The following is a 109,875-nucleotide window of genomic DNA, read 5'->3' on the forward strand; positions in this document are numbered from 1 at the left end:
TGGGCGCCGACGTTGACGGGCGCGGTGGGGGCGGCGAACTCGTCGAGTCGGTAGCCGGTGACGGTCGCGCGCAGGTCGGACACGGTCGAGGCCGGCTGGTTGCCGGTGTGGTTGGCGCGGGCGGTCGGGTCGATCCAGTTGCCGCCGGCGTCGCGGATCTTCAACCGGCCGTTGTGGTAGATGACCTGCGCCTCGGCGCCGGCGGGCAGGCTGGCGACCTTGTGCGCGACCAGGTTGCGGGCTTCGTTGAGCCCGTGGTCGGTGTGTGTGCCGAACTTCAAGTCGGCCATGTTCGGGACGCTCCTAGCTCAGGTACGCCACGCCGGAGCACGGCGCGGAAAACTCGATACGGACGTGTCCGGCGGCCGGGTAGGTGACCACGCCGAGAAGCGGCTCGCCGGTGGACTCGATGACGTGCACGCCGGCGGGGGTGAACGAGAGCGGATGGAAGATGTTCCAGACCGCGGCCGCGATGGTCTGCTCGTGGCGGTGGCCGAACTCGAAGACGTCGCCCGGCTCACCGGGCGGGGCGGTGTCGACGGGCGCACCGACGGCGAGCCAGTCGAGCGCGACCGGCGGGCCGGCTTCGGGCTCAAGGGCTGTCACGGGTCACCCCCCGAGACACGCGCACCGTGCCCTCGACGATCCGGGCGACGCGGCCGGCGGGGTCGATGAGCAGCACGTCGAAGACGCCGGCGAGCCACAGCCAGGCGCGCGAGGTCGCCGCGGTCACGGTGAGCGTGACCCGCGAGTCCGCGGTGCTGGCGTTGCCGGCCGCGGTCGACCACTCGTGCAGCACACCGCCGGCGTCGATGCGTTCGCGGACCTGCGCGCGCACTGTCCACCCGGAAAGGTCGAGTGGCCGGCCACCAGAGGTGACCGGCCACGCTCGACCCCACTCGGCGCCCTTCTCGATCACGACGTCGTCGTGCAGGGCGGGCACGGGCTACTCCCGGTCGTAGGTGGGTGGGCGGGTCGAGCCGAGCAGGACCCGCGCGAGCCAGCTCGGCACCCGCGGCTCGAGCCAGCGCAAACCGGCGTAGACGGCGCCGAGCACGATCGGCACGGCGGCCGTCTGGCCGAGCCCGTTCGCCGGCACGACGAGCCACGCAGGCAGGCCGAGCGCGACCAGGTACGCGACGCCGGCGGACCAGAGCCCGGGAACGACGGTGCGTACCCACGACGTGACGCGGTCCGAGCGCAGCCACGCGGCGAGCCGCTCGCCGAGCTGGCGCTGCGGGGTGGGTTCGGTCATGCTCACTTGCCCTTCTGCGGGAACGAGTAGCCAAGGCGGCCGTTCGTGGCGTCGCCCTTGGCATTGCGGGCTCGGTAGCGCAGACCGATCCCGTTGATTCCGTCCGGTACCTGCCATGCGACGCGCTGCCGGTCTGCGAGCCGTCCGGCGGTCGGTGTCCCGCCGATCAGCCCGACCAGGTTCAGGCCGCCGCCGACTGTGGCGATCTCGTACTCGACTTCGCCCCATGCGGCGAAGATCGTGAACCAGCCGTCGGCGACGACGGCCGAATTCGACTTACTCTCGAACGGCAACGCAACGTAATTCCAGTCGGCCGAGTGAGGCAGGGACACGGGAATAACGGGCATGTCGATCTCTTTCTCTGAGTGGGACGGGGAACCGAGCAAGGCGGCGAACTGCTCGCGGGTGCCGTCGAAGGCGTTCGCGTCGACCGGTGCGTGCCCGGCGACGGTGGCCGAGCTGGTGAACTGGAGCAGCGGCGCGGACAATCCGCCGTAGCCGAGCCAGAAACGGCCCGGGATGCGCTGGTAGATCTGGCCCGGGGTGCCGCCGTTGTAGTCCAGGTAACGGGAACTCCACAGCGGAGGCAGTCCGTCGAGCGCGGGAGCGCCCCAGGTCTGCCAGTACCAGCGGGGAAGGTAGATCAGGGGCGAGCGGTAGCCGGCGGTGCGTACCTTGCCGTACAGCTCACGCACCAGCGCCAGGGATGGCGCGCTGACTACCTTGCCGTTCTGCTTGATGGATTCGACGTCGAGAATCAGCGGGACGTCTTTCGGGACTACGCGGGCGATATTCGCGAGCTGTGCGGCGGCCGAGGAATCGCTACGTACGAAGTGGTAGGCGGCCACGATCAGGCCGGCGTCACGGCCGGCGGCGAGGTTGCGCTCGAACTGCGGGTCGCGCCATGCGTTGCCCTCGGTGGCCTTGAAAATCGCGTAGGCGATGCCCTCGCGGGCGGCGCGCGCGAGGTCGAACGAGCCGCCCTGGTGGCGGCTGATGTCGATGCCCCAGAGCATCGGATCACCTCTTTTCCTTTGCTGGCTTGGTGTTCGGGGTGTCGGCGACGGCGTTCTCGACGCGGTCGATTGCGTCGCGCAGGCTCGCGCCGGAGTTGGGGCGTAGTTCGTGCTCGACGCGGTCGACGCGCTCGACCAGGCCGCGGACGTCGTCGCGGGTGGCGGCGCCGTCGGTTTCGATGGCGGATATGCGTTCCATGACGCCGGGGCGTGCGGGGACGCCGTCGCGTTCGGGCTCGCCGAACCAGTCGTCGGCGAAGTGCACGAGCTTGCGCAGGCCGCGGCCGGCGTTGCGGGCGGCGGTCCAAATGCGGCGAATGATCAGATAGGCGGCCACGGCGACACCCGCCGTCCCGGCGATGTCGAGCGCCGTTAGGTCGGCGAGGTTCACAGGGGCGGTTTCCTTGCTGTGTCAGGGCATGACGAGGTGGCCGCCTGTCGCGGCTAATGGGATGTGGTGGCTACAGGAGGTAGCAGCCGAGGACCTGGCAGGCGATCACACCGGAACCGGATGCCGACGCGGTCACCTGAACACCTACCCAGTCTTGGCCGGTGAACGCCGAGACGCTGAACCTGCCCTTTCGGGCGGTAACGGCGCCAGCGTTGACGGTCCACGAGCCGACTTCGGTGCCGTTGAATTTGAGTCGGTACGTGACGCTTGGTTGGTCCACGGCCCAACCCCAGACGCCATCGATGGCGACCCAGGCGTGCGAGACCGACGCGCGGCCTTCCCACAGCACCGTTTCACCGGCGAGCTTGCTCACGTTAATGCTCATATAGCCGGAGGCTTCGCCGATGTCGGGATTGTCGGTGTAGGTGTGCGGGATGAACTGTGCGTAGAGCGGGATGGGAAGAAACGGGCGCGCGAGTCCGACCCCAGTTTCGGCGCTGTCGGAGACGATGATGCGGCCCGATGAGTCGGTCATCGCCCAGTAGTCGCGGCCGTACTGCGACGAACCGGCGGTGTACATGAGGGTTGCGCCACCTTCACGGCGGAGCACAAACCGTTGCTTGCCCTCGGCATCCGGGCCGATGTAGAGGATTTCGACCCCATCGGAGTCGGTCACCTTGATGTAGCTGTCGTCGACGAGCGTCAAGCCGCCGCGGGCGATCACGGCCGAGGACAAGCCGACTTTTTTACGGACGGCGGCTAGTTCGCGTTCCAGGGCGATGACGCGGTCGATGATGTTGGAAGGCTGGTTGACCTGCATTAGGCGGCGTCCTCAATGAGCGGGCTCATGGTGATGGCGACGGTTTCGGCGGCTTCGCTCGGCGCGTACTGCGCGTCGACAATCCGCATGGCGGTATCCAGGCCGCGGCGGATGAACTCGTCGCGGATGACGACACGGACGTCGTCGCCGGTGTCCCACTCCCCGACATAGGGTGCGGTGTTCCCGCGGACGGTGAGCGTGGGCAGCGCGACGGGGAGCCGGGCGACGAGTTGGTCGGCGTCGGCGTGGCCTTGCAGCGTGTCGGCGTCGGAAACGCTGGTGTAGCCCTGTTCCGACTCGAGCAGCGGCCAGTGCTGCGCGTACTTGTCGACGTCCTCGGCGACGGCGATCGGGGTTCCCTCGGCCATGCCATCGCCGCTGGCGAACGTGCGGGTTGCCATGCGGGTTGCGTCCGAGGGCCATGTGTAGTTGACGATGTTGCCGCCGGTCTCCCACACGTGCACGGTCCCGGTCTGGCCGAGCCGTGGCGTGCCCACGCGCATGACGCGGCGGACGCGGCCGCCGGTGCCGGGTGCGACGCCGAACATGATGTCGGGGCCGTTGATCACTCCGGCGAGCTGTCGCAGAGCCTCACCGACCGAGGTCAACTCGTGTCCGGTGTAGTTGCGGTCGCGGTAGATGAACGAGCGCGAGCCGTCGAACTCGATGCCGATATCGCCGCCGGCGTGCGTCTGCGCGAGCTGCACCAGAGTGCGGGCGAGGTCGTTTTGCTCGACGTCGTTCGCTTCCACCTTCAAGCCGGCGACGTGGTCTAGCGGGAGCGGCGCGGCTGGCAGGACCGGGAGGACCTTGCGGTGATCGAAGTAGCTCCACCAGTCCGCGCCGGCCACCTCCACCTTGTGCGAGCTGCTGTCGTACTTGCGGGTCCAGATGATTCCGCCCCACATCGGCCGGTCGTCGCGCATCACGTAGAGCGCCCGACGGGCCGGCATGGTCAGCTCGTACGGGTCGCGTCGCGTGCTTGACGGATGTCGGGTCAGATCCCAGGTGCCGGAGAACTTCCCGGAGTCGTTCAAGGGCTTGTTGTACTTGACGCCGGTGAGCGGCAGCTCGTCGAGCACGCGGCCGCTACGCAGGTCGGCGACCAAGTAGGCGTAGGTGGGCAGCCGCATCACGGACCCCGCCACACTGCGGTAAAGCCGCTGATCAGGTCGCCGGCTGCTTCCTTGGTGACCGCGCTCGGCGCGCCCGAGTAGCCGTAGCACCGGATTTGCGCGCCCTTGTCGAGCCACCTCGACGTGTTGGCCGAGATGTTGTTGCCGCCGCCGGCAACACTGTCCTTGGCGAACAGGTTGGCCGGGGACGAGCCGCCGATCATGGCGTATTTGTCGGTGTTCACGATGGTGTACCGCAGGTTCAGCGACAGATCCCACCACCCGGGTTCGCCGATGGTGAACACTCCGCCGGCGAGTGTGATGCCGACGGGCGGACGGTTGACCTGCGGGAAGGTAAGCAGGGCCGGAGCGTTCGAGGTCGGCTGGTCGGTGGTGATGGTCCAGTCGCCGCCTGGTGTCGCGCCGCTCATGAGCGCGGCGTACAGCCACTTCTCACCGTTCCACCGGTAGAGCTTGCCTGTGCTGGCGAGCACGACGAGTTGCCCCGGGTACGGGTCGGCGATGTCGGCGAGCGCGGCCGCGGTCACCTGCCCGCGCACCCGCCACGCCGCACCGTCGTAAACCTCGGTCCATCCTTTGTCGAGCCTGTAGACCTCCTGCCCGGCGTAAGCGGCGACCGAGTTGCGTTCGGTGGCGCTGCCCACGGGCAGCAAGCCGCCGAGGGCGACCGTCCACCCGGGCGGTAGCGGGTCGATCATGGCGTCAGTGATCTTGTCTGCGCCGGCGGTCACCCGGACGCGGCCAAGGGCGAACCAGTCGCGCGAGCCGCCGACAACGGGGTCGCTCGGCGTCGCCGAGGCTGTCCCACGCACGAGCCGAACCTCGAACTTCGTCGCGGTGTCGAGGTAGAACTCGTCGGACTGCTGCGCGATCACTAGGTCGTGACGGTCGTTCGCCGGGTCGGCTGGCACGGCGAGCACGTCGAGCGTCTTCGGACTGTCCAGCGACACCAGGTACGAACCGATACCGCGCGAGGCGCGGATGCTGCCTTGGAACGGCTCGACCACGATCGAACCGCTTGCCGTGCCGGCCGCGTGCACACGGCCCGGGGTCGCCGGTCCGGGCCGGAGGCCGTCGCGCGCGGTGACCCCGTTCGGCCCGGGGATGAGCAGCGCGGACACTGCGAGCCGCGCATCTTCGGTGGTGATTAGCGGTGCGGTGTCGGAACCGACGGCCCACGAATTCCGCTCAGGCATGGGGAAACCTCCGTCTCACATCGCGGTGTTATGCACGGTCACCGACAAGCGCGAGTCGGAACTCGTTGCGGCAGAAGCAAAAACGGCCTGTACTTCACGGCCGGGCGGGAAGCTGAACCAACCACGGGTGAACAGTCGGTCGGACGCCGAAACATTGCTGCCGACGAACAACACGGTTCGGGCGAGCGTGTCGACCTCGACGACTTGGCCGGCCGGAATGATCCAGTCGGGATCGAACTCGAGGGCCTGCCCGGTGTCGCGGCGGGTGATCGAGGGACCGCGGACGGGGCCGGCGATGCGCCAGACCGGCCACGCCTCGGCCGTGCCGGTGTTAGTCCAGGTGATGACTCCGCCGCGGGCCGACGCGCCGAACGGCATCGGGAACCGCACCGGGAAGGCGAGCCCGCCGGAGCCGACCGCGCCGAGCGTGGTCGAAGCGGCGTAGCCGGGTAGCTCGAGCAACCGCGGATCGGTGGCGACCCACTGCACCGCGCCGGCGACGTAGCCGGTGTCGTAGGCGAGCCCGGTCGGCACCGACCGGCGCGTGCACCGGGCGAGCGCCTGCCAGGTCCGGCCGGCGAGCCGGATCACGAGCGGTTCCTCGTCGGGGTTCTCCGTCGGCGTGGTGGCCGCGCGCAGCAGGTCAACCGCGGCGGTGAACTGCTCGCGCGTGGCGCGCCGCGCCGAGATCACGAACGAGTAGGAGATCGTGCGCGATTGCGCGAGCAACTGCCCCGGGAACGTGCCGTGTTGTCCGGGCCGGTCGACGTCGCCGCCGCGCATCTGCGGCAGGTCGAGCCAGCCCTCGAGGGCGCGCCACCCGTACGCCGTGCCGGCGCCGAGCAGGATGCCGCGCCACTCGAGTTGTCCATCGCGGGTGATCAGGTCCCCAGTGGCCATTACCCACCCCCGCGGCTCAACCAGTCCAGCTCGCCGGCGATGTCGGCCGGCGACTGTGCCGGTGTCGCGTGGAACTGGTCAATGTGGACGGTCGCCCGGGTCCCGGTAGTTGCGTAGGCGCCGGCCGCGCCACCGGTGCCGGTGCCGGGCGCGCCGGAGAACGCGAGCGCGGGCGTGGTCAGGCCGGCCGCCATCGTGTCCGACACGCGTGTCGCGAGATCGGACGCCGAGCGCAGCGCGACGCCGGCCGCCTCGTCGATGCCGCCGGCTAGGCCGGGCGGAATCCACCGGCCGATGCCGGCGAACACGGTCGACGGCGAGTTGATCCCGAGAATGTCTTTAGCCCACCCGGGGAGCAAGTCGCCGAAAAATCCGAGCACCTTGTTTTTGAGCCAACTTGCCGCATTCTGAATCCCGTTCCACAAGCCGGTGAGCAAATCGCGTCCGGCGTTCAGGAGAAGCGATCCGAAATTGCCGAGCCCGTCGAGCACGCGCCCCGGCAAGCCGCGTAGCCAGTTGACCAGCTCGGCCGCCTTGCCTATCGCGGCCCTCGTCAGATCTCCGAACCAGGCGGCCACCTTGCCCGGCAGGGAGCCGAGCCACGCGACCGCGTCAAGGACCCAGTTCACTGCGGTACGGACGCCGGCCACGATGGTGTCCCAATGCTTGATGATCAGCCCGGGAAGCGACCAGTTCAAAAACAGATCGACGATGAAGTCAACCGCCCCGGAAATGAAATTTCCGATCCAATCGAGCGCGGCGCCAATCGCGGACTTGATCGTGTCCCAATTTGAGATGATCAACACTGCGAGAAGCGCGACGGCCGTCGCTATCAAAATAAACGGGTTGGTCATCATTGCGACCCGCAAGGCGTTGAAAATCGTTGTCGCCGTGCGGAAGGCGGTCGAGAGGCCACCGACTAGCGTCGTAAGCGGACCGGCGGCCGCAGCGACGGTGGCAAACCCGATCGCCAGGGGACCGAGCCACGTCATGTTGTCGGACAGAAATCCAGCCAGCATCGCCAGAAGCGGACCGGCGACCTGGAGCGCCACGGCGAGAACGCTGCCGATCTGGCTCGCCAGCGTGGCCAAACCAGGAGCCAGAGCGACAACGGCAGGTTGAAGCGCGACGACGGCCGCGGTCAAACCGCCAGCCAAGCTCTGCGCGACGGCGGCGGCCACAGGTGCCAGGGCGGAAAGAACGCTACCTAGCGGAGCGACGGCGGGTGCCAGCGAGGCGAGCGCGGCGCCGACCTGAGGGCCGAGCGTGGCTATGGCCGGGCCGACATCAGACACCAGAACGCGCCCGATCTCGGCGAAAATCGGGGCCAGGCCGCGGGCGGCTGCGGCGATGCCGCCGAAAACCTGCTGTAGGAGAGTGGCGCCCTGCGCGGAGTTCAGGAAGTCCCGCACGGCACCGGTTGCCTGCACGAGCACGTCGAGCGTCGACACGCCGTTCGTCGACATCGCCGAGAAGACGGCCGAGATGATGCCGCCGACGTTGCCGGCGAGCTGGCCGAGCTGCTGTAGCGCGTTGAGCCCGTTGCGCATCCATGCCTCGAGCTGCCCGGACTCCCGGGCCGCGGAGATGAACGCGGCGAACCGCTCGGCGGCTGAGCCGGCGCCGGTGGTGAGGTCGGCGAACACGGTCGAGCCGACGGTCGCCACGTCGCGGAAAACTTGCGCGAGTGGCTGCGTGACCTCGGCCAGGTTCGACACCGCGGTCGAGCTGTTATCGAAGATCGTCGCGACGTCGCGCCCGGTCTGCGCTTCGCGCAGGAACGCGGCCAGGCCGGCGGCGCCGACGCCGAAACTCGAGGCAACGTCGGTCATGCCGCGCTTGAGAATCGGGAGGTACTGCGCGCCGAGCTGGCGCACCACGTCGCCCATCTCGGAGAAAAGCTCTTGCTGTACCGAGCGCTTGACCGCGTCCCACGCCGGCGCCAAGTCGCGCACGGCGTTCGCCGTGTTGCGCGCGGCGGGGGCGAGTTTCGCGGTGGCCTCGGCGAACTTCGCCGGGTCGTCGATGGCCTTTAAGGCGTCTCCGAACCCGGACAACCCGACCTTGAGCGAGGCCAGTGCGGCACCGCCGGCGACCGCGGCACCGGGCAGGATCAGCAGCGCGCCCGACGCGGTGACGATGCCGCCGCCGAGTGCGCCGAGCGCGCCGCCGGCAAGGTTGGCCGCGCCGGCGAGCGCACCGACCTTGAGCGCGCTCGCGCCCGCAGAGAGCGCCATGTCGCGCGCGGACTTGCCCGCGCGCATGAGCGCGTTGTCGTAGACGTCGGTGTCGCGTGCTGCGGCTGCGAACCGGGCGCGGGCCTGCGCGAGCTTGCCGGCGACGCCCTTGTCGTCGATGCGCAGATACCCGACAAGCTCGCCGATGGTGAGCGCCACGCGACCACCCCCGCCCGCTGCTCGTCAGGGGCGGGGTGGCTCTGGTGCTCAGGGCGCGTTAACGCCTTAACGTGTTAAGGCGTTAACGCGTTAACAGGCTCTGGGTAGAGGGCACGGCGTAGCCGACTGGCGTCGGTGGAGAACAGACCGGCGATGCGGATGCGCAGCCAGCGCCACGAGCGGGCGCGCAGCAAGCCAGGCACCTCAAGGTCGAGCCCGTAGACCTCGTGCAGGTCTAGCTCGACGAGCGACCAGCGCGCGAAGATGTCCGACCAGCGCGGGCCGTCGCCGGCACCGCCTTCCGTGTCCGGGTCGTACCACTCCCGGATGCCCGTTGCGGGGTCGATCGGGCCGCCGCGCGACGGCTCGCCCGATTCCCCGCCGAGGCTTCCGGGCGGCCGCCGGCGTTCCAGTACGTCTCGGCGGCCTCCGGGCTCTGCGTGTGGTGCAGAAACGCGGTCATGCCGGCGACCTTGAACCGCGGCCACGCGACCCCGTCGGCGACCATCTCGTCGTAGGCCGTGCCGAGCGACTTGCGGTACATGTCGATTTCCTGCGCGTCCGACAGCAGCTCGCCGCCCGGCTCCGGCACCGACAGCTCGCCGGCGTCAGGGGTGTCCTCGTGTGCCTTGACCGCGGCTGCCACGCCGAACATCCAGTCGTGAAGCCGCTGCAACCGCAGACCGGTCTCGGCGTCGACCGGCGGAACGGCGTAGACCTTGCCGCCGATGGGTAGCTCGAGCCCGCCGTCGAGCAGCTCGTCGAGATCCCGATACGCCATCACTTACCCCCGCTCATCGATGCGACCGAGGCACCGCCGGCCGGTGGAGTGGTCACGGGATTGGCGATCTCGCGCGGCTCGCCCTGGCCCAGCAACGTGAAGTTGAACGGCTCGAGGTCGGTCGTCTCGCCGCCCTTGGTGAACTCGGACACCTGCGCGTAACCCTCGGACGCGTCCGGCGAGCCGTCTCGGCGGTACCACCGCACATGCACGTCGGCCGAGAAACCGACCTTGCGCGCGGCCTTGCGGATGAACTCCTGTCCGGGGTCGGGGGTGTAGACGGTCGCCGCGGTGTCGCGCTTGCGCTTGCCCTCGGCCTCGACCTTCCATTTCCGCTGAGTGATCACGTCGGCGCCCCAACCGGGCGCGTCGTTGGTCGAGTCGTCCTCGGTGTTGTCGTCTGTGCTCTCCGAGAAGTTCGACAGGCCGCGAACCGGCGTCCATTGTGGAGCAGTGGCGCCGCTCGCGGCCGTGTCGACCTCGAGCGCCCAATCGCTGGCGAGCATGGAACGCAGAGCCATTTACTTTACTCCTTTTGCATGGGTGTGATTCCTAGATCTGCTCTTACGAGGTTCGTCAAGTCGTGGTAGTAGCTCCATATCCGGGTACTGCGTTCGCGTTGTGAATCCTTGTAGTCCTTTAATGCCTTTTCCTGGTTGGCCTTTGTCTCTTCTTCGGTTGCTCCGAGTGGTGGCACCAGGTACCTGTGAATAAATCCGTGGAAAAGTACCAGTGCGTTGGACTTGAATAAGGCCAATATCTGGTCCGAGGCGATAATTCGGACGGCCTGCCCCGCTGCTTCGCTCGCGGCTTGGAGTTGCTGGTACTCGACTTGCATTTCCTTGACGGACTCGATGCTTGGAGCGCTCTCAAGCTTATTTGCCAGCATTGCCGCGGCGTAAACTGATTGAATGTAGGCTGCAAACAGCTCGATCCGTTTATCTCGGAGGTTTATCACGCTGTCGTGCGCCAGCTTCATCTCTTCTTTTTCTCGCTCGCGTTTCCATCGAACTTCTTCACGTTCTTGATCGCGTCGCCACCGTCGATCTTCTCGCCATGCGTTCACCAATTGACCGCTTATTACGCCAATTAGGCCGATGACTCCGACGATAATCGGTACCCATATGGAAACTTGACCAGTTTGCATATGGTCAACTTAACGGCTGGCTCCTACTGCCTGTATCGAGTCGGGTGGTATGCCCGAATTTGGTAGGTGTCGGTGTGCACGTAGCGGCCGTTCTGGTCGGTGCCGCTGGGGTTCGAGGTCTCGCGCGTGACCAGGTGGACGCCAAGCCCGAGCTGCTGCTCGCCGGCGCCGGCGAGCGCGTCGAACGCGGCGTCGACGAGGTCAAACAGGTCGCGCGGGTCCTGGCCAGCGGAGCGGAAGCGGATGCGCAAGCCGTACTCGGCGTCAGCGTCAGTGTCGTGCGTGAGCGGGTAGAGCAGCAGGGCGACTGCGCGCGGTGGGTCGGCGGGCAGGCCGCCGAACACGATGCCGGTTTCGTTGGCTGCGTAGCCAGCGTCGGCCTGGTAGGTTCCGACGCCGGCCGCGGCGAGGTGCCGGGCGATGAGTTCCCCCAGCTCGATGACGAACCTCATGAGCGGGTGGCCTTGCGGATCTGCGCGGCGATGATCTGCCGGGCGACGTCGACCTCGTCGTCGAGCGCGGTCTCGAGGTACTTCGCTTCGCCGTCTTCGTGGTGCCAGGTTGTCTCTTCGTGCTGGCGCACGGCGTACTCGGTGTCGAACGAGACGGCGCCGGTGAGCCCGTCGGTGGTCGCCGAGCCGGTGTTGCGGAGTGCGCCGGTGTCCTTGGGCGCTCGGTTCACGGCGACGCTGCGGACGTGCTCGGCGGCGAGCTTGACGCCCTTCTTGGCGCCGCGGGTGAAGTCCTCGAGGACGTGATCGCCTTGCCAGTGAAACTCAGTCTTGAGTCGCACGGCGGGTACCTCCCTTACGTGAGGGTGATCTCGAGGTGCGCCGGCGCGCTGGGGTGGTCGAACGTGCTCGAGGTGATCACGGTCGCTGTGCGTTCGGCCGGCGTGCCGGGCCACACGGTGACCTCGGAGCCGGCCGGTACTGCGGGGCCAGGCCTGGTGATCACGGTCGTTTCGCTGATGGTCTCGGCGCCATCGGTCGCGCGGACCAGGCGCCGGCGGTCCTCGACGTAGGCGCGCCGCACGGTGAACGGTCGGCCGAAGGCCGTGCCATACGCGCCGGTGCCGGTGTAGGGCTTGACGGTCACGGCGTGCGGGAGCAGGAACGCGGGCATGGTCAGCGCCACCGGGCTACCTCCTGCTCGACCGGGCCCTCGCCGAGCAAGCCAGCCGCGGTGAGTATCTGCATGGCCTCGGGCGAAAGCCGGGCGGCCTGCGCACCGCCGGGTGTGCCGGCGGCCGCGGTAGTTGCCCGGGTGAGGTTCACGGACCCGATGCCGGCGGAGGTGAACCGGGCGGCCGCGCCGGAGTCGTCGCCGGTGTCTTCCCACCACGCGACGGTGGCGCACGTGGCGTCGCGTACCGCGGCGCGCATGTCCGGGTCGGCCGGGTAGCCGGCCGGGTCGGTGAGGTAGACCGCGGTGACGAGCAGCCAGTCGACGAGCTGCGACGCGCGGGCGAGCTGCCGGGTAATGCCCTCGGGCGGGGTAGCGATGTCGAGCCAGTTCGCGTAGTCCTCGGCGGTCGCATACGCGCGTGCCACGGCGACCCCTCTCGTTTGGTGGTAGCCGCGGCCGGCGCCCGATCGGAGGGCGCGGGCGCCGGTCGCGGTGGCTACTTCGCCGGCGTGCGACGGCTGGTGCGCTTCGGCCCTTCCGGCTCGGCTGGCGGGTTCTCGAGCGGCGTCTCGTCGGCGGGCGCGGTATCGGCCGGCGGGTCGTCGACGTCCGGCTCGGCGGATTCGACTTCGCCCTCGGCCGGCGTCACGGTGTAGCCGTGCCGCTGGAAGTAGGCGACCGCGTTCTCGTCGTCGGTCTTGCCGCGGCCTGCGGTGAACCGGACGCCGGCGACGGTGCCCGCGTAGTCGGCGACCGGGGTTTCGATGATGTGTCGTGGCATCACTGCACCTTGATGTTGCGGAAGACGGCGGCCGCCTTCGTGGCCTTGAGCGCGACGGCGACCGGGCCGAGCTCCACCTCGCCTTTCTTGACCGCGCCGGCGACGGTGAAGTCGGGCAGCCAGCTCTCGACGAGTTGCGTGCCGACGGTCGCGACCCCGTGGAAGCCGTCGAGCCCCACGCGGTAGGCGTAAAGGTCGGTGAGCCCGGTCGCCGCGGTACCGCCAACGGTCCGGCCGAGAATCGGCACGATCGGGTTGTTGGTGCCGGCCTTCGCGCCGGCGTCGACGAGCAGCACCCCGCCGTAGGTCTCGCGGACCACCGGCCGGCCGTTGACACCGATCAGCCCCTCGACCGGGTCGCGGGTGTACATGCCAGCGCGGCGCGCGGCCGCTCGAACCCGGGCCAGCGACTTCGCATTGCCGATCACCACCGATGGCGCACCGTCGAGCAGCGAGAGGAACTCGTCGACGGCGTCGAGCGCCTTGTGCTCGGCGCGCGCGTTGGTGTCGAAGTCGGTCCAGTCGGTGACCTGGCCGGCGCGAAACTCCGTGGTGGAGCCCACGAGCGCCTTGTCGAGCCCGTCGAAACCGTTGCTCTCGACGGCGGTGTCGCCGTTGATCACCGCATCCTGAAACCGGGTGTTCGCGGCCTTGATCTTCTGCGACATGTTAAGCGACACCGCGGCGGACGCGGCAGGGCCGACCTTCGCGATTACCCGGTCGACCTCGAACGCGCCACCGAGCACGGCCAGGTTGACCGAAAACGGTGCGGTGGTGACGTTCTGCGGCGCGTACTCGGAGTTGAGCGCGCGAAAATCCGCGGTCGGCTGCGTGATCAGCCGGCGGTACCCGTAGGTGAGCGTCGCGCCCCCACCGGAGGGGTTGACGACGTCATCGAAGATCAGCGAGTCGAGGATCGCCGACTCTTTCCGGAACTCGTCGATCACGGCCGGGTCGTAGTCGGTCTGTGCGTTGTTCTTGGCCTCAGCCAAGGTCACGGGCATGGAACTCTCCTAGATGCTCAGTTGCCGTAGTGGCGGGAAATGGCGTCCGTGAGCGACTTCGCGGCGGGCTTCTCGCCGGACCCGCCGACGTGCTGCCCGCTGCTGCGCGGCGGCACCTGGCCGGCGGCACGCAACTTCGGGTTGTCGGTCACGGCCTTGGTGATCGCTGCGCCGACCTTGTCGGCGAAGTCGGCCGCGGCGGGGTCGAGCTGCTCGACCGCCGAGACGAACGCGCGCGAGTCGACCAGTGCGGCAGGGTCGGCGCCGAGTGGACCGGCGGACTTGAACACGGCCAACTCGACCGCAGCGGCGCGGGCGCGCTGCTGCTCGGCGGTGACCTGCTCGGCGAGCTTGGCCGGGTCCGCCTTGTCGTCGTCGCCGGCGACCAGGCCGAGGGCCTTGCCGATGTCCTGCGCGAGCTGCTGCCGCGCCTCGTCGGCCGCCTTCGTCTTCGCGTTCGTGCGGTCTGCGGCGTTCTCGGTGCGCAGCTCGCGCACCATCTTTGCCAGCGTCGCCGGGGCCAGGGCGGCGAGATCGTCCGCGGTCGCGCTCTGCTCGGCCGGCGGTGCGCTCGGCTGACCGGTGGCCGGCGGCTGCTCTCCGGTCGTGGGGTTGCCGGTGGTACCCGGCTCGCCGGGTGTACCGGTCGGTTCGCTGGCGCCGGCCGGGGTGATGGGTGCGGACACGGTTGCCTCCTGGGCGGTCGTGGGGTGGGAAAACTCGGCACCTGGCCGAGAAACAGAGAATGTCGCCGATGTTGACAAAGCATGCGAGAGTTCTTTAGGTTGTCAACAACGGCGACAAACTGGAGGGAAGCGCAATGCAGGCATTGTTCGAAGTTGGGCCGCTGCTCGAGGCCGAGGCCATGCGAAAGCACGTCGCCGGTCAGGTCCCGGGGCAGGTCGACATCTGGGAGGCATGTGCCGAGGTTGCCGCCGAGCGCGCGGTCACAGACGCCGCCCCGTTCTCGTGGCCGATGCCCGTCGGCGCGCTCTACGCGCGCGACGATGTGACCGGCGCGGCGGTGCTCACGTGAACGACAAGCAGAACCTCGAGCCGACCGTCAAACAGTGCATCGGCGCGGCTGCCGTCGCCAAGCGCCTTGGTGTGAGCCGCACGCTTGTCAACAAGTGGCGAGAGCGCTACCCGGCTAACTCGATGCACCCGTTCCCGTGCCCCGACGTTGAAATCGACGACGTACCGGGCTGGTCAGAAGATCGCCTGATCGAGATTGAGCGTTGGCGGGCAGGGATGCCAGGCCGGGGGACGCAATTGCGGCCCTTGCCAGACACCAGCCCCAATCCTGACGACTAATCTCGATCTGTAACTAAACCCGGTCCGTCGCCGACTTCCTGCGACAACTACTAGCAAGAGGCAGGGGCCTATGTCGACCGACGAGCAGCTACGGGCCACAAACGACAAGTGCCCCTACGACGGGTGCGCTGAGCTTGTGCAGCAACGAACGCGCGTGATGCGACAGGGCGGAGCCGTGCTGCGTACCGACGTTGATTACGTGTGCCTTGCTGCGCATTATCATGTCGATAGCGATTGGTCTCCTACTCGACCGTTCTAGTGAGTCGCTACTCGCGCTCGCGCGCGTAAGCAGCTTGCCCGTTCTGATATGCCAGTCGCCACACACGCGCGAGCGCGAGTGGTCCACGCTCGGCATTCTCATGATGGGCGCGCTCGGCCGGTGTTCGCGGTTCGAGCCACTCGGGCGTATGCGCGGGTGCATAAGGGTTCGGCGTCGGTGGTGCGAGTCCGTAGCCGGCCGCGTAGCCCTGTTCGCGGGCGGCGCGGACCTGCTCGGCGGTTATTGCAGCCACGACTCACCCCCGGTACGAAACCGTTCGCCGTTGCCGCCGCCGAGCTGTTCGGCGACGAATTGGTCGAACGTGACCCTACCGTTTTCGTCCCACCACTGCTTTAGCTCGTCGGACGCCCAACGGCGGGCGTAGGTCTCGTTCTGGCGCCACAGGTTCCGCGGGTCCAGCCCGGCGCGTTGGCCTTCCGGAGTAAGTAGGAATCCGTTGGTTGCGGCCTCGGCGGCGAAGTAGTCGCGTTCGAGTCGGTCGACGTAGGCGGCGCGGGCGAGTTCGTCGAACCCGCGGCCGCGGTAGCCCTCGCGCCGAAGTCGGGCGATGGCGTCCTCGCGGCGCATCTTCTCGACGTCCTTGTCGAATACCTCGGCGTACGCCTGTTCGTAGTCGAGACCGGTCTCGACGAGCCGGTCGACCTCGGCCCACTTCTCGGCGTCTGGGTCGTCGGCGACCGCGTCGGCGTACTGCTGGTCGGCTTCGCGCCGCTCCAGTTCGGCGATTACAGCCTCGACGGCGTCCTCGTCGTCTCCGACTTCGGCGAGCCGGTCGGCGAGCTGCTCGTCGGACAGCTCCCGCAGGTCCACCGGTTCGGCCGGCGGCGCGGTACGCCGTTCGATCTCGTTGCGTACGGCCTGGTGCGTGCGGCTGACCTGTCCGGGTTTGCCGAGCAGTTCGGCGCGCTTGGCGAACACCCGGTCGGCGACGGCGAGTTCGTCGTCGCTCAACTCGGCCGGCGTGCGCTGCTGCGCGGCGAGCGCATCGGCGACGGCATTGTCGGCCGCGGCCTTCTCCTCGGCGAGGCGTTCGGCCTCGCGCTGGCGGGCCTGTTTGGCGGCGATAGCGTCGAGCCGGTTCTGCTCGGCGCTGCCCTCTGCGACCTGGTTGCGCCTGCGCTCGGCGGCCCGGAGGTCGCCGTGTCCGAGGTTGACTTGCTCGCGGTAGCGCTTGCGGTTGAGCCCGGTCCGCTTCACGTGCTCGCGGATCTCGGCTTGCGTCTCGCGCACCCGACGCTCGGCGGCCTGGCGCTCGTCGTCGGTGAGCGCGGCCGCGGCCTTGCGCTTGTTCCGGCGCACCTTACGCTCGAGCGCGCGCAAGTCTTCGCGGTCCTGCTCGGCCTTGGCGTCGTGCTCGCGGATCTCGTCGAGCTTGGTCACTCCGGGCAGGTACGGCACGAACTGATGCCGACAGTTCGGGTGCATGAGCCCCTCGAGCCGCGCCTGCACGACAGTCGCGGCGACGTCGACGGTGACCGTCTCGTCGGTGAGGGTGTGCTCGGCCTGACGCTCGCCGGCCGGACCAGACAGCGCCAACACCCGCCCTTCCCAGCGGGTACAGAGTCGACAGGCATGGCGTGAGCGGGTGATCGTGACCAGCTCGACGCCGGCGGAGGCCATGCGAGCGAGGTGCCCGTCGTTCCACGCGCGCCCGGTCGCGGTGCGCACGGCCATCTCGACGTAGCTCGCGAGGTTCCAGTCGCGGCCGGCACGGTCGACGAATCCGGTTACGCCTTGGGCGGCGAGTCGGTCCCATGTGGCGCGCTGCGCCGAGTGGGTCGTGCCGGTACCGAGCAACTGATCGGGCGCCGCGGCGGCGACCGCCGTTTGATAGGCGTCCTGCTGCCAGCGCAAGACGCGTAGCGGCAGCGCCTCGAGTCGGCTGGTGAGGTCCGCAGCGAGGATGGCGGCCGCCTGCATTCCGGGCACTACGCCGGCGAGCTGCTCGAGCTGCTCGGGCGACAGCGCGCCGAGTTCGGCGAGCTGCGCGAGCCCTTGCTCGGCGCCGGCCTGCCACGCGGCGAACACGGAATCGGCGGCCGCCTGGCCTGCTTGCCCGCTGACCTGCGTAGCGATCCGCCCGGCGGCGAGCCGAAGCTCACGCGCCGCGGCAGCCTTCTGCGCGGCCCACGCGGGCACATCCTGGCCGGCGCGGACCCGTCGGGCGATGTCGCCGAGCAACCGCGCCTCGGCCTGTGTGTACAGGGCGAGGATGTCCGCGGCGAGCTGCTCGACGACGTCGGCCGGATCAACTCCGGGCGGGGCCTCCCACGGCATCGGTCACCCCCAGACCTTTCGGTCTGGCGGCCGGAGCCGTCAGCTACCCGACCTTGACCGCTCCGCGGCTATTGCTCGCTTGGGGCACTTGACCTTTGTCCATGCAGTAAAAACACCCGACTTGCGACCTTGTCCATTGTTCCGAATGACTGAAAAGCGATCCCGGCGGAAAAATCAAGGAGGCGCTTTGCGTCGGCGTTGGGCGTTTCGGTGAGGTCCAAAAGGACAATTTTTCCTGATCGGAACTTCTCGGCGAGCTGGCGGGCATCCTTGTATCCACTGGGAGCTATGCGCTCAATCTTGGTCAGGTCGACGTTGTCAATTCCCTTTGAAGGGTGGCCGGAAATCGCTGTCGCCTGTTGTGCTGCTGCCTCGAATGTGGCGGATACACCTACCGCGTCGACCTTCGTCAGACGAGCAATGAGTCGTTGAAGCGGGTACCTGTAGCCGATGAGAACACACCCGATTACGACAGGCCAGACCAGCACTTTCACGTAGTCCAGTACAAGATTCGCGACGGTCACAGGCTTACCGTACTGGTCTCGTGTTGCCTTCCTCGGTGAAGCCGCGGAATTTCGCCGGGTCGGGCACGGTCCGGCCGGATTCAGTGAGGATAGCGGCAACCTCTGCGTTGACCTGGTCGTCGTCCCAGTCGGGGTGAACCATCCGCACCCGCACGTCGGTCGAGGCGGCCTCGGCCGCGCCGAGCGCCTGCACCGTGCGCGCGAGCGCTTCGGGGTCCGGTTGCGTCCGGTCGGGAAACTCGACCTTCGGCAGGTCGGACACGGTCGCCGTCCCGCCGAAGACGACTCGGTCGATCTCGACTAGCGCGGCGGAGACGTGCGCTAGCCCGGAGGCCCAGTATCGGGCCTTCTTGTCTCGGGTCCGGTTCGACAGCTTCTCGCGGGCGGTGACCTCGGTCGCGGTGATCGAGGCGTCGCCGTCGTTGTCGCCGAGGGTCGCTAGCGAGTACCCGGCGGTGCGGAGCGCGGTCCGGGTGATGTCCTCGGCGGTGTCGCGGTGTTCGGCTACCCGGATCGCGAATTGGTGCGCGGAAACGGTGAGAGTGTCCGATCCGCCGCGCGACAGCGCGTTCAACTCGGTATAGACCTCGCGGTCTTCGTCGAAGCTCGCGCCGCGCCCAGCGCCGTTGTCCTGTAAGTACCCGGTCGGCACGAGTAGCCGGGCCTTGGCGATCCGGACGTCGCGCAACCAACTCGTGTAGACCTCGTCGAGCGCGTCGAAGAGACCTTCGACGCCGTCGAAGTCCGACCGGCCCAGCGGGGCGAGTTGCGGGGTGCCGCGCCACACTCGGTTGGGGCGGACGTTGGGCACGTACGCGGCGGCGAGCCGGTCGGTGCCGGTGGCGATGCCACCCGCGGCGTCTACCAGCGGTGCCGCCCATTCGGTTGCCGCGTCCTCGGTGAGCGGAACCGCTCGACCGAGTTCGGTGTCGGTGCCGACGTGCAGCGCGTGCACGATCCGGCCCGGTTCGTAGCGCTCGAGGTGGCGCCACACGGCCGGCCCGTCGACGCGCACCCGGGTGTAGAAGGTGACCGCGGACAGCTCGCCCCAGCGCCATTCGGGCACCGCGGCGTCGGCGTGGACGGCGTCGAGCATGGCGTGCTCGGCCACGTCGGCATCCCAGACCACGCGCATGTAGGCGCCGCCGAGCGACGAGGCGATTTCGGCCGCCTCGAGCAATCGCGAGTGCATCGCCGGCGAGTTGAGCGCGAGGTCGAGCCGCGCCTGCGCTGCGGTGTCGTCGACGACGATGCGGGGCGGTTCGGAGAACAGAAGGTCGGCCGAGGCGGTTGCGATGTCCGCGGCGAGTGGCACGTGCACCCGCTGTCGCGTCTGGCCGACGGGGATCGGTCGGCCCCAGAAGAACCGGGCGAGCCCGCCCACCAGGCCGCCGCGGTAGGTCGACGGCCGAAGCCGAGGTGCAGTGTCGCGGCGACGATCATCGGCGTAGACCTCGGCGAGCCGGTCGGGATCGCTGGTGTACCAGGCATCCCACTCGCGCATACGCGCCTGAGCAACGTCATACGGGCTTGGGGGCCATTGTCCAGTCATGGGCGCCCCTTTCAGTTACGAGGGGCGCTGACTTAGAATTCGCTGTACGGCGGCGCGATCACGAAGACTGGTCAGAAGCCTTCAGTAGCTCTACAACAAGTTCTTCTTCACTTGGTATTAATCCTCGTGCAAGGATGGATAGAATGCTGTCCATCAAGAGAAGCCATGCATTGAGCCAACGGTCGTCGCTGTTTGCCTTCTTTAACTCCCCGCCGTGTGCCACCTTTGATCGATCGTTGTATGACGTTCGTGCACGTTGAAAGAAGGGCATACGGTCGCCTAGTACTGCGTGAAGTTGAGATAGGTAGAGGGCTAGCCGAAAACTGACCTCTGTCTGAACTTTTGGAAATAGTGCTTCAAGGCCCGTCCATGAATGCAGAAGGGATAGATCGACGTCGGGCAAGGTAGGAGCGGTCAAGGCAACCTTTTCAAGAAAGCGACTGGTGGGGTTCCTTTCTCTTAATTGTATCCACCTTGATGCGTCTTCCACGGACTTCGCGAATACTTCCCGACTTACCTTATGTTGGAGCTCGTTGTTCGCGAACCGTGCGCCGGAGTTGTATGGAGCTGGCCATACCTCGACCGTAGTATTGCTTGTCGTAATACCGTCCCGCAGGCCTTCTGGGAGCAGTGATCGACCGCTTTCGCTCTTTCTGTTGTTGATCCCCGCATACTCGTTGATGGAATGACTCGAGATTAACTGCACGCTAAACGGGTGAACCCTGTTTGCGTAAAGCATCAAGTGAAGGGGCGAGAGTTTCTCTTTGGCGTCGCCTGCGCTCTCGGCAAGAAATGATATCTCGAGGTTGCATCGCTTGAGGATGGAATCTGCGACGGTAAAGGGAAGATGAAGCTTGTGTTTTGACTGAAGTTCGGCCCAGTCCCAGAGGCTTACTTCCCAGCGTCGCGGCATGATTGAAAAGGTGTCGACTTCGAATTCTTCGCTGAAGTCGTGAGGAATGAGTCCTGATATCGCTGCGTAATACCTCGGCATCTAGGTATTTTCGCACACTTCGATCTTTGCGCGTATGCTGTTGTTAATTTGCCAGTTCGTGCGCCTACGTGACAGTCGGTTGCCGCCAAAGCGGCTCAGTGGTCGTGACGGCGTAGCGGCCGCCGTCGATCGAGTGATCAGCGATCTTGATCGGCTTGTCCTCGCCGGCGGCGGTCGCTTTGTCGTCCCACGAGTAGCCGGGTACCTCGGCGATGAAGCCGCGGCACCGATCGGCGATCCGTAGCCGGTCCTCGGCGAGCAGGCTCGACACGGTCCGGATGCCGTAGGCGACGTCGTTGTCGGCGGCTTGGGTGAGCACGCCGTCGGACTGGAGTTGCACCCGGAAGCTGGCGGCGGCCGGGTCGACGACCACGAACTCGGGCCGGCCCTGCTGACGCGGGTGGTGCTCGAGGTCGAGCCACTCGCGTAGGCCGGCGGCGAGCTGGGAGTCGGTGAGCCGGGTTCGCGCATGTGCGGGGTCGTGGCGCCACTCGTCGACCAGGTACAGCCGGTCGTCGACGCCGAGGCCGAGCAGCAGCGCCGCGGTTGCGTTCGTGGTGCCGTAGTCGACGCCGGCAGCGAGCAGGCGCCGCAGGTCGGGCAGCTCGGCCCACGGCACGACGTGCCGGTCGGGGTCCCACATGTCGAACACGGCACCCTCGGCGGCGACCCATTCGCCGAGGATGAACCGACGGAACCACAAGCCGGTGTACTCGCGGCGGATGCTCGCGCGGTACTCGGCGGACAACGAGGGGTTGTCGTCGAGGGTGAACGCGAACGAACGCCAGTCGGGCAGCTCGGCGAGCCGGTCGAGGTAGTCATGTTTCAGCCAATGCGCCGGGTTGTCCGGGTTGGTGGTGCCGAACAACTGCGCGCCCGGAACCGACATCCGGCCCAGAAGCTGCTTGAAGAACTCGCGTGTAACGACGGTGACCTCGTCGACGTACGCGCCGGCACAAGTCAACCCGCGCAAGACCTTCTCGGCCTTGCTGTCGGACGCGCCGAGCACGAACACTTGCCGGCCGAGAATCCAGCCGGAGGGCGCGCCGGCGGTGTAGCGGACGTGGTCGGTGAGCGCGCCGAACAGGGTCGGGTCTTGAAGCGGTGCGAACACGTTGCGCGCTACCGAGTCACGGGTGCGACCGACGATGACAAGTTGCCCGCCGCGGGGCGCGTGCGCGACGTAGATCAACCAGCGCAACAGACTTGCGATGGTCTTGCCGGACCGGATAGCGCCCGACCAGATGTTCACGCGCGCACGCGACTCCTGCATCGACTCGACTTGCGCCGGCGAGAGCGGCAAGTCGAGCGCAGGCTCAGCCATTCGGCGGCCCGGTCGGGATACCAAGCGCGACAGCGAGCCCGCCGAGCATCGACCGAGCGCCCTCGGCGCCGGTGTCGGCGTCGACCTGCTCGAGCTTGGCCACGGCGCCGAGATGCGTCGACATCGCCGAGGCGAGCGCCTTTTCGTCCGGCGCCGGCACATGGTCGAGAACCTTGGACTCAATGCCGTTGATCGTGGTCGCAGTGAACGTGTACCGGTCGGCCTCGAGGCGGCCGAGGATGCGCTCGGCACGGCCGTAGAGCCGGCCGACGATGTCGGTGCGGCGGGCGCGGTTGTCGACCTGGCGGGCGTGCGTCGCGGCGGCAGTGGCCGAGCGGTCGAAGGACAGGCCGAGCGCGCGAGCGATGCTGGTCACCGTGGACGGCGAGCGGTTGATTTCCCGGGCGATGTCGTTGCGGGTCTTGCCTTTGGCGTGTAGTTCGCGCACGCGCTCCCGGTCAGCGTCGGAGATCAGATTGCGCGGCAAGGTGATCACCTCGCACGCTTGTAACAAGTAACAAGTAACAAGTAACAAGTAACACGCGTGTCTACAGCGCTACTTGTTACAAGGTGGGCAAGCGACAGCCCCGGACCGAGGGGGAGGTAGCCAGTGGCTGTCTGACCGTAGTGCGGGTACAGCTCACCCGCTGCTAATCGCCAGTTTAAGCACAACCGGCCGGTTCGCGGGTTACACGCTTTCGCGCAGGGGTGACGAGCGCAATGTCGATGACGTCGCCGACGCGGTACCGCGGCCGGCCATGCTCGTCGGGCTCGCGCGTATCGAGCTTGCCGGCGCGCGCCCATGTGCGCAGTGTGTTCGCCGACAGTTCGCGGCCGAGCAGTTTCGGCAACGCGCGGGCGATCTCCGCCGCGGTCGCCTCGACGTCCCGAGCAGCGTCGAGCAACTTCTCGCGCCGGGCCTCGACGTCATGGCGCATCCCGCATTCACGGCAGGCGACGACGGCCCGTTCGGGTCGGGCGTAGAGGTCGGCCGAGCAGTCCGGGCACGGCCCGCAGTACAAGCGCGCCGGCGGGAGGTCGACGGCCCGGCGGACCTGCTCGACGGCGTCGCCGATTTCGTCGACCAGCTCGCCGCCGGCCGGGTGGTACTCGACCCACGACGGATGTCGGCGCAGCCACGCGGCCATCTCGGGCACGGTGTCGTCGAGGTCGAGCGGTTCCAGCTCGGCGACGGTGAGCGGCGTACCGTCCGGCGCGGTCTCGCCGGTGGGCATTGGCCGGCGTAAGCCGTGTGTCTCCCACAGGTCCCGCACCCACGTCGAGAACACGTTGTGCACGACGTCGCGGACCTCGGCAGCGCCGACGTTGAACGGCAGCCCGGTCTCGGCCGGCCGAGAGCCGACCTGCGGCGGTCCGGTGTTAGCGAGTCGGGCGACGGTGTCCTCGAGGTGGTCGACCAGTTCGGCGACGTCGACCAGATCGGACAGGAGCCGGCCGAGGCACGACGGGCACACCGTGCCGCCTGCGGTCGGATTGCTGCATGACGACGGGTGAGTACATGTGCTGATCACGTTGCCGAGCTTCGGGTGCAAGTGTCACCAACTTGGCGGGCCGATGTAACAACTATCACATTGCGAGGCGGTCGCACTATGTGCAACGCGCGTTGAATGGCGCGCGCGCGTGCGCGCGCGAGGCTCTCAGCATAAACGACGGCCGATGTGATTGCATTCTGCTGGTGTTGACGATTTAATCGTCGTGTCGAATCAAACACGATCCTCCTTGATATGCGGGTGTTGAACTTCCGCGCCAGAGTTGTTCCTTCGGTATCGAGGGCTCTGCGTGGAGATGGGAGAATCGCGACAATGTTTCGACGACGAGGATTACCTTCCGGTGAGCCTCGGCGAGTTGTCTCTGAGCTGCTGGAAGGCTGCGCACTGGGACTTGATGCGGTTGGTATGGCCGCTGATTTCCTGGGTGCGAGTGGTCTCGCCAGTTGGACGAGACCACTCGCCGGGGCACTCCGCATAGCAGCTCGCATCAAGCGCGACGGAAAGTAACCCTCTCGGCGGCGGCCTTGCTGCGCAGTGTTAACGGCACTGACGTAGTTCGGTCGCCGCCTTTTTGTGCTCCCAGTGAGGAGCACTACGCCATTAATGCATATTTGCCGCTTTGCTGGCAAGGCTGTGAAACGTCAAAGCAGTAATTCGATCGGTGCCACATCGAGCCGTGCTGCCTGCACGTGCTCAATCGGTGCTCCCGTCAGTACCCTACGTGTGCGCCCATGCATGCAATCACGGGTGTGGCTACGTACGGCACCAAGTGACGCACCAAGTGATCGGACACGTGTACGCCCAAGTACCGAGGCAGTTGATCGGGTGTGCAAGGGGTCACACGGGGAAGCACGCGAAGCCTCATGACAAGCGCGACGCGAAGTGTCGTGACAAGTGATAGACAAGGGGACCGGCAGCCTCGTAGGTGAAGCGTTAGGTGGCCAGGCAGGCAGGCCGCCTTACGTCCTACTGCACGTGGCGACACGTTTCACCGTGAAACGCACGTGTAGAACGCAACGGTGAAACGGTCTGTCGATCACGCCACCGAGGCGGGAACGCCGAGAAGCGGCAAGACGTATTGACCCGCACCGGCCCACCTCCCGCCCGACCACACGGGCTTACTGAGCACGATCGGCCGTGCCCACGGCCCTTGAGTACGCGCCCGTACTCGCGCTCGCCGTTCGCGTTCGTAGCCGGTGTGCGCGTCGGTGCAGGACGTGCAGCGGCATCCGTGTTTCGCGTAGCGCGCGTTCGACCCATGCGCAGGCCGGACTGCGGGCACCGGGTGCCCGGCCTGCTCGGCGACGGCGGCGCGCTCGTCGGCGTCGAGCCCTCCCCAGATCCCCCACGCTTCCCCAGCGGCGAGCGCGTCGGCGAGACACAGCTCCCGCACTGGGCACTCGGCGCAGACGGCGCGGCACTGGTCGACCTGCTCGTCGGCCGGGTCGATGAAATCGAGGTCGAGGCGACTGCGGCACGCTGCTCGCCCTCGCCACGATGGCCCGCGCGTCACTGTGGCGCCTTGCCGTCCGCCGAGCAGGCGTTGACGCGCGCGTGCGCGCGGAGGCGCTGGCGACCGGTCGCCGCGGCGGTCTTGTTGTGGTTGTTCATCGGTTCTCCTGGTGTTCAGCGTGTGGACGTGAGCGCGTCGGCGAGCCGGGCATCGTGCGCAGGCTGCTTGGTGAGTGGTTTGCCACCGGGACCGGTGCAGGGTGCGCCCGGTTGTGCCTTGCACCAGGTGCACGCCACGGCGAGGTAGGCGCGGCGAGCCTCGACTTCGGCCTCGGCGTACTCGGGGTCGACTCCGCGGGTGATGGCGAGTGCCGCGGTGACCCGGGCGACGCCGTCGCGGATGGCGCGCAGGTCGAGCGGCCGCTCTGCGGCGCGGGCTCGCAACTGCGCGGCGTGTTCGCGTTCGGCGGCGTCACGACGAACCGTTCGCCAGTACTCGACGATGTCGGCCGGCATGACGGTTTCACCGTTGTGCCGGTAGTGCTCGCGGACCGCGGCACCGGCGACGTCGGCCGGGACGTCATCGAGGATGCCGGCCCACATGGTCAGCAAGTCCGGATCGGGTTGCGGCACCTTCGGGTCGACGGCCGAGGCAGCGCCGAGCAGCGCGGCGACCTCAGTGCGGTTCACGATTGGCCCCCGCCCGCTCCGAGCAGTTCGACCGGTTCGGCATCGGTCGGCGCGGACGCGGCGGCGAGCGCGAGCCACCCGCGGACCTTCTCGCCGCGAGCACTGCGCGGTGCCGATGAACGGGTTGGCGGCTGCTTGGTGAGCCGGGTGGCCTTGACCGCGTCGTCGTACAGGTGCGGCAGCAGACCGGGCCGAGCATCCGGGCGGCGGTCCCACTCGTCGAGCGCGGCTCGTAACGGGACCAGGGCGCCACCGTCGCGCAAAATGCCGTCGGCCTGCTTGGCGAGAGCGCGAATCGTCGCCGGCCGATACGGTGCCCCGGTTTGGTCGCGCCACGACGTCACCAGCCGGTAGGCGTCGGGCCGAGACGCGGTCGCGGAGAGTTCTGCCACAGTGGCGGTGCCTCGCGCGCGCGGACGCGCGTCCGTACGCGCGTCCGCGCGCGCGAGGCTGCTTGGTTCTGTAGTTCGGTTCAGTAGTTCCGGTTCACTTTGGGGCGCCACCGTGACACCCACGTGGGGCGTCTGACCGACACACCTGGGGTGTCGCTCTGACGCGGGAGGAGCGCCGTGCTGACCCCGAGAGGTGTCAGTGTGTCCCTCCCCTTGGAGTACCGGTGTGGCACCGTCACCGGGCTGGTTGAGCCTGAGGCGGTACTCGTTGGAAGTGTCGGCGCCAGTACCGCGCTGACGCCGGGTGCGGGCGACGAGTCGTTGCTCGACGAGTGCGTCGAGCCCACGCTGCACAGTCCGGCGGGACGCCTCGGTTTCGCGCGCGAGCGTGGCAAGCGACGTCGTGGCGTAGCCGTCGCGGTTTGCGTGCTCGGCCAGGGCGTAGAGCACGAGTTTCGGCATGGGTCCGCCGGCCTGCTGCTCGGCGGCCCATCGCAGGGCCTGAACGCTCATCAGGTCCCCGCGGCTTCGTACTCGTCGGCGATCATGAAGAAATCCACGTCGAGCAGTTCGGCGACCTGGTCGAGGGTGTCGCCGCGGCGGCGAGCGATCCGGACGACCTCGAACACCTCGCGCGGGTGCAGCTCGTCGTACGTGCGGTGGCCGTTGAGCGCGGCCTCGACGGCGAGCGCGTCGAGCTTGCGAACGGGTGCCGCGGTTCTGGTGCTGGGAAATTGGATGATCACGAGTTCCCCTGGGTGATGCAGTGGCGGATGCGGGCGCGCTTCACTGCGCCCGTCACTGGCTGGTGACGCGCCTGGATTCCTTGGTGCGCTTAGGCTTTGTGTGCGCTTGACGCTAAGGGCTATGTCGCAGCACAGGGGTACGATTTGTACCCCCACTCGAATGGGGGCAATTTGTACCCCCTACTCGAATCGAGCAACGTTGGCCGCGTGAGCTATCCACACGCGGTTTCGGCTTGCGCGGCGGCTTCGCCGGCGGCTTCGGTACTCGCCGCACGGCACGATTAGTCGACGCGCGGCCCACGTGCCGAGCACAGACGGAAGGACGTTCGGTGAGTGCGGCTCGACGTCCTTGGGAACGGCCTTGCGGACGTCCTCGGCGGTGAAGGGCCGGCCCTCGCGGACCAGCTCGGCGAGCGCGGCCTCGGCCGCAGCCCGGTAGTCGCGGTTCACGGCGACCGCGGCGGCGAGGTTGGCCTCTTGGCCGGCGTGTCGGTCGGCGAACCCTAGGGCGAGCTGGTCGGCCACGGCTTGGCCCCCTCCCGCGGGCGAGAGCGGATCTCGCGTGCCCATTCGGCCAGGTCGGCGAGTAGCTCGCGGTGACCGGACATGTCGTAGACCCGCTGCCCCGGCGTACGGCCAGCGACCACCGGGCACTCCGGGCAGTCGGCCGGCTCGTCGACGATTACCTCGAGGTCCTTCGCACTGGTCGCGGTCATTGCTCACTGTCCGCGGTGTCCGCCGGCGTGGTCGGCCAGTCCTCGACGACTTCGGCGTCGACGACGTCCTCGACGGTGGGCAGGGTGACCGGCGTGGCCGGCGGCGCCTCGAGCGGCGGCCCGTCGGGCTGCCACACGCGCTCGGCGCTGGTCGGCACCCACTTCGCGAGCTGGTGCGCGGCCGACTTGAGCCACATCGCTTTCGGGTTCCACTGCCACGGCGAGAACGGCGAGTCGGCGCCCTCGGCCTTGGACAGAATGACGGCGATGTCGTCGGCGGAAAGCACTGAGACGTTGCTCGTCGCCCCGTCGCGCATCTTCGCGTAGGCGTAGGCGTAGGCGAGCACCAGGTCGCCGCGGTTGGCGCGCCAGTTGATCTCGTGCACCGGCCGGTCGTGCTCGCCCGGGTTGTAAGCGAAAGTGTCGTGTTCGCGCACCCCTTCGACCTTGACCGACGACACCGCGCCGGCCCGGTACATGAGTTCCACCTCGCCTTGATACCCAGTGATGCCGAGGACCTCGGGACCGCGCTTGGTCTTGCGCGGGACTAGGTAGTACTGCTCCGTGCCCGGCTCGAGCCCCTTGCGAGCGGCATCGAGCAGCGCGACGAGCAAGGACGTCGGGTTCTTCTCCGCGGCGTGCGCGAGCTGCGAACTTCGGCGCAGGGCACCGGTAGCGATGCGCAGCCAGGTCTCGGGCTTGATGTGGCTGGGAAGCACGGTCGCGAAGTCCGTGCGGTACTTGCGCACCAGCGCAGCCGGCGAGCTGTCCTGCTGCGCGACGGCCGACGTGACGGTCTGAGTGGTCATGCTGCGGCGCTCACCTTCTGCGGTGTCGAACGGATGGGAGACGGACGCAGCGACGGCGGCGAGTCGCCGGTGCCCGGTACGCGGATGGCGATCGACTCGCCGGCGACTACGGCGCGCCGGCCGGAGCCGACCGCGTCGAGCACCTCGGCGGCCGCCCGACGCTTGGCGTCCTCGGCGGCCTTGTGCTCGGCGACTGCGGCCCGATACCGCTCGGCCAGCGGCGGGGTGATCTCGACCTCGACGTCGTCAATGAGCGGGTGCAGCGCGCGCACCGTCCGGTAGGTCGCGGTGTGCTCGTCGATGTCCGGGCGGTCGTCGCGCTCGAGGGTGTCGAGGAATTCACGGGCGGCATCGCGGAGCACGGAGACCTCGGCGAGGTTCCAGTCGACGAGGTACTCGCGGTAGTCCGACCCGGAGATCAACACGGCGATGTGCGCGCGGGACAGGCCGAGCGTGTCGAGCTGCCAAAGGGCTTGCGTCCGGTAGTAGATCGGCACCTCGTCGGTACCCGGTTCGCCCCACTCGTCGGCGTTGTGCGCGGTCTTCACCTCGAGCAGTGCGCGCTCGGTGAGCGTGGACAGCAGCCGATCGGGCGTCGCCACCTGCCACCGACGCGCCCGACTGGCCCAGGTTCCGGACCGGCGCACGCGGTACTCGGGATGTGCCGCGGCGAATGCGCGGGCGATCGGGTCCTCGAGCCAGCGACCCCACCGCATGACGTCGTTGTCATCAGCCGGACCGGTGTTGCCCTTCTTCTTGTGCCAGAGAGAAAACCGGCTCTCCCACGGCGAGAGGCCGAGCACGGCGGCCACCTCGGACCCGCCAAGCGCCGACGCGCGAGCGGCGAGCCATTCGGCCGAGCCCGGCTCGAACGTGCCCACGCGGACAGCGGCGGCGCTCATCCGGCCACCCCGGCGCAATCGGGCGTCGAGGCGACGTCGCCGCCGGTCACCTCGAACACCACGTCGAACGGGATGCCAAGCCCCTTGATCGTTGCGGCGATGAATTCGTTTCCGGGCCACTGCTCGCCGTCGAGCACGCGCCCGACGGTGGACTGACTGACGCCGAGGCGCTTCGCGAGCGCGTACCGCGACCGTAGCCCCTTCGCAGTGGCAATCTTGCTGAGCGCATCCGGTCGGATGCGGACGTGCGATGTCACTGAACGTTCCCCTCCTGCTTCCGCGTGTGGAAGATCTCGAACCCCCGCGGAAGATCGACCATACGGTCAGGTGGAAGGGACTTTCAACGCTTCCGTGTACGCAAGCATGCGAAAACCGACTTGCGTCGGGTGTCAGTACTTCCGCGCACGGAAGTAGGATGACGCTATGAGTGACGGGCAGTGGTGGACGTACCTGCAAGCGCAGCTCGAGCAACGCGGATGGAAGCCGGCGCACCTTGCGCGCGCCGCCGGCGTGTCCGAAAGTCGGATATCCGATTGGCGAAACCGCGGGTCACCGCCCACGATCCCGAACGCGCGAGCCGTCGCCCAGGCGCTCGGCGAGCCTCTCGTGCCGCTGCTAGTCGGCGCGGGATTGCTCAAGCCGAGCGAGGCTCGGCAGAGCCTCGCGGCCTATTCGGTGCATGAGCTGCTCGACGAGATCGACACAAGGTTCGGCGAGCTGGCCTCGCGAGTTCCCGACGTGAACGTGAAACATCCCACGTTTGACCGAGGTAACCCTCTACAGCTCGTCGCCGACAGCCCAGGTACGGAACCGATGAGAGTTCAACAAGAACGCGAGTGGATCAGCGAGGCTGAACAGCCCGACGAACCCGGCCCGGACACCGGCGCCTGACTTCCCACCGCCCGCGTGTTGGGGAGGAACACGCATGGAATGGGGCCGCGCCTATGACCCGTACCGGCACGCCGAGGCGCTCGGCGCCGAGGTCGTCGTGTCGTCTGCCGTGACCGGATGGGGCGACTACCGCGGCGGCCGGATTCGGGTTCACCCGATCCTTAATCAGGCCGAAGCGCGTTGCACGGTCGCGCACGAAATCGTCCACCACGAACGACGTGACGACGTGCTCGGCTACTGCGGTGTGCACTGGCTCGACACCCGACTCGAGCGACGTGTGCACGCGTCGGCGTCGCGTCGGCTGATCGTGGTCACCGAACTGGCCGACGCTCTGCGGTGGTCCGACGAGCCCGAAGAGGTAGCCGAGGCGCTCGTCGTCGACGTCCGTACGCTCTGCCTCCGGGTGGTCGACCTGTCGCGTCGCGAATTCGACGAGCTGCACAAGCGGCTCGGCACGTGGGAGCGTCGAGCCCTCGACGACGTCCGCCGATCTGCGGCACGGCGGCTACGATCGTCACGGCGAGCTGGCTAACAAGATCGTTTAGCGAGCGTACAACTTTCGGGGTTGCGCTCACTGATAACCTGCAACCCCGCAGGTGAGCACAGCGCTCGGAGAGCTACACCTGAAAAGCGGAAGGTCGCCGGTTCGACCCCGGCCCTGGCCACCGCTCGACGAACCGCCTCGATGCACATCGAGGCGGTTTTTTCATGCCTGGGACCGATTGCACGGCAAAGCGCGGTGGCGTCCGATGTCGCAGGAGCATCGGGCGCCACCGCGCGGTGCGGTCTTCTACTTGCCGGTCTGCTGCTTGATCCAGTCGGTGAACGCGGTCACGTCGGTGTAGATGCCCGGCATCTCCGGGCAGCTGGCGGTCTGGCCGCGGCTGGTCGCGCCGACCAGCGTCCACTTGTCGCCGGCCTTCACGACGGCGGGGCCGCCCGAGTCGCCGTAGCAGGCGCTGGCCTTGCCGCCCTGGTTGTCCATGCACAGCTCGCTCTCCGCGTCGTAGGCCCCGGAGCCGGAACAGCCGGAGTCTTCGGCGATCTTGGTGTCGAGCTGCTGAAGAACCACCGGTGCCTCACCACAACCGCGCGTGGGGCAGGTCAGGCCCCAGCCGATCTCGCGCACGTCGGTACCCGCCTGCGGCGACTGGCCGATCTCGATCGGCGCCGCCTCGGCGGCCTTGGTCAGGTGCACCAGGGCGATGTCGTACGGGCCGGAGCCGTCGTACTTCTCGTGGACCACGAACTTGTCGACCTCGGCGACCTCGCCGCCCTTGGTGTGGTCGGTGGTGTTGATGCGGTACTGCCAGTTCGACGGCTGCTCGCCCTCGACGCAGTGCGCGGCGGTCACCAGCCACTCCGGCGCGATCAGCGACGCGCCGCAGTTGTGGTCACCGCTCTTGGTCTGCATGGACGCCATGAAGGTGTAGGTCTCGGTCGCGTCCACACCACCCACGATCAGCGGCTGTACGCCCGAGGGCGGTTGGGCGGCGGCAGCGGGCATCGCCAATCCGAGCACGGCGGCCGCTCCGGTCAGCAGACCGGCGACGAGGGAACGAGTCCTCATCTGCTTTCTCCTTCCACACCGGTGTGTTTCACCGGTTCACTCCGGAAGGGTGGCCAATCGTCACTCGTTCGTGGAAGTGACGAAAGTCGGTGGCCGTTGCCAGTTACCAGTTGGCCGATCTTGACTTCGAGTTAGGTGGAGGTGTCAATCTCGATGCATGACAATCGCATCTGAGCAGGTCGACGAATGGACCGTCGGCACCCTCGACCTCGACGCGTACCTCGGCCGGATCGGTCAGAGTCGCGCGACGCCCTCGGCCGCAGCGTTGCGCGAGCTGGCGAAGGCGCACATCCTCGCCATTCCGTTCGAGAACGTCGACGTTGTTTTGGGGCAGCACAAGGGAATCGCGCTCGAAGACGTGATCGGCAAACTCGTCGGCCGTAGTCGTGGCGGCTATTGCTACGAGCACGGAAGTCTTTTCGCCGCGGCCGCCGAGCAACTCGGCTATTCCGTGCGCCGCCTGGTCGCGCGCGTGCAGCCGCAGAAGAACGGGCCGTACACGCATATGACGCTCGCGGTCGAGGCGGACGGCGTGCAGCACCTGGTCGACGTCGGCTTCGGCGCCGGGATGCTGGTGCCGATGCCACTGGTCGACGGCGCGGTCGTGGATCAGGCCGGCTGGCCGCACCGGCTCGTCGCCGAGGGAGACTGGTGGCGCCTGCAGAAGAAGGAAGGCGAAGACTGGACCGACCTGCACGCCTTCACGCTCACGCCGATGCACCGGATCGACTACGAGGTCTACCACCACTACACGTCGACACATCCGCGGTCGCCGTTCACCGGGCAGCTGGTGGTCATGCGACTGGAGGAAGGGCTCAGCCGCAAATTGGTCGGCGAGGAGTTCATCGTCGAACGTCCGGACGGGACCAAGGAGACCACCGCGATCCCGCCGGAGCGGCTCGACGCGACACTGCGCGAACTGGACGTCGTCCTCACCGAGGACGAGCTCGCGAAACTGCTGAAGATCTACCCGAGCTGAGGGGTCAGAGCTCGAATTCGGCGCGCTTGTCCTCGGGGACGAGGTCCTCGTACTCGCGGTGCTTCGCGATGAAGGAACGCACGTACGGGCAGTAGGGCAGGACGGACCTGCCCTGCGCCCGGACGTCGTCGAGCGCGGCGGTCACGAGCTTGCCCGCCAGGCCCTGGCCCGCGAAGTCGTCCGAGATTTCGGTGTGCAGGAACAGGATCGCGTCGGTACGCGTGCGGGTTTCCAGGAACCCGGCGGTCTTCCCGTCCACGACGATGTCGTAGCGGTCTTCTCCGGCTTTGATCTCGACACTCATCCAGCTGCTCCGAAAAGTTCGTCCGGCGGCGCGGGGCGACCGAGATGGAAGCCCTGCGCCTGGTCACAGTGCAGCTCACGCAGGACCGTGAGCTGCTCTTCGTCTTCGACACCTTCGGCGACGACGATCAGGTCGACGGCGTGCGCCATCGCGATGATGCTCTTGACGATCGCGGCCGCGTCCCGCGATTCCGCGATGCCGGTGACGAAGGTGCGATCGATCTTGAGCGTATCCAACGGGAGCCGTTGCAGCTGGGCGAGCGACGAGTAGCCGGTGCCGAAATCGTCGATCGCCAGTGAGACACCGAGATCGCGCAACGACGTCAGGACTTCGGCGGCCGCGGCCTGGTCCCGCATCAGCGCGCTCTCGGTGACTTCGAGGGTCAGCGCGTGCGGCGGCAGGCCGGTGGTCTTCAGCGCGTCCTGCACCCCGGCGACCAGATGCGGATCGTCCAGCTGCCGGGCCGACAGGTTGACCTTGAGGTTCAGGTCGATGCCGAGCTGCTCGCGCCGCCTGGCGATCTCGCGCGTGGTCGTGCGCAGGACGTACTTGCCGATCAGGTTGATCAGGTCGCTTTCCTCGGCCAGCGGGATGAACTCGGCGGGCGAGATCGTGCCGTGCGCGGGATGTTTCCAGCGCAGCAACGCCTCCACGGCGACCATCTCGCCGGATTCGATGTCCACGACCGGCTGATACGCCGTCCAGAGTTCCTCGTTCTGCAGGGCGTCGCGCAGATCCTGCTCCATGCGCAGCCGCCGCTGCATCCGCTCGCGCAGCTCGACGTCGAAGAACTCGTAGCGTGCCCGGCCGAGCGTTTTCGCTTGGTACATCGCGACATCCGCGTCGCGCAGCAGATCTTCCGCGGTCCGGGTGTCGTCGTTGGCCGCGGTGACGATGCCGATACTGGCGTCGATGTGCAGTTGCCTGCCGTTGACGGTGATCGGCTCGGTCAGCGCCTCGCGCAGATGTTCCGCCAGCGCCTTGATCTCGTCCGGTTCGGTGATCTCCGCGGTGACGACGACGAATTCGTCGCCGCCGAGCCTGCCGACGAGATCGTTCTCGCCGATGCCCCGGCGCAGGCGTTCGCCCGCGATGCGCAGCACCTTGTCGCCGACGGAATGCCCGAGGGAATCGTTGATCACCTTGAACTTGTCGAGGTCGATGAACAGCAGGGTGGTCAGCTCGGCGCGGCCGGCGCCGGACAGCGCCTCGGCGAGACTGTCCAGTACCAGCGTGCGGTTCGCGAGTTCGGTGAGCGGATCGTGCGTCGCCTCGTGGGCGAGCCGCTCGCCGATGGCGCGGCGTTCGGTGATGTCGGTGAAGGAGGCGACCACCGCCTGGGCCGACGGGTCCTCCGGGGTCAGCAGCCGCGACGTCAGCGAGATCCAGACGTCGTCACCGGCAGGCCTGCGCAGCCGCAGCACGAGGCCGGTCAGCGTGGCCCCGGTGCGCCGGGTCACCACCGAAGGCATCCGGGCTGGCGGGATGCGGCCCTGTTCGTCGTACAGCTCCAGCGTCACGCACGGGACACCGATGAGGTCGTCGTGGCCGACGCCGATGATCCGGCACGCCGCCGGGTTGGCCGATTCGATGAGCCCGCCAGGGCCGATCACGACCACGCCTTCGTCGAGCGACGCGACCACCGTGCTGTAGTGCTGTTCTGCCCGCCGGCGGGCTGTTTCGTCGGCGCAGACCAGGACGAAACCGTCGTTCATCTCGGCGGCGGAGATGCGGATGGCCAGTGTCGATCCGTTGCGGTGACGGTGGGTCGTCTGCATGACGCCGCCCCTGCGCAGCACCGTTTCCGGGTCGAGCGCGGCACCGACGAGCTCGCTCACCGTGCCGCCGATCGCCTCGCCCGCCGTCCAGCCGTAGACGTTCTCGGCGGCGGGGTTCCAGCTGGTCACCACGCCGCTGCCGCTGGTCGCGATGATCGCGTCGCTGACGTGGCTGATCAGCGCGGCCTGGTAGCGCAGCGTCGCTTCGGCGGCCTTCTGCGCGCTGATGTCGCGCATGATGACCTGGAACGCGGGCCTGCCTTCCCAGGTCGTGCGCACGGAAATGCTCTGGACCAGGTACTTCGTGCCGTCGAGGCGGAGCATGACGGTGTCGGCGGGAACGGTCGACGCGCCCTGGCGGTGCAGCGACGCGATCCGGTCCAGCAGGGCCGGGAGCGACTCGTCGGCCACGAAGTCCATGATCGGCCGCCCGATCAGCTCGGCGGTCGAGGACGCGCCGAGCGCGGTGAGGGCGGCTCGGTTGACGTAGGTGACAACACCGGCTTCGTGGACACAGACCGCGTCGGGGCTGAGTTCGACCAAAAGCCGGTAACGGTCAGTGAGATCTTCGAGGGCCTGCCGGTTCTCGCGGACGTCGGTCACGTCGGTGGCGATGCCGAGCAGCCCCGACGAGCCGTTGTCGTCGCCGATGGTGCGGGCGCGCAGCCGGACCCAGCGGATCTCGCCTGCCGGGTTCCGGAACGACTGCTCGAGTTCGAACTCGCGCCAAGGCGGGGAGGTGCGGGTGCCGGCGGTCAGCGGGGCCACCAGATCGGCGAGCCTGGACTCGATCTCGGCTTCGGTGAGCGCGCCTCCGCCCAGGAGGTTCTCCAGTCCGGGCAGCCAGGACAGGGTCTCGGCCTCGAAGTCGTACGACCAGATGGCGGCGTGGTCGCCCGCGAGGCCGAGATCGCCGAGCGGCTCGTTTCCGAGCGGCGCGCCTGCCGGACGACCGGAATTCCCGGCGCCGGGCACGGCGAGGGCGTCAGCCTCCATGATCCGTCCGAACCCCCTCTTCCGGTGCTGGCACCGTCGATTACACCACCCGCGGAGGGCGCTGTATACGCGAGCCGAAGGCGGGCCAACGCCGATATGCGCGGAAGCATATGAATACACGCTGTGTGACTGGCCTACGCTGGCGTGTTCCATCGGGTGAATAATTTTTGGTTAACTTCACCCGTTCGGCGGTGAGTTGCGGTAAAACTACTCCTCGCTCGTTCCCGGTGCGAAAGGTTTCAGCTGGTGGATGACGACGATGTTTCGGTCGCCGACCTGCTTATTCGTGAGGGCTGGGACGACCACGAGGAGTCACAGGCAAAGTCACGCTGGAGAGTTATCGCGGTGGTGATCGCCGTGGTCGTCGCCTGCGGTGCGGCCGCCGTTCTCGTCGGGTTCGACGCGGATCCCGAACAGAATGCGGCGCCGAACCCGATCAGTGTCATCGAGATGCCGAAACGGCCTTCGGAAAACGGAGGAGCCGACGCGACTTCGGCCGTTCCGTCCACCGAGACGGTCGAAACCGGGGACGGCGGGACCTCGACGCGGCCCAGCAAGACGACGTCCAGCCGCCGTACGTCGAGTTCGGCCGCGCAGACGTCCGACTCGCCGGACCCCGCCACGCCGACGTCGTCGAACGGGCCCGCGGATCCGCCGCGGACCACCGGGTCCACGGTCGTTCCGCAGCCGCCCAACCCGACTCCGCCGCCGCCCTCGACGACGCCGACGGAGGAATGCAATCTGTGGCCGAAGTGGCTCTTCTGTTAAGGCGCCTGCAGTAGGTCGGGATCTCGGCGTTTGCCGAGGTGGTTGAACAGCAGGTTGAGGGTGAAGGCGACGATCGCGGCGACCGTGATCGGGCTGCCGCAGATGGTCTGCAACCACGCCGGGAAGTGCTGGAAGAAGATCGAATTCCCGAACTGGTTCGTGGCGAACGCGGGAAGCAGACCGACCCCGACCGACACCGCGACGATGAAGGTGTTGTGGTTGCCGGAGAACTCCACCTTCTTCAGGTTCTGCACGCCGACCGCCGCGACCATCGCGAACATGACCACCGCGACCGCGCCGATCACCGGCTCCGGCACGGCCGCGACGAAGGCGCCGACCTTCGGCACCAGACCCATCAGCACGAGCAGGCCGCCCGCCATCGCGACCACCCAGCGGCTGCGCACCCCGGTCATCTGCACGAGGCCGACGTTCTGCGCGAAAGCCGTGTCCGGGAACGAGTTCATCGCGCCACCGAGGATGGCCGAGAGACCATCGGTGGCGAGACCGCGCGCGAGGTCGGAGTCCGTCGCCGGCCGGCCGGTGATCTCCCCGACGGCGACCAGGTCCGCGGTGGATTCGGTGTAGGTCACCAGCATCACGACGCACATCGAGAGCACGGCCGCGATCGGGAAGGTCGGCGGGCCGAAGTGGAACGGCGACGCGAGGCCGAACCAGTCGGCGTCGGCGATCCCCTTGAAGTTCACCAGTCCCATCGGGACCGCCGCGAGCAGGCCGATCAGCAGCGCCAGCAGCGGGCCGATCTGGCTCGCGAATCCGCGCAGGACCCGGGTGAACAGGACGATCACCGCGATCACGCCGAACGCCAGCGCGATGTTGGCGGGCTTCGCGTAATCCGGCGATCCCGTGTCGTGGCCGGCGATCAGGCCGACGCCCGGTCCGATGAGCGAGATGCCGATGACCATGAGCAGCGTGCCCGAAACCAGCGGCGGGAAGAACCGGATCATCTTCGCGAAGGGTTTGGCGATGAGCAGGCCGAACACACCCGACGCGATCATCGCGCCGTAGACGGCCTGCATGCCGTACTGGGACGCGATCATGATCATCGGGTTGACCACGGTGAACGTCGCGCCCGCCACCACCGGCAGCCGGATGCCGAAGATCCGCCCGATCCCGATCGCCTGAATCAGCGTCGCGATACCCGCGACCAGCAGATCCGCGTTGACCAGCAACGCGATCGTCGCCGCGTCCAGTTTCAGCGCGCTGCCCACGACGAGCGGGACGGCCACGGAACCCGCGTACATGATCGTCATGTGCTGGAGGCCGAGCAAGGTCAGCTTCGGCAGCGGCGGGTGGGCGTCCACCGGGTGGACCTCGGGACGGCTCATGGGCATGACCGTAGCGCGTTCGCCGCGTGCGGATCACGTGTCGAAAAGGCCGGAGCTGTGTTGAATGGAGGTCGGGCACAACGGAAGGAGCGCCGATGGAGACCGTCCTCGTCGTAGGGGCCGGGCAGAGCGGGTTCGGGGTGGCGACCTCGCTGCGGGACAAGGGGTTCGGCGGGCGGGTGGTGCTGATCGGTGACGAACCCGGGCTGCCGTACCAACGGCCTCCGTTGTCGAAGGGCTATCTCGCCGGGACCGCGGGCGACGCCCAGCTGCGTTTGCGGCCCGAGGACTTCTTCGCGGAGAAGAACATCGAGCTGATCCCGGGCCGCGTCGCGTCGGTGGATCGCGACGAGGCGAAGGTGGTGCTCGAAGACGGGAGCGCTCACGAGTACGACCATCTGGTGCTGGCGACGGGATCGGTCAACCGCGTCCTGCCGGTCCCCGGGTCCACTTTGGACGGCGTGTTCACCTTGCGCACCAAGGACGAGGCCGACGTGCTGCGGGCCGCTTTGGAAAGCGCGGAGAACGTGGTCGTGGTCGGAGGCGGGTTCATCGGGCTGGAGTTCGCCGCGCACGCCGGGCGGCCCGTGACGATCGTCGAGGCGCAGGACAGGCTGATGGCCCGCGTCGCGACGCCGGAGGTCTCGGCGTACTTCGCCGACCTGCACGAGGAGGCCGGCCACACGATCCTGCTCGGCAAGGGCGTCGCCGCGCTGCGTGGCGAGGGCCGGGTGGCCGAGGTCGAACTGAGCGACGGCAGCCTGCTGCCCGCCGATCTGGTGCTGGTCGGGGTCGGCGTGGAGCCGCGGACACGGCTCGCCGAAGGGGCGGGGCTCGCCGTGGCGAACGGTGTCGTCGTCGACGAGCACCTGCGCACGAGCGACCCGAAGATCTCGGCGGTCGGGGACTGCGCGAACTTCCCGTGTGTCCAGGCGGGTACGGCCACGCGGCTGGAGTCGGTGCAGAACGCCGTCGACCAGGCGCGGGCGGTGGCCGCCGTCATCGCCGGCGAACCCGCGCCCTACGACAGCCTGCCGTGGTTCTGGACCGACCAGCTCGGCGCGAAACTGCAGATCGCCGGGATCCTGACCGGGGCGGAGAAGACCGTCGTGACCGGGGATCGGGAGGGCGGGAAGTTCTCGGTGCTGTCGTTCCGCGACGGCGTGCTCGCCGGGGTCGAGTCGGTGAACCGGCCGCCGGACCACATCGCCGCGCGCCGTCTGTTCGCCGCGGACCCGGCGCCACGATTCGAGACGCTGGAGGCCAACGGCTTCGATCTCAAGGCGACCTTCGCGTCAACCCGTGGTTGACGATTGGTGAGCGTCAACCTAGAGTTGACGGCATGACGAATCCGGTCCGGCTCGACGACCTCATCTCCCACATCAAGCAGCAGCATCCCGACGGCGACGTGCTCGGCCAGCTGTCCGACGCGGTCTTCCTCGGCGAGCACCTCGGCGAAGTGGCCGACCATCTGATCGGCCACTTCGTCGACCAGGCGCGTCGTTCCGGCGCGTCCTGGACCGAAATCGGCAAGAACATGGGGGTTTCCAAGCAAGCGGCACAGAAGCGCTTTGTCGACTCCAGTGGCTCGTCGCTGGAAGACCTGGTGAAGGTGTTCAGCCGCTACACCGATCGGGCGCGGCACGTCGTCGTCGCGTCGCGGGACGCCGCGGTGTCGGCGAAGAGCCCGCAGATCGAGCCCGTGCACTTGGTCCTCGGGCTACTCTCCGAACCGGCGGCGCTCGCCGCCGGGGCGATCGTGGCACAGAAGGTGACTCTCGAAGCCGTCCGCGAGGCCGCGGAGGCGAAGCTGCCCGAACCCGCAGCCGAACCGGTGGAAGCGGCGAAGATGGCGTTCGGCGCGCAGGCCAAGAAAGCGCTGGAGCTGACCATGCGGGAGTCGCTGCGGCTCGGGCACAACTACATCGGCACCGAGCACATCCTGTTGGCCCTGTTCGAACTCGGCGACGACCTCCTGACCGGGCTCGGCCTCACGAAGGACAACACCGAAGCGGTGATCGTGCGGGCGCTGGCGGAGATCGTCGCTGCACGCGGGGAGGGCTGAAAGCGTCCTTCACCGCGTCAGACGCGGTGAAGGACGCTTTCGTCTCATGTGATGCGGGGAAAGTCCCCTTCAGCAGCTATCCACAGGAACCCTGGTTATCCACAGGTTCGGAAATCGGGTCTGGGCAGAACTCGTGGCCGGCCCCACGATCGAAGAATGAAAAAAGGATCATGGGGCGACACCCCTGAACTTCTGATGGCGAACAGCGACCACGGCGTCATCCGAGTGGCGCGCCTTCAAGAGATGGGCGTCTCGTCGACCACTGCGTACCGAAGATGCGGACCCAGCGGCCCTTGGACGAGACTTTTACCCGGCATCGTCCTTCTCTTCAACGCACCACCTTCGCGCGAGCAGCAGGTCGCCGCGGCGATGCTCTACGGCGGCGAGTCCGCTCTGCTCACCGGTGGTGAAGCTTGCCGGATCCACGGCCTGCGAAATGTGCCCGACACCGGTGACGAGATCCACCTTCTCGTGCCGCATGAGCGGAAACTCCATAACTACGGCTACGTGGTCGTCGAGCGGACACAACGGCTGCCCCGAACCGTGAACCGGGGTGGTCGCCCGCTGGCAGACGTCACTCGCGCGACCCTCGACGTCTCTCGCAGGCAAACGGAAGTCAGGCCAGTCCGGGCCCTGATGAGCGAAGTGGTTCAGCGCAGGTACAGCTCTTTCGAGCGGCTGTCCCACGAATTGGCCCACGGCAGCCAACGGGGAAGCGCGGTGCCTCGGCTGGTCCTTTCGGAACTGGCTTCCGGGCAGGAGTCGGTCGCCGAGATGGACGCCCGGCGAGTCTGGGAGCGGTCCGGTCTGCCGGAACCGGTGTGGAACAAGAAGCTGTACGACGGGGAAGGCCGGTTCGTCGCGAAACCGGATGCCTGGTTCGACGATGTCGGGCTGGCCTGGGAGGTCGACTCGCTGTCGTTCCATCTCCAGGTCGTGGACGGTTTCGACCGGACCTTGGCGAGGAACGGACGGTACGCGGTGGCGGGCGTGTTGGTTCTCCAGACCTTGCCGTCGCGGCTGCGGACAGAGCCGGACAAGGTGGTCGCCGAGTTGCGGGCAGCCCACGCCGCAGCCGCTGCTCGGGTCCGGCCGAATGTGCGGATCGCGAGTTGACGAAGGGGCCCTTCACCGCATGCCATGCGGTGAAGGGCCCCTTCGTGGCGTCTTATGCGGGGAAAGTCCCCTTCAGCACTTGTCAGGCCGGGGATTCCGGGCGACCGTCGGCGGCCCAGGCGGTGTGGAACGAGCCCTCGCGGTCGACGCGGCGGTACGTGTGGGCACCGAAGTAGTCCCGCTGCCCCTGCACCAGCGCGGCGGGGAGCCGCTCCGCGCGCAGACCGTCGTAGTAGGCCAGCGCGGTCGAGAAGCCCGGGGTCGGGATGCCCAGCCGCACCGCGGTCGAGATCACCGAACGCCAGGAGTCCTGGGCGTCCTCGACGGCCTTGCGGAAGCCGCCCGAAGTCAGCAGCGTCGGCAGCGCGGGCTCTTCGGCATACGCGGCCGTGATGTCGTTCAGGAACTTCGCGCGGATGATGCAGCCGCCACGCCAGATGGACGCGACCTTGCCGAGGTCGATGTCCCAGCCGTATTCGGCGCCGCCCGCCTGGATCTGGTTGAAGCCCTGGGCGTACGCCACCACCTTCGACGCGTACAACGCCTGCTCGACGTCGTCCGCGAAAGTGTCCAAAGCGGACCCCGTCAGCGGGGCGCGCGAGGGACCGCCGAGACCGCGCGAGGCCTCGCGCAGGTTCGACGAACCGGACAGTGAACGGGCGAAGACGGCTTCGGCGATGCCGCTGATCGGCACGCCGAGGTCCAGTCCGATTTGGACGGTCCAGCGGCCGGTGCCCTTCTGCTCGGCCTGGTCCGCCACGATGTCGACGAACGGCTTGCCGGACGCGGCGTCCGTGTGGGCCAGCACCTGCGAGGTGATCTCGATCAGGTACGAATCGAGCCGCCCCGAGTTCCAGGTGCGGAAGACCTCGGCGATCTCGGCGGGGGAGTAGCCGCCCGCGCCGCGCAGGAGGTCGAACGATTCGGCGATCAACTGCATGTCGGCGTACTCGATGCCGTTGTGCACCATCTTCACGAAATGCCCGGCGCCGTCCGCGCCCACGTGCGTGCAGCACGGCTCGCCGTCGACCTTCGCCGAGATGTCCTCGAACAGCGGCCCGAGCGACTGGTAGGACTCCTTGGACCCGCCCGGCATGATGCTCGGCCCGTGCAGCGCGCCCTCCTCGCCGCCGGACACACCGGTGCCGACGAAGTGGATGCCCTTCTCACGCAGCGCGGCCTCGCGGCGCCGGGTGTCCGCGAAATGCGCGTTGCCCGCGTCGACGATCACATCGCCCTTCTCGAGGAGCGGGACGAATTCGTCGATCACGGCGTCCGTCGGCGCGCCGGCCTTGACCATGATCACGACCTGGCGCGGACGCTCCAGCGCGTCTACGAAGTCCTGCGCCGAATACGCCGGGATGAAGTCGCCCTCGTCGCCGAACTGCTCGACCAGTTCCTTCGTCCGCTGCTCGGAGCGGTTGTGCAGGGCCACCGTGTGCCCGTGCCTCGCGAGGTTCCTGGCCAGGTTGCGGCCCATGACCGCCAGGCCGGTGACCCCGATGCTCGCCTTCTTGCTCATCCGCACCCTTCCGCTTCGATTCCCGTGCCGAGCCTATCCCCGTTGAGGGATACGGCGCCGGGGCGAGAAGGGATCAACCGGGAGTTGTCCACAACCGGGCCCGCCTGTGGACAACTCGGCTCGCGCGGCCTGAGAGGGCGCTTGCGGCGGTACGCTGGGTTCGGGGTCGCCCCCCAGGGACGGGTGGGGGCTGCTTGTGGGGCACTGGGCGGGATTTCGGGTGTCCTGAAGGGAGCTTTTGGGACTCTGGACGTCTCAAAGGTGGCCTTCGGGGCGTGCGGGGACGCGGGCAGCGGCCGGGAGGGTTGCGAAAGCCACTTTCGCAACGTTGAAGGTTGCGAAAGTGGCTTTCGCAACACCTGCCGCAGGAGAGCGCCGGCGTCAGGAGAAGCACCGGATAGGCGCACCGTTGAAGGTGACCATGTCCGCCAGCGCCGCCCCCAGATCGATCGCCCCACCCCACTCCAGGCCATCCAGTTCGGCATAAGCCCGGTGCAGGTTCGCCGGAAGCCGTTCCTGTTCGGACAGTGTCTCGTAAGGCCCCAGATCCGCTTCGCGAGCGGCCTGCAGGGGCGTCAGCCCCGCGGCCTTCCCGTACGACGCGAGTTTCTGCAGGAAACCCAGGTATCCGTCGACGACGTCGATCGCCTCGGGGCCGCACACCGGGCCGTGGCCCGGCACGATCGTCTCCGGCTCCAGCGAGCGGACCAACTCCAGCGCCTTCCGCCACCCGGCGGGCGAGCCCATCAGCGCGAAGGGGCTGCCGCCGTTGAAGATCAGGTCGCCGACGAACAGCACCCGCCGCTCCGGCAGCCAGACGAGTACGTCGTTGGTGGTGTGCGCGGCGTGCCCGGGATGGATCAGCTCCAGCCGGACGTCGCCGGCGTGCACGGTCAGCCTGTCGTCGAACAGCACCTCGGGCGGCCGCAGCTCCAGATGGCCCCAGTCGTTCCCGGTGAACGAGTTCTCGTAGGTGTTGATCCCGGTCGCGACCATCACCTCGCGCGTCTTCCGGTGCCCGACGATCGTCGCGCCGGTCGCCAGGTAGTTGCCGTTCGTGTGGTCGCCGTGATGATGCGTGTTGACCACTGTGGTCACCGGCGCCCCGGCGGTCGACTCCGCCGTCGCCAGCAGCGCCCTGGTGCGCCGTTCGGTCGAACAGGTGTCGATCACCACCGTGTGATCGCCCGCGGCGACGAAGCCGCAGTTGTTGATCCACCACGAGCCGTCGGGCTGGACGTACCCGAACACACCATCGGTGACCTGCCTGGCGAAGGGGGATTGGTCCACTCGGTCACTATGCCCGACCGCCGTGCCCGAAATGTGACGAGATCGCTCCGCCACCAGGGTGACGTACCAGGTGACTGGTGTTTTCGGCCGTTTCCTGGAACGCTGCGCAATGTCATCATCGAACCCCGCAAGGTGAAGTACCCTGGGTGGGTTCGAGTATTCGCGCGCAGGACGGCGGGCAGCCGCGGTCCTGGTCTATGTGGTCCGGGAGAGCAAGGCGATGGCCAGCACCGTCACCTCGCGCCGGAAGCAGCTCGGGAACGAGCTCCGGCATGCCCGCAACGCCGCGCGGATGACACAGCAGCAGGTCGCCGAAGTGCTCGGCTGCACCCAGGGCAAGGTCAACAAGATCGAGTCCGGTGCCGTCGGGGTCAAGCTCGGGGATGTGCGATCGATGCTGAACGCGTTCGGGATCAACGGCGACGAGGCCGACACGTTGATGAACCTGGCCCGCGCCGCGGCCGGGCAGCGCGGCCACTGGTCCGGCTACCGATCCGTGGTGCCGCACTGGTTCCGCACCTTCACCGACCTCGAACCCGCGGCCGCGGAGATCCTCACCTGGCACGGCGAGCGCATCCCCGGCCCGCTGCAGTCCGAGCACTACATGCTCAAGCAGTTCACCGAAGCCGGCGCCACCGACGTCACATCGCTGGTCCGCAACCGCTTGGACCGCAAGGCCGTCTTCGAGCAGCAACAACCGCCGTACTACCGGTTCATCATCAGCGAGGGCGCCTTGCGCCGCGCTCCCGGCGGCTCCGCCCCGGCGGTGATGCTGGACCAGGTCGAGCATCTGTTGGCTTTGGACAAGCATCCGCGTGTGTACGTGCACGTGCTGCCGTTCGGCGCGCGGCTCGCCGCGGTGCCCAACGACTTCACCATCATGCGTTTCCCGGACCGCACCAGGGATTTCGTCTACATCGAACATTCCGCCGGCGGGTTGTACCTCGACGACGTCAAGGACTTCAACATCTTCGTGGACTCTTGGGACAGATTGCGCGGCGCCGCGCTGGAGCGTCAGGAGACCCGGCAGTTCCTCAAGGAACTCGCCGAGCTGTACAGAACACAGATGCAAGCCTGAGATGGACCCGCGGTTCCTCCCCGAAGGCGTCGATCTCGAGCGGCCCAACGCCGCCCGGATCTACGACTGGGCGCTCGGCGGGACCGCGAACTGGGCGGTGGACCGGGAATTCGGCGAACAGCTGGTCAAGACCTTCCCGCTCATCCGCGCCCTCGCCAGGGCCAACCGAGCCTTCCTCGGCCGCGCGGTCCGGCATTGCGCCGAGCACGGTGTGAACCAGTTCCTCGATCTCGGTTCCGGCGTGCCGACGGTCGGCAACGTCCACGAGATCGCCGGTGAGGTCGACGGCGACAGCCGGTGCGTGTACGTCGACAACGAGCCGGTCGCCGTCGCGCACGCCCGCATCCTGCTGGAGAAGAACGGCGACCCCGCCAGGCACGCGGTGATCGGCGGAGACCTGCGCGAGGCGGACGAAGTCTGGGAACACGCCTTCGACACCGGCGTGCTCGACCCGGCGAAACCGGTCGCCCTGCTCACCGTCGCGGTCCTGCATTTCGTGCCGGGCCCCGCGCTCGGCGACGTCATCGCGCGCTACCGGCGGCTGCTGCCCGCCGGTTCGTTCTACGTTCTTTCCCACGTCACGATGTCCGACGTGGAGGGTGACGAGCTGGGACAGGTCCAGCGCGTCGTGAAGCAGTACGAACAGTCGAGCACGCCCGCGTCCTTCCGCGACAAGGACGAGATCCTCGGTTTCTTCGGGGATTTCGACCTCGTGGCACCGGGTCTGGTCCCGGTCGGCGCATGGCGGCTGGACGACCCCCGCTCGCCTGCGCTTAACTGCGCCATCGGCGGGGTCGCCCGCAAACCCGGTTCCTGACGAGGTGTGACGGTATGACGACGCAGCACGACCCCATCGACCCGGTGGCGCCCGAGGGAGTCGATCTCGAACGACCCAACGTGGCCAGGGTGTACGACTGGTTCCTCGGCGGTTCGGCCAACTGGGCCATCGACCGCGAGTTCGGCTCGCAGGTGCTCAAGCAGTTCCCCGAGGTCAAGACGTTCGCCCGCGTCGGCCGCGACTTCCTCGGCCGCGGCGTGGGATACCTGGCGCGTCAAGGGATCACGCAGTTCCTCGACATCGGTTCCGGCGTGCCCACCGTCGGCAACGTCCACCAGATCGCGAGCGCGATCAACCCGGACAGCCGGGTCGTCTACGTCGACATCGAACCGGTCGCCGTCGCGCATTCCCAGCTGCTGCTGGAACGTGAGGGCCTGCTCGGACGGCACGCGGTACTGCAGGGCGACGTCCGGGATCCCGCCGACATCTGGAAACGCGTCCTCGAGACCGGGGTGATCGACCCGCGCCAGCCGATCGGGCTGGTCCTGGTCGGCCTGCTGTACTTCCTCGGCCCGGACGAGCCCGTGTACGAGATGGTCCAGCGCTATCTCGATTTCCTGCCGTCGGGTTCGTACTTCCTGTCCTCGCATCTGACCGAGGACGGCGTCACGCGCAAGGAAGGCGACAACCGGGAGAACGTCCAGGAGCTGTACAAGAAGACCAGCGCGCCGTTCCACCTGCGGTCCCGCGCGGAGTTCACCGCGTTCTTCGACGGGCTGGAGCTGGTCGAGCCGGGTATCGACTGGATGGCCACCTGGCATCTCGACGAGGCGGATTCCCGTGCCAGCGACCGGTTCGCGGACGACCCGACGTTCACCGGCGGCCTCGGCGGCTTGGGCCGCAAGCCCTGATCCTCGTCAGGCCCGGCCGGTCAGATGCCCGATCAGGGGCGTCAGCTCGAACTGACCTTCGAGCGGCCGGCCGGTCCTGATCAGGTCCCGGTGCGCGCCCGGCGAATCGACTTCGGAATTCCACGGCGGCTGCTTGCGCAGCGGCGCCTGGATGAGGCTGAACCCGAACCGCTGGCGCAGTTCCAGTCCGATGTTGCGGTGATGCTTCGCCGAGGCCAGGCGTTCGTCCTCACGGCGGAACAGCAGCGTGGTGAGGCGGACGGCCATGGCGGTCACACCCCCCGGCTCGGACGCGGCAACCGCGTCTGGTCCGCCGAACCGGCGAGGCCGAGGCAACGTTCACAGGGCATCCCCGAACCGACGGGGACCCATTCCAGATGGTCGTAAGGCATCGCCGCGCCACAGCGGGCGTGCAGGAACTCGGGGTGCGAACCCCCGGAGTGCAAGTCGAAAAGATGCGCGGAGCGGCGGCTTTCGCCCGCCGTCCCGGCCATGAGCCTGCCGACGGCGAGTACCGTCGCCGGCATGGTGTCCTGAATGATCACGCTGATCCTCCCCCACGAGGTCGGCGGTGGGTGGTCATGCGCCGCGGGACCGGTGTCCCCGCTGGTCACCTGCCGTCGATGGCCTGCCGGAACGGCGAAACGTACTGCGAGCGATTCACCAACAACCGAGCCCCGGCCGCTGCGATTAATCCTACTCCTGGAATAATCTTCATGTCGAGGGTGGGCGGAGTTGATCACCCACTTGGCCGTGCGGGATAGTCCCGTTGAGGCAGGGAGAAGCCGGGACCGTGACGGTTCGCGCAGGTCGCGACCCGCACCCCCGACCGACGTTCGGAGGTACGACCAATGGCCGATTATCCATCGGCGGCGGATTACGATCCGACCACGGCCGTGTCGCTGTTCGACGACTCCGCGTGGGAGAAGTCCTTCGCGAGCGAGCCCAACGGGGGGAACTGTGTCGAGGTCAACCTCGGCCGGGAAGGCCTGGTGGGGGTCCGTGACACCAAACTGGCCGCGAGTCCCGTCTTCGTCTTCGATTCCGGTGAGTGGAACGCCTTTCTCAAGGCGGTCAAGGCCGGACAGTTCGATTTGAGCCCATGACGAAAGGCTCGCGCGTCCATCGGGACACGCGAGCCATCCGATCTTCGTCACTTCGAGTCACACCGTCGCGGGAAGACCGTTCCCGCGCAGCCGGGATTTCGTGCGCCGCCAGGCGACGGCGATCAGGACGGCGAGGACGATCAGCGGGATCAGGCTGATCGACCAGCTCACCGCCATCGGCGGCCCCGGCTGTTCGAGCACCGCCAGATCACGGAGTTCTCCCGCGCCCTTGCCCGCGGGCCCGTCGATCTCGAACCGGAACGTCCACGAACCCTGTGTCTGCAGGGCCCGGATGTCCAGTCCCCACACCTCCAGTTTCCGCGGATGCTTCGCCAGCGGCTGGGGACGGCCCAGCCGCCCGGTCTCCGGATTGAGGAACGCGAGCGTCCCCGACTTCCCGGCGATCCCGTCGTCCGGGATGAACGTGAAGTCCAGCGATTGCATGGCGCGCAACGGCCACGTGCTGAAACCGACGGTCATCCCGTACGGTCCGACCTGGACCCGTTCGGTGTGGACGATGTTCACCGGTTCGTAGGCGTTCGCCGCGGGCGTGGTCGCGAACAGCAACCCGATCGCCGCCGCCAAGGCCAGCAATGTCTTACGCATGCGCGTTCTCCCCCTTCGCCGGGGCCAGCAGCCTCAGCATCCCGCCGAACCGCCACCCGGCGAAGCCGCCGAGCAGCCCGACCACCGCGCCGGCGGCGCCGGTGGCGAACACGACCGTCCAGGGCATCCGGTCGGAGCCGTAGACGATCGCGTTCTGGATCGGCATGCTCGCGCCGACCAGCAGTCCGCCGATCACGCCTGCCAGCACCGAAACCCGGCCTGCAGGCCAGCGGCGTGAGAGCAGGTAGACCGCTTCGAGTACGGCTGCGATCGGCAGCAGCGCCATCGGCATCATCGAAGGCATCGCGGGAACGCCGTCGATGTAGTCGCGCATCGGCAAACCGACCGCGCTCGCGTACGCCTCGGCGGCCCACGGCGAGAACCACCAGGTGATCGCCTGGATGACCGCCAGCGCCGCGGCGACCCGGACCGCGCCGCCCGGCCGTCCCCAGAACCCGGCGCCCGCCGAGACCAGCAGCACCGAAAGCAGCGCGATGCCGACGGAGACGACGTCGAGCCCGTCGACGTCGATCTGCTGCAGTCCCAGCACGGTCACCGTGCTGAACGCGATCAGCACGCCGAGGCTGCCGACCACGCCGACGGTGCCCCAGCGGTGTTCCCGCGCGGCCGCGAACACCATGACCGTGCCGATGATGCTCAGCGTGATCGACAGCAGCAGCCCGATATGCGGCGGCGAGTCGATCACCGCGTCGAAGCCGTACAGGCCGTGCCACCACTGGTCCCACAGGCCGTACAGCAGGAACATCGCCGCGCCAGTCCCGGTCACCAGGTAGCCCGCCGGTGCGGCGAAGATCTTGCCGAAGACGTTGATGGCGCGGCCGCCGACCCGCGCGTCGACCGGACGTCCCGCCCGGCGCGCGGCCGTGGTCATCAACACGATCACGAGGCTCGCGAGCCCGGAGATCGCACTGCCCGAATACAGGAACAGATGCGGCATCGTGAAGAACGTGTCCGGGCCGACGTCGCCGTGCCACTGGATGTCCCAGGTCAGCCCGACCAGTGAGATCACCGACCCGGCCAGCACCGTGCCCGCCGGTACGAGACCGGTGCGTTCACTGCGCGCCACCGAGACGGCCCTCGCCCCTCCCGCGGTGAGATCCATACCCCCGACCTCCCTCTCTTACTTGACCAGCAAAGGAAAAACGTGCTGCGTGGCGCCGGACGGCCCGCGCAGTGAAACGGTGATCTCCCATTGCCCCGACATCGGCAACAGGACGTCGCCGGTGCGGAACCGGCCCGGCCCTTCCGCGATCGCGGGCGACGGGGCGAGCGCGTGCCCCATCTGGGGCATCACGGGTTCGAGCGTGACGACGTCCGGCGTGGCACCGGAGACGGTCAGCGCGAAGACATTGCCGCCCTGGTGCGGATCTTCGACCGACATCTGCACCGTGTACGGGCCCTGCGTCGAACGCTGCACCTGCGCCCCGCCGCTGCTCGGCCACACCAGCCAGGCCACGATCGCCACCGCGAGCACGGCGACCACGGAGATCAGCAGAACCGGTTTTCGTCCGTCCACTGTGGAATTCACTGTGGTGCCCCTCCCGCCGGGACGTCGATCTCCATGGGCACGGTCAGCACCGTGTAGCCGCGTTCGGCCTGCAGCCAGACGCGGTACTTGCCGGGCGCGGCGAAGGTGTAGGTGAACGGGACGTCGGGGCCGTACGCGGCGACCGTTTCATCGGGTTTACCCGGCATCCCCGGCGACTGCGGGATCATCGAGTGCACGTGGGCCCAGGTCGGCGCGGCAGCGGCATCCGCGCCGACCCGGTGGTCGCCGGTGATCGGGCCGACGACGATGAGGTGGCCGAGCATGCCCAGCCAGGGTTGGAGATCGGCCTTCCCGAACCGCGCGGTGATCGTGGTCGGCGTTCCCGGCCTGATCTCGACGTCGACCGGATTCCCTTGTACCACCCGTTTTCCGGCTCCGGTAGGCACGGGTTCGGCGGGGGAGTTCGCTCCGGCCGCGACGTCCAGCGTGGTGCGGAGCAGTTGCACGCCGCCGCCTCGCCGGGCGAGTTCCGCGGCGACGGCGTAGGTCCCGGCCTCGGGCGGGGTGAACTTCACCCGGTAGTCGCCGGGGCCGACGCGCACCGGATGCAGATGCCAGAGCCTGCCCGTCGGCGAGATGACGACGAGATGGATCAAAGCGTTGTCGTGTACCAGAAGATCGTCGACGGGGCGGCCGGTCGAGCCGTCGGCGAGGGCGAGGCGCACCTCGGCGAGCGCGCCCGCTCGCGCGTTCGGCGAACGCACGGCCAGATTCACCGGCGGCCGCGAGAAGTCCACTGTGGACATCTGAGCGTTCGCGTATGGGTCTTGGATGTTGTCGATCGTCGGATCCAGGGCCGTACCGGGCGCGGGCGGCGGCGGAGTGGACGCCGACAGCATCGCGCCGGTGACCGCGACCGCGAGCGCGGCGACCATCCCACCGGCGGGGATCAGCGCGAGTTGCGGCCGCCGGACGCGCAGCGCGACGACGAGACCGAGCACCAAGAACACGCCTGCGGCGACGAAGCCGCCGAAAGTGGCCTTCTCCCAGGGAGGGATGACCCTGGCCGGGACGATGAACGGGATCGAAGCGGTGTCCGTCCCGTCGTCCAGGCCGAGTTCCCACGGGCCCGGCTGATCGACCCGCAGCTGTGCCGCATGGGCGCCGGGTTTCCCGTCCAGCCGCACCGTGGTTTCGGAAAACGTGGTCCCGGCGGTGGACGCGCGCAGTTTCAGCGTTCCCGGCGCGCTTCCGGTGTGCGTGACGACGTCGACGTGCAGCGGCCCGGGCGCGATGTCCATCCGCCGCAGGATGACCGTGAGATCCCGGGTGCCGAGTGTCTGCGCGACCTGGACGTCCGCACCGCTCGACACGCCGTCCGCCCGCGCGGTGCCGGACAGCAGAACGGACGCCAGCGCGCAGAGCACGAGTACGCGGGCGATGACCATCGGCGCCGTGCGCCGCCCCCTCGGTGAATTCCCCATCCCGGCTGAAGTTAACGACGACGGCCCGGGAAAGCGTCACAGCGCGGAGTGAATCTGGGTCCCCCGTACAGGGGACTCCGCCCCTTACTCCGGTGGGGGGTCAGCCCCCGAGGAAACGATACGCGCGTGGATGCGCCCGGAACCAGACGTTGAGCCTGCCGATCCGCCGCACGAGCGAGGAACGCAACGTCACCGGCACCAGGCCGCCGAAGAACCGCACCGTCCGCCGGAACCGGTCGAATCGGCGCTGGTCACGGGCCGTCCACTGTAGACCGAGGCGGTCCCGCAGTGCGGGTGGCAGTGTGGCGCGGATGACGAACATCTGTCCTCGATGCTGCCATCGCTGAAGCCGGACCCACCGCTTGTCGGGCAGCCATCGCCACGGTTTCTTCACCGTGCGGATCGTTTCGAACAACGTCGAAATCGTTTCGTTCGGGCCGAAACCGTCGATCATGTCCGCGTAGTACCGCTCGAATTCGGGCCACGTCGGCGGCAGGTCCTGCTCGCGCAGACCGAGAAGCCGTCCGACGTCGCACATCTGCGCGTAGTATTCGTCCACTTCGGACCGGGTCATCGGTGTTCCGTAGAACCGTTGTGTGTCAACGGGAACCATGACGAGCGTGGCGTGCACCCAGGCGTACGCGTGCGGGTTCAGCGCGCTGTAGCGGCGGCCGTCGTCGACGCCGGTGAACCGCCGGTGCAGTGCGCGCAGCCGGTCCGCCTCGTAGCGCGCGCCCTCCGGGCCGCCGTAGATGTAGATGGACAGCGACGCGGCCGTGCGCATCAGCCGGGTCCACGGATCCTCGACGTAGTCGGAATGATCCCGCACCCCGGCCGCGACGACCGGATGCGCGACCTGCAGCACCAGTACCTGGCCCGCCAGCAGCCCGGCCCGGAAGTCGCCGAAGTACTTCCACGCCGCCGTCCCCTTGACGATCGGCGGACCGGTCATGACGCGCCGCGGACGAGCATCATCAGCGACTGCGCCACCCCGACGCCGTCGTCTCCCGTGGCCAGCCTGCGCAACTGCAGGCCGGCGATCAGCGCGACGACGGGACCGGTCAGCCGTTCCGGCGACGGCACGCCGAGCGTCTTCAGGATCACCAGCGCGAGCTCGTCGTACGCGGCGAAACAGCGGGCGGCCGCGTCCTGGAGTTCCGGGTCGCGCGCGGCCTGCAGGTACAGCTCGTGCGCGCCGAGTTCGTCGGTGCCGAACGGCAGCTGCGCGATGACCTGCTCGACCACCGACGCGGCCTGCTCGACGCTCAACCCCTGCTCGCGGTACGCGTCGACGAACCCGGTCAGCTTCGTGGTCTCTTCCTCGACGAACAGCAGCATCGCCTCGCGCAGCAAGGCGGTCTGGCTGGGGAAGTGGTAGGTCAGCGTGCCGAGCGAGACGCCGGCCGCGGTCGCGATCCGGCGATTGGTCAGCCCGCCGACACCCTGTTCCCCGACCACCTTGAGGGCGGCGTGGAGGATGGCCTCGCGGGTGTTCACCAAGCGGTCTCGGGTTTGCGGTCCTGCCACCGTTCGACCTCTTCCAGTTGCGCGGCCAGCGAGATGAGCCGCTCCTCGGCGTGCGAGGGGCCGAGCAGCTGACCGCCGAGCGGCAGGCCGTCGGGGCTCAGCCCGGCGGGGACGTTGACCCCCGGCCAGCCCAGCACGTTCCACGGCCAAGCGTAGGGGCACGCGGCGATCATGGCCTGGTCGGTCTGCCAGCCGGAGAGCCGGTCGAAGGTGCCGATCCGCGGGGGCGGGGTGGCGGTGGTGGGCGTGAGCACGACGTCCACCCGCCCGAACACCGAGCCGATCTGTCGCTGCAGCAACGGTTCCGTGGCGCGGGCGAGCCGCAGCGCCGGACCGGCCAGCGCCGAACCCTGCCGTGCGTTGGCGCGGGTGCGCGGATCGAGCCGCGCCTGATCCGGGACGCGACGGGACCAGTCACGCACGCCGACGAGCGAACGCGGCAGGAAGGTGAGGCCGATCAGCCGGTAGTCGGGTTCGATCTCGACGATCTCGTGGCCGAGTTCGGCGAACCGCTCCGCGAGCCGGACGACGGCCGTGTGCGCCTGCGGATCGAGTTTCGTTTTAGTTGCGGTGAACGGGATCCGCGTCGACAGCCCGATCCGCATCCGGCCCGGTTCGCGGCGGGCGGCCGCCTGGAACGCGGTACCGGTGCCGGCGGCGACGTCGAGCAGCAGGGCCGCGTCGGCGACGGTGCGCGCGAGCGGGCCGACCACGGTCAGGCCGTGGAAGAGTTCGCGTTCGGTCGGGACCCGGCCGCGCTGCGGTTTGATGCCGACCAGATCGGTCCACGCGGCCGGGATCCGGATCGACCCCGCCCCGTCGGAACCCAGCGCGGCGGCGATCACCCCCGACGCGATGGCCGCCGCCGCGCCGCCGGAGGAACCGCCCGGCGTGCGCTCGGTGTCCCATGGATTGCGGGTCGCGCCGAACGCGGGGCCTTCGGTGAACGGCCATTGGCCGAGTTCCGGGGTGTTGGTCTTGCCGATGAGCACCGCGCCCGCCTCGCGGAGCGCGGCGACGGGCGGGGAATCCGTTGTCGCGACGGAGAAATCGCCCTCGCAACCGAACGCCGTCGGCAGTCCCGTGACGTCGAGGTCGTCCTTGATCGCGGTCGGGACGCCGAGCAGGGGAGCGGATTCACCGGCAGCGAGCCGCCGATCGGCTTCCTCGGCCTCGCGAAGGGCTTCTTCGGCGCGGAGGCATTTGAAGGCATTGAGAACGGGCTGGCTGGCTTCGGCCTTTTCGAGCGCTTGCCGGGTGAGTTCGACGGAAGTGACCGCGCCGCCGGCGAGCATCGAGGCCTGTTCGGCGAGGCCGGTGAACGCGAGGTCGGCCTTCGAGGTGGTCATGGGTTCCCCCTGCAGGTTCTCGTTCGTTCAAACGAACGATACCACTGGGTAGTCTCGGTGTGGTTACGTGACCTTCATGAACCTCGATCGCTTCCCCCGCGTCGACCTCGGCGGCTATCCGACGCCGCTGCATCCCGCACCCCGGCTGGGCGAGGCCCTGGGCCTGCCGAACCTGCTGCTCAAACGGGACGACGTGCATCCGCTCGGCGTGGGCGGCAACAAGCTGCGCAAACTCGAGTTCCTGCTCGGCGCGGCGATCGAGAACGGCGCCGCCACGGTGATCACCTTCGGCGCGCTGCAGACCAACCACGGCCGCCAGACGGCCGCTGCCTGCGCGAAGCTCGGGTTGCGGTGCGAGCTCGTGCTGACGGCGAAGGTCCCTCGCGACGGTGACGCGTACGAAAAGTCCGGCAATGTCTCCCTCGACCATCTCTTCGGCGCGAACGTGCACATCTGCCGCGACGGCGAGGAGACCGGAAGGACCTACGACCGGCTGATCACCGAGGCCGCGGCCGAGGGGCGCCAAGTGGCGACGTTCCCGGTCGGCGGCTCCGACGGGGTCGGCGCGCTCGGTTACGTCGCGGCCGCGCGGGAGATCGCCGGGCAGCTCGCCGAGCTGGGAATCACCAAGGCGAGGCTGGTCGCCCCGCACGCCAGCGGCGGGACGTCCGCGGGGCTCGTCGTCGGGACCGCGGACCTCGACTGGCTGACGCTGGACATCGCGTGCGTCAGCCATCCGGTCGACGAAGCCCTCGACAACCTGGCCGATCTCACCAGCGCAGCCTCCGCGCTGCTCGGCACCGAGCCGCCGTCACTCGACGGTCTGCGCGTCGACGACCGCACGATCGGCCCCGGCTACGGGATCCCGACCGGCGAGACGTGGGACGCGGTGCGGCTTTTCGGCCGTACGGAAGGAATCGCGCTCGATCCCGTGTACACCGGCAAAGTGGGCGCCGCGCTGATCCGCTGGGCCGCCGAAGGCCATTTCGCGCCCGACGAGCACGTTGTCTTCCTGCACACGGGCGGGCTGCCCGGCCTCTACGGCTACGCCCCGGAATTCGCCGACGCGGTGCGCCGCTGACGCGACCTTCAGCATCCCGGCGATCAGGATCACGTGTGCCACCAAGGAAACCCGCTGCATGACCCCGACCGGCGCGATATCGGTCAGCGTCTTGAAGAACGGGATGTCGGCCAGGCGCACGAAGATGAAGCTGAGCCCGAAGACGACGAGACCGGCCGCGCTGCCCCAGGCCAGGCGCCCGACGAGCCTGGCCGCCGGGGTGCCGCGCAGGTTGTCGCGCAGGGTGAAGCCGGCGGCGGGCAGGCTGAGGAACGCGATGAGGCACGCGTAAAGGTGGATCTCGCCGCTGACCGGATCCGGGAATTCGGGGTAGCTCGCCGGGAAGATCGCGGCCGCCGCCAGCCCGAGCGACCACAGCACGAACAGCAGTTTCGTGGTGCGGCTGAGCGGGATCCCGGCCGCGGCCAGCGCGCCGAGCGCGGTGAGCGAGCCGATCGACAGGGAGAGCACGCTGGCGCCGAGCATGCCGGTGCCGCGGTCGACGTAGGCGTAGCTGGACAGCGTGTCGAACACCGGATCGCGGGAACTGATCAGATGCAGCACGACCATGGTGAACAGTGCCCAGCCGATGGCCGCGCCCGACGCGATCAGCCAGGGTCTCGTCCGCGATCTCTCCCCAGGGAACGTCATGCGTCCAGCCTGCTCGCGCGGGCGCGGCTTTCCGATCCGGGAAGCCCCCGGTTTTACCCTGGGGCTACCCCGAAGTCGACCAGTACCAGTAGCTGGTCATCGTGCCTTTTCGCGCGCGGCCAGCGCTCGCCGTCGGGGTCCTGTTTTTCCGCCGTGCGCACCGCGTCGAGGACGGCGTCGGGGCCACGCTCCCGGCTGATGGCGAGCACTTCCGGCCAGTCGAACAGGCCGTACTCGTCGACGCCGATCGCGACGCCGTCGGTCGCCAGCAACAGGGCGTCGACCTCCGAACGCGGCCAGCTGCGGCGGACGGCCTCGGCGGCGGCCTTGGGTTCCGCTTCGGCGACCCAGAAACCGTCCGGCGCGTTGCGTTTCGCGCGGACGTCGGCGCCGGTGCGGAGCTGGCCGCTTTCACGCAGCGAGACGAGCCTGTCGTCGGTGAGCGGGTCGGCGCCGGAAGGGCCGAAGGCGACGATGGGGCTGTCGGCGAGCACCAGCCCGTCGACGGTGTCGTCGGTCCAGCGCGCGATCGCGACCGTGCTCGACGGCGAGCGTCCCGGTTCGAGGCCCTCTCGGCGGGCGACGTCGGCGATCGACTCGGCCAGCAGAACCGCGAGATCGGCCTGGGGTTCCGCGGTCAGCGCCCGCGACAGGCTGTGCACGAGCAGGCTCGCATACCAGCCGCCGGACGGCAGATCCGGCCTCGGCGCGGTCGCTCCGTCCAGCACCACCACGGCGTTGCCGAGTACGGCGACATGGTCTTCCGTCGGGCGCGTCGATCCGTCCGCGCCTACTCCGTCCCTTTCCGCCACTGAGATTTCGGCCATGTCCCCGACCCTAACTGTCAACCGAGGTTGACGTGGGCATCATGTCAACGTAGGTTGACGTCATGACCGAAGCGACAGATCTGGCCGCGCGAGCCGGCGACCGCGATCCCCGGGTGGGATTGCGCGCCGTCGCCGCCTTGCGCCGGCTGTTGGAACAACTCGAGGCCGTGCAGGTCCGCAGTGCGCGGGTACACGGCTGGTCCTGGCAGGAGATCGCGGCCGAGCTGGGGGTCAGCAGGCAAGCGGTGCACAAGAAGTACGGGAGGCACTGATGTTCGAACGTTTCACGCCCGAACTGCGCGAGGTCGTCGTCGGCGCCCAGCGGGTGGCGTCGGACGAGACGTCCGCGAACGTCGACCCGCTGCACCTGCTGACGTCGCTGGCCAGGGGTACCGGCGTGCTGACCGCGCTGGGCTGCCCGGCGGACGAACTGGCCGACGACCTCCGGCGCGTGCGCCGCCGGGGCGGGATCAGCGACGCCGATGTCGAAGCGCTGAGCGGGTTCGGCATCGACGTCGAGCACATCGTCGAGCGGGTCGAGCAGACCCACGGCCCGGGGGCGCTGACCGGCGGGCAGCGCTCGGGACGCGGTCACCGGCCGTTCACGCCGGAGGCGAAGAAGGTGCTGGAGAAGAGCCTTCGCGAAGCCATCGATGTCGGCAGCAAGCGCATCGAAGGCGAGCACCTCCTGCTCGCGCTGACAGCCGTTCCCGGCGTGGCCGCCGACGTACTCGCGCAGCGGGGCATCGACTACCTCGCCGTCCGGCGCCTCCTTGAACAACGAGAGGCCAGCTGATCAGCTCGTGAGCGGTGTGCCCGCTCTGGCATCCGATTGATGCCTTTATATCCGTTTCCGGACGGGGTCGTGAGTGATAAAGAGGGTTAGAACGACCCAAATCACTCACGACCTGTGCGCAAAGTGACCGAATTGGGCCTTTTGCCCTCGAAAGTGTCCCTTGTGGACAGTTAAGAGCGCGCCAGATCTCACGAGGCCGTGTCCCATCGCGCCGCCGCCGCTCTTGCTCGCCCGGCGAGCACGCGTGACCAGGTGGACGACACGCGTGACTGGATGGACGACACGTTCGCGGCCGGGGTTATGGCGAGAGACGTCCGCCCGATCACGCGTGTCGTCCATCCCGACACGTGTGTCGTCCGTCCAGTCACGCGTGGGCGCCTTCCCGCCACACGACGTACGGCAGGAACGCCTGGGTCAGGGGGCCGATGGCGAGCGCGTAGAGGACCGTGCCGACGCCGACCGTGCCGCCGAGCAGCCAGCCCGCGGCCAGCACGGTGATCTCGATGAGGGTCCGGACGAGGCGGATCGACTTGCCCGTCCGGGCCGAGAGACCGGTCATCAGCCCGTCGCGGGGGCCGGGGCCGAGCCGCGCGCCGACGTAGATCGCGGCGGCGAGGCCGTTGAGCACGACCCCGGCGACCAGGTTGAAGATCTGCCAGCCGAGCACGTCCTGATCCGGCAGGAAGACCCGCACGAGGTCGACGGTGAGCGAGATGACCACGACGTTGGCCGCGGTCCCGATCCCCGGCCGCTGCCGCAGGGGGATCCACAGCAGGAGAACGAGGACCGACGCGATCGCGGTGACCGTGCCGAACGAGAGACCGGTGATCTTCATCAGGCCTTCGTGGAGCACGTCCCACGGGTCGAGGCCGAGTCCCGACCTGGTCAGCATGGCCATGCTGCCGCCGTAGAGGGCGAGCCCGCCGACGAGCTGGAGTGAACGGCGGGTGGTGTCCTGGGAGATGCCGACAGGTTTGAGGTCGAGTTTGAGTGCCACGTGTGCACCATCAGGGGTAAGTGGCTACCTTGACCATGGCCAATCTGGAACAATTGGCCTTATGGAACCGCTGATCCCGCTGACTGGACGCGTTTCGGGCCCGAAATTGGCCATCTTGCTGGGGAGTTGGCGGCAGAGTGGTTCTCGACACGGTGCCGCGGATCTGGCGGCCGCCGTCGAGCTGCTGGTCCTCGACGGCAGGCTGCCGCTCGGCACGAAACTGCCCGCCGAACGGGAGCTCGCCGAGGCGCTGGACGTCAGCCGCACGCTGATCGGTGCCGCGCTGGACAAACTGCGCGCCGACGGCCTGGTCGCGAGCCGTCGCGGGGCGGGCTCGTGGATCGCGGCGCCCGGCGGTCGCGGCCGGAGCGCGATCCTGCCGACCGGCGAGGATCTCATCGACCTCGCCCAGGCCTGCCCGCCCGCCGTCGCGGGCCTGGTCCCGGCCGTCGATGCCGCGCGGAAGGCGCTGGTGGACCACCTCGGCGAGAACGGCTATGAGGTGCGCGGCCTGCGGGTCCTGCGTGAGCGGATCGCCCGCCGCTACACCGAACGCGGCCTGCCGACCAACGCCGGCCAGGTGATGGTCACCAACGGCGCGCATCACGCGTTCGTGCAGGTCCTGCGCATGCTGGCCGGTCCCGGCGACCGGGTGCTCGTCGAGCAGCCGACGTACCCGAACTCGCTGGAAGCCATCGGTGCGGCCCATGCGATCGGGGTACCGGTGCCCTTGGACCCGGTCACCGGATGGGACGTCGTCGGTATCGAAGCCGCGCTGCGGCAGTCCGCGCCGAGGCTCGCGTACTTCGTCGCGGACTTCCACAACCCGACCGGCCTGCGCATGGACGCCGCCGGCCGGGAACGGCTCGCGGCCGCGCTGAACCGCGCTCGGACCCCGGCGATCATCGACGAGACCCTGGTCGAGCTGGACCTCGAAGGCGATCCGGTGGACGGGCCGCCGCCGCTGGGCGCGTTCATGGGCGATCTCGGCATCACGATCGGCTCGGCGTCCAAATCGCACTGGGCGGGCCTGCGGCTCGGCTGGATCCGTGCCTCCGAGGACATCATCGGGCGGCTGGTCGCCGCCCGGTTCGCCGTCGACCTGGGGTCTCCGGTGTTCGAGCAGCTCGTCCTCGCGGAACTGCTCGACGACGGCGGGGCCGCGCTGGCGCATCGCCGTCAAGAGACGCTGGCCCTGCGGGACGCGCTGACCGGGGCGCTCAACTGGTACTGCCCGGAGTGGACGTTCACCGTCCCGTCCGGCGGGCTCTCGCTGTGGTGCCGTCTGCCGGAGCCGATGAGCACGCGGCTGGCCGTCGCGGCGGCGGGACACGGGGTGCAGGTGGCGCCGGGCTCGCGGTTCGGTGTCCACGGTGGACTGGAGCGCTGGTTGCGGCTCCCGTACGCGCTTCCGGCCGAGACGCTCTTCGAGGCCGTACGCCGTCTCGGTGCGGCGGCCGCTTCGGTCGCCGCGACCCCCGCCGTCGTCGCCCCGGTCGCCGTCCAGGTCACCTGACGCCCCGCATTTCGTCCTCTGAATGCGGTCCTTGCGCGTGCAACTACCGCATTCAGAGGACGAGACGCGGGCCGGAAACGGAAATAGCCGGTGCGCCGGCGGGGCGGCCGATGCTCCAGGGAGGGCATCGGCGCCGCACGACCAGCGCACCGGCTATCCGGCCCGCCCCGAGGCCGAAACTTCGGGACGGGCACCGCGGCGGTTACCCGGCACAGCCCCTCGACGTGCCGGGAACCGCCCGCGGTTCAGGCGGACTTCGAGCTTGGCCGGCTCCTGCTCGGCGCGGTGAGCAGAAGCCCCCGGAGTCCACCCGGTGCTGGTCCCGGCGCCGCAGGGGCAGCGCGGCGCCGGGGCCGGGATCCGAACCGGCCGGGCGCGGTCGGCCGTTCGGAAAGACTTTGGGGTTGCCTGAAAAAGGGGCAGGCGAAAGCGGCTTGTGCCAGAGGATTCAGCAGCCGTCGAAACCAGAAGTTGATCTTGGTTTGGACGTGGTTCTCCCCGGCGACCCGGTCAGGTCAGTCGGGGGAGGTGGCGGGAAGCGCGGCTTCCCGGCCGGTGCGCTCGCCTTCGTGATCGCAGCCGGTTCCGAGGAGCTTCAGCTGCGTGGCGGGGATTCCGGAGTCGAGGACGGCGAGCGGCCCGCGGCCGCCGGCGGTGTTGTCGTGTCCGGGCTGGGCGGTCGTCGTGGGCGCGACCGGCGCCACCGGGGCGCTCGGCAGGCCACCGCCGCCGCCCGAACCGCCGCCGTCCCGGGACGCGTGCGTGTCGGACTCGGCGGGCGCGGCCGGAGCGGACTTGGCGTCGTGCTGGATCCGGACGGGCAGCGTGACGCGGTGGTTCTGGCTCGCCGCGGCCGGAACGGGGGTCTCGGCGGGGACGAGCGGACGCGGGTCCGGCGTGGCGGGCGCGTCCGGAGTGACGGCCTTCGCCGGGACGGCGATGGTGACCGAGCCGCTCGCCGATTCACCCGAGCCGCCACCGAAGACGGGGTCGAGCATGTCGCCGGTGCCCGGGAGGATCGACGGGCCGCCCCCGGTGCAGCACGGATTCGGCGTGATGATCGGCGCGACGACCTGGTCGCCGATTCCGTCGACGACACCGACGACTCCGCCGACGGTTTCGACGACGCCGCCGACCGTGGTCGTGACGACGTTCAGCACGCCACCGATGAGGCCGCCCAGCAAACCGTTGGACGCCTGGGGCTTCGCGGTCTTCGTTTCCGGCTCCGGAGAAGAGGTCTTCTCGACGGAACTCGTACTCGAAACGGTCTCTTCCTCCACAGTGGCCTCGGGCTCCTCGCTCACGACGGGAGCGGGCTCCTTCGAGGTTTCGGTGGGCTCAGCGGGTTTCGTGGTTTCGGTCGCGGCGGAGTCCGAAGTGGACTCGTTCGGAGTAGTCGATTTCCCGGATCCCGCTTCGTCCGCGGGCTGGACCACGGAGGTCTCCGGCGTCACGGGAAGCCGTTCGTCGGCCGAAGCCGGGGTGCTCAAAACGGCGCCGAGGAGCCAGCCGGTGAGCGCGAGCCCGCCCGCGAAAAGAATTCGCATGCCGGTCTTGCGGGAGGTGAGGTCGTGACGGCGCACGACTGCCGCACCACTCACAGCAATCACCACCGTCCGCGCCTGAAACCCACGTTTTCCGCGTGAGTTCGATCTTTCTTGGGGTCTCTTCCGGTCAGGTCGCAGTTCCCCCGGGGCTGCACCAGTTTTAGCACCGGAGGGGAGTGTTTCACCTCAGCCGCCGTCGATCCAGCCCGTTAGGCGGAACGACGCAACCGGCTCCGGTGCCTGGAGTACCGAAGTTGATCACTCTCGGTATGTGCCCGGCGGCCATCCGGGGACGGGTGGAACTACTCAAATCCTCGGTGACCTGACCTTTTCCGGATCCCGGATGCGGTGTGTGCCGTCGAAGTCGCGTTCGGTGATCGGTGCGGCGGACGCAAGCCGCCGGGAGGGGAGGGTCCGGGATGTGGGACGTGAACGCCGTGTCGGCGGCGGTGCTCAAGGCGTTGAAGGCCTACCGGCTGAGCGAAGCCGACGCCAAGGACATCTGTCAGGAGGCTTGGCTGGAACTGCTTCGCGTGCCCGGCGCGCTACGCGACGAAGCGAAACTCGGGGCTTGGCTGACGACCACGGCGCGGCGTCGCGCGCTCCGGATGATCACCAGGAACAGGCGCGAAACGCCGCGTCCGCTGCCCGGCGCGGAGACGACCCCGGAGGCCGAGGTCGTCCGCGCCGAACGGGACCGCGCGCTCTGGGCGGCGGTCGATCGCCTACCGGATTCGCATCGACGGCTCGTGCGGCTCCTCGCGCACCGGCCGGAGCTGTCCTACGCCCAGATCGCGGGGGAGCTGGGCATCAGCCCGGCCAGTGTCGGCAGGCTTCGAAGACGGTGTTTGGACCGGCTCAGACGCGCACTCGAAAAAGGCGGCTGGGCGTGAACATCGGACGGGTCATCGCAGTTTGCGCAACCGGGTGACGGCTTCGTCGATGACCTCGTTGCGTTTGCAGAACGCGAAGCGCAGAAGGTGTTTCCACTCTTCCGGGTGATCGGTGAACACCTTTACGGGCACGGCCGCAACGCCCACTCGTTCGGGGAGCTCCCAGGCCAGTTCCGCGGCGTCGTCGAAGCCGAGCGGGCGGACGTCGACGCAGACGAAGTACGTCCCGGCGGTCGGCCGGACCGCGAACCCGGCCTCCGCGAGGCCGGCCGCGAGCCGGTCCCGTTTGTCCTGGAGGCTCGTGCGCAGCTCCTCGGCCCACGGCAGTTCGTGGTCCAGCGCGTGGGCGACGGCGGGCTGGAACGGGCCGCCCGAGACGAAGGTGATGAACTGCTTCGCCGCCTTCACCGCCGCGACCAGTTCGGGGCTCGCGCAGACCCAGCCGATCTTCCAGCCCGTGCAGTTGAAGGTCTTGCCCGCGCTGGAGATCGACACGGTGCGATCGCGCATACCGGGGAAGGTCGCGAGTGGGAGATGCTCGGCGTCGTCGAACACCAGATGCTCGTACACCTCGTCGGTGATCGCGATCAGGTCGTGCTCCACGCAGAGCGCGGCGACGGCTTCCAGCTCGGCGCGCGTGAACACCGTGCCGGTGGGGTTGTGCGGCGAGTTGATCAGGATCGCCCTGGTCCGGCCGGTCACCGCGGCGCGCAGGCCCTCGACGTCCAGCGCGAACCGGCCGTCGCGTTCCACCAGCCCGACGACCCGTCGCTCCGCGCCGGCCATGGCGACCGCGGCCGCGTACGAGTCGTAGTACGGCTCGATGACGATCACCTCGTCACCCGCCTGCGTGAGCGCGATCAGCGACGCCGCGATGGCCTCGGTGGCACCGGCGGTGACCAGGATCTCGGTGTCGCGGTCGTACTCGACGCCGTAGCGGAGCCGGTGCCGCGCGATCGCCGCGCGCAGTTCGGGCCGTCCGGGACCCGGCGGATACTGGTTCGCACCCCCGAACAGCGCGTTCTTGGCGGCGTCGAGCATTCCGGCGGGACCGTCGGTGTCGGGGAAACCCTGGCCGAGGTTGACGGCTTCGTGGCGGACGGCGAGTGCCGTCATCTCCGCGAAGATGGTCGACGTGAAGGGCTGGAGGCGGGGTACGAGGACAGGTTCGCGCACGATCAGCCATCCTCACGGACAATGGCGGTGTGGAGCAACTGACGCCCGCCAAGGTGACCCCAGCCGATCCGCCCGGTGGAACCGCCGCCGAGGAGGAGAAGCGCCGCGGCCTGCGCAAGATGAAGATGGTCGCGCTGTCGTTCCTGCTCGGCGCGACGGTGATCTTCCTGCTGACCAGCTGGGCCGAGGCCGCCGGCTGGCCCGCGTGGGTCGGCTACGTCCGCGCGGCCGCCGAGGCCGGGATGGTCGGCGCGCTCGCCGACTGGTTCGCGGTGACGGCGCTGTTCCGGCATCCGCTGCGGATCAAGATCCCGCACACCGCGATCATCCCGAACAAGAAGGACGCGCTGGGCAGCAGCCTCGGTGACTTCGTCGGCTCGAACTTCCTGTCCGAGTCCGTGGTCCGCGAGAAGCTGAGCCGGGTCGAGGTCTCGAAGCGGCTCGGCGGCTGGCTCTCGCAGCCCGTCAACGCCGAACGCGTGACGTCCGAGCTGGCCACCGTCGTGCGGGCGGCGGTCAAGGTGCTCCGCGACGAGGACGTCCAGGCGATCATGGAACAGGCCGTGGTCAAGCGGATCGTGGACAAGCCGTGGGGGCCGCCGCTCGGCAAGATCCTGGAGGGCGTGTTCGCCGACGGGGCGCACCACAAGCTGGTGGATCTGATGTGCGACCGCGGCTACGAGTGGGTGCGGGACAACCACTCGACGATGCTGCGCGTGGTCTCGGACCGGGCGCCGAGCTGGTCGCCGAAATTCGTCGACGAGATGCTCGCGGACAAGGTCTACGGCGAGGTGCTGTCGTTCGTCTGGGCGGTCAAGACCGACGTCAACCACCCCATGCGGCTGGCGCTGGACAAGTTCCTCGGCGAGTTCGCCCAGGATCTGCAGACCGATCCCGAGGTGATGGCGCGCGCCGAGCAGGTCAAATCCCAGATGCTGGGGCACGACGAGGTGCAGAAGCTGATCGGTTCGGCGTGGGCGACGGCGAAGGAGATGCTGCTCAACGCCGCCGAAGACCCGTCGAGCGAGCTGCGGCGCCGCGTGCGCACGGGCCTGGAGACGCTCGGCGAGCGGCTGGTCTCCGACGACCACATCCGGTCCAAAGTGGACACCTGGGTGGAAGGTGCGGCGGCCTACGTCGTCACCCACTACTCCCAGGAGATCACCACGATCATCACGGACACGGTGGAGCGCTGGGACGCCGAGGAGACCTCGCGCAAGATCGAGCTCCAGGTGGGCCGGGATCTGCAGTTCATCCGGATCAACGGCACGGTGGTCGGCGCGCTCGCCGGCCTGGTGATCTACGCGGTCGCGCAGCTGCTCTTCTGAGCGCCGCGCGTATACCACACTCCGGAGGCCGCACCGGGAGTTGTCCACAGGAAGTGGAGTCATCCCCAGGGTTATCCACAGCTTTTCACGTTTTTGGCCTAACGGTGTGCACAACCCCTGGGGGTAACTCGGGGGTGGGTGACACCAGAAGTTGTGGTCGTTCGGGTCGTGACGCTCGCCGGAACTCGCGTGATCGAGGGCGAGTGACGGGTCCAAGCACGCTCAGGTCGAGACGTCCGCCGTCCGGGCCCGCCAGGCCCGCGCCTTCTCCCGGTTCCCGCAGGCCCGCATCGAGCACCACGTCCTCGACCGGTTCCGGGATTCGTCGTAGAACGCCCACAGGCAGTCGTCCGCCGGGCAGATCTTGAGCCGGATCCATTCGCCGAGCACGGTCAGCCGGGTCGACGCCGCCAGCACCGCCTCGCAGACCGTTTCCGAGACCAGGAGCGGACCTTCGGCGCCGAGGACGATCTCCGCCGGGGCGCGCAGGCCGAGCCGGGGGAGTCGCGGATCGCCGATCGCCGCCCGCAGCGCGTCCCGCGTTTCGCGCGCGGCCGCGGGGGTATCCGCTCGCAGCCGGTGATCGCGGGCCCAACGTTGCCAGGACTCCAGCTCGTCCAGGAGGTCGGTGCCGCGTTCGACGTTCACCGTGTTCAGAAACTCGACCACCAGGGACGCGTCGGTGTTCACCCCGCCCAGTGTACGGGCGAGACCGGTTGTCATCGGCTTTGATAACCCTCATACTCGGTTCACTGGTTACTCGATCATTCTGGAGGCTGAACCATGGGTGCGGTACCGACCTTCGGCGCGGTGGCGCTCGACTGCCCGGATCCGGTCGCGCTGGCGGAGTTCTACCGCGAGCTGCTCGACTGGAAGACGGCCGAAGTCGCCGAAGACGGCCATTGGGTGACCCTGCGGAACCCGGAGGGCGGTGCGCGGTTCTCGTTCCAGCGCGTGCCGGACTACCGGCCGCCCGCGTGGCCGTCCGCCGAGAACCCGCAGCAGGCCCACGTCGACCTCGACGTCACCGACATGGAGGCCGCGCACGAGCGCGCGCTGGCGATCGGCGCGAAGCTGCTCGACGACTCGCCGGAGACCTTCCGGGTCTACGCGGATCCGGTCGGGCACCCGTTTTGTCTGTGCGCCTGCTGACCTCGCGAGCCGAAAATGCGTAATCTCTGATACGTGATTTGTCCGAAGTGCCAGAACGCCATGAAGACCGTCGACAAGAACGGCATCCACATCGACCAGTGCCAGGGATGCCGCGGCATCTTCCTGGACCGGGGAGAGCTGGAAGCCATCACCAACGCCGAGACGTCGTACTACGGCGGCGGCGGGCACCAGCCCCCGCCGTATCAGGGAGGTGGGCACGCGCCGGCGCCGCATTACGGCCGTCCGGACTCGCCGCGCCCGCACCGTGGGGGCTACGCCGACTCGCCGAAGGGCTACCGGGGCGGGTACTCGGACTCGCCCAAGGGGTACCGCGGCGGATACGCGGACTCTCCGCACGGATACGGCCACAAGCGTCGTAAGGGTGGCTTCCTCGAGGGCCTCTTCGACTGACCGTGGTCCTCGATCTCAAGATCTGCCCGGCCTGCGGCGACCGCGCCGGACGGCCACGAGTCGAGAGCGGGCTGCTGGTGTGCGCGGTGTGCGCGCACCGGTGGCCGTTCCGGCGGCTCCCGCTCTTCGCGCTGACCGGACCGAGCGGCGCGGGCAAGTCGACGGTCGGGCCGCTGCTGGCGCGACGGCTCGGCGATCTCGCGCTCGTGGTCGAACAGGACGTGCTGTGGACCGGGGCGTTGCGCGACGACGTCCCCGGCCACCCCGCGTTCCGCTCGACCTGGCTGCGGATGGCGGCGATGCTGCATCAGAACGGGCGGCCGGTCGTCCTGTGCGGCACGGTCGCGCCGCCCGAGTTCGAGCGGTTGCCCGAGCGCGTCTTCTTCTCCGACATCCACTACCTGGCGCTCGTCAGCGAGCCCGACGCGTTGCGCAAGCGTTTGCTCGCGCGGCCCGCCTGGCGCGAGTGGGACGAGGAGCGGGTCGAGGAGATGTTGGAGTTCAACGCGTGGTTGCAAGCGGAAGCGTCCGCGATGCGGCCGCCGGTCGAGCTGTTCGACACCACCCACATCCCGGTCGAAGACGCCGTCGACCATGTCGAGAAGTGGGTGCGCGGCCTGCTTTCAGGAGCCCAACGGCCAAGTGCGGCCATCGGGTGAATCCAGCCAGATCACCTGTTCTTCCCCGTCGAGGCTGAGCCCGAACCGGTCCCGCCCGGGCTGGCCGAGGTCGAGCCATTCCTCGTACGCGGCTTCGACGACCTCCCACAGCCTCCGGGGGCCGCCTTCGGCCACTTCGAACCCGTCGCCCGCCTGCCGATGGCGCATCCACGAGCCGTCCGGATGAACCAAGGCGGTGCGCCGGCCGTCCCGCGAGGCCGTCACGCCCGGGAGGCAGAGCCCGGCGAAGAACTCGAACCGGCTGCGGACCTCGGTGAGCACCCCCATCGGCAGCCGGGTCGGCCGCCAGGTGACGTCGCCGTCCGGCAGCTTCGACTGCTTGAACCGATGCGCGCGAAGCGGCATGAAGCGCCCGTCGCGTGCGAGCACCCGCCCGTGCCCCGTCGCGCCTTCGCCCGCGACGATCCGGACGAGCCCGCCGCCGATCGGCCGGTTCAGCGTGGTGACGATCAGCCCGCCGGGCATCGTCTGCGCCAGCCACGCGGGTGGGATCGACGACACCGAACAGGTGCAGATCACCCGGTCGTAGAGCACTCCCGCCGGGAAGCCCTCGGCGCCGTCGGCCGCCGCGCACGAAGGCACGTATCCGATTTCCGCGAGCCGTTTGCGTGCGGCGTCGACGAGTACCGGGTCGATGTCCACTGTGTACACGAGCCCGGCGCCGAGCCGGTGGCACAGCAACGCGGTGTTGTACCCGGTGCCCGTGCCGATCTCCAGTACGCGATTCCCGTCGGCGACCCGGAGCTCTTCGAGCATGATCGCCATGATCGACGGCTGGCTGGACGAACTCGTCGGCGTTCCCGGCTGCGCGCCGAGATATCGCGCCCGTTCCCAAAGCCCGGAATCGTCGTCCAGCTGCACGACCAGCACGTCGGGGGAATAGACGCGTTTGAGCCACTCGTCGTCGCCGTGTTCGACCGCGGCCCAGCCGTTCGCCGCCGGGACGAAGAACCGCGGCAGGAAGACGTGTCTCGGCACGGAGCGAAACGCGGTCATCCAGCGCGCGTCGTGCAGCACGCCCTCGGCGAGCAGATGCTCGACGAGGCGCCGCCGCAGCCGCGTGGCGTTCGACATCCCTCCACGGTAGCCGGGTGAGCACCAACACACCCGATGGTTGCAAGCAGAGTGCTTGCAATTGCTAGCACTCGGGCGTAGCGTTGATGACGTCGCGAGGAGGTGACCGATGTCAGACACCGACCGGGATCAGCCCACATCGGGCGGACCGATGGAGAAGGTCGCGGACATCGCTTCCGACATCGGCGAGTACATCCGCCAGCAGCGCAGCAACGCGAAGATCTCCTTGCGGCAGCTGTCGAAACTCGCCGGCGTGTCCAATCCGTACCTGAGCCAGATCGAGCGCGGGGTCCGCAAACCCAGCGCGGAGATCCTGCAGCAGATCGCCAAGGGCCTGCGTATCTCGGCCGAGGCGCTCTACGTGCAAGCGGGAATCCTCGATCTGCCGACGGGAGGCCCGGTCGGCGACGCGATCCGCGCCGACACCGAGCTGACCGAACGGCAGAAGCAGGTCCTGCTCGACGTCTACGAATCGTTCCGCCGCGAGAACGCCGCCGCGAAACCCGAGCAGGCGGCCCAGGCGAAAACCGAAGACCAAGTCGAAGAATCCAAGGAGTCAGCATGACCACGGCCACCAAGACCGAACGCAAGCACACCGCCCTCGACCAGGTCCGCACGCCGCTGCTGGCCGCCCTGGGTGCCGGCAACCTGGCCGGACAGGCCGTCGTCGACGCCGTGTCGAAGGCCAAGGAGAAGGTCGTCGAGGGCAGCGAGACCGCCCGCAAGAACATCGAAGAGCTCCCGCACGACGTCGAGGGTCTCCGCGAGAAGCTGGACCCGGCCGAGCTGCGCAAGGTCATCGACGACTACACCGAGGCCGCGCTGAAGCTGTACAACAAGCTGGCCGAGTCGGGCGAGCAGGCGTGGGACAAGATCGCCGCGCAGCCGCAGGTCAAGAAGGCCATCGAGCAGCTCGAGGACGCGATCAGCACCGCGCAGGACCGCGTCGAGGGTGCGACCACCGACGCCCGCGAGCGCATCGACACCGTGCTCGGCAAGGTCACCAAGGGCACCCGCTCCGTCGGCGAGAAGACCGCCCGCAAGGTGACCGAGGTCGCCGGCGAGATCGCCGACGAGGTCGAGGAGATCGGCGACGACCTCGCGCACGAGACCCGCTCGGCTTCGCGCAAGGTCGCCAACAAGACCGCGCCGAAGACCACGACCACCGCGCGCCGCACCACCAGCCCGGCCGCCAAGAAGCCGGCCACCGCGCCGAAGACCACCGAGAAGTAAGGTCCGCGTGAATTCCAGGGCCCCTGGCACCGCTTCGGTGCCGGGGGCCCGGGTCATTCGCCCGGTTTGACGTAAGCTGAGTCCGTGTTCGTTGCCAACTGGATCCTCATCGCCATCCATTGGGGCGGCGCGCTGACGGGGCTGTTCGCGTTCGTGCATGCGCTGTTGCAGCGTGCGGACGCGTATTCGGCCGCCGATCGGAAGACCAAACCCATCTGGATGCTCATCACCGGTGGGGCCACCGTGGTGCTGACGTTCTTCCAGTTCTACGGCGGCGGCATGATCCTGTGGCTGCCCGCGCTGGTCGCGGTCCTGGTCTACCTCGTGGACGTCCGCCCCAAGCTCATCGAGGTCCAGCGCGGCGGCCGTAACTGGTGATTAAGGTGGCCGGGTGACCACCTGGACCATCGCCGGAACCCTCACCGTCGTCCCCGCCCTCACCCGCACGGATCTGCTCGCCGAGCCCGTCGCGAAGGCACTCGCCGCCCTGCCCGATCCGGACGCCGTCGGCGTCGTCGAGATCGACGCCGAGCTGGCCGACACCGCCGCCTTCTGCGAGGCGTACGGCTCACCGCTTTCCGCGTCCGCGAACTGCGTCGTCGTCGCCGGCAAACGCGCCGGTGAAGTCCGCTTCGCCGCCGCGATGATCCTCGCCACCACCCGCGCCGACGTGAACGGTGTGATCAAACGCCGCCTCGACGTGCGCAAGGCCTCCTTCGCCCCGATGGACGAGGCCGTCTCGCTCACCGGAATGGAGTACGGCGGCATCACGCTGGTCGGCCTGCCCGCGGAGTGGCCGATCCTGGTCGACCAGCGCGTCGCCGACGAACCCGAACTGGTCATCGGCAGCGGTATCCGCGGCGGCAAGCTGCTGATCCCAGGCTCGGTCCTCGCGTCCCTGCCCGGCGCCGAGGTGATCGACGGGCTCGCGCGCCCCGTCGAGTGAGGCTGTCCACAAAGGACTTTCCGCTGACTTCGGCCTTCGAGGCCGAGGTCCTCGAACTCGACCCCGCGTTGCCGGCGAGGCTCGGCGAGAACCGCGCCCGAGTCCTCGCCGCGCTGGATGAGCGCCCCGTCTACGGCGTGAACACCGGCATGGGGCGGCTCGCGGGGGTCGCCGCGCCCGCGTCGAACGCGTACCAGCGGAACCTGCTGATCGGCCGTGCCGTCGGCGGACCGCCCTGGCTCTCGGCCGAGGAAGTGCGCTGGCTGCTGCTGGTGCGCCTGCGGGATCTGCTCGCACCCGAAGCGGGCGCCAGTCCGGAGCTGGTGACGTTCCTCGTCGACCGGCTGAACGAGGGGTTCACCCCCGCCGTGCCGCGGACGGGGCTGGGCAGCGCCGGCGAGATCATCCCGCTGGCGCACGCCTTTCAGACCTTCCTCGGCATCGGGACCGTGCTGGTGGACGGCGTCGAGACACCCGCGTCGGAAGTGCTGGCGGAGCCGTACGAGCCCGGTCTCAAGGAGGCCGCGACCCTCATCCAGGGCTCGCCGCTGGCGGAGACGCTCGCCGCTTTCGGGCGGGCCGAGGTCCGGCAGCTGGTGGCTCTCCAGACGCTCGCCGCCGCGATCGCGATCGACGTTCTCGGTGCGCCGCAAGGGATCTATCGCCCCGCGCTGGCCGGAGACGATCAGGTGCTGCGTTCGGTCCTGCGCGAAGTGAACGATCTCATCCGAGGTGCCGTCGAACGGCCGGTCGTGCAGGCGCCCGTTTCCGTGCGGGTGGCTCCGCGCGCGCTCGCGCATCTGACGCGGGTCGCCGCCGAACTGGACGAGGTGCTCAGGCGCTCGATGCCGACCGATTCACCCGTGTTCCTCGACGGCGAATTCGTGTCCACGACCGGGTTCCACGCCGTCGAACTCGGGCTGCGGATGGACGCGGTGACGGCGGCGCTGGTGCATCTCGGCGAAGTGAGCGTGCAGCGGACGCACCGGTTGCTCGACGAGCGGTTCAGCGGCCTGCCCGCGCAGCTCGCGGTGGAACCGGGGCCGCGGGCTGGGCTGGTGCCGTTGCACAAACGCGCGGTGGGGGAGCTGCACGCGCTGCGGCGGCTGGCCACGCCCGCGACCTTGGGTTCCCTCGACACTTCCGGTGGTCAGGAGGACGTGCAGGCGTTCGCCTGGGCGGCGGGGAACCCGCTCCGTGACGCCTGTGCGCGGATGTTCGCCATCACGGCCTGCGAGCTGATCACGGGTTCGCAGGCGCGGTGGCTGGCGTCCGGGGACGGGGCGCCGGAGCTGCGCGCGACCTACGAGCGGCTGCGGGAGCTGGTGCCGCCCGTCGAGGAGGACCGGGCGTTGGGCCCGGCGGTGACGACGGTGGTTTCGGCGCTCAGGAACGGGTTTCCGCGCGGGACTGGATCGCCAGCCCGCGAGGGGTCACCCAACGCGTGACGAGCGCGAAAACCCCTTCGCATACCAACGCCAGCACGACGACCGCGATACCGCCCGCCAGGATCTCTCCGTGGCCGGGATCGCCGAGCGCGAAACCGTCCACAATGTACCGTCCGAGCCCGCCGCCGTCGTTGACGATCGCGCCGATCGCGACGGTCGCCACCAGTTGCAGGAACGCGACGCGGGCACCCGCGAGGATGACCGGTGACGCGAGCGGCAACTCCAGGCGCAGCATGATCTGCCACTCACGGTGGCCGGTTCCCCGCGCGGCGTCGACGGTTTCCTGCTCCAGCTGGATGACGCCCGCGTAGGTGTTGGTGAACAACGGCGGCAGCGCCAAGGCCACCAGCGCGAGCATCAACGGCCAGAAGGTCGTGTCGACTTCGAGCCGGGAAGCCAGGAACCAGAACAGGATCACGAGTCCGAAGCTGGGGATCGCGCGGCCGATGTTCACCGCGCTGGTCGCGAGGAACTGCGCGCGGCGGTAGTGCGCCAGCCACAACGCGGGCGGGATCGTCAGCACGGCCGAGATCGCCAGTGCCAGCAAGGAGAACTGGAGATGCTCGACCGTCCGGTACGGCACGCCCGCCGGATCGGTCCAGCTCCACCGGTTCGGCTCGCCGAACCACTCGATGGTCTGGTCGATGATGCTCATCGCGACGCCGCCTTCCGCGACCACGGCGCGAGCGCGCGCCCACCGAGCCACAGCAGCAGATCCACCACCACGGCCAGCACCACGGAAAGCCCGACACCCACGATGATCGACGTCGGATTCGGTGTCGCGGTCTGGATGCCGTTGCGGATGAAGTACCCCAGGCCGCCCTTGCCGAGCATGGAGGTCACCGTCACGAGCCCGATCGTGGTCACCGCCGCGACCCGCAGACCCGCGATAACCACCGGCAGCGCGAGCGGGAGTTCGACCTGCCACAGCAATCGCGAACGGGTGAAACCCATGCCTATCGCGGCTTCGCGGACTTCCTTGGGGACCTGTTCGACGCCGGTGACGATGTTGCGGATGAGGATCAGCAACGTGTATGTCGCCAACGGGATCACCGCTGTGGTGAAGGAAGTCAGGCCGGTGAAGGGAACCAGGACGGCGAAGGCGCCGAGGCTCGGGATGACGTACAGCGAACCCGCGGTGCTCAGCGCGATGACGTAGAACCACCGGCGACGCAGTGAGACCACGGAAACACCGATCGACACCACCAGTCCGATGGCGAGCGCCGCCGCGGTCAGCGTGATGTGCTCGCCGAGCCGCTCGAAGATCTCGTCGAGGTTGCGGTCCACCCACCGCCACTCGAAGAGCGGCCGTCCGCCCTGGGCGGGAACGGGGAACACGGAGGATGCTCGCACCGGCCGACCTTACCCCGTTCGGGGCGTCGGATTCCGTTCTCTGGGAGCGCAAGGGGTGCAACTCTCAAAATGTGGATTCTGTCGTGACCCGGGGATACGGTTCATTCCTCTGAACGAGTCATAGGAGTGTGCACGTGCGCTGGACACGGAACGTTCGAGTGGGCGCGGTGCTCGCCGCCGCCATCCTCGGTATGACCGCCTGTGGGGGCGGAGACGACGCGGCGGCCCCGGCCGCGCAGAGCAAGGGCGGGGCGCCGATCGTGGTCGCCTCCTTCAACTTCACCGACAGCCTGATCCTCGCCGAGCTGTACGCGAACGCGTTGGAGGCCAAGGGATATCCGATCACCCGCAAGCTGAACCTCGGTTCGCGCGAGCTGATCTACCCGGCGCTGAAATCCGGCGAACTCCAGTTCATCCCGGAATACCAGGGCGCCGCCATCACCACCGGCTTCGGCAAGGAGGCCGCGAAGGACGCGGCCGGCGAGCACGAACAGCTCAAGAAGCTGTTCGAGCCCGACGGCATCGGCCTGCTGGACTACTCGCCCGCCGAGGACAAGAACACCTACATCGTGAAGGCCGACCTCGCCAAGGAGAAGGGCCTCGCGAAGATCAGCGACCTGTCCAAGGTCGACAACGTCGTCGTCGCGGGCGGGCCGGAGTGCGAGAAGCGGCTTCCCTGCTTCAAGGGCTTCACCGACGTCTACAAGCTGAAGGCCACGTTCCAGACGGTGCAGGAGGCGGGCCCGCGCGTCGAACAGCTGCGGTCCGGCAAGGTCACCGTCATCCCGGTCGACTCGGTGAGCCCGCTCGTGGGCGACCCGCAGTTCGTGGCGCTGGAGGACGACCTCGCCATCGTGCCGACCGAGAACGTCGTGCCCGCGGTGAACAAGAAGGTCCTCGACGAGCGCGGCGCCGACTTCGCGGCCGCCGTCAACGCCGTGAGCAAGGCCCTCGACACCGTGCAGCTGCGTGAGCTGAACAAGCGCGTCGACTCGGACGGCGAGAAGCCGGCCGATGTCGCGAAGGACTGGCTGAAGGAGAAGTCGCTCATCTAGCCCCCTTCGCGTGCCATGAAAGGTCCTTTCCTTGCAAAATTTGCGAGGAAAGGACCTTTCCTTGCATCCGGGCAGGGGGTGCGCGTTCCCTCTGCGAGCAGCGGTGGAATCGTGGACGCTGTCTTGCCACACGGGTGAAAGGGAGTGGGATGGGAAAGGTCACGGCCGTCGCGGAGCGCACCATCGAGGCGCCGGCGGACAAGGTCAGGGCGCTCGTCGCGGACTACGCCGAAACCCGGCCGAAGCTGCTGACGGAGCACTACCGCGACTACGAAGTCACGGAAGGCGGCGTCGGCGCGGGCACGAAGGCGCGCTGGAAGCTGCAGGCCACGTCGAAGCGCGTGCGTGACGTCGCCGCGACGGTGACCGAGCCGTCCGAAGGCACCCTCGTTGAGACCGACGCGAACTCCAGCATGGTCACCACCTGGACCGTCCGCGAGGTGCCGGACGGCAGCCTCGTCCGCATCGAGACCACCTGGGACGGCGCGGGCGGCATCGGCGGCTTCTTCGAGAAGACCTTCGCGCCCGGCGGGCTCAAGCGGATCTACGAGGGTGTGCTCGGCAAGCTCGCCGAGGTCGTGTAGCCCTCGCCACAATCGGAATGGGCGCCCCGGTTAGCTCGTTGTACCCGTCGTGAATACGGGGCGACCGCCCCGCTTCGGCAACAGACTTGGAGTTACCTCGTGAACGCAACCGAGATCCGGCTCGCCTCCCGTCCGCACGGTGTTCCGACGCTGGAGAATTTCGAGATCGCCGACGTCGAGATCCCGGTGCCGGGCGAAGGGCAGATCCTGGTCCGCAACCAGGTGCTGAGCGTGGATCCGTACATGCGCGGCCGGATGAGCAGCGCGAAGTCCTACGCCGAGCCGTACGAGGTCGGCAAGGTGATGCACGGCGGCGCCGTCGGCGAAGTGATCGAGTCCACCGTGGACGATTTCAAACCCGGTGACATCGTGCTGCACGGCCTCGGCTGGCGTTCGCACGCCGTCGTCGCCGCGAAGCACGCGGTGAAGGTCGACCCGGAGGCCGCCCCGATCACGGCGTACCTCGGCGTCCTCGGCATGACCGGGCTCACCGCGTACGCCGGGCTGCTGGAGGTCGCGGAGTTCAAGGAAGGCGACACCGTCTTCGTGTCCGGCGCGGCGGGCGCCGTCGGGTCCGTCGTCGGCCAGCTGGCGAAGTTGAAGGGCGCGAAGCGGGTCATCGGCAGCGCGGGCACCGACGACAAGGTCAAATGGCTGACCGACGAGCTGGGCTTCGACGCGGCGTTCAACTACAAGGACGCCCCGGTGATCGAGCAGCTGCGCGCGGCGGCGCCCGAAGGTATCGACGTGTACTTCGACAACGTCGGCGGCGAGCACCTCGAAGCGGCCATCGACTCGATCAACCTGCACGGCCGCATGGCGATCTGCGGGATGATCTCGGTCTACAACAACACCGAACCGGCCGCGGCGCCGCGCAATCTCGCGTCGATCATCGCGAAGCGGTTCACCATGCGCGGCATGCTGGTCGGCGACCACTACGCGCTGCAGCCGCAGTTCGTTCAGGAGGTCGCTCCGCTGGTCGCCTCCGGGCGGCTGAAGTACTCGGAGACCATTGTGGACGGTATCCGCAACGCGCCGCAGGCGTTCCTGGACCTGTTGGGCGGGGCGAACACCGGCAAGATGCTGGTCCGCGTCTGACCCGCCTCCCGATGCCATGAAAGGTCCTTTCCTTGCAAAATTTGCAAGGAAAGGACCTTTCATAGCGCGTGTGGGGGCTCAGTACTGCGTCGTGAGCGCGCCTTCGGTCAGCGCGGCATCGAGCGCCTCCGCCGACATGTCCAGCTTCATCTGGTCACGGAAGATCTGGCCCGCCGTCGGCAGGCTGGACCGCTCCGGCCACGTCTCCGGCTTCCACAGCGATGACCGCAGGAAAGCCTTGGCGCAGTGCATGTACAGCTCTTCGACCTCGACCAGGATCGCCAGAGCCGGCCGCTTCCCCTTGACCACGAGGTCGTCGAAGAACGGCGCGTCCGCGACCAGTTTCGCGCGGCCGTTGATCCGCAGGGTCTCGTTCATCCCCGGCACCAGGAACAGCAGCCCGGCGTGCGGGTTTTCGAGGATGTTGGTCTGGCTGTCGAGCAGTTTGTTGCCCGGCCGGTCCGCCAGCACCAGCGTCTTGTCGTCGAGCACCTTCACGGAACCGGCGGGGTCGCCGCGCGGCGAGACGTCGCAGGTCCCGTCGGCCGACGCCGTCGCCAGCAGGTAGAACGGCGAGTGCTCGATCAGCGTGCGCGCGTGCGGATCGAGGAAGGGGATGATCTTCCCCTTGGTCCGTTCGGCCGGGTGGCCGAGGTGCTCACGCAGCGCTTCGTGCGTCTCGATCACTTTGATCTCTGAGGTCCCCATGACCCCAGTGAACCATTAGAAGACGACAGTCCGGTTCCCGTGCACCAGCACGCGGCCCTCCAGATGCCACCGGAGCCCGCGCGCCAGCGTCACCTTCTCGATGTCGCGGCCCTTGCGGACCATGTCCTCGACCGAGTCGCCGTGGTCGACGCGGATGACGTCCTGGTCGACGATCGGGCCGGCGTCGAGATCGGCGGTGACGTAGTGGCAGGTCGCGCCGATGAGTTTCACCCCGCGCGCGTGGGCCTGGTGGTACGGCCGCGCGCCGACGAACGACGGCAGGAAGCTGTGGTGGATGTTGAGCGCCCGCCCGGCCCACGCCTCGCACAGCTCCGGCGGCAGGACCTGCATGAACCGGGCGAGGACCACGGCGTGCGGATCGTGCTCGTCGACGAGTTTCCGTACTTCGGCGAACGCCGATGCCTTGGCGGCCGGGTCCCCGGCGGGGAACGGGACGTGGTGGAACGGGATGCCGTGGGCGCGGGTGATGTCGCCCAGCGACGCGTGGTTGCCGATGACGGCGGCGACGTCGACGTCCAGTTCCCCGGACGCGACCCGGCCGAGCAGGTCGTAGAGGCAGTGCCCGGCCTTGGAGACGAGGATCACCGCGCGGCGGCGCTCGCCGGTGTCGCTGACCTGCCAGCTCGACTCGTTCGAAAGGGACTTCGCGACCTCGGCGAAGCGCGTGCGCAGTTCGGCGGCGTCGAACGGGAGCGAATCGGCGCGGACGACCTGGCGGGTGAAGAACCAGCCGGTGTCGGGGTCGGTGTGATACGCCGCTTCGACGATCCAACCGCCGTGCTCGGCGAGGAAACCCGAGATGCGGGCGATGATGCCCGTGCGGTCGGGGCAGCCGAAGGAGATCACATAGCGACGTTCAGGGTTCGACACGCACACCATTGTCGCTGGTCCCGGCCGCCGCGCGGCGTCGGGTCAGTATCCGGACGCGGACCCGCCGCCCGATCTCGATCGCCGCGACCAGCAGCAAGCCGAGTGCGAAGGACAGCAGAAGGCCCTTCTCCGGTTCGTCCGCGAAGGCCGCTCCGCCGACCAGCCCGATCAGGACGCTGTACACCGCCCAGATGCCCGCGCCGAGGGCGTCGAGAGGGACGAACTTGCGTGGCGGGTAGCCGAGGCTGCCGTTGGCGAGCCCGCTCGCGACGCGGCCGCCGGGCAGGTAGCGGGCGGCGAGGATCAACAGGACGGCGTTGCGCCGCACCTGGATCTTCGCCCATTCGTAGCGCCGGATCCCGTCCGGACCGCGCTGCAGGCGGGCGAGCGCCCGCGGTCCCGCGGCGGCGCCGACGGTGTAGCCGAGGCAGTCGCCCAGCCAGGCCCCGAGCGCGGCGATCAGCGCGAGCAGCGCCAGCTGGGCGAAGTCCGTGCCGATCAGGACGGCGACGGTGATGACGGTGGTCTCGCTCGGCATGAACGGCAGGAGCGCGTCCAACCCGGACACGAGGAACACGATCACCCACAGCCAGGGCGATCCGAGCGTGCCCTCGAGCAGCCCGGTGACGTACTCCAGCAGTTCCACGGTTCCATGGTGATCACCGCAGGTCGCTTTGGGGTGACGGAGCGGGGTTCGACCGGTGAATTCCTAGTCCGGGGCCACCGAGGACCACGGCACCGTGAGTTCACCCAGCCGCCAGCGCGACGGCCGGTTCAGCACCGGCCAGCCCCGGGCGGTGAGCAGGTGGACGGCGTGCGCCCAGCGGGCACGGACGCCGAAGTTCTGATGCGGCGCCGCCGTCGCCCAGCAGGTATCCAAAGTGGACAGTAGTTCGTGGACGCGTTCACCGGGAACGTTGCGGTGGATCAGGATCTTGGGCAGTCGTTCGGCCACTGTGGACGGACGTTCCAGGCTGGCGAGATGTACCGACAGGGTCAGGGTGCGCGGTCCGTCGTGTCCGACGGCGACCCAGGTGCTCAGCCGCCCGATCTCGTCGCAGGTGCCTTCGACGAGGAGCCCGCCCGGTGTCATCGCGTCCAGCATGAGCGACCACGCACCCGGGACCTCGGCTTCGTCGTACTGCCGCAGGACGTTGAACGCGCGTACCAGCACCGGCCGCGTCCCGGCCAGTTCGAAGCCGCCGCGCCGGAAGTCGAGCCACGGCTTGTCGACGGCGGATAGCGCGACGGCGACCCGTTCGGCGTCCAGCTCCAGACCCAGCACGCGGACGTCGCGACGGACCGTGCGCAGCCATCGCGCCATCTCGACCGTGGTCACCGGTGAGGCGCCGTAGCCGAGGTCCACCACGAGCGGTTCGTCGGCGCGGTGCAGCAGCCGCGTCACGCCCGGATCGCTCGCGAGCCACCGGTCCACCCGCCGGAGCCGGTTGGGGTTGGTCGTGCCCCGTGTCGGTGCCCCGACCGGGTTCAGCGCTCGGCCAGCCATTTCGCGACGAATTCCGCCTCGCGCTCCAGCAGCTTGGTGACCTGTTCGGCGATCACGCCCTCCAGCTTTCCGCCGACGAACGGGATCCGCACCTTGACCTGGCCGCTGTTGACCAGCGTCGTCCGCTCGCCTTCGGCGGTCAGCGACGTCTTCGCGGTGATCTCGCCCGGCACGCCCGAGACCGCCGCCGTCGCGGTGCCGGTGTAGCCGTCCCCGGCCGCCTTCCAGCTCTGCTCGCGCTCGACGATCAGGTCGCCCCGGTGCAGGGTCCGCACGGCCGACGGGAGCTTGTCCGAGCTGATGCCCTGACGCAGCTTGTAGCGCACTCCGCCCTCGGCCGGGACGTACTCCAGCAGCTCCGCGTCGTCGCCGCCGATCTGCTCCAGCCGCGCCCGCAGTGCCGCCTCGCCGGCGACCGCGTCGAACGTGGTCGCGAGGTCTGCGGAGAACGCTGAGCGGTGCTCGATACGGGAGGCCATGGCGCCAGACAGTACCGTTCACGGGTGTGAGCACTGCCGAAACTCCCACCCTCGCCGACCACACCACGTTGCGCCTCGGCGGTCCGGCGCGGCGTTATGCCGAGGCGAAGACCGTGCAGGCCCTGGTCGACGCGGTCCGCGAGGCCGACGAAGCGGGCGAGCCGGTCCTGCTGCTCGGCGGCGGCTCGAACCTCGTCGTCGCCGACGACGGTTTCGAGGGCACGGTGCTGAAGGTCGGCAACACCGGCTGGACGCGTGACGGAGATCTCGTCGAGGTCGCGGCGGGAGAGAACTGGGACGGTTTCGTCGAGGGCCTGGTCGCCGAGGGCATCGGCGGGCTCGAATGCCTCTCCGGGATCCCCGGTTCGGTCGGTGCGACGCCGATCCAGAACGTCGGCGCGTACGGCTGCGAGGTGGCCGAATCCCTGGTCTCGGTCGATCTCTACGACCGTGCCACCCGCGAAATCCGCACGCTGACCGCCGAAGAGCTCGGCTTTGGGTATCGCACGTCGATCCTGAAGGGGACCGACGCGGGCGTCGTGCTCACAGTGCGTTTCAAGGTCAGCGAAGACGGCCTCTCCGCCCCGATCCGCTACGCCGAACTCGCCCGCACGCTCGGCGTCGAGATCGGTGACCGGGTCCCGGCCGCCGAAGCACGCGAAGCGGTCCTCGGGCTGCGTCGCGGCAAGGGCATGGTCCTGGACGCCGACGACCACGACACCTGGAGCGCGGGCTCGTTCTTCACCAACCCGATCATCGGCGAGGCGCGGCTGGCGAAGGTGCTGGCAGGCATCGTGGACGTCGTCGGGGAGGACGTGCGCGTGCCGCAGTACCCGGCGCCCGGCGGCACGAAGCTGTCCGCGGCCTGGCTGATCGAGCGTGCGGGATTCGCGAAGGGGCACGAAGGGCCTGGCGGCCGGGTCTCGCTGTCGACGAAGCACACGCTCGCGCTCACGAACCGGGGTAAGGCCTCGACCCAGGACCTGCTCGATCTGGCGCGCGAAGTGCGCGACGGCGTCGAGGCTCGCTTCGGCGTTTCACTGCACCCTGAACCCCTGCTCATCAACTGCGCGCTTTGACCGAACAACCCGACGCCACCCTCGTGCGTCTATCACTCTGAGGGGCGAGGGTGAGTTCCGTCGCCGCGGGTAACGTCGGAGGGGTTCCCGGCGCTGAGCGGGTAGAAGCTCGCGGGGATCTTCATGGGAGGTACACGGTGATCGAACGGCGCACGGTGTTCAAGGCCGCGCTCGCCGCGGGTGCGGCCATGCTGGCCGCCGCCTGCTCCAGCGAAGAAGGCGGCAACGCCAAGCCGGAAGGCAGTGGTGGCGGGGAACAGGGCGCCGCCCCGGTCGCGAAGATCACCGCCGAACCCGCCGCCGACGCCAAGGACGCGTCCGTGGTGACGCCGGTCGTGGTGAAGGTCGCCGACGGCAAGCTCACCGAGGTCAAGGTCACCGGAGACAGTGGCAAGGACGTCAAGGGTGAGCTTTCCGCGGACGGGCTCACCTGGACCAGCACCGAGGTCCTCGGCTACGGCAAGACGTACACGTACGCCGCGAAGGCCACCGGCAGCGACAACAAGCCCGCCGAGTTCAAGGGCTCGTTCAGCACGGTCAAGCCCGCCAAGGAGGTTCGCGCCACGCTGAACCCGACCGACGACGCCGAGGTCGGCGTCGCGATGCCGATCAGCGTGAAGTTCGCGTCCCCGGTCAAGGACAAGGCGGCCGCCGAGAAGGCGCTCAAGGTGAAGACCGACAAGGACGTCGAGGGCTCCTGGGGCTGGCTGTCCGACACCCAGGTCGACTGGCGGCCCAAGGAGTACTGGCCCGCGAACATCAAGGTCAACGTCGAGGCGAAGCTCTACGGCGTCGCGCTCGGCGGCGGCGCGTACGGCAAGGCCGACGTGACCACCGAGTTCAAGATCGGCCGCAACCAGGTGGTCAAGATCAACACCCCGGACCATGTGATGAAGGTCTACCGGGGCGGGTCGGAATCGGCGAGCTACCCGTGTTCGAACGGGCTCGACGGCGACGTCCAGCGCAACACCCCCAACGGCACGTTCATCGTGATGACGAAGGAGCCGACGGCGCGGTTCGACAACGCGCGCTACGGCTACACCAACGTCAACAAGAAGTGGTCCTGCCGGATCTCGAACAACGGCGAGTACATCCACGAGAACCAGGACAACGCGGCGAACATCGGCAAGGCCAACACCTCGCACGGCTGCGTGAACCTGCTCGAAGCGGACGCCAAGAAGTACTTCGACTCGGCGATGATCGGCGACCCGGTCGAGATCACCGGTTCGAAACTGGGCAGCCCGACCAAATCGGACGTCAAGAACTGGTTCTACGACTGGAAGTCCTGGAAGGCCCTCTCGGCGGTCAAATAGCCGTTCGGCCTCGTGAGCCCCACACGTGTCGTGACCTCCTAGGCTGCGATGCATGAAGACCGAGGTAGTCGGCTACGGCGGGACCCGCATCGGCTTGTGGGTCGAGGGCGCCGAAAACACCCGTCCGATCGTGTTCGTGCACGGCTGGGCCCAGTCGAGCCGGGCGTGGGCGCCGCAGCTGGCGGATCCCGCGCTCAGCGAGCGGTTCCGCCTGGTCGCGATGGATCTGCGCGGGCACGGGGACTCCGAAGTGCCCTCCGCCGGCTACGACGATCCCCGCGTCTGGGCGGAGGATCTCGCCTCCGTTCTCGACTTCGCCGGTGAGGACGCGATCGTCGTCGGCTGGTCCTACGGCGGGCTGGTCATCACCGACTACCTCCGGGTGCACGGCTCTTCGCGGCTCGCCGGCGTCGTTTTTGTGGGCGCTATCACAGAAATCGGCAAGAACCGTCCCGGCGGCAAGGTCGGGCCCGCGATGCGCGACGCCATCCCGGCGGTCCTTTCCGACGATCCGGCGGTCGCGATTCCCGCGTTGGTGCAGTTCAGCGCGCGGATGACGGCCGCCCCGGTGTCCGGCACGCTCACCCAATCGCTGCTCGGCGCCTGCCTTTCCACGCCGCCCGCGGTGCGCTCCGCGCTGTTCCGGCGTGACGTCGGGAGCGAGGACGTGCTGCGCGATCTGGACAAACCGGCACTTATCGTTCATGGTCTCGCGGACGCTGTGATCGACCCGACGTCCGCGGAATACGCGGCGGGGAAGATTCAGGGGGCCGTCGTGCGTTGGCTACCTGAGGTGGGGCATCTGCCGTTCGCCGAAGCGGCGGACGAGTTCGGTGAACTGCTGCGCGGGTTCGCCGATCAGTAGGACTTCGGGAGTGTTGACCAGGTGACGATCCCTCTGCACGGGTTCGACGCCGCGCCCAGGCGCGTCGCGGTGCTGTCGTTGCACACTTCTCCGCTGGAGCAGCCGGGTACCGGCGACGCCGGCGGCATGAACGTCTACGTGAGCCAGACGGCCACCGAGATGGCCCGCCGGGGCGTCGAGGTCGAGGTGTTCACGCGGGCCACGTCCTCGGATCAGCCTCCGGTCGCCGAGCTGGCGCCCGGGGTGCTGGTCCGGCACATCCCGGCCGGGCCGTTCGAGCCGCTGGGGCGCGACGAGCTGCCCGCGCAGCTGTGCGCCTTCACGGCAGGGGTGCTGCGGGCCGAGGCGTTCCACGAACCGGGCTACTACGACCTCATCCATTCGCATTACTGGCTCTCCGGCCAGGCGGGCTGGCTCGCCCGCGACCGCTGGGGCGTGCCGCTGGTGCACACCGCGCACACCCTCGCCAAGGTCAAGAACGCCGCGCTGGCCGAGGGCGACACCCCCGAGCCGCGCACCCGCGTGATCGGCGAGGAGCAGGTCGTCGAGGAGGCGGATTGCCTGGTCGCGAACACCCGCGTCGAGGCCCGCGAGCTGATCGAGCTGTACGACGCCGACCCGCACGCCGTGCACGCCATCCCGCCCGGTGTCGACCTCGACCGCTTCACGCCCGGCTCCCAGGCCGCCGCGCGCCGGGCGCTGGGTCTTCCGACGGACGCGATCGTCCTGGCCTTCGCGGGCCGGATCCAGCCGTTGAAGGCGCCGGACGTCCTCCTGCTGGCCGCGGCCGAAATGCTGCGCGAGCGGCCGGAGCTGGCGTCGCGGCTGGTGGTGCTGATCGTCGGCGGCCCGTCCGGGACCGGACTTGAGCAGCCGCAGGCCCTGCGTGAGCTGGCCGTTTCCCTCGGGATCGAGGCGCAGACCCGGTTCATGCCGCCGCAGCCGGGCCGGTCGCTGGTCAACGTCTACCGGGCGGCCGACCTCGTCGCCGTGCCGAGCTACAACGAGTCGTTCGGGCTGGTCGCGCTCGAGGCGCAGGCCTGCGGGACGCCGGTGATCGCGGCGGAGGTCGGCGGGCTGCCGGTCGCCGTTCCGCACGGCGTCTCCGGGCTGCTCGTGCCGTCGCACGACGCGAAGGACTGGGCGGGCGCGCTCGCGAACGTCGCGTTGCGGCCCGGTTGGCGTGCCGAGCTTTCGGCCAACGCCGTCGTCCACGCGCGACGCTTCTCCTGGCGCCGGACGACGGACCGCCTGCTGGACACGTACGCTCAGGCGACCGGCGCGTTCCGGCGTGCCCTCGAACAGCGCGCGGAGGTGGCGGTTTGACGCTCGACGAGACCTTGCGGTCCTCTTTGGACAATGCGGGCCTGGAATACGAAAGGCGTGGCGAGGGAAGGTACTTCGTCACGTTGCCCGGCACCAAGAAACTGCAGACCAACTGCTGGCTGGTCGCCGGTGACCACGCTTTCGCCGTCGAAGCCTTCGTCTGCCGCCGTCCCGACGAGTCCCATGAGGACGTTTACCGCTTTCTGTTGCGCCGCAACGCGAAACTGTACGGCGTGCACTACACGGTGGACGCGATCGGCGATATCTATCTGGTCGGCCGGTTCGGTTTGGACACGGTCACCGAAGCCGAATTGGACAAGATCCTCGGGCAGGTGCTGGAGGCCGCCGACGGCGATTTCAACACGCTGCTGGAACTCGGGTTCGCCGAATCGATCAAACGCGAATGGGACTGGCGCGTCTCGCGCGGCGAGTCGCTGGCGAACCTGCAGGCGTTCAAACATCTCGTCGAGCCTTCGAACGGGCACGAGCCGGGAGCCTTGACCGACTCGTGACCCGGACGGTGCAACGGCACCGTCGTCCGTTCCGTCTCTTTCCGCAGCACTGGAGGGAGACGGTTTTCATGCACAAGCGAGTGAGATGGGTCGCGGCCGCCGGCATCGTGCTGGCGCTGGCGGGCTGTTCGGCGAACGATTCCGGCGGTGAGTCGGCCGCGATGCCGATGTCGGCGGACACCAAGCAGGCGGCGCCCAAAGAAGGGGTGCCCAACAAGGAAGCCACCGACAGCAAGGCCGGTTCGGACAAGGCCCCGGCGCCCGCGGGGCAGCCGGGGATCACCGACCGCAAGCTGGTGCGCACGGCGAGCCTGGAGCTCACCGCCCCGAACGTCGCCGACGTGATCTCGCAGGTGCGCGTCATCACCCAGGGCGCCGCGGGCTACACCGGGCAGGAAAGCACCCAGGAGAAGCGCGCGTCGGTCAACGTCATCGTGCCCTCCGAACGCCTCGACGGCGTGCTGGACCAGCTCGGGAAGCTGGGGAAGCAGGTCCGGCGCGAGGTCACCGCGACGGACGTGACCGAGCAGATGGTCGACGTCGAATCGCGGCTGGCCACCCAGCGGGCGAGCGTCGAGCGCATCCGCGCACTGCTCGCGAGGGCGACGTCGGTTTCGGAGATCGCCTCGGTGGAGAGCGAGCTGACGAGCCGGGAAGCCGAGCTCGAGTCGCTCCAGAAGCGGCGCGAAAGCCTGGCGGGCAGTGTCGCCATGTCGACGATTTCGTTGCAGGTGAAGGCGGAGACGGTCGCGGCGTCGGAGGAGTCCCGCAGCGGTTTCCTCGGTGGGCTGGCCGGCGGCTGGGACGCCTTCCTGACCTTCGGCGGCGGCCTGCTGACCGCGATCGGCGCGATGGCGCCGTTCCTGCTGGTCTTCGGTGTTCCCGTGGCCGCGCTGGTGTGGTGGCTGCGCAAGCGGCGCCGTCCGGCGGAACCCGCGATGGCGACCGCTTCGGATCTGCCGTCCGCGCCTCCGCTGGACTGACGTGAACAGGCGGGACGGCTCGAGGGAGGGGGGAGTCGCGATCTCGAGCCGCCCCGCTGAAGTTCCCGCCAAGGTGGACCCGGTGACGAGGGGGATGCCAACGGGGCCGGCGGGCGCCGCGACTCGGCAGGGGGGAGACGAGTCGCGGTCGTCACCCGCGTCGAGCCGGGGAGTGCGTGGAATCCGGCCGCGCGGGACCTAGTCAACCTGTCAGATCTCCACCTGTAATCACAAGACTACCGGTTACTCCGTTCGAGTGAACTTCGAAAACCGGGATAACGGAGTGCAGCCTGATTTCCAGGGAACGGGACTTGTTGGCAACCCGTCTTCTGGACGGGTGAAGGTGTTACTCGCGGGTAACGCACTCTCCGTAGAAACAAGGTCAAGCGCAGCCCTCTGACCGGCGCTTCCGCTCCCTCTGGCAGGCTGAACCCCATGGCTGAGCTTGGGACTCTGGTGCTGCTGCGTCACGGGCAGAGCACGTGGAACGCCGAAAACCTGTTCACCGGCTGGGTGGACGTGCCGCTGTCGGAGCAGGGCGAGCAGGAGGCGCGCAAGGGCGGGCGGCTGCTCGCGGAGTCCGGCCTGCTGCCGGACGTCGTGCACACGTCGCTGATGCGCCGCGCGATCTCGACCGCCAACCTGGCGCTCGACGCCGCCGACCGGCACTGGATCCCGGTGAAGCGCGACTGGCGCCTCAACGAGCGCCACTACGGCGCGCTGCAGGGCAAGAACAAGAAGCAGACCCTCGACGAGTTCGGCGAGGAGCAGTTCATGCTCTGGCGCCGCTCCTACGACACCCCGCCGCCCCCGATCGACCCGGCCGACGAGTTCAGCCAGGTGGGCGACGCGCGCTACGCCGACCTCGGCGACGCCGCCCCGCTGACCGAATGCCTCAAGGACGTCGTCGCGCGGCTGCTGCCGTACTGGGAGTCCGAGATCGTGCCGGATCTGCGCGCGGGCAAGACCGTGCTGGTCGCCGCGCACGGGAACTCGCTGCGGGCGCTGGTGAAGCACCTCGACGGCATCTCCGACGACGCGATCGCCGGGCTCAACATCCCGACCGGCATCCCGCTGCGTTACGACCTCACCGAAGACCTCAAGCCCGTCACCGCCGGTGGCACCTACCTGGACCCGGAGGCCGCCAAGGAAGCCGCGGCCGCCGTGGCGAACCAGGGCCGCTAGACCCACGCATTTCGTCCTCTGGATGCGGTAGTTCGCTCTCGAACCACCGCGTTCAGAGGACGAATTGCGTCAGGGGAGGGCTTGGACCGACTCGATGCCGGCCGCCTTCCACCCCTCGGGCAGCCGCTGGAGGCGCAGGACGATCGGCAGGTACCGCTTCGACGCCTGCCCGGCCGCGTCCGTGACGTCCGACGTCGCGAAGAGCAGCACGCTCGCCTTGTCGTCCACGACCTCCATGACAGCCGCGGCCGGGTTCGGCGCCGGCGACGCCTTCGTGCCGCCGGACCGGATCTGGTTCAGCCGCGCCGCCTTGTCCTGCTGGAACTGGCTCAACAACTGTCCGGTCGACACGGACTCGTAGCGGGCGTACGTGCCTTCGGGGTCGGCCGGATTCACGTTCAGCAGGGCTTCCGCGGCGCGCAGGGCACCGTCCCGCGCGGAATCCCGCACCCTCGCGAACACCCGGTCGCCCGCGCCCGGCTTCTCCGCCGCGGGCGGGGAGTCCGCCGGATTCACCTTGACCTCGCCGATCCGCCAGCGGTCACCCTCGCGGACGGTCGCGAGCAGCACCGACGCGATGCCCTTGCTGGTGGCACCGGCCCTGGTGCTGCTCTGGTCCAGGACCGTGAGCACCCGCGCCTTGTCCGGCGTCTGCTCGACCGCCGCCGACACGATCACCTTGGTCACGAGCTTGATCGGCTCGGCCGATTTCCGGACCTCGGCGAACAGTTTCGCCAGCTCGTCGCGCGCGCCCGGCGTCACGTTGTCGGCGAGTGCCTTCTCGTAGGCGGGCACGGCCGTGCTGTCGTAGGAGAACACCGCTTCGGCGGCCGTCTTCACCGCCGTGAGCACGGACGCCGTCTTCGCCGGATCCACCAGCGCGAGGTTCGCGGGCGGGCTCTCCGGTTCGGGCCGGGCGGCGCCGGAGACCGTGGTGGTGCAGCCCGCGAGCGCGAGCAGCACGGCCAACCCCGCCCAGCGCCTCACAGCAGGCCGAGTTCCCGTGCCCGGGCGTCGACCTGCAGGCGCGACGTCACGCCGAGCGCGACCAGCAGCTCCGAGACGCGACGCTGATAGGTGCGCACGCCCATGCCGAGGCTCTTCGCGGCCTTCTCGTCCTTGCAGCCGGTGGTCAGGAACTCGAGGATCTGCGGTGCCTCCATCCGGATGTCGGCGAACCGCGCGTCGAACGTCTCCAGGGTGGTGGACGCGAGCCAGGCGGTTTCGAACAGCGACAGGATGCCCTGCACCAGCTCGGGGCGCGAGATGACGCTGTAGGAGCGCACCGCCTTGCCCTCGTCGCCGGCCATGATCGCGACCCGCTCGTCGAGCAGGATCGTCTCGTTGATCTCCTCGGTGCCGATCCGGATCTGCGCGCCGAGACCGGACAGGTGGTGCAGATGCTGCGCGGTCTGCTCGTTCAGCAGGACGCCGGGGCGGTACAGCTTGCGGATCCGCTTGTCGTGCACCAGCCGTTCGCCCTGCCGCGTGAGCGACGGCCGCGAAAGCGCCCAGGTGTAGAGGTCGTCGGCCGCGCACGCGATGTCGGTCGCCGCGACGAACAGATGAGCCGTCCGGTCGAACAGCTCTTCTTCTCCGCGAATCAGGGAGATGTCACTGACGAGTTCCACGGCGACAGTCTTCCAACATTCCCCGGGGGCCGTGACGGGAACGTCGCTATTCACCGGTGAACGATCACGACGAAAGTCGGAATCCGGGCATCACGCGGCGACGATGTCCCCGGTTCGGGTGACCCGGCTCACCCAGGAGATCTCGGCCAGGGATCGGCCACGTGAACGGCGGCCGACCTGCAGGCGAACAGGGGCTCCCCAGGTGTCATAGGCATCACGAGTACGCGGCCGGGACTAGGCCAAAAGACTACCCACGCGCTTACGATTCCCCTGTGACCACGCCTGTTGCACTCGCCCTGGCCGTCGGCGGACTGATCGTCGGTGTGGTTTTCGGCTTCCTGATCGCGAGGGGCCGCGCCCGCCGCGAGGAGCGGCGACCGACCGGTCCCACCGTGGCCGAACTGCTCGAACGCCTCGTGCGGTCCAGCAACAACGGCGTCGTCGTCCTCAACAGGTTCGGCGACATGGTCCTGCACAATCCGCGTGCCTACGAACTCGGCCTGGTGAAGGTCAACCAGGCCGATCCGCGGGCCCGCAAAGCCGCCGAGCAGGTGGTCGAGACCGACGAGCCGATGGAGATCGACCTTTCCCCGCTGGAGGCGAGGGGCCGTCAGCCCGAGGCCGTCCTCGGCGAGGTCCGCCCGCTCGGCGACGGGTTCACCGTGGTCGAGGCGGTCGACCACTCCGAGGCGATCCGGCTCGAAGCCGTCCGGCGTGACTTCGTCGCGAACGTGAGCCACGAGCTGAAGACGCCGGTGGGTGCCATCGCGCTGCTCACCGAGGCCGTCCTCGACGCCGCCGAGGACACCGAGGAGGTCCGCCGCTTCGGCGGCAAGATCCTCCGCGAGTCGACCCGGCTCGGCCAGCTGGTCACCGAGCTGATCGCGCTGTCGCGGCTGCAGGGCGCCGAGCGGCTGCCCGACCTCAACGTCGTCGAGGTCGACGCCGTGGTCCGCGAGGCGCTCGGCCGGACGACGCTTTCGGCGGAATCCGCCGAGATCACCATCACCACCGACGCGGCCAGCGGCCTGCTCATCGAGGGCGACCGGACGCTGATGGTCACCGCGCTGTCGAACCTGCTGGAGAACGCCGTCGCGTACTCGCAGCCGGGCAGCCCGGTGTCGATCAGCAGGCGGCTGGTCGACGGCAAGGTCGAGATCGCGGTGACCGACCGCGGCATCGGGATCGCCGAGGACGAGCAGCAGCGTGTCTTCGAGCGGTTCTACCGCGCGGACAAGGCGCGGTCGCGGGCGACCGGCGGCACCGGGCTGGGGCTGGCGATCGTCAAACACGTGGCCGCCAACCACGGCGGTTCGGTCGGCCTGTGGAGCCGTCCCGGCACCGGGTCGACCTTCACCCTGCGCATCCCCGCGCACATCCCCGCCGAACCGGCCGCGCCCGTGAAACAGGCTCCGCCGGCCTCCCGGCCGGAGAAGACCCCCGAGCGGACACCCCGTCTCGTGGCAACAGGGCAAGAAAGCCCCGACCATGGAGGAAACCTGTGACGAGGGTTCTCATCGTCGAGGACGAAGAGTCGTTCGCCGACCCGCTCGCGTTCTTGCTCCGCAAAGAGGGCTTCACCGCCGCCGTCGCCGTGACGGGGCAGCAGGCGCTCGAGGAGTTCGACCGCAACGGCGCCGACATCGTCCTGCTCGACCTCATGCTCCCCGGTATGAGCGGCACCGACGTCTGCAAGCAGCTCAGGCAGCGTTCCGCGGTACCGGTGATCATGGTGACCGCGCGCGACAGCGAGATCGACAAGGTCGTCGGGCTGGAACTCGGCGCCGACGACTACGTCACCAAGCCGTACTCGGCCCGTGAGCTCATCGCGCGGGTGCGGGCGGTGCTGCGCCGCGGCGGCGAGCCGGGCTCCGAAGGCGACCTCGCCCCGCTCGTGCTGACCGCCGGGCCGGTGCGGATGGACGTCGAGCGGCACGTGGTGACCGTCGACGGCCAGGAGGTCTCCTTGCCGCTCAAGGAGTTCGACCTGCTCGAGTACCTGCTGCGCAACGTGGGCCGCGTGCTCACCCGCGGGCAGCTGATCGACCGGGTGTGGGGCGCGGACTACGTCGGCGACACCAAGACGCTCGACGTCCACGTGAAGCGGCTGCGGTCGAAGATCGAGCCGGACCCGGGCTCGCCCCGGCACCTGGTCACCGTCCGCGGCCTGGGCTACAAGTTCGAGACGTGAGCTGAAGGGGACTTTCCCGGCATAAGACGCGGTGAAGGACGCTTTCCTCGCATCGCATGCGGGGAAAGTCCCCTTCAGCCCCCGCCCCTGCGATACAGATCACGGTTACGGTTTCGTGACCTCACGTGGGGGCGGGTACCGTAGACGCTCGTGCGCCTAGGGGTACTCGACGTCGGTTCCAACACCGTCCACCTGCTCGTGGTCGACGCCCACCGTGGCGCCCACCCGACCCCGATGCATTCCGAAAAGGCCGTCCTCCGCCTCGCCGAGCAGATCACCCGCAACGGCGACCTGAGCCGCGCGGGCGCGGACAGCCTCGTACGCGCGGTCGAATCGGCGAAGGCGGCCGCGGCCCGGCTGGGCTGCGAAGAGGTCATGGCGTTCGCCACCTCCGCGGTCCGCGAAGCCAAGAACGCCCCGAAGGTGCTGGCGAAGGTCCAGGAGCAGACCGGCGTCGAACTGAAGGTGCTTTCCGGGATCGACGAGTCCCGGCTCACCTTCCTCGCCGTCCGCCGCTGGTTCGGCTGGTCGGCGGGCAAGCTGCTCGTGCTCGACATCGGCGGCGGCTCGCTCGAGATCGCGATGGGCCGCGACGAGGAGCCGGACCTGGCCGAATCGCTGCCACTGGGCGCGGGCCGGACCACGCGGACGCGGTTCCAGCACGATCCGCCGTCCCGTTCGGAGCTCATCGCGACTTCGGTGTGGCTCGAAGAACAACTCGCCCCGCTCGCGAAGAAGGTCGCCAAATTGGGTGAACCCGATCGTGTCGTGGCGACCTCGAAGACGTTCCGGTCACTCGCCCGGTTGACCGGAGCGGCGCCGTCGGCCAGCGGGCCGCATGTGCGCCGTACCCTGACCGACACCGCGTTGCGCCAGCTCATCGCGTTCATCTCCCGGATGACCGCCCAGGACCTGGCCCAGCTCGAGGGGGTCAGCGCGAGCAGGTCGCATCAGCTGGTGGCCGGCGCGCTCGTCGCACAAGCCACCATGCGGGCGCTTTCCCTGGAAGAACTGGAGATCTGTCCGTGGGCGCTGCGAGAAGGTGTCATCCTTCGACGGCTGGACCATTCGAACGGTGCGGACGAGACTGTGGGCGGCAGCGCCCGACTGGACTTAGTCGACGGAGAACGGGCACGGTGAAGAGGTGACGGAAATGCGGATGACGGTGGATAGCGCGCGCGACGCCGCCGATGCCCCGTCGCGTGCCGGTTCACAACGGCTCGAGCGCGCATTGGACAGCACGGTATGACGGACGAGACAGAGAGCGGCCAGCCACAGAAGACCGTGGCGGAGCTGCTCGCGCAGCATGGAGCCCAGCCCGAAGGCGGGCGCCGCAGGCGACGCCGCGCGGCCGACGACGAGGACGAGGCTCCCGAGCCCACTCGCGGACGGCGCGCGCCGTCGGTGAGTGACACCGCGCCGCAGGCGATCATCGACCGGGTGTCCGGCGACACCCCGCCGCCCGCCAACCGTCCGCCGCGCCGCGCGCGCCCGCAAGACTCCGGAGCGCGTCCGCTCCCGCAGCCGCAGCAGGATTCCGCGCCGCTGCCGGTGCCGCCGAACGCCCCGACCCGGCAGACGCCGCCGGTGCGCCCGCCGCAGGAGCAGAGCGGCTATCAGCAGCGTCCGCCGCAGCAATCCGGGCAATTCGTCCGGCCGACGCCGCCGCAGGAGCAAAGCGGTTACCAGCAGCGCCCGCCGCAGCAGTCGGGTCAGTTCGTGCGGCCGACACCGCCGCAGGAGCAGTCCGGCTATCAGCAGCGTCCGCCGGATTCCGAGGGGCTGCCCCCGCGCGGTCGTCCGCGTCCGCCCGGCCCGGAGGAGACCCGCGGCGCGGTGCCGCCGGTCCGCCGCCGTCCCGAACCGCCCGCCGGGCCCCCGTCGTCGGGGCTTTCGGCGAGACTCGACGGTGGCCTCGACGCCCCGGCCGAAGACGTCCAGGACCCGCCCGGCCCGATGGCCAGCGGCTCGTTCGCGACGCCGCCCGCCCAGCCGGCGCGGCGCCGTCGTCCGGCGGCCCGCCCGCCGCAGCCGAAGGCCGAGCCGAGCACCGAGCAGTTCGCCGCGGTCGGCGAAGAGGCCGCGCCCGAACCCGAGGCGCCCGTCGAACCGGCGGCACCGCCCGCGGGGCTCGCCGGATGGCGCAAGCGCAGGCAGAAGGTGCAGTCCGAGGACACCGAGATCGGCGGCATCCCGCCGGTGCCGCCCCCGGTCGCGCCCGTCGAGCCGGACCCCGAGCCCGAACCGGATCCGTTCGACGCCGGACCGCCCACCATGGGGCATCCCGCGCCGATGCCGTTCGTGCCGCCGCACTCCCTCGACGATCGCGACCGTCAGGACAACCTCGACGACTACGAGCGCGAGTTCGCCGACCCGGCGTATCCGGACGGCGGCCCGGACTTCGAGCGTGACGACTACGGCTACCGCGCCGACGAGTACGAGGACGACTACGACGACGATCAGGCCGAGGAGGTCGTCGACGAGCCCGCGGCGCCCGCCGAGAAGGCCTCGCCGGGGAAGCAGTGGCTGGCGCTGGCCGGTCAGCTCGCCCTCGGCGTCGTCGGTGGTGCCGCGGTGTGGCTGGGCTTCAACTGGCTGTGGGTTAACCTTCCCGCCGCCGCGTTGGTCGCCGCGTTGCTGGTGATCGTCGCGCTGGTGTGGATCGTCCGGAAGATCCGCAAGGCGGAGGATCTGCAGACCCTGGTGCTCGCGGTGCTGGTCGGACTGGTGGTGACGGTCTCACCGGCCGCACTCCTGCTGGTCGCCCGTTAGCGGCCTCGGGAAGAATGCCGGAATGGTTCAGCAGGTTCCGGTAGGCCTCTCGACGGCGTCCGTCTGGCCGTTGCGGGCGGGAGTGGCGTTCGAGCTGGCCGCCGACCTCGGCTACGACGGTGTCGAGGTGATGGTCTGGGCCGACCCGGTCAGCCAGGACGTCTCCGCGTTGCGCCGGTGGTCGCGGCGCACCGGGGTGCCGGTGCTGTCGATCCACTCGCCTTCGCTGCTGATCACCCAGCGCGTGTGGTCGCCGGATCCCGTGGTGCGCCTGCGGATGTCGGTGGAAGCCGCGCAGGAACTGGGCGCGCGCACGGTCGTGGTGCATCCGCCGTTCCGGTGGCAGCGCCGCTACGGCGACGCGTTCGGCGACCTCGTCGACGAGCTCGAAGAAGCCAGCGGCATCGAGATCGCGGTGGAGAACATGTTCAAGGTCCGCCCGCCCGGTGGCTCGCGGACGTCGCGGGTGTCGGCGTTCCGGCCGTCGATCGACCCTACGGACGTAGGGTTTCGCCACTACACGCTCGACCTGTCCCATACAGCGGCAGCCGGGATGGACGCCCTCGCGCTCGCCGATCGAATGGGTCCCGGGCTCGCGCACGTCCATCTGGCGGACGGCACGGGGCTCCCGAAGGACGAGCACCTGGTGCCCGGTCGTGGCATCGAACCCTGCGCCGAACTGCTGGAAAAGCTCGTGAGCAGCGATTTCTCCGGACAGGTCGTGCTGGAGATCAACACCCGGCGGTCGCCGAGCGCTGCGCAGCGGTCGCGGGATCTCGCGGAGTCACTCTTGTTCGCGAGGCTGCACCTCGGTCAGTGACAAAGATCGTCTCCAGGTGCGGAGATTCATTCCTCCCTGCGCCCGAGGCGCTGGTACACGTAAAGTTCCGACCGTGAACCAGCTGCGCTTGTTGATCTCCCGCACCCCGATGGATCGGCTCGTGGCCTGGGTCAGTGCTCGGTGAGCGCGACCGACGAAACGAGCACCTCCTTCGACGAGGCATGCGCGACGAGATCACTGGGTGACGGCACGTTCACGGCGGTACTCCGTACTGAATGGTCGATCGGTGGACACCCCCACGGCGGCTTCCTGATGGCTCTGATGGCACGGGCCGCCCTGTCGTTCCTCCACGAACGCGGAGAGCCGCCGTCCGAGCCGCTCGCGATCAGCGCGGAGTTCCTGCATCCGCCCGCGGTGGGGCCGGTGCTGCTGCGCATGGACGTCCGGAAGGTCGGCAGGCGCGCCTCGGTCGTCGGGGTCCTGCTGGAGCAGCGGGGCCGCAGCTGCGTCGAGGCCAGGGTGACCACCGGACGGCTGCCGATGCGGCGGCCGGAGTGGACCGACGTCCCGGCCATGGCCGCGGAGCCGCCGCCCGGCGCGGTGCCCGTGACCGGCGAGACCTCCGAAGGCCTCTTCAACCTCGCGAAGGGCTGCGAAGTCCGGCTCGACCCGGCGAGTGTCGGCTACCTGCACGGCCGGATCGGCGATCCGCCGAGGATGCGGCTGTGGGTCCGGCCCCGGCACGGGCTCGCGGACCCGTACTTCGCCCTGCTCGCGAGCGACGTGAACCCGCCGGTGGTCTACAACCTCGGCCGGGTCGGCTGGGCGCCCACCGTGCAGCTGACCGCGTTGCTGCGCACCCGGCCGGCGCCGGGCTGGCTGCGGGTGATCGTCCAGAGCCAATCGGTGCACGAGGCCTGGTTCGACTCGGACGCCCTCGTGGTCGACTCGCAGGGCAGGCTGGTCTGCCAGGCGCGGCAGCTGGCGCTTGCCCCGGCGCCTGGAGCCTGACGGCCGTTTGGCACGCTGAAAGGCATGAGCGTGATCGCGGTTCTGGGTGCCGGGAAGATCGGGGAGGCCCTGCTCTCGGGCCTGCTGCACGGCGGGCACAGCCCGGACGACCTCCTGTTCACCGAGCGGTATCCGGCGCGCGCGGCCGAGCTGACCGAGCGCTACGGCGTGCACGGGGTCGGCGTCGCCGACGCCGCCCGCCGGGCCGACGTGCTGGTCGTCGCGGTCAAACCGCAGGACATCGAGCCGGTGCTGGACGAGCTCGCGCCGCTGCTCGGCGAGGACTCCCTGGTGGTCTCGCTGTGCGCGGGCCTGCCGACCGCCCTGTACGAGCGCAGGCTGGCCGACGGCGTCCCGGTGGTGCGGGTCATGCCGAACACCCCGATGCTCGTGGGAGAGGCCATGAGCGCGGTCTCCGCGGGCGCGCACGCGACCGCCGAGCACATCGCGGTGGTGAAGGACCTGCTTTCGCACGTCGGGCAGGTCGTCGAGGTGCCCGAGTCGCAGCAGGACGCCGTCACGGCGCTGTCCGGCTCCGGGCCCGCGTACTTCTTCTACCTGGTCGAGGCCATGATCGACGCCGGGATTCTGCTCGGCCTGCCGCGGGCGCTCGCCGGCCAGCTGATCATCCAGTCGGCGGTCGGGGCGGCGAAGATGCTCGCCGAGTCCGATGAACACCCGGTGCTGCTGCGCGAAGCCGTCACGTCGCCCGCCGGGACGACCATCAACGCCATCCGTGAGCTGGAGAAGCACGGTGTCCGCGCGGCGCTGCTGGCCGCCATCGAGGCCGCGAAGGACCGCTCGACCGAGCTGGGCCGCGCCCACGAACCCCGCGTTTAGTCCTCTGGATGCGGTGGTTCGACGTCGAACCACCGCATCCAGAGGACGAAATGCGTAGTCGGACGGGCCCATCCCGGTGACTCGCGTCGCTTTAGCCACACGTGTCCCGCTACTCTCAGGAGAGCACGTGCGTGTCGATACCACAGGTGGGGAAGCCTCGTGGCGCGACACGTGTCGAAGGACACGGTGAATCATGCCGCCGAACAAGAAGGATGATCTGCCCTCAGTGGGCCAGGTCCAGTTCCTGACGGTCGCCGAGGTGGCCACGCTGATGCGGGTCTCCAAGATGACCGTCTACCGCCTCGTTCACTCGGGCGAGCTGCCCGCGGTGCGCGTCGGGAAGTCGTTCAGAGTGCCCGAAAAGGCCGTACACGAGTATCTGCAAGGCGCGTACTTCGACGTGGGCTGAGGCTCGGTCCGCGGAGCACAACGTGCCCGCCCGAGGGCGTCTTCCGGGGCGCGAGTACCCTGGAAGACCGCTCGTGCCTGTGCGCTCCACCCGTTGGACGCTGCGCCGGGCAGCGTGACCGACGACGAAGGAAGGAGCGCTCACGATGGGCTCTGTGATCAAGAAGCGCCGTAAGCGCATGTCGAAGAAGAAGCACCGCAAGTTGCTGCGCCGGACGCGCGTTCAGCGTAGGAAGGCCGGCAAGTAAGACACAGCCGGTGAGTGGCCCGTCCAGTTTCTGGACGGGCCATTCCCATTTCGTGGGCGGTTTCCGCCCATTCGAGTGAGACGTGGATCCCCTCTGCGAGCAGCGGGTTAATAGCATGTAAGCGCTGACTCGACTACCCCTAATGAGCGGTAACATCTCAAGGGCAGCCGCGCGATGCTTCCCATGAGTGCAGGTTCGCGCACACACGGTCGATGGACCAGCGCTCAAGGTCATCAGGACCCCGTGATCGAAAGTCCGAGAACCGCCCAAAGCCGCAGGGAGTCCTATGCCGTCGAACATCGTGCTCGTGACCGGGGTCGGGGGAGACCTTGGCGGGAAGCTGCTCGCCAGACTCGGCAACAATCCGGGGTTCGAGCGGGTGATCGGCGTGGACACCACGCCCCCGCAGAAGTCGGTACTGCAGCGCATGGGGCACGCTGAGTACGTCCGCGCCGACATCCGCAATCCGCTGATCGCCAAGGTGATCAGCACGGCCAAGGTCGACACCGTGGTGCACGCCTCGTGCACCGCGCATCCGGCGGGCCCGGCTCGCCGGACGGCGATCAAAGAGGTCAACGTCATCGGCACGATGCGGCTGCTGGCGGCTTGCCAGCGCTCGCCGCTCGTGCGCAAGCTCGTGGTGAAGTCGACGGCCGCCGTCTACGGCGCCGGCGCGCGCTCGCAGGCCGTCTTCACCGAGGATTCGGAGCTCATCCCCACCTCGGCCAGCGGCTACGCGAAGGACGCCGTCGAGATGGAGGGGTATGTCCGCGGGCTCATGCGCCGCCGTCCCGACATCACGACGACGCTCCTCCGGTTCGCCAACATCATCAGCCCGGAGATCGACACGGTGCTGTCGCGCTACTTCGCGCTGCCTGTCGTCCCGACCGTCTTCGGCTACGACGCGCGCATCCAGCTGCTTCACGCCTCGGACGCGCTGGCCGTCTTCGAACAGGCGACGCTGAACGACAAACCCGGCGTGTTCAACGTCGGGTCGGAGGGGGTACTCACCCTTTCTCAGGCGATCCGGCGAGCCGGGCGGGTCGAGCTGCCGATGCCCAGCGGCGTCGTGCCGTCGGTCGGCAAGGTGCTGCGCGGAGCGCGGGTGGTCGACTTCTCCGCCGACCAGGTCCGGCTGCTGAACTTCGGCCGCGTCGTGGACATCACGAAGCTCAAGAAGGACTTCGGCTACACCCCGCGGTGGACGACGCGGGAAGCGTTCGACGACTACATCACCGGCCGCGGGCTCCGGCCCGTGGTGGACGGCGGCAAGCTCGCCGGATTCGCGGGCAAGGTGCTGGTGGCCGCGGCGACCGGACAGGCGGCGCACCGGTGAGCAGGCCACACGAGAACTCTCACGAAGGCGAGGCGGAAAACGTGAGCGGCGCTGAAGCGCAGGTCATCCCGTTGCACGGCCCCGGCAGAGAGAAGCCGGACGCGGCCGCGCAGGCGGAACGGGATCTTCGCGAGTCGGAAGAAGCTCAGGACCATCTGGACTCCGAACGCCGGGCCGACGCGCCCGTCGTCGAGTTCCCCGGGGCGGCGCGGGTCTCGCCCGCCCGGACGAGGCCCGCCGACGCGGACCTCCTCCCGGACTCGCTCAGGACGGCGTTGGCGTTCGTGCGTGACCGGCTGACCGGTGACTACACCGTCGACGAGTTCGGCTTCGACGCCGAACTCACCGAGACCCTGCTGTTGCCGCCGTTGCGCGCGCTGTACGAGAAGTGGTTCCGGGTCGACACGTTCGGCGTCGAGAACCTGCCGGCCGACGGCGGCGCGCTGCTGGTGTCGAACCACTCCGGCACGGTGCCGCTCGACGCGTTGATGACCGCCGTGGCCGTGCACGACCACGTCCCGGGCGGCAGGCACCTGCGCGGGCTCGGCGCGGATCTGGTGTTCCAGTTGCCGCTGATCGGCTCCTTCGCCCGCAAGTCCGGGCAGACGCTCGCCTGCAACGCCGACGCGGAACGCCTGCTGCGCAAGGGAGAACTCGTCGGGGTCTGGCCGGAAGGGTTCAAGGGGATCGGGAAGCCGTTCTCGTCGCGCTACAAGCTGCAGCGGTTCGGCCGCGGCGGTTTCGTCTCCGCCGCGCTGCGGACCGGGGCGCCGATCATCCCCGTGTCCGTCATCGGCGCGGAGGAGATCTACCCGAAGATCGGGGACATCAAGCTGCTCGCGCGGGTGCTCGGCCTGCCGTACTTCCCGGTGACGCCGCTCTTCCCGCTGCTCGGCCCGCTCGGCGCGATCCCGCTGCCGACGAAGTGGAGCATCGAGTTCGGCGAGCCCATCCGCACGGACACCTACGACGCGGACGCCGTGGACGACCCGATGCTGGTGTTCACGCTGACCGACCAGGTGCGGGAGTCGATCCAGCAGTCGCTGTACAAACGCCTTTCGCAGCGGAAGAGCGTCTTCAAGGGCTAGACACCCTCACGCGTTTAGTCCTCTGGATGCGGTAGTTGCACGCGCAAGGACCGCATCCAGAGGACTAAACGCGGGTCAGCGCTTGCGGTAGGCCATGCCCGCCGCGACGGCACCGGCCACGGCACCGACGCCCAGCACCGACGGCACGCCGATCTTCGCGGCCTTGCGTCCGGTCCGGAAGTCACGGATCTCCCAGCCGCGTGCCCGCGCGACGTCGCGAAGGCCGCCGTCGGGGTTCACCGCGACCGCGGTCCCGACGACCGACAGCATCGGGACGTCGTTCTGCGAGTCCGAATACGCCGTGCAGCGCTTGAGATTCAGCCCTTCGCGTGACGCCAGCGCGCGCACGGCGTGGGCTTTCGCGCGGCCGTGCAGCAGGTCGCCGACGAGACGGCCGGTGTAGACGCCGTCCTTGGTCTCCGCGACGGTGCCCAGCGCGCCGGTGAGGCCGAGGCGCCGCGAGATGATGGCCGCGAGTTCGATCGGGGTCGCGGTGACCAGCCAGACACGCTGCCCGGCGTCGAGGTGCATCTGCGCGAGCGCCCTGGTGCCGGACCAGATCTTGTCCGCCATCAGCTCGTCGTAGATCTCTTCGCTGATGTCGGTCAGTTCCTGCACGGTACGACCGGCCACAAAGGACAGTGCGCGCTCGCGGTGGGTTTTGATGTCCTCCTTGTTCTCCCGGCCGCCGAGCCGGAATTTCACCTGCTGCCAGACGAATCCGGCCAGATCGGCGGACGTGAAGAACTTGCGCGCGGCCAGGCCGCGGGCGAAGTAGAAGATCGACGCGCCCATCATCATGGTGTTGTCGACGTCGAAGAACGCGGCCGCCGTCAGGTCCGGCGGCGCGGGCGGCGCGGGCGGTTCGAGGGCTTCTGCGGACGCGGTCGCCATGGCGGCCTCGGCCGACGCCTCGCCCGCGAGCTCGGCCAGCCGTTCGAGCTCTTGACTCTTATCCCTGCCCCGCCACACTGACACGCACACCGCCTCCGGAATCCCAGGTGCCTGTGCACAGCGTAGCGAGCGGCCGACCACGCTGTCCCGGGTGTGGCGCCTGCCTCACGTGACACCGAGTCAGCCGATGACTATCGGCGGTAACCCCGGGATGAGCGGCGGAATCGAAACCAGCGGTGGCGGTGGCGTGGTGGTCGTCGGCGGCACCGTCCTCGTCGTCGGGCCGGGCGTGGCCACGACGGGCGGCGGCGTGCCTCCTGACGGCGGGGCGAGCGGTCCGGTCGGGGCCGCGGTGTCCACACCGGACGATGGCGGCACCGAGGTCGGCGTCGGCGTCGCGGACGGAGCGGACGACGGCGGGGAAGACGTCACCGGCGGCAGGACGGCGTCGGGGGAGTCGGGATTCCGGACGCAGTCGCCGGCGGCCGGGACCGCGCCCAGCTCGTCGGACGAGCCCGTGGTGATCGTGTAGCAGACCAGGCGCGAGCCGAGATCCGTCGTGCGCGCCTGGACCCTCTCGAGCAGCACGCGCGCCGAGTCGAATTTGTCGCGTGCTTCGGCGGGGGCGTAGTCGATCTGGAGACCGAGCCGGTCGGACTGCTGACGCGCCCAGGACCGGAGCTCGGCGAGCCGGGCCTGGCCACCCTGATCGGTGACGAGCGCCGTCAGCTGCGAGACGCCGGCGCGGAGATCGGTCTCGAAATCGGCGAGCCCGGTGAAATACGCGGCGGTGGGCGCGCCCTGCCGGGTCAGCTCGTCCAGCTCGCCGACGCGGTTCGCGGCGAACTCCAGATGCTTCTTCGCCTTGTCCTGCTCGTCGAAGGTGAGCCCGAGCGAGGCCGATTCACCCGCTCGTTTGATGCCGTAGAGCGGATCGCCCGGCAACGCGTCCTTGGACAGCAACAGGGTGATCCCGCCGAGCGCCAGGACGAGCGCGACGGCGGCCGCGGCGAGATTGGCGATGGCGTGACCACGTCGCTTCGGCGCGGCTTCGGCTTCGGCGAGGCGTCCGGCGATCTCGTCGCGGATCCGCTGCCGGGTCTCCGCGTCGGGGGCGCCGCCGGCGCCGAGTTCGCGCAAGCCGCCGACGAGCGCGAGTTCGTGCGCGAACTCGTCGTCGTCCGGGGATTCGGTGCCGTCGACAAGGTCGGCGAAGCGGTCACCGTCCGCCCGCTCCCGCGCGAACCATCCCGGCACGCCCACGGCGAAGTCTCCATCTGCTCAGCCCGGTCCTGACACCGGTCTGGCAGTGAAAACGAGCGGGGACGCCCAAGGGTTACGGCAAGGCCGGGTGAGGCATAAATATGGAACCTTAACGCAGTCCTGTGGGCAGAAGTTGTGCCAAACGGCGTACCGCGCGGTGCTGAAGGGCCTTGATGGCGCCCTCGTTGCGCTTCATGATCGCGGCGGTTTCGGCGACCGAAAGCCCCTGCATGAACCGCAGCACGATGCACTCGCGCTGATCCTCGCCGAGTTCGGCGACGCACCGCAGCAGTTCGGCGCGGGTGGCGCGGCTGATGGCCTGCTGTTCCGGCCCCGCGACGGCCTGCACGCCGACGTTCCCGATCGGTGCCCCGTTGGGCTCGGCGACCTCGTCGGTGACCACCTCGAGGCGGAACCGGCTCGACTTCACGTGGTCGAGGATGATGTTGCGCGCGATGGTGACGAACCAGGCGCCGACGTCACGCCCCTGGTAGCTCACCGACGTGATGCGGCGCAGCGCGCGGAGGAACGTCTCGCTGGTGACGTCTTCGGCCAGGTCCCGGTCGCCGAGGCGGAACAGGACGTACCGGTAGACGACGTCCACATAGCGGTCGTAGAGCCGCCCGAACGCGGAGGTGTCGCCGTCCTGAGCGGCGCTGACCAGCTCCCAGGCTTCGGCCTTCGCGGCTTCGGCGGCGTCAGTGCCTTCTTCGACCTTGGGCCGGGCCGACGGCGCCGCGGGGAAACCGCTCCGGCGGAGGATGTGGCCAGCCAGCATCGAGACGGGGTTGGGCGCGGGAAGAGTCACGGTCCACCTCCCGTTCCGGACAGGGAGGACCGGCCCGCATGTCCCACCGCCGCGTGGGCCTGCAAGATCTGCACGTCCGGACTCCCTTTCTCACCATCGAGTGATCAACACCACTCGACGACGCACAGCAGCATACGTGTAGTTACCGCGAAGTAGGTAGCGGTGCCGGGGTTACGGAACTGCGACGAAAGCGAGTGACCCCCATGACGGTGGCCGGGATGACAAACTGGCAACGCCGTACACCGAGGGAAGAGGTTCGCAGTTGAGCGCGGAGCAGGTTGCCGATGCAAGTGTGCCCACTTTGCTCGCCGAGGCCGCTCGTCAGTGGCCGGGCAAGGCGGCCGTCCAGGAGACCGGCGGAGGTGTCGCGCTGACCTGGGCGGAACTCGACAACGCCGCCCACACGCTGGCCCGCGCCCTGCTCGACGCGGGAATCGAGCGCGGCGACCGGGTGGCGTTGCGGCTGCCGACGTCGGCCGCGTTCGCCGTCTCGCTGTTCGGGGCGCTCCGGGCGGGCGCGGTGGTCGTCCCGATCTCGCCGCAGGGGCCGGCCGCGGAACTGAACGGGCTGCTGGAGCACAGCGGCGCCCGGCTCGTCCTCGAACGCGAACCCACCGAGGAACTCCCCGACGGGGTGACAAGCCTCTCACCGGCTGTTACCTCGGATGGAGCAGCCGAACCGGTCGAAGCGTCCGGCGCCGGTGAGGACATTGCGGTCATCTCGTACACCTCCGGCACCACCGGCCCGCCGCGCGGCGTGATGCTGTCGCACCGGGCGCTGCTCGCGAACCTCGACCAGCTGAGCCGGATCACCCCGGCTCCGCTCGTGCACGGCGACCGTGTGCTCATCACCATCCCGTTGTTCCACGTCTACGGCCTCGGCCCCGGCCTGCTGCAGACCACGGCGGTCGGCGCGACGGCGATCCTGTCCGAGCGTTTCCTCGCCGAGCGCACGCTGGCCGACTGCACCGAGTACCGGGTGACGTCGATCGCCGGCGTGCCCGCGATGTACGCCGAATTCGCCGCGATGGACCCCGAGGAACTCGGGCAGGGCCTCTCCACCGTGCGGCGGATGACCTCGGGTGCGGCGCCGCTGCACCCCAAGATCCTCACCGCCCTCCGCGGCGCCACCGGACTCGACGTCTACGAGGGCTACGGCCTCACCGAATGCGCGCCCGTGGTCACCACGACCCTGGTCACCGGTTACCCGAAGCCCGGTTCGGTCGGGCGGCCGCTGCCCGGCGTCGAGCTCCGCCTGGTCGACAGCGACGGCGACGCGGAGCCCGTCCCGCTGGACCCGGACGACCTCGGTGACGCCTTCGACGAGGACGGCGGCACCGGCCTGGTGTCGATCCGCGGCGCGAACCTGTTCTCCGGCTACTGGCCCGACGGCTCGCACGGTCCCGACGAGGAAGGCTGGTTCCGCACCGGCGACGTCGGCTACCTCGACACCGACGGCGACCTGCACCTGGTGGACCGGGCCAACGACCTGATCATCGTCAACGGTTTCAACGTGTTCCCGCACGAGGTCGAGAACGTGATCTCGATGCTGGACGAGGTCGTCGAGGCCGGTGTCGTCGGCGTCGTCGACGAGCGGACCGGCGAGGCGGTGAAGGCCGTCGTCGTCCCCGCGCCGGGCGCTTCGCTGTCGGAACAGCAGGTCGTCGAGCACTGCGCCGAGCACCTGGCCGGGTACAAGGTGCCGCACACCGTCGAGTTCGCCGAGTCGCTGCCGCATTCGGCCACCGGGAAGCTGCGCAGGATGCGCCTCAGGTAAGGATTGGGGCATGGCCCACCACGTGACCGTCATGACCCGCACGGGCTGCCACCTGTGCGAGGTCGCGGAACAGGACATCGAGCGGATCTGCGGCGAGCTGGGCGTCGCCTGGTCGGCCCAGGACGTCGACAGCGATCCCGAATGGCGGGCCGAATACGGCGACCGCGTGCCGGTGATCCTCGTCGACGACGCCGAGCACGGCTACTGGCGCGTCGAAGAGGACAGGCTCCGGAAAGCATTGGCGTAACACACTCGTAAGGGGCGATCGGCCGCCTCAATGGCCGATTCGCTCCGAAGATGGAGTCGTGGACGACGAACGCAGGCTCACCTTCCCGCAAGCCGCGCTGACCGGGCTCCTGTCACTGGCGGCAGCCCTCGGCGTGGGACATCTCGTCGCGGGCTTCGTCGGGTACACGGCCTCGCCGTTCGTCGCCGTCGCGAACTTCGTCATCGACCACAGCCCGCACGCGGTCGTCGCCTGGGCCGAGCGGACGCTGGAGACCTGGGACAAGCCCGTCCTCAAGATCGGCCTGGCCGTGGTGCTGGTGCTGTTCGCGCTGCTCGCCGGGCAGCTCTCGCGCCGCAATCCACTGCCGGGACAGGTGATCGTCGGCGTCCTCGGCGCGGCAGGTGTCGCCGCCGTCTTCGTGCGCACCGACCTTGGGCAGATCGCGCTGCTGGCGCCGGTGATCGCCACCGTCGTCGCTCTGATCGTGTTCACGCGGTTGCATTCGTTCTTCCGCCCGAAGGTGTTCTTCGACGACCGTGAAGGCGAAGGCCCGGACCGGCGCAGGGTGCTGATCACCGGCGCGTCCGTCGCGGCGGGCGCCGGCGTCGCCGCGCTGACCGGCCAGATCGTCGGGACCAGGAAGAACGCGGAGGAGTCGCGGGCCGCCGTCGGCAGGCTCGTCGCGGCGAGGACCGCGCCGCCGATACCGCCCGACGCGGATTTCGCGAAGCTCGGCACCCCGCCGTACCTCACTCCTTCGAAGGATTTCTATCGGATCGACACGGCGCTGGTGGTCCCGCAGGTCCGCACCGAGGACTGGAGCCTGCAGATCCGCGGGATGGTCGACCGCGAGGTCACCTATCGGTATGAAGATCTGCGCTCGCGGCCGCTGATCGAACGCGACGTCACCCTGTGCTGTGTCTCCAACGAGGTCGGCGGCCCGTACATCTCCAACGCGCGCTGGATCGGCATCGACCTGCGGGATCTGCTGAACGAGGCGGGCGTGAAACCCGGCGCCGAGCAGATGTTCGCGACCAGCGTCGACGGCTGGACCTGCGGAACCCCGGTCGAAGCCGCCCTGGATCCGCGGCGCGGCGCGATGCTCGCCCTCGGCATGGACGGCGAACCGCTCCCGATCGAGCACGGCTTCCCCGCGCGGATCGTGATCCCCGGGCTCTACGGCTACGTGTCCGCCACGAAATGGGTGACCGAGCTGGAGATCACCACCTGGGCGGAGCGCAAGGCGTACTGGCTCGACCGCGGCTGGGCCAAGGAAGCGCCGGTGAAGACGCAGTCGCGGATCGACGCGCCGGGTTCGGCGGTGAACGCGGGCAAGGTCGTGGTGTCCGGGACCGCGTGGGCACAGCACACCGGTGTCGCGAAGGTCGAGGTCCGGGTCGACCAGGGGCCGTGGAAGGAGGCCGTCCTGTCGGCGGAGACGTCGAAGGACACTTGGCGGATGTGGTGGACCGAGGTCGACGTCGCCGCTGGTCAGCACGAGATCGCGGTGCGAGCCACGGATCAGTCCGGCTACACGCAGACGCAGGAGATCGCCGGAACAGTCCCGGATGGAGCCACCGGCTGGCACAAGGTGACGGTCAACGCGCGCTAGAGAGACTGACCACAGCACCTACCAGTGACTTTGTGCCTGCGTTCACAAGTGGCTACCGTAGATACGTCGCCTCCGAAAGCGCCCGGCATCGAACCGGACTCAGCGCGGCGGGTCAAGAGCCGTTTTCCAGGTTCGGGCGATTCATGTCGTCAGCAGGGACAAGAGGGAGCGGACAAGCGTGGTGTCGCAACGAGGCCGGCGCACCCGGGTGACACCGGACGCCGACAACGCGCCCACCGCGGAGATGCCCGCCGTCGAGACCACCGCCGAGCCGGAAGCGGTCCGCGCGAAGTCGATCCCCGAAGCCGCCGTCGCCCGCCTCGCCGTCTACCTCCGTGTTCTCTCCGGGCTGGCCGAGCAGGGCGCGACGACGATCTCCAGCGAGGAGCTCTCGCAGGCCGCGGGCGTCAACTCCGCGAAACTGCGCAAGGACCTGTCCTACCTCGGCTCCTACGGCACCCGCGGCGTCGGCTACGACGTCCAGGTGCTGGTCAGCCAGATCGAGCGCATCCTCGGCCTGACCCGCAAGCACAAGGTCGCCGTGGTCGGCATCGGTAACCTCGGGCACGCGCTCGCCAACTACGGCGGGTTCCCCGGCCGCGGGTTCCCGGTCGAGGCGCTGTTCGACCTCGACCCGGATCTGGTCGGCGTCCCGGTCGGCGGTCTCCCGGTCTCCCATCTCGACGAGATCCCCAAAGTCTGCGCCGAACGGCAGATCTCCATCGGCGTCATCGCCACTCCGCCCACCGCCGCGCAGTCGGTCTGCGACCGGCTCGTCGCAGGTGGCGTGCAGTGCATCCTGAATTTCGCCCCGGTCGTGCTGCAGGTTCCGGCACATATCGAGGTGCGCAAGGTCGATCTCGCGGTCGAGCTGCAGATCCTGTCGTTCCACGTCGCTCGTCGCGCCGATCTGGCCGCTAACGGCAACGGCGGAGGGGACAGTGGCCCCGGGGGCGCCGAGAATGGCAGCGTGAACGGCCACGGCAACGGAATGGTGGTGCGCTGAAATGAGCGTGTTGGCGGTCGGGCTTTCGCACCGCAGTGCCGAGCTGAACACCCTGGAGCGCGTCGCGGTCCCCGCGACCGACGTGACCAAGGTGCTCCACGAACTGCAGCAGGCCGAGCACGTCAGCGAGGCGATCCTCGTCTCGACCTGCAACCGCATCGAGGTCTACGCCGTCGTCGAGACCTTCCACGGTGGCCTCAACGACGTTTCCGACGTGCTCGCCCGCCAGGCCGGCATGCAGCCCGCAGACCTCTACGAGTCGCTGTACGTGCACTACGCCGGCGCCGCGATCGAGCACCTGTTCTCGGTCACCTCGGGGCTGGACTCGATGGTCGTCGGCGAGACGCAGATCCTCGGCCAGATCCGGTCCTCCTACGCCACCGCGCGGGAGGCCGGCACCGTCGGCCGCACGTTGCACGAGCTGATCCAGACCACGCTGCGCGTCGGCAAACGCGTCCACACCGAGACCGGGCTCGACCAGCTCGGCGCGTCGGTGGTCTCCGAGGCGCTCGCCGCGGCCGGGGACATCGCGGGCAAGCACGCGCTGATCATCGGCGCCGGTTCGATGGGCGCGCTGACCGCGTCGCAGCTGCGCAAGTCCGGGATCGGCGAGATCACCATCGCCAACCGCACCGAGGCCAGGGCCGCCCGCCTCGCCGCCGCGAGCGTCGAGCAGGGAGTGCCCGCGAAGGCCGTCCAGATGAGCGGGATCGCGGACGCGGTCGCCGAGGCGGACGTCGTCGTCTGCTGCACCGGCGCGCAGGCCGCGGTCTTCACCGCCGCACACGTCCCGGCCCGTGCCGGGCGCCCGCTGGTCGTCTGCGACCTCGGCCTCCCGCGTGATGTCGACCACGACGTCGCCGCACTGGCCGACGTCACCGTGGTCGACCTCGAAACCATCCAGCGCCGCATGCGGGAAGCGGGCACCCCGACCACCGAACGGCAGACCGCGAAGGCCACCGGCATCGTGCTCGACGAGGTGCGCGAGTACCTCGCCGGCCAGCGCAGCGCCGAGGTGACCCCGACGGTGACGGCGCTGCGGCGCCGGGCGGCCGAGGTGGTCGACGCCGAACTGCTGCGGCTGGACAACCGCCTGCCGGACCTCGACGCCGGGGTCCGCGAGGAGGTCGGCCGCACGGTCCGCCGCGTGGTCGACAAGCTGCTGCACGCGCCGACGGTGCGGGTCAAGCAGCTGGCCGCCGAGACGGCCGACACCGACTACGCCAACGCGCTGCGTGAGCTGTTCTGCCTCGACCCGCAGGCGCCCGCAGCGGTGGCGAGTCCCACCGCAACGCCGAAAGACGAGTGATCATCCAGTGAGCAGAGTCATCCGCATCGGGACGCGCGGCAGCAAACTCGCCCTCGCGCAGACCGGCACCATCGCCGACGCCCTGCGTGCCACCGGGGCCGAGGTCGAGCTCGTCACCGTGACGACCCCCGGCGACAAGTCGTCCGCGCCGATCCCCACGATCGGGGTCGGCGTCTTCACTTCCGCGCTGCGCGAAGCCTTGCTGCGCGAGGAAGTCGACGTCATCGTGCACTCCTACAAGGACCTCCCGACGAAGCCGGAGCCGGGCATCACGCTCGCCGCCGTGCCGCGCCGCGAGGACCCGCGTGACGCGCTGATCGCCCGTGACGGGCTGACGCTGGGCGAGCTCCCGCCCGGCTCGACCGTCGGCACCGGCTCGCCGCGGCGGACCGCGCAGCTGCGCGCGCTCGGTCTCGGTTTGGAAATCGTGCCGATCCGAGGCAATATCGACACCCGCATGCGCAAGGTGAGCGACGGAGAGCTCGACGCCGTCATCCTGGCGCGTGCCGGACTGGCCAGGATCGGCCGGGCGGAGGAGATCACCGAGACCCTCGACCCGATCCAGATGCTGCCCGCACCCGCGCAGGGTGCGCTGGCGGTGGAGTGCCGGACCGGTGACGTGGACATCGAGCACCTGCTCGGGTCCACAGTGGACGATGAAGGCACCCGTGCCGTGGCGACCGCCGAGCGGGCGTTGCTCGCGGCGCTGGAGGCCGGGTGCAGCGCACCGGTCGGAGCGCTGGCGGAGATCGTCGAGGACCTGGACGCCGAAGGGCGGGTCGTCGAGCGGATCTCGTTGCGGGGCACCGCCGCCGTCGAAGGGGACGGGGACGCGGTCGACATGGTGCGCGCTTCCGCGCTCGCCGACAAGCACGAAGCCGATCAGCTCGGCCGGACACTGGCCGCCGAGCTGCTCGACCTGGGGGCCGGTGCGCTGTCCGGCCCCGCCCAGTGAGTCAGAACGTTGAAGGTAGGGCCGCGCTCGACTGCGGCCGCTCAAGAGGAGAACGCACAGATGACCCCCGCGCGTAAGACCACCGGGCGTGTCGCCTTCGTGGGCTCGGGCCCCGGTGACGCCGGTCTGCTGACCGTCCGCGCTCAGGAGCTGCTCGCCAAGGCCGAGGTCGTGGTGACCGACCCGGACGTCCCTTCGGGCGTCCTGGCCTTCGCCGCCGAGGGCGCCGAAGTGCGCCCCGCCGTCGGCGAGGCCACCGAGGTCGCCAAGGACCTGGTGAACGAGGCCAAGGCCGGACGACTGGTGCTCCGGCTCATCGCCGGTGACCCGCTGACCCAGCCCGCCGTCGTCGCCGAGGTGCAGGCCGTTTCCCGGACCAGCGCCGTGTTCGACATCATCCCGGGCGTCTCGCCCGGCGCGGCCGTCCCGGCGTACGCCGGTGTCGCGCTCGGTGGCACGCACACCGAGGTCGACGTCCGCGGCGACGTCGAGTGGGCCGCGCTGGCCGCGACCCCCGGCCCGATCGTGCTGCACGCGACGTCGGCGCACCTGGCCGAGGCCGCGTCCGCGCTGACCGAGCACGGACTGGCGCCGACCACCCCGGTCGCCGTCACGTCGAACGGCACCATCAACAC

The 109,875-nt window shown here is 68.9% G+C and carries 126 protein-coding genes and 2 pseudogenes (2 of these 128 running past the window's edge); 55 read left to right on the forward strand and 73 right to left on the reverse strand.

The features are described from left to right. From AMK34_RS18960 to AMK34_RS19065, 21 genes are all read right to left on the reverse strand, one after another. A protein-coding gene (locus tag AMK34_RS18960) for a hypothetical protein (RefSeq protein ID WP_073846154.1) crosses the window boundary here: on the reverse strand, window positions 1-290 show its start. It extends 754 nt beyond the left edge of the window; the window shows 290 of its 1,044 coding nt (coding positions 1-290); the start codon lies at window positions 288-290; its stop codon lies off the left edge, out of view. A gap of 13 nt (window positions 291-303) precedes the next feature. Continuing rightward, window positions 304-606, reverse strand: coding sequence for a hypothetical protein (locus AMK34_RS18965; protein WP_073846155.1), 303 nt, complete (start codon window positions 604-606; stop codon window positions 304-306). After that, the gene (locus AMK34_RS18970) at window positions 593-943 is read right to left on the reverse strand and encodes a hypothetical protein (RefSeq protein WP_073846156.1); all 351 of its coding nucleotides are present in this window, start codon (window positions 941-943) and stop codon (window positions 593-595) included. The genes AMK34_RS18965 and AMK34_RS18970 overlap by 14 nt, the downstream gene beginning before the upstream one ends. Before the next feature lie 3 nt (window positions 944-946). After that, window positions 947-1,255, reverse strand: coding sequence for a hypothetical protein (locus AMK34_RS18975; RefSeq protein ID WP_073846157.1), 309 nt, complete (start codon window positions 1,253-1,255; stop codon window positions 947-949). Window positions 1,256-1,257: 2 nt separating this feature from the next. Next, complete coding sequence (locus tag AMK34_RS18980) at window positions 1,258-2,271, reverse strand: glycoside hydrolase family 25 protein (protein WP_073846158.1); 1,014 nt, start codon at window positions 2,269-2,271, stop codon at window positions 1,258-1,260. A 4-nt stretch (window positions 2,272-2,275) separates the two neighbouring features. After that, window positions 2,276-2,662, reverse strand: coding sequence for a hypothetical protein (locus AMK34_RS18985; RefSeq protein ID WP_073846159.1), 387 nt, complete (start codon window positions 2,660-2,662; stop codon window positions 2,276-2,278). A gap of 70 nt (window positions 2,663-2,732) precedes the next feature. Next, entirely contained in the window at window positions 2,733-3,482 is a 750-nt protein-coding gene (locus tag AMK34_RS18990) for a hypothetical protein (RefSeq protein WP_073846160.1), read from the reverse strand. Next, a complete protein-coding gene (locus tag AMK34_RS18995) occupies window positions 3,482-4,615 on the reverse strand; it encodes a hypothetical protein (protein ID WP_073846361.1) in 1,134 nt (377 codons plus the stop codon). Before AMK34_RS18995 ends, AMK34_RS18990 begins: the two co-directional genes overlap by 1 nt. Further along, window positions 4,615-5,739: a hypothetical protein gene (locus AMK34_RS19000; RefSeq protein WP_143202481.1), complete on the reverse strand. Its 1,125-nt coding sequence runs from the start codon at window positions 5,737-5,739 to the stop codon at window positions 4,615-4,617. Before AMK34_RS19000 ends, AMK34_RS18995 begins: the two co-directional genes overlap by 1 nt. Before the next feature lie 90 nt (window positions 5,740-5,829). Next, window positions 5,830-6,714: a phage tail domain-containing protein gene (locus AMK34_RS19005; RefSeq protein ID WP_073846162.1), complete on the reverse strand. Its 885-nt coding sequence runs from the start codon at window positions 6,712-6,714 to the stop codon at window positions 5,830-5,832. After that, window positions 6,714-9,110, reverse strand: a complete 2,397-nt coding sequence (locus tag AMK34_RS19010) for a phage tail protein (RefSeq protein ID WP_073846163.1) — start codon at window positions 9,108-9,110, stop codon at window positions 6,714-6,716. Before AMK34_RS19010 ends, AMK34_RS19005 begins: the two co-directional genes overlap by 1 nt. Window positions 9,111-9,345: 235 nt before the next feature. After that, window positions 9,346-9,891: a DUF7426 family protein gene (locus AMK34_RS19020; RefSeq protein WP_073846164.1), complete on the reverse strand. Its 546-nt coding sequence runs from the start codon at window positions 9,889-9,891 to the stop codon at window positions 9,346-9,348. Further along, window positions 9,891-10,412 carry a phage tail tube protein gene (locus AMK34_RS19025; RefSeq protein ID WP_073846165.1) on the reverse strand — a complete coding sequence of 174 codons (522 nt, stop codon included), beginning with the start codon at window positions 10,410-10,412 and terminating at the stop codon, window positions 9,891-9,893. The genes AMK34_RS19020 and AMK34_RS19025 overlap by 1 nt, the downstream gene beginning before the upstream one ends. 5 nt (window positions 10,413-10,417) lie before the next feature. Beyond that, on the reverse strand, window positions 10,418-11,038 hold the full coding sequence (locus AMK34_RS19030) for a hypothetical protein (protein WP_143202482.1): 621 nt from the start codon (window positions 11,036-11,038) through the stop codon (window positions 10,418-10,420). A 23-nt stretch (window positions 11,039-11,061) separates the two neighbouring features. Next, window positions 11,062-11,490 carry a minor capsid protein gene (locus AMK34_RS19035; protein ID WP_073846167.1) on the reverse strand — a complete coding sequence of 143 codons (429 nt, stop codon included), beginning with the start codon at window positions 11,488-11,490 and terminating at the stop codon, window positions 11,062-11,064. Continuing rightward, window positions 11,487-11,831, reverse strand: a complete 345-nt coding sequence (locus AMK34_RS19040; protein WP_073846168.1) for a hypothetical protein — start codon at window positions 11,829-11,831, stop codon at window positions 11,487-11,489. The genes AMK34_RS19035 and AMK34_RS19040 overlap by 4 nt, the downstream gene beginning before the upstream one ends. A 14-nt stretch (window positions 11,832-11,845) precedes the next feature. Continuing rightward, window positions 11,846-12,175: a hypothetical protein gene (locus AMK34_RS19045; RefSeq protein WP_073846169.1), complete on the reverse strand. Its 330-nt coding sequence runs from the start codon at window positions 12,173-12,175 to the stop codon at window positions 11,846-11,848. Continuing rightward, window positions 12,166-12,591 carry a hypothetical protein gene (locus tag AMK34_RS19050; RefSeq protein WP_073846170.1) on the reverse strand — a complete coding sequence of 142 codons (426 nt, stop codon included), beginning with the start codon at window positions 12,589-12,591 and terminating at the stop codon, window positions 12,166-12,168. Before AMK34_RS19050 ends, AMK34_RS19045 begins: the two co-directional genes overlap by 10 nt. A 71-nt stretch (window positions 12,592-12,662) precedes the next feature. Beyond that, a complete protein-coding gene (locus tag AMK34_RS19055) occupies window positions 12,663-12,947 on the reverse strand; it encodes a hypothetical protein (protein ID WP_143202483.1) in 285 nt (94 codons plus the stop codon). Next, window positions 12,947-13,951, reverse strand: coding sequence for a major capsid protein (locus tag AMK34_RS19060; protein WP_073846172.1), 1,005 nt, complete (start codon window positions 13,949-13,951; stop codon window positions 12,947-12,949). The genes AMK34_RS19055 and AMK34_RS19060 overlap by 1 nt, the downstream gene beginning before the upstream one ends. A 17-nt stretch (window positions 13,952-13,968) precedes the next feature. Further along, window positions 13,969-14,637 carry a hypothetical protein gene (locus AMK34_RS19065; RefSeq protein WP_073846173.1) on the reverse strand — a complete coding sequence of 223 codons (669 nt, stop codon included), beginning with the start codon at window positions 14,635-14,637 and terminating at the stop codon, window positions 13,969-13,971. A gap of 134 nt (window positions 14,638-14,771) precedes the next feature. Here AMK34_RS19065 and AMK34_RS19070 point away from each other — a divergent pair, with 134 nt between their 5' ends. Next, window positions 14,772-14,987: a hypothetical protein gene (locus tag AMK34_RS19070; protein ID WP_073846174.1), complete on the forward strand. Its 216-nt coding sequence runs from the start codon at window positions 14,772-14,774 to the stop codon at window positions 14,985-14,987. Then, the gene (locus tag AMK34_RS42710) at window positions 14,984-15,265 is read left to right on the forward strand and encodes a helix-turn-helix domain-containing protein (protein WP_143202484.1); all 282 of its coding nucleotides are present in this window, start codon (window positions 14,984-14,986) and stop codon (window positions 15,263-15,265) included. The genes AMK34_RS19070 and AMK34_RS42710 overlap by 4 nt, the downstream gene beginning before the upstream one ends. A gap of 499 nt (window positions 15,266-15,764) precedes the next feature. Here the strand turns inward: AMK34_RS42710 and AMK34_RS19075 are convergent, their stop codons facing one another. From AMK34_RS19075 to AMK34_RS19145, 17 genes and pseudogenes are all read right to left on the reverse strand, one after another. Continuing rightward, a complete protein-coding gene (locus AMK34_RS19075) occupies window positions 15,765-17,822 on the reverse strand; it encodes a phage minor capsid protein (RefSeq protein WP_073846175.1) in 2,058 nt (685 codons plus the stop codon). 68 nt (window positions 17,823-17,890) lie between these two features. After that, window positions 17,891-18,346: a cell division protein SepF gene (sepF, locus tag AMK34_RS19080; RefSeq protein WP_073846176.1), complete on the reverse strand. Its 456-nt coding sequence runs from the start codon at window positions 18,344-18,346 to the stop codon at window positions 17,891-17,893. A 4-nt stretch (window positions 18,347-18,350) separates the two neighbouring features. Continuing rightward, on the reverse strand, window positions 18,351-19,850 hold the full coding sequence (locus AMK34_RS19085; protein WP_083649901.1) for a phage portal protein: 1,500 nt from the start codon (window positions 19,848-19,850) through the stop codon (window positions 18,351-18,353). Window positions 19,851-19,956: 106 nt separating this feature from the next. Further along, entirely contained in the window at window positions 19,957-20,892 is a 936-nt protein-coding gene (locus tag AMK34_RS42715) for a hypothetical protein (protein ID WP_143202485.1), read from the reverse strand. 64 nt (window positions 20,893-20,956) lie between these two features. After that, window positions 20,957-22,144, reverse strand: coding sequence for a PBSX family phage terminase large subunit (locus AMK34_RS19095; protein ID WP_198941683.1), 1,188 nt, complete (start codon window positions 22,142-22,144; stop codon window positions 20,957-20,959). A gap of 64 nt (window positions 22,145-22,208) precedes the next feature. Then, window positions 22,209-22,712: a helix-turn-helix domain-containing protein gene (locus AMK34_RS19100; RefSeq protein WP_083649902.1), complete on the reverse strand. Its 504-nt coding sequence runs from the start codon at window positions 22,710-22,712 to the stop codon at window positions 22,209-22,211. A gap of 166 nt (window positions 22,713-22,878) precedes the next feature. Then, window positions 22,879-23,769 (reverse strand): hypothetical protein, encoded by an 891-nt coding sequence (locus AMK34_RS19105; protein ID WP_143202486.1) that lies wholly within the window; start codon window positions 23,767-23,769, stop codon window positions 22,879-22,881. A gap of 994 nt (window positions 23,770-24,763) precedes the next feature. Beyond that, the gene (locus tag AMK34_RS19110; RefSeq protein ID WP_073846180.1) at window positions 24,764-25,240 is read right to left on the reverse strand and encodes a WhiB family transcriptional regulator; all 477 of its coding nucleotides are present in this window, start codon (window positions 25,238-25,240) and stop codon (window positions 24,764-24,766) included. Window positions 25,241-25,353: 113 nt separating this feature from the next. Next, on the reverse strand, window positions 25,354-25,869 hold the full coding sequence (locus AMK34_RS42720) for a zinc finger domain-containing protein (protein ID WP_073846181.1): 516 nt from the start codon (window positions 25,867-25,869) through the stop codon (window positions 25,354-25,356). After that, on the reverse strand, window positions 25,866-26,261 hold the full coding sequence (locus tag AMK34_RS43475; RefSeq protein ID WP_241832798.1) for a hypothetical protein: 396 nt from the start codon (window positions 26,259-26,261) through the stop codon (window positions 25,866-25,868). The genes AMK34_RS42720 and AMK34_RS43475 overlap by 4 nt, the downstream gene beginning before the upstream one ends. A gap of 327 nt (window positions 26,262-26,588) precedes the next feature. After that, window positions 26,589-26,774 (reverse strand): annotated as a pseudogene (locus AMK34_RS43955) (helix-turn-helix domain-containing protein); the annotation flags it as partial. Continuing rightward, complete coding sequence (locus tag AMK34_RS19125; protein ID WP_073846183.1) at window positions 26,774-27,007, reverse strand: hypothetical protein; 234 nt, start codon at window positions 27,005-27,007, stop codon at window positions 26,774-26,776. The gene AMK34_RS19125 and the pseudogene AMK34_RS43955, both read right to left, overlap by 1 nt. A gap of 180 nt (window positions 27,008-27,187) precedes the next feature. Further along, window positions 27,188-27,532 carry a hypothetical protein gene (locus tag AMK34_RS42725; protein WP_143202487.1) on the reverse strand — a complete coding sequence of 115 codons (345 nt, stop codon included), beginning with the start codon at window positions 27,530-27,532 and terminating at the stop codon, window positions 27,188-27,190. Then, window positions 27,511-27,723, reverse strand: a complete 213-nt coding sequence (locus tag AMK34_RS19130; protein ID WP_073846184.1) for a hypothetical protein — start codon at window positions 27,721-27,723, stop codon at window positions 27,511-27,513. The genes AMK34_RS42725 and AMK34_RS19130 overlap by 22 nt, the downstream gene beginning before the upstream one ends. Further along, window positions 27,720-28,532: a recombinase RecT gene (locus tag AMK34_RS19135; RefSeq protein ID WP_073846185.1), complete on the reverse strand. Its 813-nt coding sequence runs from the start codon at window positions 28,530-28,532 to the stop codon at window positions 27,720-27,722. Before AMK34_RS19135 ends, AMK34_RS19130 begins: the two co-directional genes overlap by 4 nt. Continuing rightward, complete coding sequence (locus AMK34_RS19140) at window positions 28,529-29,434, reverse strand: YqaJ viral recombinase family nuclease (protein ID WP_073846186.1); 906 nt, start codon at window positions 29,432-29,434, stop codon at window positions 28,529-28,531. Before AMK34_RS19140 ends, AMK34_RS19135 begins: the two co-directional genes overlap by 4 nt. Next, entirely contained in the window at window positions 29,431-29,691 is a 261-nt protein-coding gene (locus AMK34_RS19145; protein WP_073846187.1) for a helix-turn-helix domain-containing protein, read from the reverse strand. The genes AMK34_RS19140 and AMK34_RS19145 overlap by 4 nt, the downstream gene beginning before the upstream one ends. A 166-nt stretch (window positions 29,692-29,857) precedes the next feature. On the opposite strand from AMK34_RS19145, the gene AMK34_RS19150 reads away from it, so the two are divergent. Continuing rightward, on the forward strand, window positions 29,858-30,325 hold the full coding sequence (locus AMK34_RS19150; RefSeq protein WP_073846188.1) for a helix-turn-helix domain-containing protein: 468 nt from the start codon (window positions 29,858-29,860) through the stop codon (window positions 30,323-30,325). A gap of 34 nt (window positions 30,326-30,359) precedes the next feature. After that, window positions 30,360-30,857 (forward strand): hypothetical protein, encoded by a 498-nt coding sequence (locus AMK34_RS42730; RefSeq protein ID WP_073846189.1) that lies wholly within the window; start codon window positions 30,360-30,362, stop codon window positions 30,855-30,857. Between the two features lie 258 nt (window positions 30,858-31,115). On the opposite strand, the gene AMK34_RS19160 is transcribed toward AMK34_RS42730, so the two are convergent. After that, complete coding sequence (locus AMK34_RS19160) at window positions 31,116-31,895, reverse strand: S1 family peptidase (RefSeq protein WP_038520293.1); 780 nt, start codon at window positions 31,893-31,895, stop codon at window positions 31,116-31,118. Window positions 31,896-32,052: 157 nt separating this feature from the next. Here AMK34_RS19160 and AMK34_RS19165 point away from each other — a divergent pair, with 157 nt between their 5' ends. Further along, entirely contained in the window at window positions 32,053-32,874 is an 822-nt protein-coding gene (locus AMK34_RS19165; RefSeq protein ID WP_073846190.1) for an arylamine N-acetyltransferase family protein, read from the forward strand. Between the two features lie 4 nt (window positions 32,875-32,878). Here AMK34_RS19165 and AMK34_RS19170 read toward each other — a convergent pair whose 3' ends face one another. Continuing rightward, window positions 32,879-33,178, reverse strand: a complete 300-nt coding sequence (locus AMK34_RS19170) for a GNAT family N-acetyltransferase (protein WP_037333121.1) — start codon at window positions 33,176-33,178, stop codon at window positions 32,879-32,881. Beyond that, window positions 33,175-35,952 carry a sensor domain-containing protein gene (locus AMK34_RS19175; RefSeq protein ID WP_038520288.1) on the reverse strand — a complete coding sequence of 926 codons (2,778 nt, stop codon included), beginning with the start codon at window positions 35,950-35,952 and terminating at the stop codon, window positions 33,175-33,177. The genes AMK34_RS19170 and AMK34_RS19175 overlap by 4 nt, the downstream gene beginning before the upstream one ends. Window positions 35,953-36,198: 246 nt before the next feature. On the opposite strand from AMK34_RS19175, the gene AMK34_RS19180 reads away from it, so the two are divergent. Beyond that, window positions 36,199-36,720, forward strand: a complete 522-nt coding sequence (locus tag AMK34_RS19180) for a hypothetical protein (RefSeq protein ID WP_038520286.1) — start codon at window positions 36,199-36,201, stop codon at window positions 36,718-36,720. On the opposite strand, the gene AMK34_RS19185 is transcribed toward AMK34_RS19180, so the two are convergent. Beyond that, the gene (locus AMK34_RS19185; RefSeq protein WP_073846191.1) at window positions 36,717-38,066 is read right to left on the reverse strand and encodes a nucleobase:cation symporter-2 family protein; all 1,350 of its coding nucleotides are present in this window, start codon (window positions 38,064-38,066) and stop codon (window positions 36,717-36,719) included. The two genes, AMK34_RS19180 and AMK34_RS19185, sit on opposite strands and share 4 nt — an antisense overlap. Before the next feature lie 95 nt (window positions 38,067-38,161). On the opposite strand from AMK34_RS19185, the gene AMK34_RS19190 reads away from it, so the two are divergent. Beyond that, window positions 38,162-39,376, forward strand: coding sequence for an NAD(P)/FAD-dependent oxidoreductase (locus AMK34_RS19190; RefSeq protein WP_038520282.1), 1,215 nt, complete (start codon window positions 38,162-38,164; stop codon window positions 39,374-39,376). 32 nt (window positions 39,377-39,408) lie between these two features. Beyond that, window positions 39,409-40,131: a Clp protease N-terminal domain-containing protein gene (locus AMK34_RS19195; protein ID WP_073846192.1), complete on the forward strand. Its 723-nt coding sequence runs from the start codon at window positions 39,409-39,411 to the stop codon at window positions 40,129-40,131. A gap of 306 nt (window positions 40,132-40,437) precedes the next feature. Here the strand turns inward: AMK34_RS19195 and AMK34_RS43480 are convergent, their stop codons facing one another. Next, a complete protein-coding gene (locus AMK34_RS43480; protein ID WP_241832799.1) occupies window positions 40,438-40,611 on the reverse strand; it encodes a hypothetical protein in 174 nt (57 codons plus the stop codon). Window positions 40,612-40,851: 240 nt separating this feature from the next. Between AMK34_RS43480 and AMK34_RS43485 the strand changes: the two genes are divergently transcribed. After that, window positions 40,852-41,247 carry a hypothetical protein gene (locus AMK34_RS43485; protein ID WP_228694755.1) on the forward strand — a complete coding sequence of 132 codons (396 nt, stop codon included), beginning with the start codon at window positions 40,852-40,854 and terminating at the stop codon, window positions 41,245-41,247. Between the two features lie 82 nt (window positions 41,248-41,329). On the opposite strand, the gene gndA is transcribed toward AMK34_RS43485, so the two are convergent. Continuing rightward, window positions 41,330-42,769, reverse strand: a complete 1,440-nt coding sequence (gene gndA, locus AMK34_RS19205; protein ID WP_038520275.1) for an NADP-dependent phosphogluconate dehydrogenase — start codon at window positions 42,767-42,769, stop codon at window positions 41,330-41,332. Window positions 42,770-43,150: 381 nt separating this feature from the next. Beyond that, window positions 43,151-44,059 (reverse strand): MBL fold metallo-hydrolase, encoded by a 909-nt coding sequence (locus tag AMK34_RS19210; protein ID WP_073846193.1) that lies wholly within the window; start codon window positions 44,057-44,059, stop codon window positions 43,151-43,153. 220 nt (window positions 44,060-44,279) lie between these two features. Here AMK34_RS19210 and AMK34_RS19215 point away from each other — a divergent pair, with 220 nt between their 5' ends. From AMK34_RS19215 to AMK34_RS19225, 3 genes are read left to right on the forward strand one after another with little or no spacing between them, the layout of a single operon-like run. After that, complete coding sequence (locus AMK34_RS19215; RefSeq protein WP_037335949.1) at window positions 44,280-45,137, forward strand: helix-turn-helix domain-containing protein; 858 nt, start codon at window positions 44,280-44,282, stop codon at window positions 45,135-45,137. A gap of 1 nt (window position 45,138) precedes the next feature. Further along, a complete protein-coding gene (locus AMK34_RS19220) occupies window positions 45,139-45,954 on the forward strand; it encodes an SAM-dependent methyltransferase (RefSeq protein WP_073846194.1) in 816 nt (271 codons plus the stop codon). 14 nt (window positions 45,955-45,968) lie between these two features. Further along, window positions 45,969-46,826: an SAM-dependent methyltransferase gene (locus AMK34_RS19225; protein WP_073846195.1), complete on the forward strand. Its 858-nt coding sequence runs from the start codon at window positions 45,969-45,971 to the stop codon at window positions 46,824-46,826. 6 nt (window positions 46,827-46,832) lie between these two features. On the opposite strand, the gene AMK34_RS19230 is transcribed toward AMK34_RS19225, so the two are convergent. Together AMK34_RS19230 and AMK34_RS19235 are read right to left on the reverse strand one after the other, a co-directional pair. Continuing rightward, entirely contained in the window at window positions 46,833-47,093 is a 261-nt protein-coding gene (locus AMK34_RS19230) for a hypothetical protein (protein ID WP_038524575.1), read from the reverse strand. Between the two features lie 5 nt (window positions 47,094-47,098). Then, window positions 47,099-47,371 (reverse strand): hypothetical protein, encoded by a 273-nt coding sequence (locus AMK34_RS19235; RefSeq protein WP_037333101.1) that lies wholly within the window; start codon window positions 47,369-47,371, stop codon window positions 47,099-47,101. Window positions 47,372-47,677: 306 nt separating this feature from the next. Between AMK34_RS19235 and AMK34_RS19240 the strand changes: the two genes are divergently transcribed. Beyond that, complete coding sequence (locus AMK34_RS19240) at window positions 47,678-47,932, forward strand: DUF397 domain-containing protein (protein WP_038520263.1); 255 nt, start codon at window positions 47,678-47,680, stop codon at window positions 47,930-47,932. Between the two features lie 57 nt (window positions 47,933-47,989). On the opposite strand, the gene AMK34_RS19245 is transcribed toward AMK34_RS19240, so the two are convergent. The 7 genes from AMK34_RS19245 to AMK34_RS19275 all read right to left on the reverse strand — a co-directional run bounded on the left by AMK34_RS19245 (window position 47,990) and on the right by AMK34_RS19275 (window position 54,408). Beyond that, window positions 47,990-48,538 (reverse strand): hypothetical protein, encoded by a 549-nt coding sequence (locus tag AMK34_RS19245; RefSeq protein ID WP_037333098.1) that lies wholly within the window; start codon window positions 48,536-48,538, stop codon window positions 47,990-47,992. Beyond that, window positions 48,531-49,661, reverse strand: a complete 1,131-nt coding sequence (locus AMK34_RS19250; RefSeq protein ID WP_073846196.1) for a hypothetical protein — start codon at window positions 49,659-49,661, stop codon at window positions 48,531-48,533. Before AMK34_RS19250 ends, AMK34_RS19245 begins: the two co-directional genes overlap by 8 nt. An 18-nt stretch (window positions 49,662-49,679) precedes the next feature. Then, the gene (locus AMK34_RS19255) at window positions 49,680-50,087 is read right to left on the reverse strand and encodes a FixH family protein (protein ID WP_083649904.1); all 408 of its coding nucleotides are present in this window, start codon (window positions 50,085-50,087) and stop codon (window positions 49,680-49,682) included. Continuing rightward, complete coding sequence (locus tag AMK34_RS19260) at window positions 50,084-51,532, reverse strand: hypothetical protein (protein WP_073846197.1); 1,449 nt, start codon at window positions 51,530-51,532, stop codon at window positions 50,084-50,086. Before AMK34_RS19260 ends, AMK34_RS19255 begins: the two co-directional genes overlap by 4 nt. Window positions 51,533-51,632: 100 nt before the next feature. Then, a complete protein-coding gene (locus tag AMK34_RS19265; protein ID WP_073846198.1) occupies window positions 51,633-52,484 on the reverse strand; it encodes an oxygenase MpaB family protein in 852 nt (283 codons plus the stop codon). Further along, window positions 52,481-53,029, reverse strand: coding sequence for a TetR/AcrR family transcriptional regulator (locus AMK34_RS19270; protein WP_162483774.1), 549 nt, complete (start codon window positions 53,027-53,029; stop codon window positions 52,481-52,483). Before AMK34_RS19270 ends, AMK34_RS19265 begins: the two co-directional genes overlap by 4 nt. Continuing rightward, window positions 53,026-54,408 carry an amidase gene (locus AMK34_RS19275; protein WP_073846199.1) on the reverse strand — a complete coding sequence of 461 codons (1,383 nt, stop codon included), beginning with the start codon at window positions 54,406-54,408 and terminating at the stop codon, window positions 53,026-53,028. The genes AMK34_RS19270 and AMK34_RS19275 overlap by 4 nt, the downstream gene beginning before the upstream one ends. 76 nt (window positions 54,409-54,484) lie before the next feature. Here AMK34_RS19275 and AMK34_RS19280 point away from each other — a divergent pair, with 76 nt between their 5' ends. Next, window positions 54,485-55,489, forward strand: coding sequence for a D-cysteine desulfhydrase family protein (locus AMK34_RS19280; RefSeq protein ID WP_073846368.1), 1,005 nt, complete (start codon window positions 54,485-54,487; stop codon window positions 55,487-55,489). 78 nt (window positions 55,490-55,567) lie between these two features. Here AMK34_RS19280 and AMK34_RS19285 read toward each other — a convergent pair. Further along, window positions 55,568-56,119: pseudogene (locus AMK34_RS19285) on the reverse strand (DUF998 domain-containing protein); the annotation flags it as partial. A gap of 53 nt (window positions 56,120-56,172) precedes the next feature. Further along, window positions 56,173-56,946 carry a protein phosphatase 2C domain-containing protein gene (locus tag AMK34_RS19290; protein ID WP_038520244.1) on the reverse strand — a complete coding sequence of 258 codons (774 nt, stop codon included), beginning with the start codon at window positions 56,944-56,946 and terminating at the stop codon, window positions 56,173-56,175. Between the two features lie 62 nt (window positions 56,947-57,008). Here AMK34_RS19290 and AMK34_RS19295 point away from each other — a divergent pair, with 62 nt between their 5' ends. Both AMK34_RS19295 and AMK34_RS19300 read left to right on the forward strand, forming a co-directional pair. After that, a complete protein-coding gene (locus tag AMK34_RS19295; protein ID WP_004559389.1) occupies window positions 57,009-57,218 on the forward strand; it encodes a sigma factor-like helix-turn-helix DNA-binding protein in 210 nt (69 codons plus the stop codon). Beyond that, window positions 57,218-57,742, forward strand: a complete 525-nt coding sequence (locus AMK34_RS19300; RefSeq protein ID WP_073846201.1) for a Clp protease N-terminal domain-containing protein — start codon at window positions 57,218-57,220, stop codon at window positions 57,740-57,742. Before AMK34_RS19295 ends, AMK34_RS19300 begins: the two co-directional genes overlap by 1 nt. Before the next feature lie 364 nt (window positions 57,743-58,106). Here the strand turns inward: AMK34_RS19300 and yczE are convergent, their stop codons facing one another. Further along, window positions 58,107-58,739: a membrane protein YczE gene (gene yczE / locus AMK34_RS19305; RefSeq protein WP_073846202.1), complete on the reverse strand. Its 633-nt coding sequence runs from the start codon at window positions 58,737-58,739 to the stop codon at window positions 58,107-58,109. 61 nt (window positions 58,740-58,800) lie between these two features. Between yczE and yczR the strand changes: the two genes are divergently transcribed. Further along, window positions 58,801-60,255, forward strand: a complete 1,455-nt coding sequence (gene yczR / locus AMK34_RS19310) for a MocR-like transcription factor YczR (protein WP_038520236.1) — start codon at window positions 58,801-58,803, stop codon at window positions 60,253-60,255. Between the two features lie 515 nt (window positions 60,256-60,770). Here the strand turns inward: yczR and AMK34_RS19315 are convergent. Continuing rightward, the gene (locus AMK34_RS19315) at window positions 60,771-61,856 is read right to left on the reverse strand and encodes a hypothetical protein (RefSeq protein WP_241832800.1); all 1,086 of its coding nucleotides are present in this window, start codon (window positions 61,854-61,856) and stop codon (window positions 60,771-60,773) included. A 365-nt stretch (window positions 61,857-62,221) separates the two neighbouring features. On the opposite strand from AMK34_RS19315, the gene AMK34_RS19320 reads away from it, so the two are divergent. Further along, a complete protein-coding gene (locus AMK34_RS19320) occupies window positions 62,222-62,695 on the forward strand; it encodes an RNA polymerase sigma factor (RefSeq protein WP_038520230.1) in 474 nt (157 codons plus the stop codon). 12 nt (window positions 62,696-62,707) lie between these two features. Here the strand turns inward: AMK34_RS19320 and AMK34_RS19325 are convergent, their stop codons facing one another. After that, on the reverse strand, window positions 62,708-63,871 hold the full coding sequence (locus AMK34_RS19325; protein ID WP_037333067.1) for a pyridoxal phosphate-dependent aminotransferase: 1,164 nt from the start codon (window positions 63,869-63,871) through the stop codon (window positions 62,708-62,710). A gap of 29 nt (window positions 63,872-63,900) precedes the next feature. On the opposite strand from AMK34_RS19325, the gene AMK34_RS19330 reads away from it, so the two are divergent. Next, window positions 63,901-65,199 (forward strand): DUF445 domain-containing protein, encoded by a 1,299-nt coding sequence (locus AMK34_RS19330; protein ID WP_073846204.1) that lies wholly within the window; start codon window positions 63,901-63,903, stop codon window positions 65,197-65,199. A gap of 222 nt (window positions 65,200-65,421) precedes the next feature. Here AMK34_RS19330 and AMK34_RS19335 read toward each other — a convergent pair whose 3' ends face one another. Further along, window positions 65,422-65,889 carry a CGNR zinc finger domain-containing protein gene (locus AMK34_RS19335; RefSeq protein WP_043847862.1) on the reverse strand — a complete coding sequence of 156 codons (468 nt, stop codon included), beginning with the start codon at window positions 65,887-65,889 and terminating at the stop codon, window positions 65,422-65,424. 93 nt (window positions 65,890-65,982) lie between these two features. On the opposite strand from AMK34_RS19335, the gene AMK34_RS19340 reads away from it, so the two are divergent. Genes AMK34_RS19340 through AMK34_RS19350 form a run of 3 tightly spaced genes read left to right on the forward strand, consistent with a single transcriptional unit; the run spans window position 65,983 to window position 67,421 of the window. Continuing rightward, the gene (locus AMK34_RS19340; RefSeq protein ID WP_073846205.1) at window positions 65,983-66,351 is read left to right on the forward strand and encodes a VOC family protein; all 369 of its coding nucleotides are present in this window, start codon (window positions 65,983-65,985) and stop codon (window positions 66,349-66,351) included. A 33-nt stretch (window positions 66,352-66,384) separates the two neighbouring features. After that, complete coding sequence (locus tag AMK34_RS19345; protein ID WP_073846206.1) at window positions 66,385-66,762, forward strand: TFIIB-type zinc ribbon-containing protein; 378 nt, start codon at window positions 66,385-66,387, stop codon at window positions 66,760-66,762. 2 nt (window positions 66,763-66,764) lie between these two features. Beyond that, entirely contained in the window at window positions 66,765-67,421 is a 657-nt protein-coding gene (locus tag AMK34_RS19350) for an AAA family ATPase (RefSeq protein WP_073846207.1), read from the forward strand. On the opposite strand, the gene AMK34_RS19355 is transcribed toward AMK34_RS19350, so the two are convergent. Beyond that, a complete protein-coding gene (locus tag AMK34_RS19355; protein ID WP_073846208.1) occupies window positions 67,386-68,516 on the reverse strand; it encodes a methyltransferase domain-containing protein in 1,131 nt (376 codons plus the stop codon). The two genes, AMK34_RS19350 and AMK34_RS19355, sit on opposite strands and share 36 nt — an antisense overlap. A 151-nt stretch (window positions 68,517-68,667) precedes the next feature. On the opposite strand from AMK34_RS19355, the gene AMK34_RS19360 reads away from it, so the two are divergent. The 5 genes from AMK34_RS19360 (at window position 68,668) to AMK34_RS19380 (ending at window position 72,143) form a co-directional block, all read left to right on the forward strand. Continuing rightward, window positions 68,668-69,081 carry a helix-turn-helix domain-containing protein gene (locus AMK34_RS19360; protein ID WP_051972878.1) on the forward strand — a complete coding sequence of 138 codons (414 nt, stop codon included), beginning with the start codon at window positions 68,668-68,670 and terminating at the stop codon, window positions 69,079-69,081. Next, window positions 69,078-69,749, forward strand: coding sequence for a hypothetical protein (locus tag AMK34_RS19365; protein ID WP_038520208.1), 672 nt, complete (start codon window positions 69,078-69,080; stop codon window positions 69,747-69,749). Before AMK34_RS19360 ends, AMK34_RS19365 begins: the two co-directional genes overlap by 4 nt. A gap of 84 nt (window positions 69,750-69,833) precedes the next feature. After that, entirely contained in the window at window positions 69,834-70,127 is a 294-nt protein-coding gene (locus AMK34_RS19370; protein WP_037333051.1) for a DUF2516 family protein, read from the forward strand. A 13-nt stretch (window positions 70,128-70,140) separates the two neighbouring features. Then, window positions 70,141-70,695: a YbaK/EbsC family protein gene (locus tag AMK34_RS19375; protein WP_073846209.1), complete on the forward strand. Its 555-nt coding sequence runs from the start codon at window positions 70,141-70,143 to the stop codon at window positions 70,693-70,695. Beyond that, on the forward strand, window positions 70,692-72,143 hold the full coding sequence (locus AMK34_RS19380; protein ID WP_073846210.1) for an aromatic amino acid lyase: 1,452 nt from the start codon (window positions 70,692-70,694) through the stop codon (window positions 72,141-72,143). The genes AMK34_RS19375 and AMK34_RS19380 overlap by 4 nt, the downstream gene beginning before the upstream one ends. Here AMK34_RS19380 and AMK34_RS19385 read toward each other — a convergent pair. Continuing rightward, window positions 72,082-72,798: an ABC transporter permease gene (locus AMK34_RS19385; protein ID WP_038524566.1), complete on the reverse strand. Its 717-nt coding sequence runs from the start codon at window positions 72,796-72,798 to the stop codon at window positions 72,082-72,084. The genes AMK34_RS19380 and AMK34_RS19385 overlap by 62 nt on opposite strands. Beyond that, window positions 72,795-73,481, reverse strand: coding sequence for an ABC transporter permease (locus AMK34_RS19390; protein ID WP_073846211.1), 687 nt, complete (start codon window positions 73,479-73,481; stop codon window positions 72,795-72,797). Before AMK34_RS19390 ends, AMK34_RS19385 begins: the two co-directional genes overlap by 4 nt. Window positions 73,482-73,630: 149 nt before the next feature. Here AMK34_RS19390 and AMK34_RS19395 point away from each other — a divergent pair, with 149 nt between their 5' ends. The 3 genes from AMK34_RS19395 to AMK34_RS19405 all read left to right on the forward strand — a co-directional run bounded on the left by AMK34_RS19395 (window position 73,631) and on the right by AMK34_RS19405 (window position 76,233). Next, entirely contained in the window at window positions 73,631-74,551 is a 921-nt protein-coding gene (locus AMK34_RS19395) for an ABC transporter substrate-binding protein (protein ID WP_073846212.1), read from the forward strand. A 149-nt stretch (window positions 74,552-74,700) separates the two neighbouring features. After that, complete coding sequence (locus AMK34_RS19400; protein WP_073846213.1) at window positions 74,701-75,135, forward strand: SRPBCC family protein; 435 nt, start codon at window positions 74,701-74,703, stop codon at window positions 75,133-75,135. Window positions 75,136-75,234: 99 nt separating this feature from the next. Further along, window positions 75,235-76,233 carry an NADP-dependent oxidoreductase gene (locus AMK34_RS19405; RefSeq protein WP_038520197.1) on the forward strand — a complete coding sequence of 333 codons (999 nt, stop codon included), beginning with the start codon at window positions 75,235-75,237 and terminating at the stop codon, window positions 76,231-76,233. A 78-nt stretch (window positions 76,234-76,311) separates the two neighbouring features. On the opposite strand, the gene AMK34_RS19410 is transcribed toward AMK34_RS19405, so the two are convergent. The 5 genes from AMK34_RS19410 to AMK34_RS19430 all read right to left on the reverse strand — a co-directional run bounded on the left by AMK34_RS19410 (window position 76,312) and on the right by AMK34_RS19430 (window position 79,818). Next, complete coding sequence (locus AMK34_RS19410; protein ID WP_038520194.1) at window positions 76,312-76,941, reverse strand: pyridoxamine 5'-phosphate oxidase family protein; 630 nt, start codon at window positions 76,939-76,941, stop codon at window positions 76,312-76,314. Between the two features lie 15 nt (window positions 76,942-76,956). Next, entirely contained in the window at window positions 76,957-77,841 is an 885-nt protein-coding gene (gene purU, locus AMK34_RS19415) for a formyltetrahydrofolate deformylase (protein ID WP_198941684.1), read from the reverse strand. Beyond that, window positions 77,819-78,478, reverse strand: coding sequence for a DedA family protein (locus tag AMK34_RS19420; protein WP_073846215.1), 660 nt, complete (start codon window positions 78,476-78,478; stop codon window positions 77,819-77,821). The genes purU and AMK34_RS19420 overlap by 23 nt, the downstream gene beginning before the upstream one ends. Before the next feature lie 63 nt (window positions 78,479-78,541). Next, window positions 78,542-79,339: an SAM-dependent methyltransferase gene (locus tag AMK34_RS19425; protein WP_073846216.1), complete on the reverse strand. Its 798-nt coding sequence runs from the start codon at window positions 79,337-79,339 to the stop codon at window positions 78,542-78,544. After that, a complete protein-coding gene (locus AMK34_RS19430; RefSeq protein ID WP_073846217.1) occupies window positions 79,321-79,818 on the reverse strand; it encodes a DUF2505 domain-containing protein in 498 nt (165 codons plus the stop codon). The genes AMK34_RS19425 and AMK34_RS19430 overlap by 19 nt, the downstream gene beginning before the upstream one ends. Before the next feature lie 26 nt (window positions 79,819-79,844). On the opposite strand from AMK34_RS19430, the gene AMK34_RS19435 reads away from it, so the two are divergent. The 7 genes from AMK34_RS19435 to AMK34_RS19465 all read left to right on the forward strand — a co-directional run bounded on the left by AMK34_RS19435 (window position 79,845) and on the right by AMK34_RS19465 (window position 87,081). Continuing rightward, entirely contained in the window at window positions 79,845-80,897 is a 1,053-nt protein-coding gene (locus AMK34_RS19435; protein ID WP_073846218.1) for a UDP-N-acetylmuramate dehydrogenase, read from the forward strand. Between the two features lie 137 nt (window positions 80,898-81,034). Beyond that, the gene (locus tag AMK34_RS19440) at window positions 81,035-82,210 is read left to right on the forward strand and encodes a L,D-transpeptidase (protein ID WP_038520179.1); all 1,176 of its coding nucleotides are present in this window, start codon (window positions 81,035-81,037) and stop codon (window positions 82,208-82,210) included. 52 nt (window positions 82,211-82,262) lie between these two features. After that, window positions 82,263-83,075, forward strand: coding sequence for an alpha/beta fold hydrolase (locus AMK34_RS19445; protein WP_073846219.1), 813 nt, complete (start codon window positions 82,263-82,265; stop codon window positions 83,073-83,075). A 21-nt stretch (window positions 83,076-83,096) separates the two neighbouring features. Further along, window positions 83,097-84,401: a D-inositol-3-phosphate glycosyltransferase gene (mshA, locus tag AMK34_RS19450; RefSeq protein WP_083649906.1), complete on the forward strand. Its 1,305-nt coding sequence runs from the start codon at window positions 83,097-83,099 to the stop codon at window positions 84,399-84,401. Then, window positions 84,398-84,913: a YbjN domain-containing protein gene (locus AMK34_RS19455; protein ID WP_038520174.1), complete on the forward strand. Its 516-nt coding sequence runs from the start codon at window positions 84,398-84,400 to the stop codon at window positions 84,911-84,913. Before mshA ends, AMK34_RS19455 begins: the two co-directional genes overlap by 4 nt. Window positions 84,914-84,981: 68 nt before the next feature. Beyond that, the gene (locus AMK34_RS19460) at window positions 84,982-85,896 is read left to right on the forward strand and encodes a DUF4349 domain-containing protein (protein ID WP_038520171.1); all 915 of its coding nucleotides are present in this window, start codon (window positions 84,982-84,984) and stop codon (window positions 85,894-85,896) included. A 435-nt stretch (window positions 85,897-86,331) separates the two neighbouring features. After that, window positions 86,332-87,081 carry a phosphoglyceromutase gene (locus AMK34_RS19465; protein WP_038520169.1) on the forward strand — a complete coding sequence of 250 codons (750 nt, stop codon included), beginning with the start codon at window positions 86,332-86,334 and terminating at the stop codon, window positions 87,079-87,081. A 69-nt stretch (window positions 87,082-87,150) separates the two neighbouring features. Here the strand turns inward: AMK34_RS19465 and AMK34_RS19470 are convergent, their stop codons facing one another. Then, window positions 87,151-88,068 (reverse strand): hypothetical protein, encoded by a 918-nt coding sequence (locus AMK34_RS19470; RefSeq protein ID WP_073846220.1) that lies wholly within the window; start codon window positions 88,066-88,068, stop codon window positions 87,151-87,153. After that, window positions 88,065-88,712: a LuxR family transcriptional regulator gene (locus AMK34_RS19475; RefSeq protein ID WP_073846221.1), complete on the reverse strand. Its 648-nt coding sequence runs from the start codon at window positions 88,710-88,712 to the stop codon at window positions 88,065-88,067. The genes AMK34_RS19470 and AMK34_RS19475 overlap by 4 nt, the downstream gene beginning before the upstream one ends. 272 nt (window positions 88,713-88,984) lie before the next feature. On the opposite strand from AMK34_RS19475, the gene AMK34_RS19480 reads away from it, so the two are divergent. The 11 genes from AMK34_RS19480 to AMK34_RS19530 all read left to right on the forward strand — a co-directional run bounded on the left by AMK34_RS19480 (window position 88,985) and on the right by AMK34_RS19530 (window position 99,387). Further along, window positions 88,985-90,217, forward strand: coding sequence for a sensor histidine kinase (locus tag AMK34_RS19480; RefSeq protein WP_038520162.1), 1,233 nt, complete (start codon window positions 88,985-88,987; stop codon window positions 90,215-90,217). Further along, a complete protein-coding gene (locus AMK34_RS19485) occupies window positions 90,214-90,903 on the forward strand; it encodes a response regulator transcription factor (RefSeq protein ID WP_005167072.1) in 690 nt (229 codons plus the stop codon). Before AMK34_RS19480 ends, AMK34_RS19485 begins: the two co-directional genes overlap by 4 nt. Before the next feature lie 150 nt (window positions 90,904-91,053). After that, window positions 91,054-92,043, forward strand: coding sequence for a Ppx/GppA phosphatase family protein (locus tag AMK34_RS19490; protein WP_037333010.1), 990 nt, complete (start codon window positions 91,054-91,056; stop codon window positions 92,041-92,043). Window positions 92,044-92,148: 105 nt separating this feature from the next. Continuing rightward, the gene (locus AMK34_RS19495; protein ID WP_073846222.1) at window positions 92,149-93,675 is read left to right on the forward strand and encodes a hypothetical protein; all 1,527 of its coding nucleotides are present in this window, start codon (window positions 92,149-92,151) and stop codon (window positions 93,673-93,675) included. A gap of 22 nt (window positions 93,676-93,697) precedes the next feature. Beyond that, window positions 93,698-94,495 carry a sugar phosphate isomerase/epimerase family protein gene (locus AMK34_RS19500; protein WP_037333006.1) on the forward strand — a complete coding sequence of 266 codons (798 nt, stop codon included), beginning with the start codon at window positions 93,698-93,700 and terminating at the stop codon, window positions 94,493-94,495. 141 nt (window positions 94,496-94,636) lie between these two features. Continuing rightward, a complete protein-coding gene (locus AMK34_RS19505) occupies window positions 94,637-95,467 on the forward strand; it encodes a thioesterase family protein (protein ID WP_016330916.1) in 831 nt (276 codons plus the stop codon). 24 nt (window positions 95,468-95,491) lie between these two features. Then, window positions 95,492-96,307 carry a pyrroline-5-carboxylate reductase gene (proC, locus tag AMK34_RS19510; RefSeq protein WP_073846223.1) on the forward strand — a complete coding sequence of 272 codons (816 nt, stop codon included), beginning with the start codon at window positions 95,492-95,494 and terminating at the stop codon, window positions 96,305-96,307. 193 nt (window positions 96,308-96,500) lie between these two features. Continuing rightward, window positions 96,501-96,716 carry a helix-turn-helix domain-containing protein gene (locus tag AMK34_RS19515; protein WP_016330918.1) on the forward strand — a complete coding sequence of 72 codons (216 nt, stop codon included), beginning with the start codon at window positions 96,501-96,503 and terminating at the stop codon, window positions 96,714-96,716. A 145-nt stretch (window positions 96,717-96,861) separates the two neighbouring features. Continuing rightward, on the forward strand, window positions 96,862-96,963 hold the full coding sequence (locus tag AMK34_RS19520) for a 30S ribosomal protein bS22 (protein ID WP_007030867.1): 102 nt from the start codon (window positions 96,862-96,864) through the stop codon (window positions 96,961-96,963). 286 nt (window positions 96,964-97,249) lie between these two features. Then, window positions 97,250-98,299 carry an NAD-dependent epimerase/dehydratase family protein gene (locus AMK34_RS19525; protein WP_038520149.1) on the forward strand — a complete coding sequence of 350 codons (1,050 nt, stop codon included), beginning with the start codon at window positions 97,250-97,252 and terminating at the stop codon, window positions 98,297-98,299. After that, entirely contained in the window at window positions 98,296-99,387 is a 1,092-nt protein-coding gene (locus tag AMK34_RS19530; RefSeq protein ID WP_073846224.1) for a lysophospholipid acyltransferase family protein, read from the forward strand. Before AMK34_RS19525 ends, AMK34_RS19530 begins: the two co-directional genes overlap by 4 nt. A 75-nt stretch (window positions 99,388-99,462) precedes the next feature. Here AMK34_RS19530 and AMK34_RS19535 read toward each other — a convergent pair whose 3' ends face one another. The 3 genes from AMK34_RS19535 to AMK34_RS19545 all read right to left on the reverse strand — a co-directional run bounded on the left by AMK34_RS19535 (window position 99,463) and on the right by AMK34_RS19545 (window position 102,352). Continuing rightward, window positions 99,463-100,365: an HAD family hydrolase gene (locus tag AMK34_RS19535; RefSeq protein ID WP_016330921.1), complete on the reverse strand. Its 903-nt coding sequence runs from the start codon at window positions 100,363-100,365 to the stop codon at window positions 99,463-99,465. Between the two features lie 96 nt (window positions 100,366-100,461). Beyond that, the gene (locus tag AMK34_RS19540) at window positions 100,462-101,544 is read right to left on the reverse strand and encodes a DUF5667 domain-containing protein (protein ID WP_083649907.1); all 1,083 of its coding nucleotides are present in this window, start codon (window positions 101,542-101,544) and stop codon (window positions 100,462-100,464) included. Between the two features lie 109 nt (window positions 101,545-101,653). After that, a complete protein-coding gene (locus tag AMK34_RS19545) occupies window positions 101,654-102,352 on the reverse strand; it encodes a sigma-70 family RNA polymerase sigma factor (RefSeq protein ID WP_073846225.1) in 699 nt (232 codons plus the stop codon). A 292-nt stretch (window positions 102,353-102,644) separates the two neighbouring features. Between AMK34_RS19545 and AMK34_RS19550 the strand changes: the two genes are divergently transcribed. The 7 genes from AMK34_RS19550 to AMK34_RS19580 form a co-directional block, all read left to right on the forward strand. Further along, window positions 102,645-104,129 carry an AMP-binding protein gene (locus tag AMK34_RS19550; protein WP_143202490.1) on the forward strand — a complete coding sequence of 495 codons (1,485 nt, stop codon included), beginning with the start codon at window positions 102,645-102,647 and terminating at the stop codon, window positions 104,127-104,129. A gap of 10 nt (window positions 104,130-104,139) precedes the next feature. Further along, window positions 104,140-104,376: a glutaredoxin family protein gene (locus AMK34_RS19555; RefSeq protein ID WP_038520134.1), complete on the forward strand. Its 237-nt coding sequence runs from the start codon at window positions 104,140-104,142 to the stop codon at window positions 104,374-104,376. Between the two features lie 58 nt (window positions 104,377-104,434). Next, complete coding sequence (locus AMK34_RS19560; protein ID WP_073846227.1) at window positions 104,435-105,970, forward strand: molybdopterin-dependent oxidoreductase; 1,536 nt, start codon at window positions 104,435-104,437, stop codon at window positions 105,968-105,970. 178 nt (window positions 105,971-106,148) lie between these two features. Next, window positions 106,149-106,976 carry a redox-sensing transcriptional repressor Rex gene (locus AMK34_RS19565; RefSeq protein ID WP_378418400.1) on the forward strand — a complete coding sequence of 276 codons (828 nt, stop codon included), beginning with the start codon at window positions 106,149-106,151 and terminating at the stop codon, window positions 106,974-106,976. 1 nt (window position 106,977) lies between these two features. Then, on the forward strand, window positions 106,978-108,285 hold the full coding sequence (locus tag AMK34_RS19570; protein ID WP_073846228.1) for a glutamyl-tRNA reductase: 1,308 nt from the start codon (window positions 106,978-106,980) through the stop codon (window positions 108,283-108,285). A gap of 7 nt (window positions 108,286-108,292) precedes the next feature. Continuing rightward, a complete protein-coding gene (gene hemC / locus AMK34_RS19575) occupies window positions 108,293-109,240 on the forward strand; it encodes a hydroxymethylbilane synthase (RefSeq protein WP_016330928.1) in 948 nt (315 codons plus the stop codon). A 60-nt stretch (window positions 109,241-109,300) separates the two neighbouring features. Then, window positions 109,301-109,875: the 5' portion of a uroporphyrinogen-III synthase gene (locus tag AMK34_RS19580; protein WP_005151748.1), read on the forward strand. It continues 958 nt past the right edge of the window; 575 of the gene's 1,533 nt are visible here — the first part of the coding sequence; it begins with the start codon at window positions 109,301-109,303; the stop codon falls past the right edge of the window.

Origin of the sequence: Amycolatopsis sp. CB00013 (genome assembly GCF_001905755.1) — a bacterium.
In the GTDB taxonomy this organism is placed as follows: domain Bacteria; phylum Actinomycetota; class Actinomycetes; order Mycobacteriales; family Pseudonocardiaceae; genus Amycolatopsis; species Amycolatopsis japonica.

What these genes read in the sequence shown, in the direction of transcription:
- AMK34_RS18975 (WP_073846157.1), bottom strand. Translation starts at nt 1,255, where the DNA reads ATGACCGAACCCACCCCGCAGCGCCAGCTCGGCGAGCGGCTCGCCGCG.
- AMK34_RS18980 (WP_073846158.1), bottom strand. Translation starts at nt 2,271, where the DNA reads ATGCTCTGGGGCATCGACATCAGCCGCCACCAGGGCGGCTCGTTCGAC.
- AMK34_RS18990 (WP_073846160.1), bottom strand. Translation starts at nt 3,482, where the DNA reads ATGCAGGTCAACCAGCCTTCCAACATCATCGACCGCGTCATCGCCCTG.
- AMK34_RS18995 (WP_073846361.1), bottom strand. Translation starts at nt 4,615, where the DNA reads ATGCGGCTGCCCACCTACGCCTACTTGGTCGCCGACCTGCGTAGCGGC.
- AMK34_RS19005 (WP_073846162.1), bottom strand. Translation starts at nt 6,714, where the DNA reads ATGGCCACTGGGGACCTGATCACCCGCGATGGACAACTCGAGTGGCGC.
- AMK34_RS19020 (WP_073846164.1), bottom strand. Translation starts at nt 9,891, where the DNA reads ATGGCGTATCGGGATCTCGACGAGCTGCTCGACGGCGGGCTCGAGCTA.
- AMK34_RS19025 (WP_073846165.1), bottom strand. Translation starts at nt 10,412, where the DNA reads ATGGCTCTGCGTTCCATGCTCGCCAGCGATTGGGCGCTCGAGGTCGAC.
- AMK34_RS19030 (WP_143202482.1), bottom strand. Translation starts at nt 11,038, where the DNA reads ATGCAAACTGGTCAAGTTTCCATATGGGTACCGATTATCGTCGGAGTC.
- AMK34_RS19035 (WP_073846167.1), bottom strand. Translation starts at nt 11,490, where the DNA reads ATGAGGTTCGTCATCGAGCTGGGGGAACTCATCGCCCGGCACCTCGCC.
- AMK34_RS19055 (WP_143202483.1), bottom strand. Translation starts at nt 12,947, where the DNA reads ATGCCACGACACATCATCGAAACCCCGGTCGCCGACTACGCGGGCACC.
- AMK34_RS19060 (WP_073846172.1), bottom strand. Translation starts at nt 13,951, where the DNA reads ATGCCCGTGACCTTGGCTGAGGCCAAGAACAACGCACAGACCGACTAC.
- AMK34_RS19070 (WP_073846174.1), top strand. Translation starts at nt 14,772, where the DNA reads ATGCAGGCATTGTTCGAAGTTGGGCCGCTGCTCGAGGCCGAGGCCATG.
- AMK34_RS19075 (WP_073846175.1), bottom strand. Translation starts at nt 17,822, where the DNA reads ATGCCGTGGGAGGCCCCGCCCGGAGTTGATCCGGCCGACGTCGTCGAG.
- AMK34_RS19085 (WP_083649901.1), bottom strand. Translation starts at nt 19,850, where the DNA reads ATGCGCGAGTGGGATGCCTGGTACACCAGCGATCCCGACCGGCTCGCC.
- AMK34_RS42715 (WP_143202485.1), bottom strand. Translation starts at nt 20,892, where the DNA reads ATGCCGAGGTATTACGCAGCGATATCAGGACTCATTCCTCACGACTTC.
- AMK34_RS19130 (WP_073846184.1), bottom strand. Translation starts at nt 27,723, where the DNA reads ATGACCGCGACCAGTGCGAAGGACCTCGAGGTAATCGTCGACGAGCCG.
- AMK34_RS19135 (WP_073846185.1), bottom strand. Translation starts at nt 28,532, where the DNA reads ATGACCACTCAGACCGTCACGTCGGCCGTCGCGCAGCAGGACAGCTCG.
- AMK34_RS19140 (WP_073846186.1), bottom strand. Translation starts at nt 29,434, where the DNA reads ATGAGCGCCGCCGCTGTCCGCGTGGGCACGTTCGAGCCGGGCTCGGCC.
- AMK34_RS19150 (WP_073846188.1), top strand. Translation starts at nt 29,858, where the DNA reads ATGAGTGACGGGCAGTGGTGGACGTACCTGCAAGCGCAGCTCGAGCAA.
- AMK34_RS42730 (WP_073846189.1), top strand. Translation starts at nt 30,360, where the DNA reads ATGGAATGGGGCCGCGCCTATGACCCGTACCGGCACGCCGAGGCGCTC.
- AMK34_RS19160 (WP_038520293.1), bottom strand. Translation starts at nt 31,895, where the DNA reads ATGAGGACTCGTTCCCTCGTCGCCGGTCTGCTGACCGGAGCGGCCGCC.
- AMK34_RS19165 (WP_073846190.1), top strand. Translation starts at nt 32,053, where the DNA reads ATGACAATCGCATCTGAGCAGGTCGACGAATGGACCGTCGGCACCCTC.
- AMK34_RS19170 (WP_037333121.1), bottom strand. Translation starts at nt 33,178, where the DNA reads ATGAGTGTCGAGATCAAAGCCGGAGAAGACCGCTACGACATCGTCGTG.
- AMK34_RS19175 (WP_038520288.1), bottom strand. Translation starts at nt 35,952, where the DNA reads ATGGAGGCTGACGCCCTCGCCGTGCCCGGCGCCGGGAATTCCGGTCGT.
- AMK34_RS19185 (WP_073846191.1), bottom strand. Translation starts at nt 38,066, where the DNA reads ATGAGCCGTCCCGAGGTCCACCCGGTGGACGCCCACCCGCCGCTGCCG.
- AMK34_RS19190 (WP_038520282.1), top strand. Translation starts at nt 38,162, where the DNA reads ATGGAGACCGTCCTCGTCGTAGGGGCCGGGCAGAGCGGGTTCGGGGTG.
- AMK34_RS19195 (WP_073846192.1), top strand. Translation starts at nt 39,409, where the DNA reads ATGACGAATCCGGTCCGGCTCGACGACCTCATCTCCCACATCAAGCAG.
- AMK34_RS43480 (WP_241832799.1), bottom strand. Translation starts at nt 40,611, where the DNA reads ATGCGGCACGAGAAGGTGGATCTCGTCACCGGTGTCGGGCACATTTCG.
- gndA (WP_038520275.1), bottom strand. Translation starts at nt 42,769, where the DNA reads ATGAGCAAGAAGGCGAGCATCGGGGTCACCGGCCTGGCGGTCATGGGC.
- AMK34_RS19215 (WP_037335949.1), top strand. Translation starts at nt 44,280, where the DNA reads ATGGCCAGCACCGTCACCTCGCGCCGGAAGCAGCTCGGGAACGAGCTC.
- AMK34_RS19220 (WP_073846194.1), top strand. Translation starts at nt 45,139, where the DNA reads ATGGACCCGCGGTTCCTCCCCGAAGGCGTCGATCTCGAGCGGCCCAAC.
- AMK34_RS19225 (WP_073846195.1), top strand. Translation starts at nt 45,969, where the DNA reads ATGACGACGCAGCACGACCCCATCGACCCGGTGGCGCCCGAGGGAGTC.
- AMK34_RS19230 (WP_038524575.1), bottom strand. Translation starts at nt 47,093, where the DNA reads ATGGCCGTCCGCCTCACCACGCTGCTGTTCCGCCGTGAGGACGAACGC.
- AMK34_RS19240 (WP_038520263.1), top strand. Translation starts at nt 47,678, where the DNA reads ATGGCCGATTATCCATCGGCGGCGGATTACGATCCGACCACGGCCGTG.
- AMK34_RS19245 (WP_037333098.1), bottom strand. Translation starts at nt 48,538, where the DNA reads ATGCGTAAGACATTGCTGGCCTTGGCGGCGGCGATCGGGTTGCTGTTC.
- AMK34_RS19250 (WP_073846196.1), bottom strand. Translation starts at nt 49,661, where the DNA reads ATGGATCTCACCGCGGGAGGGGCGAGGGCCGTCTCGGTGGCGCGCAGT.
- AMK34_RS19260 (WP_073846197.1), bottom strand. Translation starts at nt 51,532, where the DNA reads ATGGGGAATTCACCGAGGGGGCGGCGCACGGCGCCGATGGTCATCGCC.
- AMK34_RS19265 (WP_073846198.1), bottom strand. Translation starts at nt 52,484, where the DNA reads ATGACCGGTCCGCCGATCGTCAAGGGGACGGCGGCGTGGAAGTACTTC.
- AMK34_RS19275 (WP_073846199.1), bottom strand. Translation starts at nt 54,408, where the DNA reads ATGACCACCTCGAAGGCCGACCTCGCGTTCACCGGCCTCGCCGAACAG.
- AMK34_RS19280 (WP_073846368.1), top strand. Translation starts at nt 54,485, where the DNA reads ATGAACCTCGATCGCTTCCCCCGCGTCGACCTCGGCGGCTATCCGACG.
- AMK34_RS19290 (WP_038520244.1), bottom strand. Translation starts at nt 56,946, where the DNA reads ATGGCCGAAATCTCAGTGGCGGAAAGGGACGGAGTAGGCGCGGACGGA.
- AMK34_RS19295 (WP_004559389.1), top strand. Translation starts at nt 57,009, where the DNA reads ATGACCGAAGCGACAGATCTGGCCGCGCGAGCCGGCGACCGCGATCCC.
- AMK34_RS19300 (WP_073846201.1), top strand. Translation starts at nt 57,218, where the DNA reads ATGTTCGAACGTTTCACGCCCGAACTGCGCGAGGTCGTCGTCGGCGCC.
- yczR (WP_038520236.1), top strand. Translation starts at nt 58,801, where the DNA reads ATGGAACCGCTGATCCCGCTGACTGGACGCGTTTCGGGCCCGAAATTG.
- AMK34_RS19320 (WP_038520230.1), top strand. Translation starts at nt 62,222, where the DNA reads ATGTGGGACGTGAACGCCGTGTCGGCGGCGGTGCTCAAGGCGTTGAAG.
- AMK34_RS19340 (WP_073846205.1), top strand. Translation starts at nt 65,983, where the DNA reads ATGGGTGCGGTACCGACCTTCGGCGCGGTGGCGCTCGACTGCCCGGAT.
- AMK34_RS19355 (WP_073846208.1), bottom strand. Translation starts at nt 68,516, where the DNA reads ATGTCGAACGCCACGCGGCTGCGGCGGCGCCTCGTCGAGCATCTGCTC.
- AMK34_RS19360 (WP_051972878.1), top strand. Translation starts at nt 68,668, where the DNA reads ATGGAGAAGGTCGCGGACATCGCTTCCGACATCGGCGAGTACATCCGC.
- AMK34_RS19365 (WP_038520208.1), top strand. Translation starts at nt 69,078, where the DNA reads ATGACCACGGCCACCAAGACCGAACGCAAGCACACCGCCCTCGACCAG.
- AMK34_RS19385 (WP_038524566.1), bottom strand. Translation starts at nt 72,798, where the DNA reads ATGAGCATCATCGACCAGACCATCGAGTGGTTCGGCGAGCCGAACCGG.
- AMK34_RS19400 (WP_073846213.1), top strand. Translation starts at nt 74,701, where the DNA reads ATGGGAAAGGTCACGGCCGTCGCGGAGCGCACCATCGAGGCGCCGGCG.
- AMK34_RS19410 (WP_038520194.1), bottom strand. Translation starts at nt 76,941, where the DNA reads ATGGGGACCTCAGAGATCAAAGTGATCGAGACGCACGAAGCGCTGCGT.
- purU (WP_198941684.1), bottom strand. Translation starts at nt 77,841, where the DNA reads ATGGTGTGCGTGTCGAACCCTGAACGTCGCTATGTGATCTCCTTCGGC.
- AMK34_RS19425 (WP_073846216.1), bottom strand. Translation starts at nt 79,339, where the DNA reads ATGGCTGGCCGAGCGCTGAACCCGGTCGGGGCACCGACACGGGGCACG.
- AMK34_RS19430 (WP_073846217.1), bottom strand. Translation starts at nt 79,818, where the DNA reads ATGGCCTCCCGTATCGAGCACCGCTCAGCGTTCTCCGCAGACCTCGCG.
- AMK34_RS19445 (WP_073846219.1), top strand. Translation starts at nt 82,263, where the DNA reads ATGAAGACCGAGGTAGTCGGCTACGGCGGGACCCGCATCGGCTTGTGG.
- AMK34_RS19460 (WP_038520171.1), top strand. Translation starts at nt 84,982, where the DNA reads ATGCACAAGCGAGTGAGATGGGTCGCGGCCGCCGGCATCGTGCTGGCG.
- AMK34_RS19465 (WP_038520169.1), top strand. Translation starts at nt 86,332, where the DNA reads ATGGCTGAGCTTGGGACTCTGGTGCTGCTGCGTCACGGGCAGAGCACG.
- AMK34_RS19495 (WP_073846222.1), top strand. Translation starts at nt 92,149, where the DNA reads ATGACGGACGAGACAGAGAGCGGCCAGCCACAGAAGACCGTGGCGGAG.
- AMK34_RS19500 (WP_037333006.1), top strand. Translation starts at nt 93,698, where the DNA reads ATGGTTCAGCAGGTTCCGGTAGGCCTCTCGACGGCGTCCGTCTGGCCG.
- proC (WP_073846223.1), top strand. Translation starts at nt 95,492, where the DNA reads ATGAGCGTGATCGCGGTTCTGGGTGCCGGGAAGATCGGGGAGGCCCTG.
- AMK34_RS19515 (WP_016330918.1), top strand. Translation starts at nt 96,501, where the DNA reads ATGCCGCCGAACAAGAAGGATGATCTGCCCTCAGTGGGCCAGGTCCAG.
- AMK34_RS19520 (WP_007030867.1), top strand. Translation starts at nt 96,862, where the DNA reads ATGGGCTCTGTGATCAAGAAGCGCCGTAAGCGCATGTCGAAGAAGAAG.
- AMK34_RS19525 (WP_038520149.1), top strand. Translation starts at nt 97,250, where the DNA reads ATGCCGTCGAACATCGTGCTCGTGACCGGGGTCGGGGGAGACCTTGGC.
- AMK34_RS19555 (WP_038520134.1), top strand. Translation starts at nt 104,140, where the DNA reads ATGGCCCACCACGTGACCGTCATGACCCGCACGGGCTGCCACCTGTGC.
- AMK34_RS19570 (WP_073846228.1), top strand. Translation starts at nt 106,978, where the DNA reads ATGAGCGTGTTGGCGGTCGGGCTTTCGCACCGCAGTGCCGAGCTGAAC.